Source organism: Flavobacterium sp. (assembly GCF_004295795.1).
GTDB lineage: Bacteria > Bacteroidota > Bacteroidia > Flavobacteriales > Flavobacteriaceae > Flavobacterium.
This window is the reverse complement of the sequence record NZ_SEBR01000012.1, coordinates 1-114,029: the sequence shown is the minus strand read 5'-3', so window position 1 is coordinate 114,029 and position 114,029 is coordinate 1. Positions and strand designations below refer to the sequence as shown.

The following is a 114,029-nucleotide window of genomic DNA, read 5'->3' as shown; positions in this document are numbered from 1 at the left end:
GGCTTGTATCAATTTCTCGCGAAAGGCGGAAGCAATTTGCTCTTGACTTCCCCAAATCCGATCCTCACTTCGGCATTCGAACAAAAACCGCGAATGATTACCGTATCGTTATCGGCAATGAATTTTCGCTCGCTTCCATCAGAGAGTTTCAAAGGGTTTTTTCCGCCCCAAGTGAGCTCTAGCATGGAACCGAAACTGTCTTCGGTAGCGCCGGAGATCGTTCCCGAACCCATCAAGTCTCCCGAATTGATTCGGCAGCCGTTCGAGGCATGGTGCGCCAATTGCTGGCTCATGCTCCAGTACATGTATTTGAAGTTCGATTTCGAGATGATATTTTCCTCGGAATTCTCAGGTTGTAGCGAAACCTCGAGACTGATGTCGAAAGTGTGTTTTCCTTTTTGCTGCAAATAGGGCAAAGGACTCGGATTTTGTTTCGGGCCTTTGGTACGGTAAGGTTCCAAGGCGTCCATGGTCACGATCCAAGGTGAGATCGAAGTGGCGAAATTCTTGGCCAAAAACGGTCCTAGTGGCACATATTCCCATTTCTGGATGTCGCGCGCACTCCAATCGTTTAGCAAAACCATCCCGAAAATGTGCTGTTCAGCCTCGTGAACGGGAATGTTTTCGCCCATGATGTTGGCGTCGGTCGTGATGAATCCGGTTTCCAATTCGAAGTCGACCAATCGCGACGGTCCGAAAACCGGCGTGGTTTCCCCGTTCGGAAGTGTTTGTCCCATAGGTCTGTGCACTGGGATTCCAGAAGGTACAATCGTGGAACTTCTGCCGTGATACCCGACAGGAATATGAAGCCAGTTGGGCAAAAGTGCGTTCTCCGGGTCGCGGAACATTTTTCCCACGTTGGTCGCGTGCTCTCGGCTGGAGTAAAAATCGGTATAATCGCCAATCAGCACAGGAAGTTGCATCTCGACGTCGTCTATGTCGAAAATCACGATTTCGCGATGGTCGGCGTTGTCCCGCAATTGGGAATCTTCGGCGTCGAAAATGTCGGCGATACGGTTGCGCACCTGTCGCCAGGTCTTGTGTCCGTCAGAAATGAAATCGTTCAAGGTGTCCTGCATGAACATATCATCCGTAAGTTCGATGCCTTCGAAGTAATTGAGTTGCTGAAGCGCTCCAAGATCGATGGCGTAATCGCCTATCCTGGTTCCAATCGTTACCACATGTTCTTTGGTAAGGAATACGCCAAACGGAATATTCTGTATGGGAAAGTCGCTGTCTTCAAGGACTTCAAGCCATGATTTCCGGTTTGGGTCGTTAGCTGTTATGAGCATATTTTTGGTATGGTTTATTTTGTGAAAGGGTTGTTAAACTGAGCAATCAAATTTAGAGGTAACATTCTTTTTACCAAACGTAATTCGTACTTTTGGCCTCACTTTAACGAAACTTTATAACATGCGCAACGACCAGGAAATTTTTGATTTGATACTTGACGAACAAGATAGGCAAATTCACGGATTGGAGCTTATAGCTTCAGAAAATTTCGTGAGTGACCAAGTCATGGAAGCCGCCGGATCTTGTCTAACAAATAAATACGCCGAAGGTTATCCCGGACGCCGTTATTACGGAGGTTGCGAGGTTGTCGATATCGTAGAACAAATCGCGATCGATCGTGCAAAAGCGCTTTTCGGAGCCGAGTACGCCAACGTACAACCACATTCCGGGTCTCAGGCAAATACTGCCGTTTACGCGGCTTGTTTGAAACCCGGCGACAAAATACTGGGATTCGATCTTTCCCACGGCGGACACCTAACGCACGGTTCACCCGTAAATTTCTCCGGAAAATTATACCAACCGGCATTCTACGGAGTAGAAAAAGAAACCGGACGTTTCGACTATGACAAAATCCAGGAAATTGCTACCAAAGAACAACCTAAGATGATCATCGCCGGAGCATCGGCCTATTGTCGTGACATGGATTTCGAGCGCTTCCGCAAGATCGCCGACAGCGTTGGAGCTTTGCTTTTGGCCGATATTTCTCACCCGGCAGGATTGATCGCCAAGGGTTTGATGAACGATCCGATTCCGCATTGCCACATTGTTACGACCACGACGCACAAAACACTTCGCGGGCCACGTGGCGGAATGATCTTAATGGGCAAGGATTTCGAAAATCCATGGGGAATCACGGGACCGAAAGGCGAGATTCGCATGATGTCGTCTTTACTCGATTTGTCGGTATTTCCAGGAAATCAGGGCGGACCTTTGATGCACATCATCGCGGCAAAAGCGGTTGCTTTCGGAGAAGCTTTGACAGATGAATTCTTCGGATACGCCATGCAGGTACAAAAGAACGCTAAAGCGATGGCGGAAGCTTTCGTGAACCGCGGTTATGACCTGATCTCAGGCGGAACGGACAACCACATGATGCTGATCGACCTTCGCAACAAAGGAATTACAGGCAAAGAAGCTGAAAATGCTTTGGTGAAAGCCGAGATTACCGTAAACAAGAATATGGTTCCGTTTGACGACAAATCGCCATTCGTGACTTCGGGAATCCGAATTGGAACGCCGGCCATTACGACACGCGGCCTTGTGGAATCTGACATGGAAACTGTCGTGGAGCTTATCGATCGCGTGCTTACCAACAAAGACAATGAGGATATCATCGCCGAGGTAGGAGAGGAAGTGAACGCTTTGATGAGCGAGAGAGCAATATTTGTTTTCTGAGTGCCTGAGAACCTGAGTTCCTAAGTGCCTGAGTTTTTAACCGAGTCGCAGACTCGGAAACGCAGCTTGCGAAGTTGCAAACTTCGCAAAACCAAATACTAACAAAAGGTTTGAAACACCCCGTTTCAAACCTTTTCCACATAAAAAACAATGTCAACGTTTCGCCTCCAACTTCCAACAGATCCGCGTTGGGTTTCGCTAGTGGAAACCAACATACAAGAAATCCTGACCGATCACGCGTGGTGCGAACAAAAAGCCGCCACGAACGCCATTTCGATCATAACCCTGAATTCGGAATACGAAGATCTTGTCGCCGACATGCTACAACTCGCCCAAGAAGAAATCTCCCATTTCGAGATGGTTTTCGAGATCATCAAAAAGCGCGGCTACAAGCTCGGGCGAGAGCGCAAGGACAATTATGTGGGCGAACTCGCCAAGTACATGAAAGCCAATGCAGACGGCACTCGCGAAAAAGGTTTTGTGGAACGCATGCTGTTTTCGGCCATGATCGAAGCCCGAAGCTGCGAGCGTTTTAAGGTGTTGTCCGAAAACGTGAAAGACGAGGAATTGGCCAAATTCTACCGCGATCTCATGGAAAGCGAAGCCGGACATTACACGACTTTCATCACATACGCCAGAAAATATGGAGGCGATATCGACGTCGAGAAACGCTGGCGCGAGTGGCTTGAGCACGAAGCGATCATCATTGCCAATTATGGCAAGAAAGAATCGATTCACGGTTGATTACCGAAAGCCCGCGTTAGGGATGGTGGCTTTGTTTGAGCTCTTTTGCCCGACGATTTTTGATTTTCATTCTTGGATTCCAAGGCAAAAAGCGAGTGCCAGCAGCCCGACGGCGGCCTGACCATCGCTTGTATCAACTGCAAAGTTTCCGGCCGCCGGAACGCCCCAAATAGAAATTTATGACGATAAAAACCGCTTTCCCTAACGAGTTCAACTTGATCCAATCGATCGCCGAGGCAACGTGGCCGGTGACTTATGCCGAAATTCTGTCTCAGGAACAACTCGACTACATGATGCAAATGATGTATTCGATCGAGGCGCTGAACCAAAATCACGAAGACGGCGTGCAGTTCATTTTAGCCGAGGAAAATGGCGAGTACTTCGGATTCAGCGGATTCCAACACGACTACAAAGACGAAAAGCGCACGCACATCCACAAAATTTACGTATTGCCGTTGGCCCAAGGCAAGAATGTCGGGCGACAGCTGATGCAATTCATGGAACAGAAAGCGCTCGAACACGGCTCGCAAAAAGTGTCGTTGAACGTGAACAGAGACAACAAAGCCCAACATTTCTACGCGAAATTGGGCTATGAGATTGCGGAAACAGTCGATATCGAGATCGGAAACGGCTATTTGATGGAAGATTTCGTGCTCGCGAAAAACCTGTAATTATTTGTCGGGAATGACCTCGAAAGTCTGGTAAGGATCGGTGTCGCGCACGCGTACCCAACATTTGAAAGTGCCGTTCGAAGCGATCTCGGAAATCCCATAATAATATTTATCGCCTTTCACACTGAGGTTTTGTCGCACGTGGTTGTTGCTTTCGAGAAACTCGAGCGTGAACTCGCAATCTTTCGTCCAAGTGAGTTTGCATTTTGAATATGTGCCGTCCACGAACGTTTCCGTCCACGAATTTTCGGTTACGACGACCTTTGTTTTAGAGCCTTCACTAGGTTCGAGGTAGTAAAAATTCCCATTCATTTTTCGGCACTCTTTTTTCTTGGCCTTTTGAACAGGACGCTCTTGAGAGATTTTCCAGCTTTCGGAATCGTTCGAAACCTTGAGCATAAAACTCTGGAACCAAACGCAATCTTTCTGCAATCTAAAGTAAAGCCTGTCAAAAACGGGCTTGAATTCCTCGTCTGTCTTGATGTTGAATTTTTGGGCGAAAGCGTAGAATTGTTCGTTGAACACGCGCTGTACTTTTGTAGTGTCAGGTTCGATCGTCTTTTTTTGGAATTCCTTGCAGATTACGACATTGAGTGAGTCGATTTGCGAAATGGTTTGGGCTTTTGTGCTTATTGCAAACAGCGTCAGGCACAATAGTAGTATTTTTTTCATCGGTTCGGTTTGGACCAAATGTATGAAAATGTTTTAGTTTCTTCTTGTCGGATTTCCGCTATCGGAAGGAATTTGCGTCGCCGGAACGGTCGCTGCCGGATTCGGGCGTTCATCGAGTTTGGGCTTGTCCTGATCGGGAACGGTCATGCCCGAACCTTTTTCATTCGGATCGGTTTTTCCGGCCTTCGAATAAGTAGCATTCTTCGACTTTGCTGCTTTTTTGGCATCGGATTTTTTTTGCACCGAGTTCTTGTCTTGCGATTGTTTTTTCGCGTCTTGTTTATTGGTTTGTGCCGATGCGAAGGTCAGACACAAAAAGGCGAGCAACAGGAAAAGACGTTTCATGGTTTTTTGTTTTAAGTTACGGATAGCGAATCGGAAGGGAAGTTGCTTTCAGTTAATTTTAACGCAAGTCGTTGTTCGTCAATATTCTCGATAGACATCGTACAACTCTTAGGATGAAAGCTGTAAGACCGCGGATTACAAAATGTCGTCACTTTGTAGAAACGGCAAAGGCCCAAATCTCGAAACGCCATGATTTCTCCCCACACTTATACCTTGATGATCAAACTAAGCGCCTCAATAGAAACGCCGCCCCTGCAAAGTCGCGAGCAGTTTCGGGAGTGTGCAATCCGGACGTTGCTCTCTGTTACCAAAAACCAGGATGTGAGCGTGGAATATATCGGATACAAAGCCGACCCGATCGGAATCCATCACCTCGATTCGCCAAATACCGAATATGAAGACAGTGTTTTCGCAAGTATCACCTTGAACCGAAATCCTTTTTTAGCAATGGACGAAAGCGGAAAAAAGGACGATTTGTTGAAGGAGTTCATTTCGGCTTTCGAAAATACGACCCATAGACATCTCGCGGTAGACTCCGAAATAGAAGACGAACGAAGCCACGAAATAGAGGTCGAACTCAGCAGCGACTGGCAATTGCATCTCAAAAAAGGCTGATTATTTTACGGTGATCCCGTATTTTCCAAGCAATCCTACAAGGCCGTCTTTCGAAAAGATGGCCTTTTTCAATTTGTTGCGTTCGGGATCGATCGTATAGTTGTAGCTCGAGAAAAAGTCGGTTTTTAGGCAAACCGTATCGACGAATGTGGTCTTGTGGAGATCGCAGGCGTCGAAAATCGCTTCGGTCAAATCGGACGCCATAAAGTCTGAAGCCACGATGCTGCAATTGGTAAAAACCGTGCGCTGTAATTTCAAGGTGTAGAATTTGGTGTAGTCGAGATTGCAATCGGTAAAACTGATGTCAAACAGCAAAGGATCGACCATGGCGAAATTGACTTCCGGAAAATCGCATCGGTGAAAGTGCGCGCCTCTAAATCCAACATAATTGATTTTGGCCGAAGCGAAATTGCAGTCGTTGAAAATGCAGTCGATGAAAGCAACGCCAGTGAAATCGCAGGCGGTAAAATCGCATCGGTTGAAAACGCAATTCTCGAAATCCGAATACAGCAACGATTCCGTTTCAAAAATGGTTTGGTAAGATTGGTTTTTGATGTAGCGAAGCATTGCGGAATTTCAGGTTTTATTTGGGATTGGAAACAATGTCGCCGTCAATTTCCGGCATAAAAAAACCCACTCGAGTGAGCGGGTTTTCGTGACCTCGACTGGAACACAACTTCGATCGTTAACCCGCTATTCATAAGCTTCTGTTTTTTTATTGGGGAGTTTTTGAGTCAGGAATCAAGAATTTGCCTTAATCTCTGCAATTTTCCGCATCACTTTAGAGTTGTCAAGCATCTTCAAGAAAAGCTTTTCTACCAATAGTTCCGATTCATAATCTTCACGCGGTTCGCAAACGTTGGATTGCGAAGGATGAAACGAATCTCCTTCACCAGAAATGAGCCAAGCCACATTGAGATTTGGAAAAATCTCAATTAGTTTTGTCAGCTGTCCCATACTTAAATCGCGCTTGTTATTCTTGACTTGATTCAAATTGGAATAATTTATTTCAGTTTTTGAAGCAAAATCCGTCAAGCTATCAAACTGTAAACCAACTAAATACATAAGTCTATCGCCCATTGTCTTCATAAATCGCAGAAAATTATATTCAAAAAGAATCTTTTTATTCCAATTTGAATATATTTGTACTCGTAACTACTCGCAACTACTCGCAACTACTCGCGAAGATAGGCAACAAAAGTGAAATACAAATAGCACTTATCTATGATTACCAAGGCCGACGAAAAAAAATTGAGAGCAGTGATTGGAACACGATTCTCCGCAGAAATCCTGAAAATTTTGGCAGAAAAAGGAATAACCAACAAATCCGGCGTTGCCTATTCGGATCGTTACGTTTCGCACGTCCTCAATGGTCGCTATGAAAATCAGGAAATCGAGAAAGCTTTCTGGGAATTACGCAATTCCAAACTTGAAGCGAGTCGCCTTATCAAAAGTCTGAAAAACAAAAAACCCGAAGCGGTCACTTCGGGTTCCTAATAATCATTAACCAATACGATTAACAATCATGCACAGCAAAACTACAACAAACGGTTCCAATCCGCAAGCTTTGGTCCATCAATTGCCGGCGGGAATTCTTTCCGGCGACAAAAGCACAGAACTTTTCGCGTGCCGCGAGACAAAAAGAGTCTTCGGAATTTCTGAAGGCAAAACGATCGCTTTCGCCGACATCTGCCCAGATAAGCGCACCCAACTTTTCGAGCGGCTTCTTTCCGATCCAATCGCGATGATGGATCTCGGAGGTCTTTCACCTGAAAAACGGCTTGAGAAGTATGCGTTCTGCGTTTTCGGAGCGCTTGATCATGATCCTGATTTCTGTAAATCTGGCAAACTCAAGGACGGCGACAATTTTCTTTGTTCCGGATCTTGTGCCTGTCTGGAATGGAAATCGAAAAGCATCAAATTAGACGGCAATATTTTGAAGGCCTGGCAAGTCAGGATGATCCAATACATCGCCGTCGGTTATCCGGATAAGGAGATTGCCGGACTGATGGAGATTTCAATCTCGACGCTCAACACGCACAAAGCCCAACTCTTTGCATTGGCAAACGTCACATCTTCCCGAGCTCTAATCTTACGTGCAACCGAACAAAAAATTATCCAATGAAATCAGACAAAATCAAAACAGAGGGATTTCCGTCAGAACTTTTCTGCCGACGCCTGATACTTGTCGCAATTGTGAGCCTGATTGGTCTGGCTTTTTACGCGGCTTACGAACTGTATTGCATCAATCATCCAAACTCGTAACCATGGCACTAGGAATCACTGGCTCAGAAGCCATCGAAATAATGAAAACGCAATTCCCGACGGATTGGCAAACCCGCGTTTCCAATTCAATCGTCAAGATCAAGACAGCCATGCGACTTTACAAATTGAGCGCTCTCGAATCTTACGCGAAATACGTCAGACAGACTGAGGATCGTCAAAATAGTATCGCTTCGTTGGCTGCTGTCCAGATCATGAACTACAATTTTATAACGCTCAAAAAAATCCGAAGCATCGAAACACAAGAGAGGCTGATAATGGCGAATCTCGAAGCTTTGGAAAAATCCAATGCCTATGACTATGAAGACAAACGACTGCTGCGAAACCATTACACTTCCAAGCAGAATGAATGCCGATCAGAAGTGCAACAATTACTTGAGTCCATCGAAGTTATTGGAGCCGACTCGATCCTCTACCAGCCCGGTATTTTCGACACGCTCAACTGAGGCGACCGTAAGCAGAGCATTTTCCCTAAACCAAACGAAAATCAGTAAACCCAAATTGAGGAATGTATAGCGAATCAAGTATTGACGATGTAAGAAATGCCAATGTCGTCGACGTAATCAAACATTATATTGATGTCAAAAAGCAAGGCAGTCATTGGTTCGCGAAATCACCTTGGACAAGCGATAAAACTGCGTCGTTGGCAATTAATCCGGCGAAAAACAATTGGTACGATTACAGCGCGCAAAAAGGCGGAGACGCGATTCATTTTGTCCGGGAGCACAAAGGTTTCACTTTCATCGAATCGGTGAAGGCAATTGCTGATATCTGCGGCATTTTGCTAATCGAGGAAAAAGTTTCGGAAGACGAACAGCGCAAACGTTCGTACCGTCAGGAACTTTTCGACCTCACCAAAGGAGTCTCGTCAAAATACCACAAGGAGCTCACCAAACTTTCGGATGATCATTGGGTGAAAGCAATGCTTTCCGAGAGGGAAATGAGTGAACAGACAGTCGCTGACTTCCAAATAGGTTACGCACCGGCCGGATTCAAGTTCGTTACCGACTTCGTTATCGAGAAGGCCAAAGTAGAGCAGGCCAAAACCGCGGGAATCGTCAAGCAGAAAGAAGGTCGCACCTTCGATTTTTTCGTCGACCGGTTGATTTTCCCGATTCAGGATCTTCAAGGTAACATTGTCGGGTTCGGTGGCCGTCGCTCAAATGACCCATCGCGGGACAAGGAGCCGAAATACATGAATTCTGCCGAAGGGGAAATGTACCAAAAGCAAAATGTGCTTTACGGTTTGTACCAGGCGCGGACTTTCATCCACAAATTCGGATTCGTGAATTTGGTAGAAGGCTACACGGACGTAACGGGAATGCACCAAAACGGATGCCCGAATACGGTCGCGAACTGCGGGACCGCGCCATTGAGCCCACAACAGGCCAAGATGTTGCAGCGTTTCTCGAATCATGTAATTCTCTGTCGCGATAATGACGGTGTCGACGCCGATGGAAACGACAAAGCAGGACTCAAGGCCGCGATGCGCGACATCAATACTTGTCTTGCCGAAGGTTTCAAGGTGTCGGTGATGATCTTTCCGGAAGGCGAGGATCCCGATAGTTTCTCTCGTCAGTTTTCCGACTTCCAAATCGAGAGAGAGCAAACCGAAATCGAGGCGAAAGGCTTGGCTTTTAGAAAGCACATCGTAGAGCATTCCCGCGACGCAATTTTGTGGAAAACCGAGAAGTTAAAAATCAAAGCGGCAAATGATCCGCACGCGATTTCTGATGCGGTCAAGGAAGTTTGCGAAATGTTGTTCGAGATCAAGGACGACATCAAACGCAACCGCTACATCGTCGATTGTGCCAAGCTGATGAAATCGACGCCGAAGGAATTTCGCGACATCATGAAAAGCTTTGTCGCCAAAGCCGAAGAAAAGTCGAAGAAAGCGAAAAATCTCGACGAAGGTAACGCTGACACGATGGGCTTGCCCGCGGGCGCCGATTTCACGCAATTCCTTTCGACGGGATTCGTTACGCACGGCAATTACATTTGGTTTCGTGGTCGCGAGAAATTCTTTCAGGGCACAAATTTTCGGCTTACGCCCTTGTTTTTCATCAAAGGCCAACAGGAACACAAACGCTTGTGCGAGATTGTCTTTGAGAACGGCAAACGCCGCATCGTCGACTTCGATGTTGAAGACTTTGTCCAGATGTCCAAATTCGAGAGCAAGCTTCTAAAAATCGACAGTTTATTTTTTATGCCAGATGTCGACGTCAAGCAATTCAAACTTTTCAAGAATAACGTGCTCAAGAATTTCATCATTGCCAACGAAGTCAAGACGCTTGGTTGGAACGACGATGGTTTTTTCGCCTTCTCAAACCTGATTTTGCATAACCGCATGATGAAAGAGCCGAACAATTATGGCATCGTCAAACTCGATTTTCCCGAACCTGAAGTCGTGGCCGAGGAAGCCGAGAAAATTTACTTGGACGAGGTCGATCATTATTATTTGCCATCATCTTCAATTATGTACAAACATGCCAAAGAGGGAGACGACCCTTACGAGAACGACCGCTATTTCGTCTATAAAAAAGCTCCGGTTTCCTTCAACGATTGGATGGGGCAGATGCACAAGGTTTACGACAGCCACGCAACAGTTGGAATCGCATTTGCGCTTGCTTCGCTGTTCAAGGATCTGTTCATGAAGAAATACGATTTTTTCCCGCTTTTATTTTTGACGGGCGAGAAAGGATCGGGAAAAACGATTTTTTCGGATAGTGTCGTTTCGCTTTTCACGTTCAACCAAAAGTCGTTCGATCTGAACTCAGGAACGCAGGTCGCTTTCAGCCGGCGTTTGGCCAGACTGAAAAACGCTCCGACGGCACTCGAGGAATATCACGACAACTTAAGCGACCACATTTTCCAATCAATCAAAGGATCTTACAACGGATTCGGTCGCGAACTTGGAAAGGCTACCGGCGACAACCGCACCTCGACAACGAAGGTAAATTGCAGTTTGATCCTGCTATCGCAATACTTGTCGTCCCGAGATGATAACTCGCTTACCTCACGATCGGTGATTTGTCACTTTATCAAACCGCAAAATCCGTACACAGAGGAACAGGCTGACAACCTAATGCGTTTGAAGCAATGGCAAAAGCAAGGATTGAGCAGTTTGCTTTGCGATTTGATGCAGTACCGCGAACTGATCGAGAAGGAAATGAACACGGTTTTCGTTCAGCTCACCAACGAATTGAAAGCCGACTTGCGCGGTAAAGATTACCAGGAAAGGATGATGCAGAATTATTTGGTTTTGCTAGTCCCGATCAAGATTTTGCAGGATCATTTCACGTTTCCTTTCACCTGGTCACAAATCTATAACCAGTTTAAAAATGCAATTCTCGACAGCAGCGACTTGATCGTGGAAAGCGAAGGTCTTGCCGAGTTCTGGCGCACGATCGAATTTCTTTTGGACACAAGAAGAATTTCCGACGGGGACCAATTCAAGATCGACAGCCCGATTTCCATCAAAGTTCAGACACGAAAAGGCGAGGCAGATCGCGAAGTCCAATTGTACGGGCAAACGAAAGTGCTGTTTTTGCGGCTCAACGTCTTGCATCAAGCTTATCACAAAGAAATTTCGACGCGTCAAGGCGCTGAAGTCATTGGCGAAGGAACGCTCAAAAATTATTTCCGAAGCAAAAAATACTTTTTGGGAAGCGTGAAGTCGATGCGCTTCAAGGACACTTCGACCAGCGCCTATGCCTTCGATTATGGGATGATGGAGCAGCTTGGAGTCTTGAACTTGGTGCGAGAAATGGAAGATGTACCAAAGGAAACAAAAGCACAACATTTTAATGAACCAATTCCGGCGGGCGACAATGAATTGTTCGGCGGGCAAATGTAACCGATATGAGAAAAATTTTGAAAAAATTACTGGGTGTTCCAAAATCTGCGGAAGAAAACCCAAAAAATGAGACTTACGAAAAGTATCGCAAGGAAATGAATTCGAAGCTCGATTTGATTCGGGCTAAGGTAAGGCGCGGGGAAATATGAAGAAAAATCGACAACACGAAAACCATCCATTGCAGGAAGCGCCGGCTACTGCAAGCCCGAAATTCATTCCGATTTTATTTTCGAGGGAAATGATAAAAGCGATTATTTCCGGGGCAAAAACGCAAACCCGCCGTGTCGTAAAGATTGGCGGATATGTGCCGACGTGTTCGACCTTTCCTTTATCTACTCACAGTTGTGGCTCAGTATTTTATTTTTGGGGCAATGACGAAATCGCATGTCCTCACGGCTCGCCTGGCGATATTCTTTGGGTTCGCGAAACTCTATATCAGAATGGTGAACTAGAATTAACATACGACGCGGATAATGAGTCGATTGATGAAGATTTGATTCCTAGCGACTTTAAAGTTCGTCTTGACAAAAATGGAAATTACAAGTTTTGCAAGATTCCATCAATCTACATGGAAAAATGGGCTTGCCGAATCTTTCTTAGGGTTAAGTCGCTTCGAGTAGAGCGGTTAATGGATATTTCTGAAGACGATGCTGTTGCTGAAGGAGTTTTGCCGATTATGTTGAACACGATGTCTGCTTATAATGACTATTCAAATCCTTCCGATTCATCAGGTTATACCTATCCTTCAGATAGTTTTCGTTCACTATGGCAATCAATTAACGGCAAAGAATCACGGGACGCTAATCCTTGGGTTTGGGTTGTTGAGTTTGAACGCATCGAGCGTCCCGCGGGTTTCCAGTAGAACGATCTTAAAAAAAAATTTTCAACCAACCGCGCGCCGCCGGGGCAATTAGGCGCGGTTATATCACGGTAAAATTATGGCACAAAATTCTAAAATTGAATGGACGCACCACACTTTAAATCTGTGGTCAGGTTGCACGAAGGTGCATGAGGGCTGCGACAACTGTTACGCAGAGAAACTTTCGCATCGTTGGGGAAACGATGTGTGGGGAAATGACAAACCGAGAAAGTTGGTTAAATCTGCTTTCGCTGAATTAAATCGGTTTCAGAAGTTGGCAGCGGCAGCGAATGAGACGCATCGCGTTTTCGTTGGGTCAATGATGGACATTTTTGAAAAACCAGTTAAGATGATTGACAGCAAAGGCGATCCATATATTGTTGATGGGATCCATTGGACAACGGGCAAAATGCGGCAGATTTTCTTTTCGATGGTCGAAATGGGAAAATTTCCGAATCTGCATTTTTTGCTCCTGACAAAGCGACCGTCAAACATCAATAAATACACTCCCGAAAGTTGGAAGGAAAACCCACCGGCCAATGTGATGTTCGGAATCTCATTGAGCGTTGAGAAAAACGTCGCCGATTTGTTTCCATACTTCATTAAAGTCAAAGGGCGAAAGTTTCTAAGCATTGAACCTCAAATCGAATCGATTGATCTTGCAGAACCAACAGAAAAATTTGGTTATCCGATTCATCATATTAATTGGATTATCCAAGGCGGCGAAAGCGGACCCGGCAAACGACCATTTGATTTAAAGTGGGCATATGAAATGAAAGAATTGTGTGAGGTAGCAAACGTGCCGTATTTCTTCAAGCAAATTGACAAGATTCAGCAAATACCGGATGATCTTATGATTCGTCAGTTTCCGGATGCTGTTGCTGTCATATAACGAGTGACGGCTTTGCGATAGTCGCGGCCAATTAAAAATTAAATTTTATACGAATGGAAAAATTACCAACTACCGGAGTACTCTCTGACGAAACGAAAACCAGCGATTTCGTAAAGCCGCGGTTACCGGCTGGCCTTACTCAACAAAATCGCATTGATATTGTGAATGAAATTATTCAGGAAATTGCAAAGCGCGGCAGAAAGTTCTTTGCGCGTGATGGCCGTGTTGCAAAAATCTTTTTACGAAACGGTCGGCTCTATATGTTCAATGAATACAACGAAAGCGAAATGTGTTTATCGACCAAAAACGGTTATCCGCCAAAAGGATGGCATCACGGCGGCACACTTTGGGCGCTCACAAAAGATTTCAAAGATTATATCACGACTGGCGATCCGTCAAATCATAATCACGGCTATGGCGGTTTGTATTGTTCACATTGGGGCTACTCAAACGAGGACATGATTGATATTCAGGAAACAGCTCGTGTACTCGGGTATTTGTAGGCTTGCCGGTAACGCGTAAGCGCTACACCGATCGTCGCGGCCCGACGAAGAAAGTATTCTCTGCTTAACAAAAACGAACTTATGGGAAACCAAACGAACATTGAAACGAAAGCCAGCGATGGCGGTGAGCGCCGGTTACTTGCTGCAAAAATTAACGGAAGGAAACCATCTTTTTTGCAAGAATGGGTTTTAAAATATATTTCAGACAATTCGCACGAGGGAGTTTTTTATTTAATGCATTTGGTGGACAAATTTCAAGCTCCATTATCGCATTTCGACACACTTTCAAAATATAGAAACTTCATCAACAATTTGGAAAATCGCGGAATGATAAAAATTGAAAGAGAATTCTTTTGTCGACTATCAGCAGAATCAAAAAAATATTTGGAAACAATATCTCCAAAAAAATACTACGAATTGTTTTGGAAACGAGATTGATTTGTAGCAAGTAACGAGTGACCGCTAAACGCAGTGGCGACTTTTGAAAATAGTATTCTCCGAAACAACAAAACGAAATTATGAAAACAGATTTATCAATTACCGAAAAACCAGCCATTGCGATTAGCGGCGGTTATGCTGCCGTTGCTGACAAACCAATTCTTGACGCTTGCTGCGGCTCTAAAATGTTTTGGTTCAATAAATCCAATCCGCTCGTTTTATTTGCCGACAAACGCACCGAAGATCACATTCTTTGTGACGGCAGGAAGTTGGAAATAAAACCTGATATCGAGGCCGATTTTACCGACATGCCATTTTCTGACAATTCGTTTAAACTCGTTTCGTTTGATCCACCGCATTTGGTCAAAGCTGGTAAAGAAAGTTGGTTGGCCAAGAAGTACGGAATTTTGCCTGCTGACTGGAAACCTTACATCAAAGCCGGGTTCGATGAATGTATGCGCGTTGTCGAAATTCATGGCATTGTAATTTTCAAATGGAACGAAGATCAAATCAAAGTTTCGGAAATTTTAAAAGTCATTGCTTACGAACCTCTTTTCGGTCACACGACCGGTCGGCACGGTAAAACTCACTGGATGACTTTCATGAAGTTACCGCAATCTTGATGCAATGGCGCATAACGACGGACGCATAACCGCGGCGGCGGACACCCGGAGAAAGTATTCTCTGCCAAACGCAAACGATCTTAAAAAATGAAATGTTCAACCAACCGCGCACCCGCCGGGGCGATTATGCGCGGTTATAGGCTGGCGAAACTACAACTTTATGAAAATAGGAACTAAATCAGTATTGTTCGGAGCACATTGTTTCTTTCTGCATCCGTTTTTTGTCGCAATGGCTTGGACTAAATTATATGGATTCCCATTTGATCCACGTCTTTGGATTGCATTTTTTGTTCACGATCTTGGATATCTGGGCAAACCAAACATGGATGGGCCAGAAGGCGAGACGCACGTAGAACTAGGCGCAAAGATAATGAGCATCTTCGGTAAAAAATGGTCCGACTTCTCAATGTATCATTCCAGATACTATGCCAAAAACCATGGCGCACAGCCGTCAAAACTTTGCTTTGCAGATAAACTTTCTTTCAGCTATACACCAGCGTGGCTGTACTTGCCGATGGTAAACGCTACGGGAGAAATAAAAGAGTATTTGCGTAATGCGAAAAAAGCGGAAACGGAACACTGGAAACCGGTTGAAGGTCAAAAGATTTGGCATAGACAACTTTCGGAATATATGATCAAATGGGTTGATGAGCATAAAGATGGTCGCGTTGATACCTGGAGAAATTCAAATCGACACGCGATCACTGATAGCGGCGTGACTTCATAAAAACAGGCTTGGGCGGCCTTTGTAAAACCCGAAATATAGGTTATGGCATTAATTAGAAAAGTGCGGGTGCACGAAAACAGTAGAGCGTGGGCGTTTGTTGAAACCTCTGACGAAAATCCAAATCACATCGTCATTTTAGGTAGCCAAGAGTTTTCTACAAAAGAAGAAGCAGAAGAATGGTCGAAAGGTTTCGCGCCGGATAGCTACGATCATGTGGAACCTTCGGAACTGAAAAGAAATCGCTTAACTGCGGAAAAAGAAAAATTGCAAAGACGCCTCGAAGAAATCGAAGCCGAGTTGCAATAGTTAATGGCAAGCGGCGGTTTTCCATCGCTTGCCTATAACCGATTTATCCCCGCCAAAGTCAAACCACTATCCAACCCAAAGGGAAGTATAAGCGAAGAAAATGAGCGAAATCAGCAAGCCTTTAGCAACCGTAACGATGAATTTGGTTTTGGCCGAATATTTCGATTTGACGGATCATCAACATCGACCGCGCTACGGCGTTATGTATTTTCTTAAAAGTCAGCTGACGGGAAAGATCGACCAAAAACCATACTACCTCACCGAACAAACCGACAAACGGGAACTCAACCAATATTTCAAGGAAAAAATGGTTTATGTTCCCAGTGCTTTTCCGGCGATCAGTGTTCAGGAAAAACCGGCGATTGATTCTGATTGAGCGAAAATATTCACATTCCCATACTTAAATGCAAACTGTAAACGTTCATATTGCGATTTCCAATCCAGTTCAATGCGAGGCGGCAAAACCGAGCCAAAGAACAAACTTTATCCACTTTCGGCTCGCGCTAGACATCTGAACACACAAACATTGCCGCCAAGCGGTGTTTTCTGCGGACCGCCTAACCCTTGAAGTAATGAATGCACCCAGAGAATGCAGCAAAAAAACCGAACTCGTGAAGGTTACGCCAAATCAGGCGAGATTACTGAAATTGTTGGACGACGTTTCCCCCAAGCAGATGAAGCGAAGTTTGCGACGGCTCAAGAATATCGTACTTTATTCGGCCGAGGCAGAAATCGACAAAACCGATCGCCAAAGTTGCTATCTGGTAAATGAATTGGAACATACGATTTCCAAGATCGCAAAGGAAACAGACTGCCAAAAATGTGAACACCGACATCAATGTTCGGTTGCCTGAAAACAAGCCCGCAAATAGCGGGTTTTTTATTATCTAAAAAGAAACGAAAACAGTATTTGGGCAAATCCCCCGCACCTCCAAAGGATAAAGAAAAATGAAAAATTTTTCTTTCGGCTGAAAAAGAAGAAAGTGCGAATTCCACAACTCCACAACTCCACATTTTACTTATTTTATTACTATAATCTATTATATATTAAGTAATTATAATCAAATACTTTTATTTTTTGTTTAAATAAAATTTTGTGGAACTTGTGGAACTCCAAAAAACCAACTCCAACAAAATAAGCGAAGTTCCACAGAATCCAACTCAGATAAAATAGTAAGGCATTGATTTTCAAGATGTTGTTTTGTGGAGTTTTTTTGTCAGAAATAACGACGAAAAACGAAAATGAAAAAAAATATTCATATTGAATATTCGTGTATGCATATTGAATATTTTTACCGAACAAACAAACATTCATGGAGATCTTACTTTCGATTCCGGTTCGAAGCCATTTGAAAAAATGGCTCGTCGGGAAATATGGCAGCAAGCATGTTGTGACGAAAAAAACGGCGATCGGTCTTTTGTTGCTTTCGATGCTCGACAAGAAAATCGAAAAACCCAAAAAGCTGGCTTCTGAATATCCCGAGCGATACGAAATCGTGATCACGCAGAGGTATTTCAATATTAATGGATTCGAGATCGGGCATAACCGGAAGCGGTTTTTGTCAGAATTGCTCGAGCGTTTGTTCAAGGACGATCTTAATTGCTTCGTCGATATGGCGATAATTCGTGGGAATTCAACGGCCTACGAAGCAATTCGCCAATTTCTCAAACACTATGACATTTGCGAGAATGATCTGAAGCTCGAAAGCGTCTATCGAAATTACCAACGCTATTCAAAAGAGTCGATCCGCGCAAAAAAAGGAACTATAAAAGTAGACTTTGCTCCCCAATTTCGCGCGACGGCCTGAAAACAAAGGCGTGAGTAGACGACAGTTTTGTAAAAATAAAATTTATGGTATTCAGCATCAAAGAGCAACCATCGGGATTTTCCGCCTTGCACATTTTTCTTTTGGAAGAAACCTCGAATTGGCCGGTGGTACTTACCGACAAAACCGCAGCATTCGTTGTCTTTACGCCAATGGATTCCAATGTAGAGGCCGAAATCGACGAAGATTCCATAAGCGTAAAAACGACCGAAAGGCGAAAGGATCTGTTCGAGATCGATATCCGGATGCAGTTCATCACGCGCAGCCAATGTCTTGAAGCGCACCTGGATAAATACAAAAATCGGCCTTGCGTGGTCGTCGGATGCCTAAACAATCGTTTTCAGAAGATTTACGGTTCTGATCTTCAGCCACTTTATCTGTCAATTGAAATCGACGATATGGAAAAACCGGAAGACAAGGGCGCGACGAAATTGAAGATTGTAGGGGAGACACGCCATCGTCCAGTTTACTATATGGTTTACGAAAGCGAGGGTGAAATTCCAGACCCGGAGCCGGAACCCGAACCGGAGCCGGGACTTGCGCCGGTGATTACGAGCTTTCCTGGGTTCACTATAAATAGTGGCGTTGCAATGAGTTTTCAAATAGTAGCTACAAATGCCCCTACCTCTTTTGTTGTATCGGCTGGACAATTACCATCCGGACTCTCAATTAATGAGCAAAGTGGATTTATCACTGGAATTTACAACGGTAGCACTCAAGAAATTGACTTTACGATCACTGTAAGCAATATTCATGGATTGACTTCTCAAAATATTGTAGTGAGTGCAATAGGAGCGGTTACGCCGCAGTATCCTCCATTTATTACATCGGCATCACACCCCATTACTGTTTCCGGTATTCCATTCGAGTATCAAATATACGCAACAGAAAATCCTACTTCTTTTGGGGCTATTGATTTGCCGGCAGGATTTTCTGTCAATACTGTTACAGGGTTAATTACTGGAACACCTGATTCAAATGAAATTTCTTTTACTGTATCGGCCACTAATGCGGCGGGAACGACTGAAAAACTAGTAACATCGGCTGAGCTTGACGGTTTGCCACCAGCGACGACGACTGACTTCACAGCATCTCAAATCACCTCAAATAGTTTCTTTATCTCTTGGACGCAACCCTTTAGCGATGTACCTAGAGATTCAATCGAGATTTACCAAAATGGCTCGCTAATAAAAACCCTGAGTGGAAGCACTACTGGAGCTCTAATTCAAATGATGGTTCCGGGTTCTACATCTTCATTTTATATGCGTACTAAAGATGTTCAAGGATTATGGTCAGAAAATTCAAATGTAATTGAGGTCACCCAGTTATCTTGATAGCTGATTTTTCTTGTCCTATTTTAAAAACCTGATGCTGATGATGTTTGTATCGTGAATTAAAGTAACGATTCAACATCATTTTGAGATCAGCCAATTTACATTCGACTCTTAACGGCAAATGGTTCATTGAAAGACATTTCGGCATGGCTATGTTGCCAATTTTGTCGTCGGTGTTGGCAAAGGCCGATTTTAAGCCGATTGCCGAGGAAGAAAGACAGATCGACCACTTTGTGACCGGAAGAAATGCGCACCTTATCAAAGGTTCGAATTTCAATGAATCAGGTCAGAATAATGAGTACGTAGCCGTTATTGCGCTCAAAGATCCTATTTACAAATACGATCAGGAATGCGGACCTTATGGGACGAAATCCAAAATTCGCAGATTACAGTCGTTCGAGGCTGATCCGAATTGTAAAGGGATTGTTCTCGATATTGATTCGGGCGGTGGTCAAGTTTCCGGAACTCCGGAATTCCACGACATTGTAAAAAACTTCAGCAAGCCGATCGTGACGTACACCGACGGTTTGATGTGTTCGGCTGCTTACTACATCGGTTCGGCTTCATCCCACATTGTGGCCAACAAAAGGGCGGACGCGATCGGAAGCATCGGGGTAATGATCCATTTCGTTGACTTAACGGGATATTTCGAGCAGCTCGGAGCGAAAGTCATCACCGAATATTCCACACACTCGACAGAGAAAAACCGACCGTTGGAGGAACTACTCGGCGGCGATGCGTCCAGATACATCAAGGAGGAACTTGATCCAATCGCCGAAACTTTCATAGCAGATATGAAGGCGGCTCGTTCGGGCATTCCGGAAGATACTTTCTTGGGCGGAACTTGGAATGCGCAAGACGCACTTTCCCGAAACCTTATCGACGAGATTGGCACACTTCAAACGGCGGTCGAAAAAGTCTTTGAACTCGCAAAAAACACAAATCCTAATTCTAATACTATGTCAAAAAACCGCACAAACCTTCAGGCTGTTCTTGGTTTGGATGCTCCTTTGGTCGAAACCGAAGAAAAAGGCAGTTATCTGAACGGTGAGCAACTTGACACGGTTGAAACAAGGCTTGCCGAAAACGAAAGTTCGATCGCCACGCTAACCCAGGAACGCGACGAGGCGTTGGCCAATGTCAATCAAGACGCCGCCGACGCAACTGCACAAGTCACAACTGCAGAAGCATCTGTCGACGCTTTGCTGACTGATAGTGGTCTGGAAATCACCGGAACGCTTCAGGAAAAATTGACGTCACTTTCTGCTCACGTTGTGGAGCTTAATGCGAAAGATGGAGCTGACCACACGAACCCAAAAACTGACGGCAACCTTTCGACATCATCGAATGTCATTGGAGGAATTGACGTTTCAGCCGCACTTAACAACTAAACTCAATAACCATGTCAATAGAAAAGGCAGCAATTGTAGCCGCGTTTGGTGAGTACTACATCAATGAAGGGCAAAACATGGAGCGTCTGAAAAGTATGCTCCGCGCGAAGACATCGACGGTTCAATCGGCAAAACCAATCGTTTACGATGGTGAGGTGTATCGATTCTCGAACGTTATCTTCCAAGAGATCATCCAACAATTCCAGAAGAAATTCACTGAAAAAGGTGATTTGGAATTCAAGCCGAACGAAATCCGTTTGCGTAACATCAAAATTGACCTTTCTCTTTATCCGGACGATGTCAAAGGCTCATGGCTTGGATTTTTGGGAAGTGTTACCGATATGGAGCGTGCCAATTGGCCAATCGTTCGTTACATGACCGAAAATGAGGTTGTTCCGCAACTTTACAACGATCTTGAAACGAAAGCCTACTTCAAAGGTGTATACGAAGCGCCACAAGACGGAGTTGCCGGGTCCGCTTCGAAAGTTATGGACGGCATCAAGAAGTTGCTTGACGATGGTTTGGCCGAGTCTGACGTGACTAAAAAAATCACCCGTGTCAATCTTCCGGAAGCTTCTTTGACCGCTACGAACATTTTTGATCAGGTAGAAGCATTTGCTGACGGTCTTGGTGACGAGTATGAAGGCGTGAACTACACGATTCACATGTCGAAGAAAAATCTTCGTGCGTATTTGCGCGACAAACGAAACACCCATGGGTCGGATGTCAACTTCAAGGCTGATAAGGTCACGATTGATTTTTCCGAAAATATCAAGCTCGAAGGACACACATCTATGTCCGGTTCTGACTACTTGTGGGGAACTCCGGATGACAACTTTTTGTACTTGCGCCGCGTGAATGGCATGAGCGCACCAAAAGTTGAAGAAAGCAAGCGAGAGGTTTTCTTGATGCTTGACTGGTGGGAAGGAATCGGCTTCGGCTACAATCCACTCGTTCACGTTTGGAAACCAGGCTTCGTTGAATCAAACTAAAAAAAACAGCAGCCCGGTTTCGGCCGGGCTGTTTTAATCCATCCAAAAAATACGCATCATGTGTAAAATAGACTTAGTAGATGTTGGCGGCGAAGCTTGTGAGCCAATTGGCGGTATTTTCTCGGAAGAAGTAAAAATTTCTCCTTTCGCGGATTTTGAAGACATCAAAGAACTTCCTTCGCTTGACGTCGACGGATCGGTTGGTAGCAAAGCTACAATTTCCGGGAACCACACCTTCAAAGCCGGAAAAGGCTTTACGAAAATCATTGGAATCACCGAAACAGGAGCTTTTAAAGCAACTCCGCTTGGTGAAACTGGAAGGAAGATGTTTCAAAACGAACTCACCGTCGAGGTAGCGGGAAGTGAGCCTGAGTTGCTTGGATTTCTTCGTATGGCGAAAAATCTTAAATTTATTTGCATTTTCACTGAAGCTGGATCAGGTCGTAAAAGGCAAATCGGAAGCAAACGTATTCCTGCTCGATTCGGGAACTTGGAAGAAACGATAGAGGCGCTTATCGAAGGAAAGAACGGTGTCACGTTAACGATTACAGACAAAGGTTTCTGTCCGGCTCCTGTTTACACAGGAACAGTTACAGACAAACCTGTCGCAAGCACGTAATTGGTTTCATATTGGTTAGTTTTTAGAAGCCACGTTCTCGCAGACGTGGCTTTTTTACATCGAAATTTATGCTAGACTACGAAGATCAAATTTCAGATTATTTAAAGGCAAACTTTACGCCAAGCGATTCAAACAAAAGCAACTTCAACCAGACGACGCGTGAATTGCTCAGTTTCCTTTTTCGCACTTTCCCGAACGATTGTATTTCGGATTATCAGCTGAATTCGATTTTGCTTGAGCTCGGCTATGAACGCCACAACGTTCTCGTCGAACATACTGTCGAATGCGAGGAAGGAAAAGGCAAGGAGAAAAGGAAATTTTTCAGGATAGAAAAGCACATTGAATTTTCTTGGTGCATGAGATCGCCTTTCAATCTCGAGCCTGAGATCATTGACCGCTAACTTGAGCTGTCCTATTTAATCTTTTTCACACTTTCCATTTTTGTGAGGTAAAAATTACCTTATGAAATCTTTTTTTTCTTTTACTCTAGCTTTTGTGACCTACACGTTGGGGCTGTCATTTTGGCTAGATCAGTATTTACCATTGCACATTTTCGACGCTTGGACTTTTGCCTATTGGATCTCGATTTATAATACTTTGGTTGTGTTGGGCGTCGTGATAATCGGCGCGATCGTTCAGTTTCGAAAAAAAGCGAAAGGATGACTGCTTTGTATGTCTTAGGGAATGGTTCACCTTTCCTGAACTCGGAACTGCTTTATTCGCTTCGCACTTTGGAACGCCACGCGCTTGGAATCGATCGCGTTGTTGTCGTTGGTGAAAAACCGAATTTTATCGATTATTCGAAAGTGGTGCATGCGCCTTTCAAGGACACGCTCAATAACAAAGAGTACAGCATCGCATCGAAAATTTATCACGCTTGTGAGAAGGGTTTGGTCGATGGCGATTTCTTTTTCTGCAACGATGATTTCTTCTTTACACAAGACTTTTTGGCGACGGTTTTTCCTTTTTTCCAGAAAGGGGCTCTTTATGCCGGATTCAATCCAAGGGGCTACGACGAATACCTGAAGCACACCCGCGACTTCCTGATCGCCCAGAAAAAGGAGTTTTTTCATTTCGACGTGCACACGCCGATCATCTACAATTCAGAGAAGTTTATTGCGCTCAAGGACGCTTGGGAGTATTCGCGAAAAACGATAGGTCTTGTCGTGAAATCGACCTATTGCAATATGTATGGCATCAATGGTCCAGAGTACAAAGATGTGAAGTTGAAATCATTCGGCATTGACGATTATCACCGTGCGATCGAATCGCCGTGTTTTTCGATTTATGACAGCGCTTGGAAAGCCGGCGTTTTTGAATGGCTCAAAAATCAATATCCGAACAAATCAAAATGGGAACTATGACAGATCCGCAAATAATTATCCTGATACGGCTTTCGAAAGGTCGCAAAAAAGTATTTGAGCGTTGCGTCCAGTCGCTTCGGTCGCAGACGTTCCAAGATTTCAATGTTGCTGTCTCGATAGACGATCCGGAATGCGCTGCCTGGGTTCCGAAAGATTTTCAACTGTTCTCGTTGGCGAAATCTTCATTTTCCGGCGACTTTTTCTATAACGGTTATTGCAATGTGCTAAAATCGGCCTATGTCCCGATTTCTTCAAAGCATTGGTTTTTCTTCTTGGACTGTGACGACTATCTCGCGACCGACGATGCACTTGAGCGAATCGCACAGCATTTGAAAGATCCTTGGCAAGCGGTGGTTTGTCAGATGTCGCGCGCCGACGGAAAACTCAAGCCGAGCGACGAACTTATGAATTCTCGCCACATCATTAGCGGGCGTGTCGGTTTGCCATGCCTGATTCTTCGTGCGCAGTACAAAACCACGCTCGAGATCGGGACCGAGGAAAACTCCGATTTCCAATGGATCAAAACGCTCACCGATAATCTCGCCACGAAATTCGTCAAACAAGTTCTCGTTCACTCACCGCAAAGGAATTATGGGAAATCCCTCGATTGATATGATCAAATCCATGCTCGACCAACTTGGTTCGACTGGAAACGCGGGCAAGATTGGCGTGGCCATCACCGAATACAACCGTTACGACGTATTCAAGAAGTCGTATGCCGAAATCAAACGCCTTTTGCCGCCTGATGCCGCGTTCGAGGTCGTCGACGATGGCAGCGACAAACCATTTCCTGAGGCGACGTTTCGGTTCGAGAAAAATCGAGGCATTGCCGCGGCTAAAAACAAGTGTCTGGAGCTACTTTACCTTCAGGGATGCGAACACTTCTTTTTGTTTGATTCCGACACGCATCCGCTTGCCGAAAATTGGTTCGTGCCATATATGGAAAGCAAAGAGCCACATTTGAACTACATCTTTCAGGACTTTGCGACCGGCAAAAAGCTGAACGACTGCAAGGAAATCTATCGCGACTCGGAAAAGGTAGCTTATTCGCACGTTCGTGGCTGCATGCTTTATTTCAAACGCGTGTGCCTGGAAAAAGTGGGCGGTATGGATACGGTTTTTGGCAAATGGGGTCACGAACATCCGAATTTGTCAGATCGCATCTATATGGCCGGGCTGACTTCTTTTCGTTACATGGACGTACCAAACAGCAAAGGCTTGATTTATTCCGGAGATGAACACGAAACGGTCAAGACTACTGTTGCAGGCGCGGAACGCAAGGCGATGCTCGCGCAAAACAACCCGATTTTCGAGGCAAACCGATTCGATAAGTCATTCAAGCCTTTCATCGAAAAGAAAAACGCCATCCTTACGTGCTACTTTACGGGTGTAGTCGATCCGCAACGCAAGGAAAAATGGGTTGCGAAAGCTTCCGACTTGGATGCGCTCATAGCGAGCGCATCCAAGTCATCGGTCGAACTGGTTGTTTTGCACGATTGTTTCTCCGATGAAGATGAACGCGATGTACCTGGATTGGTACGGTTTGTCAGAGTCGAAACATCGGTAAATCCTTATGCGCAGCGTTGGATATCGTACCGGAACTGGCTTCGCGAAAATGCCGAATTGTACGAACATATCATTTGCGTCGATGCTACCGATGTTGAAGTTTTACGTGAACCGGAATGGGCGAACATTGGTGAGCGTCTGATAGTTGGCGATGAAGTACAGGTAGTTGGGTGTGATTGGATGGTGAAAAAACACCAAGGAAAAACGCTTCAGGATTTTTTCAAGGCCAACGCGCAACGTCAGCTTATCAACGCCGGCGTAATGGGCGGAAAAGTTTCGACGGTTCTCGAGTTCATGCGGCAGCTGATCGATTTTTATTGCCTGGACCAGATGGGCGAAACGGATATGGGAATGTTCAACTACATCGCATACTCGAACTGGAACGAGCGCCTTTTCTTCGGACGCCAGATCACAACTGTTTTTAAGGCAGAAGACAAAAACGACAAAATCGCATGGTTCAAGCACAAATGACAATTCCTGAATGGTTGGCAGGTTCGCGACGGGACTATCACGTTGGTCTTGGTTTATATGCTGGCGTGCGGCACAATCGAAACGTATTGAAGATGTTGCAGCGCAAGGAAAGTAAGGCCAATATGGACAAACTCGTTTATGAGCTTGGGAAATTTGCGCCGAGAGCTTCGGCCCATGAAGCGCCTCACACTCATTTTGTGGAAGATGTTGCCGAACTTGATTCGGGGATCAAGCAAGCTTTGTCGAATGTTTCTGCCGTATTTATAGCCGGTGCCGAAGAAAATCGTGATCGACTGATGTTCCATGATCTGCCGGCCGAGATGCGTCCGGTGCTTTTGGAAAAAAATCAGGCATTTGCGCGAATGGCTTTCCTTAAAATCGAATTGAATGCCCTGGCTCCCGAAAAGGAGCGGGAAGCGTTCCAAATCCAAACCGAAATCGTCGAATTGCAGAAGAAACGGGATTTGTGCTGGAAGAAACTCGATTATTGGTTACAGCACAGGGATGTTCCGGAAGCGGAGTCGGGCGATTTTGCCGATTTTACGCCGGAGCAGAAAGTAAAGCGGCAACAACTACTTTTCGCGTCCATCTCGAAGCTGAAAAGCCGCGTTTCCGACTACGAAAGACAATTAGCTTCCGATTTGCCCGTGAATGTGAAATTTTCGGTGGAGCGAAAGCTTGTGAAGTCAAAAAAGAACCTGCTTTCGAAGGAATCGGAACTTTTAGAGTTGACTAACCTAATCGAAGGGCGATGAACAGCAAGAAAAGGCCAATGCCGCTTATTAAGACTGACGAAACCACATTTGACAAGATTCTTGCGCATCACGTCAATCCTGAGGTTTTTCCGCTCACCGAAGCCGTCGAGGAAATCAAGAACCGACTTTATGAGATTTTCGCCTTGAGGCTTCGCGGTTTCACCAAACCGATGATCGTCAAGATGTGGAAGAGAAAGGATATTTCCGAAAGCCAGGCTTATATCGACATTCGGAATTCCGAGGCGCTTTACGGCAATATGGCCAAAGTCGAAAAGGAAGGCTATCGGGCGATGTGGTTGGCTTGGGCCGAAGATTTCAAACTCAGGTGTCAGCAGAAAGGCGACCGCAAAAATGAAGCAGTCGCTTTGAAACTTATTGCGGAATATGGCGGATTTCAGGAAGATGATGCCGCAGAGTTCAATGCTGATAAATTGGCGAATGTGGAGGTGGTTTTTGCTTTGCCGAAGCAATATCTGAAGTACTTGAAGCATTTGCCGCAGAACGGCAAGGGTGGTGTCGACGATTTGAATTTGACCGGACCGATCGAAGATATTGATTACGAAGAAATACGCGAAGAACTTGAATCCGATAAAAAAAATAGTTAGGCTCACAGTTCCGCAGATTCGGGCTTTTGCCAATGTGCGAAAAAATAATTACTGGATATGGGGCCGTGGTTCGGGAAAGTCGACCGCTTTGGCTTATGCTATGCGGGAATTTTGCAAGAGATTGCCAGGCGCCTCAATTGCCCTTGTTGGTGCAACCTACTCACAGATACTTTCCCGGACATTACCTTCGACAATTGAAGGGTTGTCGCATTTTGGTCTTTATCAGGATGTTGATTTTGTAGTAGGGCAATCGGGAAAGAAGAAAGGCTACAAAATGCCATTTCAGCCGCCAAATCAGTGGAATAACGTCATGCACTTCTCGAGCGGGACAATCTTCCAGTTGGTGTCTTTGGATAACCCTAACTCTGGACGTGGACTCAACGCCTATGGTGAAGTGGGTGATGAAGCGTTGACGTTGGATCCGGAAAAACTTTACAACAACGTCAAAACGACCAATCGCAGCAGAAAGGCTATTTTCAACAACGATGTGTTCGAAGGCGCGGCTTTCTACGCTTCGTCGATGCCTGTGACCAAACGTGGGAAGTGGATTCTCGAAATGAAGAAAAAGGCTGAGGGCAATCCTGAAGAATTTTATTACAGCCAAGCGAACGCATTTTGGAATCCGCACCTGCAACCGTCGTGGTTCAAGCGGATGGAAGATGAATCGCCGAGCCGCGTTATTTACGAGGCCGAAATCCTCAACATCGAGCCCAAAGAGATAACCGACGGTTTCTACGCGAACCTGAATCCGGATCACTATTATACCGATTTCGCAAATAGCTATCTGGAATCAATCAATATGACGGGATTGGTTGACCTAAATGGTAAGCGACTGAGTCTGACGTGTCGGCAGGATAATGACCTAAGGGTCGATGTAGGGCTAACGGTATCGATCGACTTTGGAGTGTTCAACAGTTTGACTGTGTCGCAGCCTGATGATTTGTTGTATAAGGTTTTGAAGTCAATGTGGGTTAAGTCCCCTAAGCTACTCGATGATCTATTCATTGAGCAATTCATTCCGTACTATGAACCGCACAAAACAAAGATTGTCTACCTGTACGGTGGCCACGATGGCAACATGCGCGGTCCAAACCATAAACTTACGCTGTTCGAACAAGTTCGAGACCTTTTAAAGAAACATGGATGGACAGTGTACATCATGGCCAAGGGAGCGGCCGCGAGTCATGCGGATAAATATCTCCTGATTAACGCCATGCTCAAGGGGACTTATCCCAATCTGCCGAAGATTCGCATCAACGAGCACAACAACCCTGATCTGATTGTAAGTCTAGAGCATGCTGAAGCTATAGAAGGTCGTAACGGTGTGGAGAAAGATAAGCGACCAGAGCGCAACAAATCCATGAAGCAGGAGCATACGACACACCTGTCTGACGCATTTGATCATCCAATCTTCGCACTTTACTGGGACAAGTTCAAGGGTCGATCAAACAAACATTTGGCCGAAAACGGAATTTCCGTCGGCTGACAATATCCCAACCCATTTTCATATATCGCTCTTTTTCTAAATGGAAAGTGAGGAATCTTTAAGGGTGAGGCGGGCTTTCGCGCTGAAAAATAGAAAAATCTTAGAAAAAAAATAAATCAAAACCTTGATTGTCAAAAAGTTGAAGTTTATAATTCTGGAAAAGCAGCTCGTTTGTGTTGTGTTTTTCCGTGTCCTATTTTAAAAACGGCAATCAGCGGATTTTTGACTCATGCAAACGATCAGTCTCGCCGAAGCCATTGCCATAATCCAACGCCGCGACAAGGAAGGAAAACCATTTCCTTTTGACGTGACTTACCGCACCTTCAACAGTCAATCGAAAGCCGGCGGAAAATTAAAGCAGTTCGTCGCTGCGAAATATCTACCGGATAAAAATCCGAACGCCGTACAAATCCCAACCGAACACAACATTTTCGATCCTGTCAAAATTTCGCGCAAGCCGAGTCATTACGACAATCGCACGCGAAACATCGAACTCGAAAACGGGGAGATTAAAAAACTCCGCTTCGACTTCATCATCACCGTCAACAATCAATTCGTCCGTTACTGATGCGTTCAAACACAGAATTTCACGGCAACATAGCCATTAGCGACCTCCCGAATCGCGGTCAGGCCGTTTTCGCATTTACGAATACTGTCGAAAAAGCAGGTGAAAACGTCACGACTATCAAGGTGGAAACCAAAGACAAGGCGTCCGGCGTGATCGCCGCTTGGGGAAAGAATAACGACACGCCGCAAAAAATCATGGAAGCCGTGCGCAAGAACGGCACTGCAAGACGCGCACTCGAAATAAACATTGCCTCGCATCACGGCAATGGAATCATTTTGGTGGGGCCGAGCCAAGCCGACGAGAACGGAAAGAAGTCTCCAAAATTGCTAAACCTTTCGGATTACCAAGACATCCAACTCTTTTTCCGAAAAAACCAAGTCAATAAATTCTTCGCGGAAACCGTAACCGACCTTGAATGGTGGAACATCGGCTTTCCGGAATACATTCTATCGAACAATTTCGCGACAATCAACCGCGTCCGTCGACAAAAAGCGGCGTGGTGTCGCTACGAAGTGATGTCGGAACTCAACGGATTGATAGAAAATATTTTCATTTCCCAGAAATTCGGAAGCGGAAGTGTTGCTCCCGATTCGGAATTCGTCTCGAAAGTCGCGATCGTCGATCCATATTGGTCAGCCGATGAAGTCCGAGAGTATTGTAAGGCAAACAAGATTTTCAAGTTCATCCGTCCGATCTTTTATCCATTGTTGGACGAGGCGTACTATCCGGAAGCCGCCTGGCATTCCGTGACAAAATCAGGATGGCTCGAAGTTGCAAACAGCGTTCCTGCGTTCAAGCAAGCACTATTCAACAATCAGGTGAACATCAAATACATCATCGAGATTGCGGAAGAATATTTTACGAACACCTACGAAGACTGGCAATCACTCGACGCTACCAAGCGCATTGGAATCCGAACAAAATTGATTGATACCATCAACGAATCTCTTGTTGGGAACGAGAAAGCGGGCAAATCGATTCAGGCAATGATGATTCGCGACGTTGATGGCAAACAAATTTCGGCAATAAAAATCACGCCGATCGACGACAAGTTCAAAGACGGATCATACTTGCCGGAAGCATCCGCGGCCAACTCCGAGATTGCCGTTGCGACAGGTGTCGATGCGTCCTTGATCGGTGGTTCTGGAATTCCGGGCGGAAATCTCGGAGCCGGAAGCGGTTCGGACAAGCGCATCGCGTTCGACATCCTGACAGGGCTCAAAAAATTCCAGCGCATGACTTCACTTTCCCCTCTGGAATTCATCCACGAATACAACCAATGGCCGCAAGAAGTCAGCTTTGCTATCGAAAGCACAGTGCTTACTACGCTTGATGACAATCCAACAGGAACAAAAACCGCTACGGCATGATACTCGAGAACACAGCAGACCTAAGAAAGTATGTAGCGGTTTCGAATAATTTGATATTCGAAGATTTCGAACCATACATCACCAAGGCCGTCAACCATTTCACCTACAAGTATCTTGGTGATCTCCAAATGTATTTGGGCGCGGAAGCGACAGGAGCAAATGCCGACGTCAAAAACAAGGCGCGCGGAATGCTTCGCGAGGCTTTGTCGAACTTCGGGTTGTTTCTTTATTTCCCTGTCGGTTTGGTTAGTATCGACTCGGCCGGCATCACTACACAAAACAGCGAGCAGCGAAAAACCGCCGACAATTTCCAAGTCAATGACATCCGACGCGATTTGCTGCAATCAGGGCACAACGCAATGGACAGATTGCTCGAATATCTCGAGCTAAATGCCAACATTTTCCCTGATTGGAAAGCAAATTATCTTCCAATTAATCAGGAATTATTGGTATCAAGCACGGGAATTTTTGATAAGTGGTTCAACATCTTCGGAAGCCGACAAGCCTATCTCGCGCTTTTGCCCTACATCCGAAAGGTTGAAGACAAGTTCATCAAGACATTTTTGTGCGGTCCGCTCATCAAGGCGCTCAAAGATGGAACGGCCGCGGGCGAATATCATTTGGAGGTTAAGGAGTATTTGCAAAAAGCGATCGTTGCTTTTACAATCTCAAAGGTTTGCACCGAAGGACTTTTTCTGTTGGATGCGTCCGGCCTTCGTATCAAGTTCGACACTTTGCCGCACGAGTCGCAGCGCATTCCTGACTATGGATTACCTGCCGACCAAATCGCAAGAATGGCATCCATCCAGGAGGCCGACGGCATCGCTTATCTCAAATTTGCGCGAAAGATTATCGAGGCACACGCCGCCGATTTTGATCAATGCCCTGTAGTATTCATCAATGAAACGTCAGGCGACAGCGGTTTCAATCCATACGACACGAAAGCAATTTTAGCTATATGATAACAGGAGGTTCAAATATCGGTTGCGGTTCGTCAGGTAATAATCCGACGCTGCCTACAGGGGCTGTAATTATGGTTTTGGATCCAACGACAATGTCTTTGGAGATTCTCAATATAGTCTTGCAAAATATTTACGAAGCAATCGGCGATACCGAAACGCCAAACATTCAGCAAGTTCTCAACCAAGGCCGCAATTACGATTTTACTGATGGTTTTTCTACTGGACGCTGGCGCGTTATGGCCGACAATAGTGGTGGTATTGGGATTTATGAAGAAACCTTCGAGATTGAATCCGGAACAACTGAAGTCCAAATCTCTAGTCGGAAAATTGGGAACGGATTTGCAGGAAACTCTGTAAGGCAAATCAATGCCGCGACCGAGGCAGGAACGCAAGTAGTCGTAGGGGCAGAGGTAGCTGTAAATGATGCGAGAATCGTCACGGTTTCCTACGCCGACGATCAAGGGGAAACGGGTAGCTTACAAATAATTCTTGATATTCCGGAAGTTGGTGATCAGGGTAGATATATTTTTAGAAGGCGCGCTAATTCCGCCGCGGTCGCTACCCTCGAAGACATTCCGGACTACAACGACAGATTCAAAGGAAAATACACCTCGATCGCAAACCTGCAGGCCGCACATCCGACAGCTTCGGATGGCGATTATGCAATCGTCGACGCCGGAACCGGTAGCAATGCGAAAGAGTACATCTGGGACGCGCAGGAAGGTTGGGTGATTTCTGGAAGCGCCGGAGCAGCATCGACTGACGCTTTACCGGAAGGTTCGATAAACCTATATTTCACATCGGCACGCGTTATCGCTACTATTCTTTCCGGGTTGTCGTTGACGACCGGAGGCACTATTTCTTCGGGCGACTCGGTTTTGCAGGCATTTGGAAAGTTGCAGTATCAGATAACGAATGTTTTTGGCGGTTTCGCCGCTTTCCTTACTGCATTATCCGCAATTACCACGCCGGCAGACACTGACGAATATATTTTGCAACGAAGCGGCAATTCCAGAAAAGTTCTTTGGTCGACGTTGAAATCTTCACTTCGTTCATATTTCAACGGATATTATTCCCGGACGGTTTACATGGACACGGGCGTTTATTCAACGACTGCAACTTTGAGTCCGCAAATTTTCGCATCGAGATTGGTGTCGGCAAACGACATCCAGGCCGGACGATTACGAATGCGCAAGACGTGGAAAAGGACAAACGCGAACGCCAACATTACTGTAGACATTTACATCAACACGTCGATTTCCATTTCCGGAGCGACAAAACTCGCGACAATTACCATTGCCAACACGGGTTTGTTCTCGGTTGTCGACCGTGAGCTTTCGTGGAACGGAACAACATTAAAAGGATTTCCGCCTGCGATCAATTCGCCTTCCGATGATGCGATAAACGGTAACACACCGCTTTCGGCAGCAATCGACTTTGCGGGAACGGCTTACTATATTTTTGACGTGGCCACGCTGAACAATACGTCGGACGTGCTGGAAACGATGGACAATGAACTCACAAACGTAAAAAATCTCTGATGTCAAAATTCACGATACTGGATAGCAACGATTTCGTACTGCAAGTTGTTGATGCGGAAACAAATCCGGCCAATGCCGTCACTCAAATGCAAACGACTTGGTTTTTGAAAGCCAAGTTCAATCGAACCACGAATCAGTTCGTCGAAGGTGCGACCGCATCCGAACTCCAAGCTTGGAAAGATGCGCGCGTCAAGGAAATTCGAGAGAAATACAGATTGTTGCTTGAGCCGACGGATTGGTACGTTACCCGAAAATCGGAGAATGGAACGGCAATCCCGCAGATCATTCTCGACGAGCGGGCGGCTTTGCGGACAGCGTCTTCCGCAGAAATAGAGCAAGTCACCGGTGCGCCAGAGATTCAGAAAGGGGCAGGCGTAAATCTTCAAGTCAAACTATAATTATTAAAAATGCTACATGTTCCCAAACCTATCCCAACTGAAGTTCGCCCTTCAGTTCCCGAAGCTGACCACACAGCAACGGCTAAGCGCCTGGATGATCCTGAGCTTCTTTATCCTGTTGGGAGAAAGATACGCGAGCGTGTCACAGCACGCAAAAGATGATGACCGAAACGACAAGACGCATCAACGTATCCATGAACAGGACAGCATCAGGATTGTCAAGCTCGAAATCGAGAACCGCGAACAACAACAGGAAATCCGGACGCTTTGGCGCGAACGTACGGAGGACATGAAAACCGTCACAAACAAACAAGAGAGCAAATGAAAACCCTGACATTCTTTAGCCTGATTGCATCGGCACTTTATTCGATTCCCGCCGGTCCGCAAATCCTGGAGTCTACAAAAAGTTCGCCGGCGGAAATTACCGTGCGCGTCGTCGATACGGTCTTGCTCAAAATAGATGAGCGCAAAATGGAGCGTAACCGGCTCAAAGCCCAATACAAAAAGACATTCAATCGCGCGCTAGAAATTATCGACAGTACCAAAAACGCAAATCCATGAAAGACATTTTCACCTCAGAATTATCGCAGCGACTGATCTACGCGTCAATCGGGATCATGTTCTCTTTTTGGTGGTCAAGCCGAAGCGGAAAGACATTCACCTTTTGGCGGATCATCTTCGAAATGCTTCAAGGCTTTTTCGTCTCATGGGGCGTAGCTGTCAGCACAAAAGAATTTACACAGTGGAGTTTGAACTTCACATTATTCCTGGTTGTCGTGGCGTCCTTTTTTGGGTCGCGAATAGTAGCTTTCTTGAGCAAGGATGCATTTGAGGCCGCGAAATCGGCAGCAATTTCCAGAATAAAATCTTTCGGCAAAAAGAAAGAGCCTGAATATGAAGAATATGATGTTGAACCAGAAAATCTAGGAAATGATACCTGAAGAATTTATCAAGTGGTTTCGTCCACACGCTTTAAAAGTCGAAGCCGCCACGGGAATTTCATCCACTTTTTTACTCGCGCAATCTGCACTGGAAAGCGCTTGGGGTAAAAAGGCTGTCGGAAATATGATGTTTGGTGTGAAAGACACAGACGGAGTTAACGGAAACGAGCAATTGATCACGACGACCGAATACAGTTTAAATCCAAGACTGAAATTCCCGGTTATCATTTCTGTTGTGAAAACACTTAGAAACGGCAAATATTGGTGGAAGTACACGGTCAAGGATTATTTTAGAAAATATCCATCGCCGGAGCAGTCTTTCTCAGATCATGCAAAAATGTTGATGCGGGCACCGCATTATCAAAAGGCCATGAAAGTCAAGCACGACCCGTATTTGTTGGCAAAAGAAATTGCCGCCGCCGGTTATGCGACTGATCCTAACTATGCGCAAGTGCTGAGAGATATGGTGTATTCTATTCAAAAGCGTCTGCCAAAATGAGAGCTTCCACAGTCTTAATCATACTTCTGTCGCTGATGCTGCTTGCCAGTCTGGGAACGTGCCGATTCTACAAGAACCAAGGCAGCGACAACCTTCTTGCAGTTGTCGACACGGTCAAGTATTTCCGAAATTCAATAGGTGTACTGACGGCGTCAAAGAAAACCGTCGAGGCAGATCGCGATCAACTCAAGGAACTGGCCAACTCGCAAGGCAAACAAATGGCGGCGATGACCAAGGAATTTCGCCAGGTGAAATCGGCAACTATTGTGTCGGCGCCAATCTTCATTCCAAAAGCCGAAGTAAAGTTTGATACGCCACTGCCTTGTCCGGAGTTTGAGCGCAAAGGAGTGAAGGAAGACGACAAATGGTTTAGGTTCCAATATGTAGTCAACCAGAACGGTTTTAGCTTGGACAGCCTGAAGGTTTCAGACACGCTGCGAATCGTGAACGGCACAAAGCGAAAGTGGTTTCTTGGAAAAGCGATTCCTACAACAGACCTTACGTCCTCGAATCCTTACTCTACGCCGACCATAATCTTCACCGCGTCCGAATCAAAGAAGAGTGATCTTTTGCGAGAAGCCGTATTATTCATTGCGGGAACTGTTTTGGGGCGCGCTTCAAAATCACTTTAGGAATGGACTTCAAAAGATATCAACGAAGCCTTGGGACGCAAAAAGCGGAACTCCGGGAAACAATCAGGGAAAAGTTACTGAATGACGAACCTTTGGAAGATTCGGCAGATTTGCTCCAAATGCTCGGAATGGTCGAGATGCAACTGGGCATGGTAAAAAAGAGAATTCTAACGGAAAACAAACAAGATTTCGATTTTGCGAAGTAAAAAGAAAATCATCCAAATCAATATTCCTACTGCCTGGAATGAGCTCACCGATCGACAGCTTTTCCGGTTGGCCGCTGTCATGTATTCGTCCAAAAGCGGAAAGGCATTATACGTTGCAGTTTGGATGATCCTCGTCAACGTCCGTTGGTGGCAATTCCGAAAAATGGGAAAAAATCTCAGGATATTGAGCGAGGTTCCAATGTGGGATCTGGCCGAAAGTTTCGGCTACATCTTCACAAACCGCAATCTTACGCGTTTCCCAAACGGTATTCGTGACAATTCCGGCCATCTGCATTTTCCGCCTCAAGTAGCTTTGGGCGATTTAACGATCGAGGAATACGCGCTCGCAGTTGATCTGCACGACATGTTCATGGAGAATAAAGACACAGAGTATCTACAAATGATCGCGGCAATTCTCTATTCACCACTCGGCCTCGGACGGCGCGCTCTTGACCGCAGCGCTTTACCTCATTTGTCCGATTCCTTTTCGAAAGTTCCCAAAGAGCAGCTGTTCGCGATAAGCCTCGCCCTTTCCGGAAGCCGTGCGGCAATTGAAAACCGATTCAAAAAAGCGTTCGAGCGTAAAACGCCGACGGCTGAAAAGCTCGACCGTCCGGCCAAACCAAAACAATCACTTGCCGAAGTCATCCGAGCGATGACACAAGGTGATTTGTCCAAGTACAAAGAGATTTGCCACGTGAACGTGTATGTGTTCATGGCACAATTCCAACAGGATATCGTCACGGCCAAAGAAAATAAACTCAAGTCACGCAATGCAAAATAACGTCAGTCACGCAGTAATCGTTTCATTTTTTCGTTACATCGCAAACGCGCATGTCAACATCAAGGGATTTTATCGTTTTAATTGGGACGAGATACAGAACGCAATCCGATCCGGCATCGAATCACCGACCTTGCTTTTAGAAAGCCACGATTCCGAAGTGCGGATGCCGAACAAAGTCGCGAGTTTCAACGCAAGGACAATCAGTTGGATGATTCTCGATTTTGCGCCCAATGACAATTTTGAAAAGCAGGAGCAAGTTTTGGACGAAACCGAAACGATCGCGCTTGAAGTAATGTCATATTTCAAGAAGTGTCGCGAAGATCATGCGCACTGGCTTTATGGCAAGTACGAAGGTGATTTCGAAATGCAAAAAGTAGGGCCGATTTTCGACAACCGTTTCGGTTGGAATGTCATCATTCAAATCAAGAATCAGCAGAAAATGTGCTTTGAAGCAGAGAAATGGAATTTCCCAACTGAGAGTGTTTGAGTTGTCCTATTCGTGTAAAACCAAGTTGCCGAACTTTGTGTCAATCATTAATAACCAAATTATTTTATCATGAAAAATTTGTTATCCTTGGTGGTTGCCTTTTCGTTCTGTCTTATCGGCAGCACGATTAAAGCCGCGCCGCCTGAAATCAAGAACGAAGTGAAAACGGAACTCGTTCAAACACTTGCTTGTGACCACGTCACGGTAATTGCGTTTGATGTTCAAGCCGTTTTCGAATTTCAAGAATGTCAAACCATGGAATCGAATCGCATTGCTTTCGCGGATATTCCCGAGGCGGCAGCATATGTTGTCGAAAAGCCAGAAAAAAATTTGCGAAGCGCGAGGATCCGGCATAGGACATTGACAGACGAACCTCCAAACATCTTACGAGACCATACACCAAATCCGCTGAATTAGCGGATTTTTTATTTAACGCCAAAGCTTTCGTACATCGAAGCTAAATTTTTATCGATGTGATTGATGCCGCCGGTCGCAGCCATCTTTTTCATGATCCAAAGAAGAAAATAAAAATCTACCTGCATGTAAGCGCTGTTGACCATTTCGAATTCGTGCGTGTATTCTTTGCGCCATATCTCGACGCCATAATTGTACAGGATTCCTGTGCACTTGCCATTTATTATTCGTTTTTTGAATTCGGCTTTTAATTCTGCTCCTGTGCGGAGATTGTGCTTCATTATCGCCATAATCTTGTCAAGCGTGAATTTCGAAACGTCCCAACCCGTATAATGATATTGTTCCATTGTTCTTATTAGCCACAAACATTTGTTCTCAATCTAAACCAAACCTTTTTCTTCAGCAAAACTGAATACTGAATTAACTGTTGTTCAATAAACGGAAGAAAACACCTATCGCAGAATTCGAAAAAATATGTAAATTTCGATTCCTAATCTTGACATAATGAGAATCTTGAACTTCATCATTGCGGCTTTCGCGACGTTAAACATTTCCGCGCAAAACTTGGAATACACCGAAGACGGACTGCGGAACAAAGACAGCCTGAGCCAAACGTTTGTCGTAGCGCTGTTACCTGGCAAATCCGCTGACGAGCTTTTTGTAAAAACTAACGCCTATGTCAGCGAGTTCTATAAGAATCCGCGTGAGTCGGTGAAATCCGAAATTCAAAATAAGATGATTCGGTTCACCACGATCGAGCGTCGTGTTTTCCGTTTCCGGAATGGGCCTTACAAAACGCCGCTCGATTTCCGGTACACGACCGAAATTCGAATCAAGCAAGGGAAAATAAAATACGAGATCGTCGAACTCGAAATCACCGGCAGCGAACTCGTGAAAGGAAGATATCCGCGCGTGATTCCGCACGGATCGAACTGGACAGACTGGCCTGTTTTCAAAGACAACGGAAAAGTCCGTTATCCTGACATAAAAGATTTCATCGAAAAATACTTCAAACTCCAACTTCTCGAGCTCACCGAATACATCAAGAATGGTACAAAAAAGGACGATTGGTAAACCGCAATTGACCGCCCTTTGAGGCGGTTTTTTTGTGTCCTATTTATCACTTGACCTCTAGGCTACTTTAGCTGAAAATCTTAGTAGATGCTCAGCCCAGCAGACCTTTACACTCTTGAGAAAAAAGCGGGGAACGCGGCAGCTCGAAAGCTGCGCGATCACCTTCGCTTCGCGATTCAACGAACGATTTTTCGTAAAACAGGAAACGCTGAAGCGTCTGCAAACTCTCGTGCAAAATTCAAGGACAATCGCTTGCAAAGGATTACCATGCAAGCACCTCACTATATTTTCAAACAGCATTACGGTTTTGAAGGCCAGAAGAAAAATGGTGTAAACATGAGGCTAAAAAAAACCGACGTGCTTAACATTGCGTTAGACAGGAGTAAAGTTCTTGAGATTTTGGCTGATGACTTGGCTAAAATTCGAATTGACCAAGTGGCCTTATCCGTAACCTTTGCCCGACCTAACCCGGGTGCTTATACTGGTATTTTGTAATGGCAGCACCGAAAGTCACTCGCGAATTATCGATATATGTAAACGATAGAGAAGTAGTCAATTCTTTAAGCGGCATCAATCGCGAAATCACGAAAGTGAACAATGAGATAAAGAATCTAAACAAAAATTCCTCGACTTACGATTCCGATTTGAAAAAGCTCAAGGGCACATTGGGCGATCTTAAAGAAAAACAATCCGAGTTTAAAGAAGAATTATACGAGACCAAAGAAGCTATCGAGCAAACCGGCGACGAAATGAGTGCTTTCGGAGATAGTTGGAGCAAGATAATAGGTGGGTTTGCAAGCGGCGATCTGAAATTAGCGCAGGCGGGAATCTCATCAATAGGGAGTAGCTTGGGCGCGGCAACTCGTGCGGGTCTTGCCTTTATAGCTACTCCGATCGGTGCCGCGATTGCAATTTTGGCTGGGATTGCACTCGTCACAAAAGAATGGGTTAACTACAATAATGAAGTTTACAAAACCAACAAACTTGTAGCGGCAATAACGAAAGAGTCAGGAGAAAATCTTGACATCATTAGGGTCAAAGCTTCGTCTCTTGCGGAAACATTTGACCAGGAACTGAATACCGTTCTTGAGTCCGCGCGCGCCTTGGTAAATGAATTCGGGATCGAATATTCAGAAGCGCTCGATATTATTCAGGATGGACTTATAAAAGGCGGTGCCGCGAGCGACGAGTTTCTTGCAAGTATCAAAGAATACGCGACGTTTTTTGCGGCGGCGGGTTATTCCGTCGAGGAATTTCAAAACCTTCTCAACACGGGAATCGACATCGGGATATATGCCGACAAGCTTCCGGATGCGATCAAGGAATTTGGCTTATCCGTGCGCGAGGAAACAAAAGCGTCGCGCGACGCATTGGTCAACGCCTTTGGCAAAGAATTTACGGATAAGCTTTTTGCGGGAATCAAAGACGGTTCGATAACGGTAAAACAGGCGTTGCAGTTGGTCGCCGATGAAGCCGAACGTGTCGGCCTCAATTCCCAACAGGCACAGCAATTGACAGCCGACCTTTTCCGTGGCGCTGGTGAAGACGCCGGTGGGGCGCTCAAGATTTTCGAGGCTGTCCGTAAATCGATTCAAAACCAGACTCGCGACCTGACCGAGGTAGAAAAGGCAACCAAACAACTTGCCGATTCGGAGCTCGCTTTGGCCGAAGCGCAAGACCGCGCGCTGAAATCGGACGGTTTCCTAAAATGGAAAACCACAATCGTTTCTGTTTTCAACGAAGTCAAATCAGGATTCTACGACATGGTGGCGGAAGTGACCGACGGATCAGGATTGCTTAACGCATTGATTCCGCTAACCGGATTGTTCACAAAGTCGGCGGTTGAGGAAAGAATCAAGCAGCAGTCGGAATCAAAAGCGATTGCGAATTATGCGGAAGACAGCAAAAAAGCTTTTGAAGTTTATATAGCGGCACGTCGTAAAAGCTTGGGAGATCTTTTTGACTTTGAGGAAACCCGAATGAAATATTTGGAAAGCCTTCGTCAATCTTATGCCAACTTGAAGAAAAAAGCAGATCCTACAGAAATGGATCTTAAGATTGCCAAACGTTACGAAGCGGCTATCAAGGCGATAGAAAAGTATGCCGAAACCGCACAAACGACAGCATCGTCTACAAAAAAAACAACTGAGGAACTGATGGCCGCGGCCATCGAGGGTTTGGAACGTCGAAAAGCCAGACTTGATGCGCTTGGAAAAGATACTTACAGCATCGAGATTCAGATTCTGCAAACCAAAATGTCTTTCTACAAGAAAGGCACGGCAGAATATGAGAAGTATGAGAATGAACTTCTTAAGCTCCAACGCGAGTACCGCGACAAAAAAGCGAAAGAGAGAGCGGAGGAAGCTAAAAAACAGGCTGAAATTCAACAGGCTTTGTTAACGGCTCAAATTCGCGTGGCCAAAGCATTGATCGATTACGAAATTTCTAAAAATTTAGCTGCCTTCTCGGACGGTAAAGAGTTAACTAAAGAAATTATAGGCCAAGAAATTGAACGTCAAAATACATTGGCAGAACTTCGACAAGATGAGCTGATTCGCATTCGCGAAACAAATCTTCAAAAGGCTAACGATACGGCCAAAAGTGAAGAAGAATTGTCGGCCCTTAAAAAAGCTATCGATTTAGAATACCTTACTTCTAAACAGAACCTAGAGGACAAGATTGCGGCTGAAATATTAAAAATTCGAGAGAAGCTTTCCGACCAGTTGATCAAAAAAGAGGAAAAGCTTGCAAAAAAAGAAGCTGAAAGAATTCAAGCAGAAGCCGATATCCGTATTGCGGAAGCGAGTAGCAAACGCGAACAAGAAGAAATTCGAAAGGAAGCAGAACTTGAAAAAGATATCGCAAGGTTTCAAAAATTACGTGACCAAGGAGTAATAACGGAAGATCAACTTCTTCGTTACAAAAAAGCGGCAGCTACCGAACTTAGAAAATTTAAGCAAGAACAGGCTTTTATAGAGGCAAACTCTGTATTAGGCACTCTCAACGATGTCGCATCAGCAGCATCTTCGCTTTTCGGTCAATCAAAAGGAATAGCGTCAGCTCAGGCAGTTATTAACGGGGCGTTGGGTATAACATCGGTGCTCTCTAAGACCTACACTAGTAACGGTTTTATCGATGCCGCTTTAAAGGCTGTCCAAATTGCCGTGGTAACAGCAACTACTTTTGCAAACGTGGCCAAGATCAACAGCCAAAGTGCGCCATCCACTCCGAAATTCAAAACTACGTCCACATCCGGATATTTCTTCGGAGGTGCTACCGGCGAACATCCCGCACTCGGTTACGATCAGTACGGTCCGATAACGGGAGTCGTTCATAAACGAGAGTGGGTAATGCCTGAAATAATGACGACAAATCCGCGATACGCCAAAACTTTGACTTGGTTGGAAAGTGAACGGAAAGGGTTGATTCGCGGTCGCGGGTTTTTTAACGGGGGTGAGACTACTACCGGAACCGTCCCGACATTCCAACCAACTTCGACCGACCCAAATCTTGAAATGTTGATCGCGCTCAAAACCTTGAACAATTTGTTGGCTCGAGGTATTGACGCCCGCGCGGTTATCGGTTATAGCGAAGCGCAAGAAATCCAAAAACTGAACGACGAAACCGCTGCTTCGGCCGCAAATGGAATCCTATCCTAATGATACTCATAAATTCAGCACCCGGAGTCGACCGAGTTTTGCTCGACGCCAACAGCACGCCAATTGAAATCGTGTCAAGTTTTGGCGCGGGTTACTATTTTCGGGCGTTCATCAAGATCAACAACGTCGCATTCGACGAACAGGGTTGGTCGCGCGAGAATGCCACGGTCGCTCGTAAGAACCTCGAAAAACTGTTTTATGCGTATTTCGCACCAATTTTCAATCCGGCGCTAGGCGATGGTTTTTTTGAGCAGACGCATTTGGTCAAAGAAGTACAAGTGCTGATTGCCGAGTACTCCTTGTCGAGCGATGTTTTGGTAGATGAAGGATCGCTACCGGTGTTCTACATCATGCACAACCGCAAGCCCCAACTTTTCAGCGACCAGGACAAAATCCAGATTTTAGATGTTCAGCCAGCAGTTTTACGTGTTCCGCGCGACGGAAAGGTGGAGTTGCCAATTTTTGTCAATGCATCAAGTGATGCGTTGGTTGCGAAAATTTTCTCAGAAAACGGAACAACAGTAACAATCGATGGCGGAACCGTGGACGGGAAAAAAGCGTTTTTGTTTTCCCATTTGATTGCCACGCTAAACATTCCCGAAACCGATGAATATTTCACGATCGAGATCGCGTGTGGAAACCAGATCGTTTCCAAAACGTACAAATTTATTTCGCTCATCAATTTCGGAGTCCAAAAACTTGCCTTTCTTAATAACTTCGGATATTGGATAACGACATATTTCGACGGCGAACTCGAATTGGTATCAGCCTACAAGGGCGAAACTTATTTACAGGACGACGGCACGGAAAAAGTTTTTGAAATTTCTGAAGATGCGACCTATACCTTGAACACGGGAAGTCTATTGTCAAATGAGAAAGCGATTATTAGGCAGGTCGCCAATGCTACAGAAACTAAATTACTGGTCGATGGCCAATGGTTGGAAATGGTCAATAAATCGAAGCGTTATCGCGAGCTTGCCGATCAGAGCAATACCTTCGAGGAAGATTTCATTTTCGGATTGCGCCTCGACAGACGTTTTGAAAACACAGGTGTTGGTCCGGTTACTACAACGCCTGTTTTGACGATAACGGGAACGTCGGTCTCGGGCCCGGACGTCACAATCGATTTTACGATTTCCGATTACATTTATCCGGTAGTGAAATTGCAGCTTAGCTCCGACGGGATTACTTTTAACGATTCAGACGACATTTCGATTGTGTCGCCTCAACTCTTGACGTTGTTGCCAGGAACATGGTACATCCGTATTGCTTCAAACGGCTACACACCACAAATTTTCTCTAACGTCGTTACTGTTGTTGTATCATGAGCCTGATCCGAATCATAGCGAACGGCGTAGAACTTGATTTCGTAAAAGAGACGCTGACCATAAAAAAGGAAGACAACGCATTGATCACCGACTTCAAGGTGAATTATTCGGTTTTTCCATTTTTGGTCATCGATAATGAGCGAACCTTGACCGCGCTTGGGAGTCGCGACCTTACGTCGGTGCACAAGAAACGCGTTGTTCCCGTTACGGTTTTGGAATTGGGAGAAAAGTATTATGGCGAGTTACAAGTTTTGTCCTACATGAACGGTTTCAGGAAATGCAATCTGAAATATGCAACCGAATTGATTGGGATAATGTCGAAGAAAATCGGATCGTTTATGCCGACCGTCTCGATAATCAACGATCCGACGCCAGAGCCTTATGCAAACGAAGCAGCCACTATCGTTCCTGGCAGTGCTGCCTGGCAATTTTACCCGAATTCAATCACGCCTCACATTTTCCCGACTGTCAAATGGCAAATCCCGTCGATGAATTGGAAGGAGAAATTTGGGCAATTCCTCAAAGCCGAAGACGATTGGTATGCGTTCCTGGATAAAATAAACGCCTACGACGACAACGGCTTGGTTATGAATCCCTACACAGAAACTGACACGGGCCGAAAATTCGACAACATGAACGTGGTTTCGCCTCAGGTGTTTCTGCTTTCCCCATTGTTCTACGCTTTGCAGGCGAAAGGCTTCACGATGTCTGGCTCTTTTCCGAACGACAAATTGATTCAAAGAATTCTGATGTGGAGTGCGGCCGACAACATGTATAAGATTCGTCAGCCGGAAGCCGAAATCGATCTGGAATCCATTCCGTGGGTAGACGGCGATTACGGTTCGAATCCTGCTAATGACCATTGGAAGACTTACGAATACACGACCACCCGTTCAGGCCCTCACCGTTTCGTATTCCGCGCGACCGAGCCGCCATGCAATACCGCCGTCGTCGCTCACAGTTTTCTCGCCGGGCAAAAGAGCTACAGCGCCACGCCGGTTTATCCTTTGACCCTTGGCTACGAGCATTACGAACCTACGACCGAAACCTACGAAGGTTCGCTCGAAATCAATGTCGACGCGGATGAAATCGGAATCAAGATATTCATCTATTATTACAGGTTCAAAATGCCGTCGGCGATGCCTGCGGATTTTGCTTTCCGGATTGAGATTGGCGGGTACAACAATGGATACTTGCCGCACCCAACAATCGACTTTAGCCGATACGTTCCTGATTGGACGGTTGCCGAATACATCAACCAATTGAAGAACACATTCAACCTCGACATCACGATCGACGATTTGCGAAAGCGAATGAACATCGATTACGTCGAAGATTTTGTACCGCTCGAAGACAAGGTCAAGCTTCTGAAATCCCTGTTCATCGAATCTTACGAGCAAGTGCCTTACGAGGCGTTCGTTTTGAAATTCTCGAATAATACCGATGACGGCCTCTATATTTCCCGCGACGGCGTTTCGTCTTATGATTCGCAGTCAGGTGATTTCGTGGTGATGTTGGAAAACGGCTTCAAGAGTGTTCCGCATTCTGGGTTGACTGCTGAACTTTCGGACGCTGAAGAATCGAAAGACGGGGTGGGGCTGATGCTTTACAACACGACCAACAAACCGCAGATCGCCTCGAATTATTTGGGGAAGAAAATGGTTATAGAAGGCGCGGGCGGAATTCACGAAACGTTCTGGAAAAAAACGCTGCGGATTCGGGTTTTTGCCTCGCGGATTGAAGTCTCAGGACCGTTTACCGAAACAGAACTTTCGAAGATCAGAAAAACGCGGAAGGTCTATTTCGATAATCAGGCATACTTGGTTCCGGCGCTCGAGTACACCGAGACCGCACAGCGTAATTACATGGTGAAATTAACTGCCGAGAGCATCAATACCTAAGATCTCGTCCATGTTGTGGATTTCGCGGTCCTTGATTTCTTCAACCACATGCACGTAAACCATCGTTTCTTCTATTTTGGAATGCCCGAGAATCTTCTGAAGGTTCACCACGTTTCCGCCACACAGCAAGAATTGCGTCGCGAAGGTGTGTCGTGAGACGTGGAACGTGAGAACCTTTTGAATCCCGACAGCTTTGGCGATGTGTTTCAATTCCCGATTGATGTACTCGGGCGTAAACTTGCCAGGAAAAACCGTGTCCGGATCAAGAAAGCGACGTGCCGTTTTGGAAATAGGGATGCGGTGTAATTTAGTGGTTTTCTCCGCGGAAAAAATCAAGGTGTCGCCAATGATGTTGTCGTGATTCATCCGCAGAATGTCGCCTATCCGCACCGACGAGAAACACGCGAACAAAAAGCGCGACAGTATCGCCTTATAAGTAGCGTTGATAAATGGTTGCTCCCAATATTTGTAAAGCTTTTGGATTTCCTCGGTTGTGAGAAACGTACATCTTTTTGTAAATGATTTTCGTTTGATGTCGTCGTGAAGCACGGGCGTTACAATCCCACGTCGGTTGGCTATGTGTAGATACTTTTTAAAGTTTTTGACCAAGGTGGAGATTGTATTTTCCGAATTTCCTTTTTTGTTTTTGAAAAACCCGGTCATCTTTTTGATCATGTCCTCGTTTATTTCATGGAAGTAAATCGGCGACTGGAATTCGCGAAGTTTATTGAGTGCCGAAAGTTGTTGACGGTAAGAGCCGGGTTTCAGCATTTCTTTTTGCGCCTTCATTTCGATTTCCCAAAAATGCAGGAAGTCGATTCTCGAAAGTGGATTTTCCACTTCCTGGGATAAACTTTCGATAGTCAGCGGAAAATTGCTCAAGCGGTGGTTGACTTCGATCGCGTGGATCTGTGATAGTTTTTGCTCGATCAATAAATTGTAATCGACCGAAAAAGGATGGTTTTTCTTTATCCGTCGTTTCACATCGTCAAACTCGGAAGGTTTCACCGATAGTGCAAGCGGAAACAATTTCTTCTCCTTATTAAGGAAAACCTGAATGTACAGCGCACAGGTACCGTCTTTTCTAACGAAGTCTTTTTTGAGGATTACTTTCTTGGTTAACTCCCCAGTACAATTGATTGGGGAGTTCATTGGGGAGTAGACTGGAAATTTGATAAATGTTCGCATGGTCTCTTGATTTGTCGAAATGTCCGTAAAACGAGACAGGCGGAGCGTTCACCGTTTTTTTGATGAACACTCCGCCTTCTCTTAATATAGTTTCGTGACCTCGACTGGATTCAAACCAGTAACCTTCTGAGCCGTAATCAGATGCGCTATTCAGTTGCGCCACGAGGCCTTTTCGCTCTCAGACAGCCAAATTGCTTGCTGATTGCGGGTGCAAATATAGGACTAAAACCGATATTTGCAAGATATTTTCTGCAAAAATTATTGATTTTTTTGCAAGGCTCTGGTTGTCACATAATAACGCCAGGCAATAATCGCTTTCTGGAGTCTGCTCGCCTGAGCCAAATCGACTTTTTGCCTCGTAAGGCTTGGCAACAACCATTTGTTGAGTTTTGCAAGGAATTTAAACATGCGTTTCGATTTGGAAATAAGGTACGAATTTTTGGGCGAACTGTCCGATGGCAATGCACGAATTGTCGTTTGCCCGGAGCAAATGAATTTCGACGCAGCTTTAACCTCTAAATGGTTTAAAATTTCCAACGAGAACTTTCGGCTTGACAAAAGCGACGCGCCTTAATGCTCTTAATGAACTTAATGGTTTAAAATTTCCAACGAGAACTGTCGGCTCAACAAAAAGCGACGCGCCTTAATGTTCTTAATGAACTTAATGGTTTAAAATTTCCAACGAGAATTTCCGGCTTGACAAAAAGCGACGCGCCTTAATGTTCTTAATGAACTAAATGGTAAAAAATTTCCAACGAGAACTTTCGGCTTGACAAAAGCGACGCGCCTTAATGCTCTTAATGAACTTAATGGTTTAAAATTTCCAACGAGAACTGTCGGCTCAACAAAAAGCGACGCACCTTAATGCTCTTAATGAACTTAATGGTTTAAAATTTCCAACGAGAACTTTCGGCTCAACAAAAAGCGACGCACCTTAATGCTCTTAATGAACTTAATGGTTTAAAATTTCCAACGAGAACTGTCGGCTCGACAAAAAGCGACGTGCCTTTAATGTACTTAATGTACTTAATGGTTTAAAATTTCCAACGAGAACTTTCGGCTTGACAAAAGCGACGCGCCTTAATGAACTTAATTGTTTAAAATTTCCAACGAGAACTTTCGGCTCAACAAAAAACGACGCGCCTTAATGTTCTTAATGAACTTAATGGTTTAAAATTTCCAACGAGAATTTCCGGATCGCTCACATCAATTTAAGTTAAATCTTCCCTCGGCAAAGCCGATTTGGTAGAAAAGCCACGAATTCGCGAATTCAATGTTCCGATCAAGCAATAAAAAAATCCCGCCAAAAAGACAGGATTTCCATTCAAAAAGTAAATTGGCTGACTATTTCTTTTTGGCCGATGCGTTTCGTTCGCGTCGCATCTCGGCTCTGATTTTTTCCATTTCGGCTCTTGTCTTATCCATTTCGGCTCTTGTTTTAGCCAATTCGGCTCTCATTTTCTCGAGTTCGGCGCGTTGTTCTTCACCTCGCTCGATTCGGTGACCTTTCACGATTGTGAGGCTGTTGTCTCTTTTCACGTCAGCCGCGCGTTTTGCGTCTGACCTTGCTATGGCAATATCGGCTTTTGCCCTTGCCATGTCGGCCTTGGCGCTTTCCCAGTCAACACCTGCCAACGCTTTTTCTGCTTCGGCCAAACCTTGGGAAGTCCATGCGGTGATGTCTTCGTTGTCGAAAATCTTTTCGCCATTGATATAAAGCGAATTTCCGTTCACCGATCCGTTTCCGTAAGAACTGACGACGACATCTTCGGAATCGCCGTCAAAGTTTTCATCGCCGATTTTTACGTCAGAAATAACTTTTCCGTTCACGATCACTTTCTGGCGTCCGTTCTTGATCGATTTTACGACGATGCGGTTTTCGTCCGAACTGTCGGCGTCGAATTCGAAAGGTTCGCCTATCGCGATATTTTCGGTTCCATTTCCGTTGGTGTATCCGAAAACAGCCGGTTTTCCGTTGCTGCTTCGGTTGATGTTCAAGCCTCTTACGACATTGGCATACCCCGATTTTCCGAATCCGACGTTATTTCCGTTCTTGAAAAAACGGATCGGCTCGATTGCCTTGTCGCCGCTGACCATCGTCGTTCCTTTCTTTCCGAATTCGTCCTTGAATTCTGCCTTGATGGCTACGATTTCTCCAGCCGAATTTCGTTTGACCTTCGAAAATTTGAGTTTGATGCCGTGGTTTTTCTTGACTTCTTCGGCTTGTTGCTTGAGTTCGGCATCTGTGGTGTTTTTGGTCACGACAACTTCCACACCTTGTTGCGCACCACTGAAGAAAAGCGCGTCAGCATGTTTTTCCTGGGCGATGACCTTGACCTGGAAGGCGAAGAAAAAGGCCGCCAATGCTGGTACGATAAGCAGGTATTTGTAGGAATTCCACTTGCTCGATTGATTTTTGTTAAGCATAACGATTCGTTTTTTGATTAATGATTGAAAAAAATGATTGGTGATCTGCACGCAATTTTCGTGCGTGGTTATTTTCAGGAGCGTGAATTGGTAAGCCTTGATGTCGGGGATTTTTTTGGCAGCTTCGTTGTCGGCGATGAACTCGAGGTTTTGGATAATGGCTTTCTTGTAGTACCAAACGATCGGATTCCACCAAAAAGCGATGCAGAGAATGCGCGAAAAGAGCACATCCAACGTATGTTTTTGAACGCTGTGGACTTTCTCGTGTTCCAGGACGTTGATCAATTCGTCGTGGCTGAACATCGTGGAATTGTAGACGATGTAGTCGAAATAGGAGAAAGGCGCGACATTTTCAGGCACATCGACGAACTTGTAACCCGAGCGTCTGTGTACGGTTTTGCCTTTGAGAAGTTTCCGGAGCGAGAAGAAATCGCGTGCGAACTGAACGGCCAGAAACAACGCGACCAATCCGTAAAGTACTCCCGAAATCAAAAGCCAGTCGATTTCGAATGTCGGTTGCGAAGCTTCGGATATGACATTCACCACGTCGGTTTCCGCCAAGCTTGCATACGCCGCATCCTGCAAGCGTTCCACAGGCAAAACAGGTTTGGCGACCTCGATCCACACGACTTTTTTAAAAGTAACCAGAGGCAACGCTATCGAAGTAACTAACCCAAGCAATAAGTACCATCGGTTACTCTTAAAAAAGGTTTCCCGTTTGAGGAATAGGTGGTAGGCCAAAAGGAACATTCCCATCAAAGCCGCCGATTTTGCCAGATACAAGCCTAGAGTTTCCATCATTTTGAGCGTTTTTCGATGGTTTCGAGAATTTCGCGCAATTCGTCGGCTGAAATCTTTTCTTCCTTGGCGAAGAACGAAACCATGTTTTTGTAGGAACTGTTAAAGTAATTGTCGATCGCCGTTTTCATGAAACGCTTGCGATAGTCTTCTTTCTTGACGATAGGAAAATACTGGTGCGTATTCCCATAAGCCGTGTGCGACACATATCCTTTTTCCTCGAGATTGCGGATGATGGTCGAGAGCGTGTTGTAATGCGGATTGTCGTCTTTCATTTCTGCTACGACGTCTTTCACGAACGCTTTTTCGAGCTTCCATAAAACGTGCATGATTTCCTCTTCTTTGTTCGTCAGTTTTTGCATTACCATATTCATTAAATTCTGTTCGTGATTTTTATGCCGAAAGTGTGCAAAATGCAACTTTCCCTAAGCACATTTCAAACCTACAACTATTTTTTTAGTTGAAAAACTAATTTTTTAGTTATTTAACGATTTTTTAAGGAGTGAAATATGCGGCAAATTTAAATCGTAACCTCCAACTTGAATCCAAATTAAATCGAAACCGCCTAAGCCTCAGCTTCTTTTAACTTCTCAAAAGCGAAGCGCCTTAATGTTCTTAATGAACTTAATGGTTTAAATTTTTCCAAGAGAATAAGTGAATCCGGGATTCAACATTGATTTGAGCTAATCGTAATCAAGTCAAGTGATTGAAAAAAAGAAGTGTGACAAAATCACGTCAATTTGCCACTTCATCCCGCGTCAGTTTCAGCAAATAAACCGCTAGAAAACAAGCGATAAGTGCAAAAAAAGCCATTGCGCACCAATTCGTGAAGTAGCTGTAATTGGCAATGAATCCCATCCCGATTTTCGAATTGGTCATGTGAGCCAAACTGAACATCATCGTGAACAAACCCATGTAGAGACCCATTTTTTTCTTCGGGGCGCGGTTTTGCACGAATCCGTTCGAGAACGGGAAGGCGAAAATCTCCCCAAACGACAAAAAGATGACATTGATGACCAAAACGCCCGTCCATCCGGCAAAAAGCAAAGAGACAAAGGCCAAAACCATGCAAAGCGAACCAAGCAAAATCGGTTTGAGTTTCTCTATGTTGTGTCTTTCGCAATAGCCGACAATAGGCATTTCGAACAGGAAGACCAACAGACCGTTCAAGGTCAGGAGCAATCCGGTCTGAAATTCCGAGAGTCCATATCGTTTGGAATGGTAAAGCGGAATCGTGGTCAGGATCTGGAAAAATACCATCGAAACCAAAAAACTTTGGAGCAGGAAAAGCATGAAAATCTTGTCTTTTACGATTGCAGTCGTCGGTTCTTCGTCGATTTGTTCGTGTTCCGATGCGACGCGTTTGCGTTCCTTGACCAAAATCGCGAAAGCCAGGACCGAGGCGATACAAGTCGCGCCATCGATCCAAAAAAGACCTTTGTAACCGATCGACATGATGACGAGTCCGCCCAAAGCCGGTCCGCAGGCGAATCCAAGGTTTATCGCCAAACGCACCAGAGTAAAGGCGCGCACGCGATTTTCGGGTTTTGCGTAAACGCCAATCGATACGAAAGCCGCCGGTCGGAACATATCGGCAATGACCATGATTCCGAACATCGAAAAACACATCCATTCAAAACTATGGGCTTGCTGCACGGCGAAGAAAAGACAGCCGCTCGTGAACATGCTTCCCACCATGATCTTATAAAACCCGATCTTGTCGGCAAGTTTTCCGCCAAGCCAACTTCCAATGGCCGAACCCAGTCCGAACCAAACCATGACCGTTCCAACTTCTTCCAGCGAAAAGTCAAGGTCTTCGTTCATGTATTTGGTGAGAAACGGCAAAACCATAGTACCCGCGCGGTTCACGAATGTGATGATCGTCAAAATCCAGATTTCGCGCGAGAAACCTTTGAAATTGTTGACATAACGGGAAATTGCGGCTTGAAACATCGGGTTTGGTTTGCGAGGTAAAGTTAGCGATAGGTTGTCGAAGTCGGTTTGTATTTTTGGATTTTTGGATGCGTGACAGGTTTTAGACCTGTCAGGTCTTAGAGACATGTCAGGTCTTAAGACTTGTCGGATTGCGATTTTTAAGCAGTGAAAACGCCTTGATTTTTACGGACAAACTTCGCCAAATTCCTATTTTTGCAAAAAACGCCATGAGATTCCTTCTTCTTTTACTGCTGTCGTTTTCCGGATTCGCCCAGGACAAATTCGACGTCGCAGCCGCATCCGACTACCAGAAAAATCTCGACAACGAATACGCCGACAAAAAGGAATCGCCTTTGCTGGATGAAGATTTCAGGACGTTCAAAGGTTTGGATTTCTATCCGATAGCCGCCAAATTCATCGTCGAGGCGAAATTCGTCAAAGCCCAAAACGAGAAGTCTTTCGAGATGAAAACCACCGGCGCGCGTCGTCCTGTGTATGTGAAGTTTGGCGAACTGCATTTTACTTTGGACGGAAAAGCCTGCAAACTCAATCTTTACAAAAACATCGAACTCAGCAAAAAAGAAGGCTACGAAGACCATTTGTTTTTGCCGTTTTCAGATTTGACTTGCGGAAAGGAAAGCTACATCGGCGGACGCTACATCGACATGAAAGTTCCGAAATCAGACAAGGTCACGATCGATTTCAACCGCGCCTACAACCCGTATTGCGCTTACAACCACAAGTATTCGTGTCCGATCGTACCTATGGAAAACGATTTGGCCGTCGAGATAAAAGCCGGCGTAAAGAAATTCCACGACTAGATGAAATTCCTCAATTTACATACGCATTCGCAGACCGGAAATGCCAATCGGTTCGAGCTCGTGAACCAATATCCGGACGAATTCGACGATTCGGTCGACTACTTTTCGATTGGCGTGCATCCTTGGCGCATCGACGAGAGTCGGTTGCAGTCAGATCTGCAGTTTTTGGAGCAGAAATTATCCGACAAAAATTGTCTCGCGATAGGCGAATGCGGACTCGACAAGCGAATTGAAATCCCGATGGAGTTGCAGCTCGAGGTTTTCGAAGTGCAATTGCTGTTGGCCGAAAAGTTCAAAAAGCCCGTAATTATCCATTGTGTCGCGGCCTATCAGGAAATGATCGAGACCAAAAAACGCATGGATGTTGAAGTTCCGATGCTGATTCACGGATTCTCCAAGAACGGACAGGTCGCAAAATCGCTTTTGGACAACGGATTTTACCTGTCGTTCGGAAAGTGGTTGCTGAGAAATCCAGATATGAAAACGGCGTTCGTGTCCATTCCAGATGACCGCTTTTTCCTCGAAACCGATACGGCCGAAGAAACGATTGAGCAGGTTTACGAACTCGCGTCTGAATACAAAAACGTTTCGGTTGATGAAGTAAAGACGATCGTGGACAGGAATTTCAGAACGGTTTTCAATTTTTCGGTGAATCAGAAAACTTGATTTCACGAAAAACCTGAGCTGAAAAACCTTAATGAACTTAACGACCTTAATGGTTTAAAAATTTAAGTCTGAAAGTTGGAATATTTGAAGGTGAAGGAAATGTTGAACAACGAACAACGAACAACGAACAACGAACAACGAACAACGAATAACGAACAACGAATTGCGAAAGCTAAATAGCCAACAACCTCGGGAAAAGTCCGAATTTGGAAGCCAAGACATGATGATACTAAATCCTGAACTGAAAAACCTAAATGAACTTAATGACCTTAATGGTTCAAAAAATTTGAGTCTGAAAGTTGGAATATTTGAAAGTGAAGGTAGTGTTGAATAACGAATAACGAACAACGAACAACGAACAACGAAATAAAAATGGCTAAATGGCAAGAAAGAGCCGAATTGCTCTTCAAACCCGAAGGATTACAAAAACTCAAGAATTCGAACGTACTCGTGGTCGGATTAGGCGGCGTGGGCTCGTTCGCAGCCGAATTCATCGCGAGAGCTGGCGTAGGAAAAATGACGATAGTAGACGGAGACACGGTCGACATCACCAACGTAAACCGACAACTGCCGGCCTTGCACTCAACGGTCGGGATGCACAAAGTCGACGTGGTAGGCGAGAGGCTGATGGACATAAATCCCGAACTCGAACTCACGCGTCTCAACGAATTTCTATCGCCCGAACGCGCTTATTCGTTGGTTACCAAAGATTTTGACTACGTTCTGGACTGCATCGACAGCGTGACGCCAAAACTCAATCTGATCATCTCGGCCAAGCGCCAGAAGATCAAAGTGGTTTCGAGCATGGGCGCGGGAGGTAAACTCGAGGCTTCGAAAGTAAAGGTCGCCGACATAAGCAAGACGGAAAACTGCATGCTGGCCAAGGCGATCAAAAGGCGTTTGAAGCGCGAAGCCAAGATCGACAAGGGAATCAAAGTGGTCTTTTCGTCGGAAATCCAGGATGTGGAGAGTTTGAAAGTAACCGATGGCAAGAATTTCAAGAAGTCGTTTTACGGTACGAGCAGTTATATGCCCGGGCTTTTTGGATTGTACGCGGCCGAAACAGCAATTCGCGGTTTACTCAAGAAGGTGTAGAACTTCAACGTTCAACATTCGTTATTCAACATTCGTTATTCAATATTCGTTATTCAACATTCGTTATTCAATATGATCTGAATGTTGAACAACGAACAACGAACAACGAATAACGAACAACAACAACGAATACGAACAACGAACAACGAATGTTGAACGTTGAATGATGAACAACGAATGGTAAACAGGTATGCGTTAGGGATAGCAGCGGCATCCTTTTGCAACCTGTAAGGTTTTTTCAACATTGTAGGTCTTGCAAAAGATACAGCGGATAGCCCGACGGCGGCTTTTTATGGTCGCAGTCACAGAATTGCAGACGCAGGAAAGTACCAACGTAAAAATGTAGGCCAAACGACGCTCCGAAATTCAGGTGCCACAGGCTGCTTCTGCGGCTGCAACTGCAATTCGCCTGCCGCCGGAACGCCCAAATTTTTAAAATAAAGCAGATGATCAAAACAGTGATTTTCGATATGGACGGCGTGATCGTCGACACCGAACCCGTTCACCACTACGCTTACCACGAGCATTTCAAGCAGCTCAACATCGAGGTGACGCCCGAACTTTACTCGTCTTTTACGGGAAATTCGACCAAGAACGTCTATGAGAAACTCAAGGCGATTTTTGGCATCGAGACCGAAACTTACGATTTGATCCAGGTCAAGCGCGGACTTTTCAACAACGCTTTCGACACCAAAGAAGATTTGTATCTGCTTGATGGCGTCGAGGATCTGATCAAGGATCTGCACGCGAACGGGATGCAGCTAATTTTGGCTTCGTCGGCGGCTAAGGTCACTATTGATAGGGTTTTTACGCGTTTTGCACTGTATCCGTATTTTTCGCATATCGTAAGCGGCGAAGATTTTCCGAAGTCGAAACCTGATCCGGCAATTTTTGTCGAGGCTTGGCGTTTGTCCGGCGATGAAAAATTTGAATGTATCGTGATAGAAGACAGTACAAATGGCGTGAAAGCCGCTAAAGGCGCAGGTTTGTTTTGTGTCGGATATGTGAGTGAAAACTCGAAATCGCAGGATTTGGCTGATGCGGATTTTGTCGTTGGGAACTTTGGTGAGTTAAGTTTTGAGCGCATTCGGCAGTTTTAGTCACTTGATGGCCTGGAACGCTTTGTTGCAAGGTTTTGAACCATTAAGTTGATTTAGAACATTAAGATCATTTAGGCGCTTCGCTTTTTTTAAACTATTGATTTTTAGTAAGTAAGATGGTTGTATGTCGTGTCGTGCAACCTTATTAATCAAACGAATACAGAATGAACGGTCAGATTGGTCAATCTAAAAACAAACTAACTCTCAGTGATTACGTGGTAGGACTTTTCGGTCTAATTCCTATATTAGGTTTACTACTCGGTATCATACTTGTCGACGACGGTAAAAAAAGGAACTTAAAGGGCTTAAAAATAATCGGATCCATAAATATTGGAGCCACTATGCTCTTTGTATTGATAGGAATTCCTTTACTATTTAATTCTCAAGCTGTAAGGGAATCTGAGAAAAAGCTTACCGTTTACTTATTGAACGAGATTGTCAAAGATCTTGAATACTATAAGCAGCATAATGGTGGTTTTCCCGAAAGCTTGAACGAACTCAAAAAGCAGAATGCGATGTTCATTGACGAAGAAGTGATAAAGGAGGCTGGAATCTTTGCGAAACAAAAACACATCAAGTTCTATTACAAAAAAGAGAATGGGAGTTACGTATTGAAGTCTTACGGAATAGACAGAATTTTGAATACTGACGACGATATTTACCCAGCCTTGAAATAGATACGGCATACATACTTTAGCATTTCCCAAAAGTAAAATCTCTGGAGAAGTTGAATTTGTTCCGAACGACGGACAAGGTTTCCTACAATTTATGGCTATGGCTACACAAGCTGCGGTTCTTATCGGTGGAACTGTAAACGCGTTTTTGGTTGTGGTTTCGCACGAGAAATTTTCGCGAAAACTGCTTCCGTTGTTTTTAAGCTTGCTTCCCATAACCGCAATTTTTCATGTAATGGCCGAGTTCGCGAGAATCCAATGTTGAGGTAACGCTTTTTTTCCGCACATTTGGGAAAAGCCTCAAAAGTGTCCCAAAACGAGATTATTTCCTATTACGATGCACTTGCCAAGGATTACGATCGCGACCGATTCGGGAATTCGTATGGAAAATTCATCGACGCCTCGGAAAGAAAAATCCTGCACAAACTTCTGGACAATACAAACGAAATCGTGCTCGATTTGGCCTGCGGAAGCGGACGTTTTCTGAACTTCGCCACAATCGGGATCGACGCGAGTGCCGAAATGATCGCGGTCGCCAAACAGAAATTTCCCGAAAAAACAGTTAGGATTGCCGATGCCGAAAACACTGGATTGCCAGAAAATTCAATAGACGCGGTCACGATCTTCCACCTTTTCATGCATTTGGACGAAGCAAAAATGAAGGAGATCCTGTCCGAATGCCATCGGATTCTAAAGCCGCAAGGACGCGTCATTTTTGACATTCCTTCCCGAAAACGCCGAAAATTATTTGGGTATAAAGGCGAAAATTGGCACGGTTCGTTCAGTTCGACATCCGAAGAACTCGGTGAGATCGAGGGTTTTGAAATCAAAAATACTTTTGGGATATTGTTTTTGCCGATCCACCGTTTTCCGATAACCTTACGTCCAATTTTCGCGAAACTCGATTCGTGGCTGGCGAATTCCATTTTCAAAGCATTCAGTTCTTATCTGATTTTTGAATTCCGAAAAACATGAGAGCCTTGTCAACAGCGAAATTGCACGTAAAAAGGCTGCTGATTTTCTTTACCGATGTGACTTCTGGAAACGCCGGAAAGTTCGCGAGAAAACGCATCGGTTTCGATTTTCCGCATCGTTTGGAATTGTCCCAGGAAATCAAGCCATCGGAGACTTTAGCCAACAAACTGCACAACATCCGCTTGGTTTCGGACAAAATCCAGCATGTGATTTTACTTCCGGATGAGATTTTGTCATTCTGGAAAGTCATCGGAAACCCCGAAAAAATCCTAAAAAAAAGTCGGTCTATCGTAAACGGGAAATTGCGAAACGAGGCCGGCGGTGGCATTTGCCAGGTTTCTGGAATCGTTTATCACTTGAGTCTGATCGCGGGTTTGGAAATAGTCGAGCGCCACAATCATTCACTCGATATTTATACCGATGAGACGCGGTTTGCGCCTTTGGGAAGCGATGCGACTTTGGTTTTTGGTTACAAAGATCTGCGGATAAGGAATAATTTCGACTTTGCCCTGAAATTTGAATTCGTGGTGTCCGATACTCGGATCATTTGCAGACTTTTTTTTGAAAATCTTGTTTTGCCGCGTGAACTGGATTTTTCTTTGACGGAATCCGAGGGTAAAATTGAGGTTGGGATTTCTTTTGATGGAAGTTTTATCAGTTGTTCTTCTTATTTGAAAATGAGCTGATTTTCCTGGGAAATTCCAGTTCATCCTCCATTTAATCTGAACCGTTAAGATCAGTAAGAAGCTTTAGACGCTTTGTTTTTTCAGGACGAACGATCGCCTTTTCTGAAACTGCTGATTTTTTAACAATTAAGATAGTTAAGGAAAGTTTAGTTTGCGCCGAATTTCATTGTTACCGCAAATTCGCGGCTGACATTATCTGGGCACACGATCCGGGCAACGCGAACTGGCCAAAGGCAATGCACGAATTATAAATTTCTCGACAATTAAAGCCCTGTCAGGAATTTTCGACGCGTCCCTGAATGTCACCGATTCAGGCCTTCCTTATAAACCTTCAGACAACGCTCACGCGCTTCCTTGTGATCGACCATCGGTTCGGGATAATCGAAAGATTCGTATTCCGGAACCCATTTTCGCACGTATTTCAAGTCCTTGTCGAACTTGCGCAATTGTTCCGACGGATTGAAAATCCTGAAATAAGGCGCCGCATCAACGCCACTTCCGGCGGCCCATTGCCAATTCCCAACGTTGCTCGACTGCTCGAAATCGAACAGTTTTTCGGCAAAATAAGCCTCGCCCAAACGCCAGTCCAGAAGCAAGTGCTTGCAAAGAAAACTCGAGACGACCAAACGCACGCGATTGTGCATGTAACCCGATTCGTTGAGTTGTCGCATTCCCGCATCTACCAACGGATAACCGGTTTTTCCTTGACACCATTTCTCAAAATCCCCGTCGGAATCCCGCCATTTGATGTGGTCGTAATCCGGTTTGAACGCTTTTGTGGTCGTATGCGGAAAATGCCACAAAATCTGCATGAAAAATTCGCGCCAGATCAGCTCTTTGAGAAAAGTGATGTTCTTTTCCTCTGACGCTTTTTTGACGACTTTCCGGATGCTGATCGCGCCGAACCGCAAGTAAGGACTGATTCTCGAAGTGCCTTCAATCGCAGGAAAATTACGGGTATCTTCGTATTCCTCGATGATTTTGGGAGTCAGATGATAATCGAAAATTTCGAGTTTTGATTTTTGGAATCCGATGTCTTGCAAAGCGAGAAATTTGTGGTTGTGCCTGGCGATGTTCGACAGCAGTTTTTCGGAATCAAAATCCGGCAATTCACATTTCTTGAATTCCTCGAGCCAACGCTTTGAAAACGGCGTGTAAACCACATAAGGTTCGCCATTGTCCTTGACGATCTCATTTTTTTCGTAAATCACCTGATCTTTGAAAGTTGCAAACCCAACGTTGTTCGCCTTGAGAAAATTTGAAATTTCGGCATCGCGTTTTCTCGCGTAAGGCTCGTAATCGTGGTTGGCAAAAACATTCGTGATGTCGTTTTCCGACAGCAGTTTCCTAAAAATCGCTTCAGGATTGCCGTGGAAAACCGCGAGTTTGCGCTCGTATTTTTTAAGTTCCGAATTCATTTGCTCCAAAAGTTCGTGGATGAACGTGAGGCGATGATCGTCTTTTGGCAAATCCTCGAGAATATGTTCGTCGAAAATAAAAATCGGAAGCGTTTCCTCGTTGGCGCTCAAGGCGTGAAAAAGTCCGCAGTTGTCGTTTAGGCGCAGGTCGCGTCGGAACCAGAAGATGTTCATGTTTTTTGATTTTCGGATTTTCGGATTGTTGGATTACGAGATTTTCGGATTTTCAAATGACCGATGACCCGAAATTCGCTGATTTTTCAATCGATCGCACCAAACAATGCTATCAATTTTTTTCTTCGGAACTCAAAGATTTGCTCGAGTTTAGGACGCACCAGAAAAGGATGCACGAGTTGTCCCAGAAAACCCATTGGCACTTTGTAATGCACGACGTCTGTCATTTCGCATCCGAATTCGGTATCGACCAAAAAATGCTTGTGATGCCAGAAGGCGTAAGGCCCAAAACGCTGTTCGTCCACGAAATAACTGCCGTTTTCGACGTGCGTGATTTCGGTTACCCAATCCATTTTGAGTCCCAAAAGTGGCGTGATCGTGTAGTCGATGATTTGTCCGGCGAACATTTCGCGCTCGTCTCCGGACTTGGTCTTGAATCCCATCGAAGCGGGCGTAATCACTGCCAAATTTTTGGGAGTTGCGATGAATTCCCACAGTTTTTCGCTTCCCACAGGAAATCTCTGGACGGTTTTGAGTTGGTATAACTTCATCATTTAAAGATAGGCGTGTTTAAGTTTCGAGCCAAATCCTTAGACAGTTTTACGGTTGATATTAGAAAAATATTAACAGATTGACCAACCCATTTGCTTAATTTTGACCCATAACAAAACCACGATCAAAATGAAAAAAATTATCATTGCCCTGGCGGTTTTCATTGCCAATTTTACGATCGAAGCACAGGTGAAAACGCCTGCTCCGAGCCCGCATGCTACCATTACGCAAGTTGTCGGCCTGACTGATGTCGAAGTCGATTATTCGCGCCCGAGCCTTAAGGGACGCACGGTTTACGGCGATTTGGTGCCATTCGGAAAAGTTTGGAGAACCGGAGCGAACGCCAACACGATCGTGACATTCAGCGAAGATGTGACAATCGACGGAAAATCGTTGAAAAAAGGAAAATACGCGCTTTACACAGTGCCGAGAGTAGACAATTGGGACGTGATTTTCTACAGTGACATCAGCAATTGGGGAACGCCCGAAACTTGGGACGAGTCGAAAGTGGCCTTGAAAACATCGGCGAAACCTTTCCAGATGAACCGCGTTGTGGAGTCGTTCACGATCGACATCAACAACCTTGACAACAACTTCGGCGTTTTGGAGATCATGTGGGAAAAAACGTTGATTCCGGTAAAGTTCGAAGTTCCGACGGCAAAAGCGGCTATGGCAAGTATCGAAAAAACCTTGAACGGTCCTTCTTACAATGATTATTTCTCTGCCGGAAGCTATCTTTACCAATCAAACGGCGACTTGAAACAAGCCTTGACTTATGTCAACAAAGCGCTTGAACTCAACAAGGACAAAGAAAAACCGTTTTGGATGACGCGCCAGAAAGCGCTGATCCAAGCCAAGCTCGGCGATAAAAAAGGCGCTGTCGAAACGGCAAAAATGTCTTTGGCGGCGGCTCAGGCGGCTAAAAACCAGGATTATGTCAAGATGAATACCGAGAGTATTTCGGAGTGGAGCAAGGGGTAAAACTTTAAACTCCAAATTCCAATTTGCTTTGATTTGAATTTTGGGTTATCGTAAATTTTAGATCCGGATTGGGTGACCTTTCCGGATTTTTTTTGCCAGGCTTACCTATTTGCGCAGTCTCTCGGGCACTTGTTCACTTTCAAGACCGAGCTCTCGTTCGATCCATTTTTTTGGCATCGTTGGCCGGTATCACAGAAGAAATGAAGGCGATGATACCAAATATGAAAACGTTGAAAATCAATAATGGGATGAGAGGAATCGCGGCGCCGAAGCCTTCCTTAACGCCGACTGTGACTATTATGGCTACGGTTCCGACGCTTGCAAGCCAGAAAAGCCAAATTCCGACATCATTGCGGTGAATTATAATGTGCAGCTTTCCATGACTCTAAAGTTTTGCCACGATTGTAGGAGGAATGATGAATGAGCGCTTGGTTGTTCTTTTCGAAATTGAAAACCGTTTTGCGTTTGGAGGTTCGGAAAATCAAACGCTTGAATGGAAATCCTTTTGTCTCCGATGCTTTTTTGTCAATCCAGCGATGCAAGTCGTTTATGGTAAGATCGGTGCGGTAGCTCGCTTTCATTCTTTTTGGACGATTTTTGGAGGTCGCGATTTAGGTTCGTTATTTTTCCGTCTGATACGAGACAACCTTTAACAAATTTTACAGATTTTCTGTAATCAACGTGGAATTTTTTTTCGTAGGGATAAACACCGGCCCCTTCCCTGTGGCAATATCGGACTTTCGCAAATACGTCCATTACAGAAAAAATGTACTTTTTGTTAAAAATCGCGCTGTAGGTTTAGGCGATTTGCTTTTCTCGGAAAACCGTCGCCTCAAAAAGCACGGACAATATAACCGCCATCAAAGCGCCAATAAAATTCAGCCACAAATAAGCGACCGTTTGCGACAGATAAACAGCAATAACCGTGACTTGCGTGATACAGGCCGCGTAAAAAATCGCCTTCGCCCGAACGTATTTCACGTAGAATCCGACGATGAAAATCCCCAAAACCGTTCCATAGAAAATCGACCCGACGATATTCACAAGTTGGATCAAGTTTTCTGACAAGGCGCTGAAACAAGCGAACAATATGATGATAAAGCCCCAAACCACGGTAAAAAATTTGGTCGCGTTCAAATAGTGTTTCTCCGATTTTATGCCTTTGACGTTCCTTTTGTAAATGTCGATCGCGGTCGAGGAGGCGAGTGCGCTCAAACCTGAAGCCGTACTCGACATCGCTGCCGAGAGAATCATCGCAAGCAGCAATCCGACAAGGCCTTGCGGCAGATAATTGAGGATAAAATGCAGGAAAACGTAGTCTTTGTCGTTGGCTTCGGCCTTGGCGTCGGCTTTTTTGATGAGTTCGCGCCCTTGCTCGCGCAGATCACTTTCCCGACTAGATAGAGCCACAAGTTGCCGTCTCAAAATTTTATTGTCGTACCCTTGGTTTAAGTGGTCTATGTAAATCAGGTTGAACTCTTTTTTCTCGTTGTTAACCTCGACCAATTTCTTTTCCAAGGCATGGTATTCGTTGGCATAAATCGATTTTTCGATCAAAGCGGTGTTGTTCGGGTTGAAATTCAGCGGCACCGGATTGAACTGGAAAAACACGAAAACCATCACGCCCGTGAACAGGATGAAAAACTGCATCGGCACTTTTAGAAAACCGTTCATGATCAAGCCCATTTGGCTTTCGCGTATCGATTTTCCCGACAGATAACGGCCAACCTGCGACTGATCGGTCCCGAAGTAGGCCAATGCGAGGAAGAATCCGCCCGCGATCCCGCTCCAAAGCGTGTATCTTTCCTCCGGGTCGAAACTCAGATCGACGATGTTCATCTTGTCGTTCGCGCCCGCGATGTGCATGGCGTTCGAGATTGACATATCATTCGGCAAGTAATAGATTATCAGGAAGAAAGCGGCGAACATTCCTAGCATGATGATGAACATCTGTTGCTTTTGGGTGACGTTCACGGCCTTGGTTCCGCCCGAAAAAGTGTAGATGATCACGAGAATTCCGATGATGATGTTTAGCAAGGTCAGATTCCATCCCAGCAACGAAGAAACGATGATCGCCGGCGCATAAATCGTGAATCCAGTCCCGAGTCCGCGCTGGATCAAAAAGATGATCGCAGCCAACGAACGCGTCTTGACATCAAAGCGCTGCTCGAGATATTCGTAAGCCGTAAACACGCGCAAACGCTGGAAAATCGGGATGAACGTCAGCGAAATCACAACCATCGCGATTGGCAATCCGAAGTAATTCTGCACGAAACCCATTCCATCGGCATAAGCCTGACCCGGAGTCGAAAGGAACGTGATCGCACTGGCTTGCGTGGCCATGACCGAAAGGCCGACCGTCCACCAAGGCGTTTCGTTTCCGCCCAAAATATACTCCTCGACATTTTTCGAACCACGCGTTTTCCAAACGCCGTAAACCACGATGAACAAAAGCGTAACCGAAAGGATAATCCAGTCTATTTGGTGCATCTACGAAAAAATTTGCATGAGGAAATAAAAAATCACGATATAGGCCACATTGGCGAGCAAAACCCAGGAGTAGCTTTTTTTCCAGCTGCTTGCGTTGCGATCTTTCATCATCAATTATTCATTATTAATTATTAATTGTCAATTATTAATTGAAATCATATTGGCCATGAGTCGGAACGCTCCCGAAACCCCTTCAGGCAATTCGCGGAAAAAACTCAAACCCGTGTAAATGTAGTGACCGTTTCCGTATTTGGCGACCAAAATCGCTCCGTCTTTCGCAGCTTCTCCTTTGTCGTTCGACGAAATCACGGGCGAAAATGCCTTGTCCCAGGTGTTCGGATAATAAAGTCCGCGCTCTTGCGTCCAACCTTCAAAGTCGGTTTTGGTAATTTTGTTCGGATAATTCAAAATGGGACTTTTCGGATCGAGAAAACGCACTTCGGAATCTTCCTCGGTCACGCGATCCCGTGAAAGTTTGAGCGGGAAAGGTGCCATTTCCTTTGAAGTCAGATCGTCCAAAGTGTTGTATTGCACGATCATCGTCTTGCCGGATTTCACGAAATCGAGCAAAGCCGCCTGTTTGAATTCGAGTTCTTTCACGACATTGTAAGCACGGATTCCCGTCATCGCGACATCGAAATCCTTGAGTCTTTCGGCGTTGATTTCCGATGGAGACAGAATCACGACATCGTAGCCCATTTGGCGCAAACTGTTCGGAACTTCGTCTCCGGCGCCCATGATGTAGGCGATTTTTTCCTTTCCGGTCTTGATGTCGAGTCGTATGAATTTGGCCTCGGCGTCCTTGATGACTTGTTGTTTTGAAATGTGCGGATACGAAATTGCGGTGCGTTCCTTGTCGAGTTTTTGAGAATCGACGGTCGCGATACTTTTCACACGGACTTCTTCGGCGTTGACTGACGGCGTGACCTCGAAAGTCACCACGGTCGATTCGGCTTTTCTGGCCAAGTTGAAGGCATTCGAAACAGGACTGATTTTCCAGCCTTTCGGAGCTTCCAAAGCCACATTTCCGCTGACGTTGTTCTTGCCAGATGTAACCTTGACCGAAATTTTCTTGGGTTTTCCGTCGCCGAAAATCGCGACTTTGTCCAAAATCGAAGTCGTCACGGCCGGGACGATATCAAAAGGTTCATAGACTTCGCCTTTCACGTCATCGTTGTATTTGTAAACCACGGTTCGCTCGAACGGGATTGTCGTGTTTCCGATGCCGATGTGGAACGTTACCTTCACTTGTCTGGTAATATCAGGGTTTCCGATGAGTTTCGGATCGTCCACGCGATACATTCCGACGGTTCCTTTTTGCGACAACCAATACGGTTCGGTATAGCTCAAATCTGACGGAAGTTCGAGCGCAGTGTCGAAAGTTTTGTCTTCGTTGGCTTTGAGTTCGGTGACTTGCATCGTGCTCATCGACGACGGAAAACTCGTGATACTGTTGAGTTGCATCGGAATCTGGCTGCGGTTGATGGCTTCGATCTTGAGTTTCACCGACGAATTCGGAGTTGCTTCGGCATCGGCTGAAACGGCCTCGAGATACAATCCGGCGCAAGCGGCAATCACGTTTTTGATTTCTTCGGATTTGAGATTTTTCCAATACTCGTCGTCCAGTTTTTGGATAAGATCGTACGCGCTGGCCAAATCAGGAATGCTCTTCGACGGATCGCGGAAATCGAAATCCTTTTCCACCTTGGCCAAAATTTCCCCAATCGCTTTTCCGCCTTTGACGCGGTTCCAGGACGTGTCGATGCCTTCGAAAATATCGGTTTTCTGCTTCGGACGATCGCCTTTCAGAAACTCAAGAAATTCCGAATCTTCGCCTCGAACGCCCGTGTTTCCGAAACCTTGCGATTTGTGGCTGCTTCGACTCAACGCCGCGATTTCCTGATTCGATTTGCCCAAAGATTTGTAATAGACACCCGTTTCGAGCTGCGTCATGTTGGTCTTGTCGGCCTTGTCGAACTTTTCCTTGCTTCCGTAAAACCACCACGATGTGTTCATGTAAAGGCGTTTGGGTTGCCAGATTTGTGCGAGTTTGAGTTGATTCGGATAAATTTTCGGATTCGCCGCCAAATCGAAAGCTTCGACAGACAACATTGCCGACGAAGTGTGATGGCCGTGCGTGCTTCCCGGCGTGCGGTGGTCGAAACGGTTGATGATGACGTCCGGTCGGAATTTCCGGATCAGGTAGACGACGTCTGACAAAACCGCGTCCTTGTTCCAGATTTTGAGCGTTTCCTCGGGATTTTTCGAATAGCCGAAATCGTTCGCACGAGAGAAAAACTGCTCGCCTGCGTCGATTTTTCTTGCTTCTATCAATTCCTGTGTCCGGATCACACCAAGCAATTCGCGAAGTTCCGGTCCTATCAGATTCTGTCCGCCGTCGCCTCTTGTCAGGGAAAGATAACCTGTCCTGGCTTTTTTCTCGTTGGCAAACCACGAGATCAATCGCGTATTTTCATCATCGGGATGCGCCGCGATGTAAAGCACCGAACCCAAAAAGTTGAGTTTTTGGACATCGGCGAAAATCTCGGCCGAATTCGGTTTTGGCGGTTGGGAAAAACTGGAGTTGAAAGCGAGCAGGCAAACGAGAATTGCCCAAAATAAACGGTTTGGCATGGAAACGTCGTGTGTTTTTTTTGGTAGATTCCAAAAGTACGAAATCAAGGCGACAAAAAAAGACGCTCAAAAGGCGCCTTCGTGTTAATGTGGTTCTTATCTGTGATGTCCGCGTCCGTGTCCGCGGTGCTCTCTGTGTTCTTTGTAATGTCCGCGTCCGTGACCACGACCGTGATGTCTTTCCTTGACGTAAACGGTGCGAACCGGAGCGGCATAACGCGGGCCGCCATATCTCACGCGGTGGGTTTTATAGTATGAATATGGAGCGTGTCCGCGGTAATCGTCCAGGCAAACGGTGCGTCCGTGGTAAAGGTCATATCCGCGATAAGCGACAGGAAGCGATCTCGAACGGATCCATCCGCCATTGTTCATGTAAATGAACTGGGCCGCTGGTCTGTCGTAATACACCTGGATCTCTGGCAGATAATAGAAACGCGCGGCCGGAACCGGAGCGGCGATCCAACCCGGAGCTGGAGCATTGATGTTGACGCTGACCGAAACCTGGGCGAACGATGTGGTTGTCATGGCGAGGAACAATCCGAGGGCGAAGATTTTGAGAGTTTTCATAACGTAACGATTTAGGTTGTTGTTATGTCTGGCTTTCCAACGACCGTGCCAATCTGCCAAAAGCGTCGAATCAATATATAAGTATTTGGTTTTTAATATGTTGCGAAGTGTATTTTAAGGATTTTTATTTGTTCTGATTTGGATTTCGCGAAATTTGGAGTTTATCGGAAGCAAGAATTTAACCATTGAGAACATTAAGTTCATTAAGGCACTTTGCGTTGTCGAACCGAAATTTTTCGGGGGAAATTTTTTAACAGGTAAAAAGTTAAGGTCGTGGCGATGAATTTTTGGTCAGTGGATTCTGGAAGCGAAGCAAAAATAAGTGCATCCGTGGCAAAATAAAGGTGAAGCCACAGACTCGTGCATCGCCTTTTGACATTGGCATGAATTCCAAGGATTTGAGCCACAAATGCACTAATGCGTATCGGCAATTTACAGTTCCGAAATGTTCGAGGCCGTCGGCCAATTATCGGAGATCAGTTCGAAGCAAGCGCCGCCGATTTTAGCTTTTTCTTGATCTTCTTTTTGTGAGCAAGCAATTCTTTCTCGAGATTCGGGATATTGTCGAAATGGCGGAAGCAGAACTTTTTGTCGATAGGCTGACGGCTTCCATTTTTGAGGTTCACCGATGTTTTCAATACAAAACTGCTGTCGTTCAGCACGAAACCGCTTTCCTCGAACTCGGGATTTTTGTCGTCCGAATAACGCATTCGAAGCGAAATGGAAGTTCCGACAATCTCGAAATCACCTGTTTTCCAAAGCGACCATTGTTTTTTCGTCTGTTCCGATGTTAGCAGACATTCGAAGTTCTTGAGCGAGTTTTCGGTTTGGCTTCCGTCAGATGTAAAACACGGCTTCGCATCCTGGGCTTTTGCGTCCGAAAGGCTTGATTGGGCGAAAGCATTTCCTTCGGGCGAAAGCACCAGAGGCAAAAACACTCGTTTGTCCGCGGAAGCGTAATCATCAAAGTCATTTCGGAAACTTTTGTGGGAATCCAGATTTTGGAATCTGTAATAGTAGCCGTCAGTCCTAAGTACCGACGTCACTTTTTTCGCCGGTTCGACCGGATTCGATTTTGAGTTTTGTGCCGCTTCTGCCGTTCGCGCCATGCCACAGGCGGTCAGGGCAAAGCAGCAAAGCAATGCCATTCGTTTCATATTTATTTGGTAGTAGGGTTGGTAATTTAGTGGTTTGAAACAGTCGCCCGCGCGCGTTTCAACGAGCCATAGGGATATTTCTTTTTGTGGGCATTGAAAAACGGCGTGATGTCGTCGTCGTCAAAATCCGTGATTGCGATGCTCACTTTATTGTACAGTCCGTATCCGCGATAGCCGCTCGGAATTTCCTTTTCGCGTTTCCATTCGCCTTTGTCGCGAAAAATGTATAGCTCTTCGGCCTTGTCAAAGTAAGCTTCGAGGTTCGGATAATAGTAATACCTGATTTGGCAATTGGTTTCCGGATCGGCCGGAAGAATTCGCTTCACCGGCGTTTCCTGAGCCAATCCTACGCCCGAAATCGAGAACAAAACAATCAGGAGCAAAGTTTTGAAAATCTTCATAACGAGATCACTTTTTATTTCGTCGATAAAAGTACACTTTAAATCGATTAAATACATAAAAAACCGATGAAATGCATTAATTGATCGATTTCAAAAGTAATTGTCTTACAAATTATACAGTTGTAGGTATAAAAAAACAGGACCATTTCGGATCCTGTTTTTCAAGAGTTTGCAGTTTGCCAATACACTTATTGCATTGCTACGCCTTCTGTTTGTGGTTCTTTGTCTTTCGGCAATCTTTTTGTCGTGTAGTTCGCCGGATATTTTTGGATGTGTTCTTTGATGAGCTCATAAGGTTCGTCTCCAGTATAATCTGTCAACGGGATTCGTTTGTTGTTCGAGAGCGAATAACCGCGCAACGCATTTGGCAATTTTGAGCTTTCGATCCAGTCGTTTCCGTTTCTGGTATATAGGTAAGTGGAAGTTTCTCTGTCGAAATAAGCCTGAAGGTTCGGATAGTAAAAATAACGCACGTTCAAAAGGTCGTCATTGCCCATCGCAGCCGATAATTCTTTGGCGGTTTCGGCATTCGTGTTATAAGAATCCTGTGCTTTTGCGGTTGCTGAAAAAAGCATTAAACTAAGTGAAAGGTAAAGTATCGTTTTCATGGCAGTAAGTATTTCTTGATTTCTACATTACAAAGTAACGACGGATGCAAGCCTGATTTTTTACACGGTTATACTGCGGATTTATACGGTTATCAGGGTTTTTCCACAAGGTTATATCTTATGGTTTGAGGGTTACAGTTAAACCATTTTTTGGGATTTGGGTTTTTGGTTTTGGGTTTTCGGATTTTCGGATTTGGATTGTTGGAATTTGGGATTTGGTTTTTCCGACAAGTTGTCGGTTACGGGTAGCAAGGAGTTTGCAACTCCGCGCAGTGTGTGACCGAGTCTGTGACTCGGAAAAAAACTCAGGGCTTCAAACTCAGGTACTCAAAAAAAAAGCCCCCGGAAACCGAGAGCTCTAGAAGTCAAAAGCGGAAAAGATCAAGCCGCGTCTTTCGTCTGTTTCACAAGCCCGATGCCCGACACGAAAAAAATCAATCCAAGTACGCCGTAAATGGCCAAGGCTTTGATGTCGCGCATTTTTCCTTCGGTGTTCATGAACACGTAAGCCGCGTAAATGAGTCCGATAATTCCCAATATGGTCAAAAGTGTCCCGAATATTCTCTTTAGGTTCATGGCTAAGTGTTTTATTGGCATAAAATTCCGATAAAGCTGCCGCAGATGCATTATACCATTTTTCGAACGGTTTACAGGATTGCGATCATTCGTATAAAACCGTCCTTGGTTTGGCCAATTCGAAATCCATTAAACCGAAATCTTCTGTATTGAAGGAATTTGTCTTGAAAACGCCACCGTCATCGTCCGGTCGCGTCGGGAAGTAAGAAAACGAGATCTGGAACGAACTGAAAACCAAAAAGTCGTTACTGATGATAAATCCTGCGCCAATTTGCGAATAAGCCCGGCTTTTGCTGAAACCGTTCGGTCCGTCGCCCAACATTCCTATACTGTAGGACACATAAGGGTTGAAACGGAAACCCCAAACGTCCCAAGGCGCATAAGATTGGGTTTGGGCGGTCACCAACCATTTTTTGGTTCCGTAAAGCGTTCGGCTGTCGAGGCCTTGAATACCGCGTTGTCCTTTCAAGGTCATCATGTCGCCCCAAGAAGGTTCGCGATCGTTGCCGATGACAAGGCTTCCTTTTATGAACTGTCGGAATTTCCACTTTCCGGTTTCATACAAAGGCGTAAAATAGTTCGACTGGAGCGAAAGCGCGCTTTGTTCGAATTCCTCGTTCCTCAAATAGGTGCCGTATTCCAGATTTGCCGCCAGATATCCCCAATTGTAGTATTTTCCGGATGTAATTCTCGCGCCGACGTACGTGCGCCATCTTTGGTGCTTTTTCTGCATGCCGCCCGTGATCCCAAAAGCTTTCCCGACCGGAACGTCCTCGATGATTCCGTAATTGAACAAATACCGATCCTGGACAAACTGGCGCGAACTGATCCCGATTCCAATTAGGTAGTTGCGTTCGGTCGCATAGAAATTGATGGAATCGTACTGGATCGTGGGCGATTCGACGAAATTAAGTTTGTAGTAACGGGCCGCGGTAATCAAACGCGTGGTTTGTTCGTCTTCCGATTCGCCTTTGAAAATCCGGATGGCGTGGCCTGCCCAAATATCGGTGGCATTCGACTTGAAATTCTGCCATTCGAAAACATTGTTCGCATTGGGCAAAGTGTCGGTGCGGAATCTTTGGTCAAAAAAGACACCGCCGGCCCAACGTGCGAAAGGCGAGAAGAAAGGCCGTTCGACGTTGACGCTTTTGACGTAATTGTTCCTGAGGTCAAGTTGATAGACCAAGGTAGTCCGAACAAAAGTGTTCATCACGTTCGGGATGATGTATTTCGCGGCATAAGCATCGTCGCCGTCTCGCAAATCTCTTTGGTAGCGCTGTTCCACCTGGTGTCCGAGGCCAAGGAAATTGCGTTCGGTAAGTTCGTAATTGGTTCTCGAAGTGGAAGCCGAAAAATCGGGGATCAAGGACCAGGAATCGAGCTCGCGGATTTCGATATCGACCGAATCCTTGAAAGGCGTCGCAACGGGAGTAATCTGGACGCGTCTCACATAGCGTTGCGTCCGGATCAGACGTTCGGATTCCTTGACCAAAAGCGAATCGAGCGGTCGGTTTCTTTTGATCAGGATCAGGTTCAGGATCGTAAGCCGTTTTGATTTCAGATGCAGCCGATTTCCCAATTGTGCGACAGACTTTTGAGGTTTGGCCGCCGTATCCGATTCGGAATAACCGAAAGGATCGAGCGTGATGACATCGATTTTCCGGACGATTTTCCCTTGGTAATCCTTGAATCTTCGTGTCTGCGCGCGTTTTCTGGCCTTGATGTTCTTTGGCGTCAGCGGCTCGAAGATGAGTCCGTGCATGAATGACGTCCACTTGCGCTTTTTGGAATAGGTTTCTATTTTCCGATACATTGCCGCCGAATCTTTCACGACGATCACAGAATCGCGCTTGGCCTTCGCATCTGTATTTTGTCCAACAGCCGACGAGCACCAAAAAATGGCGAGCAAAAAAACACAACTCGAAAGATGGCGCGGCATTTGGCGTAAGTTATATCTGATAAAATAGGAAATCCGAAGAAACAACTAAAAATAAGCATTCACAAACGGAATTTCCTTATTGTTATTTGTCTGTCCGGACTTTTAGTGAAGAATTCAATTTGGCCGTCACTTGCCGATTTTCATTTTCTTGAGCGTCTTGGACAACCACGAAGCGCCTTTTTCCTGGATGGCTCCAGTTCCTTTGTAAGCTAAACTCGTAGCGCCGGTCTGCGCAAGCGTTCCTACGACTTTCCGGACGATTCCACCCGAATTGCCCACAACGAGCTTCCGCGTTACGAATCCTGTAGCCAAACTCAACAATCCTTTCAACGCACCAGATTTTACGTCGGGCGAACGGAAAAGATCCATAACGCCTTCTTTCGCCCACGCTATCGGATTGAGATTTTTTCTCGTGTGATCCCATTGCGTCTGCAAAGCCAAACCTTCGGAGCGTCTTTGATGCTTGAGTTCGAGAATCGCTTCCTGAAGCTCTTTGTCGTTTCTAATTTGGCGCATGTTTTTTCTCTTTAAAGATTTGGTTGACGATGTAGTTGTTGAAGAAAACCTCGAGGATCGACCTTCTGAAAAGTACCATCAGAATAGCCAGGAATGCATAAGCTCCGGCCACGGCAAAGAATCCGTAATAGACCTTTCCCAGTACTTCGCCCAGCCAAAAAGCCGTTCCTATCGAAAGGATGATCAAGAGAAAAGTCAATGTGATTATGATGATCAATCCTGAAGCTACCGACGAAAAGATGTCGGTGACTTTGTCGATGGCCTTTAACCGATAGAGCTGAATATTCGTTTTGGCGAATTGTTCGGCCCGATCCATCAGGTCTTTTAACATTTGTATTTTCTCTTTCATCTTTGGTGTTTTTAAGGGTTAGACAGTGGTGCTGATGTTGTCGGCAATTTCCTGTCCTTCTTCGTAAAGGTTTTCGCCTTTGCGTTGCACGTTGTCGAGTTTTGACGTGATCGAGTCTATAGCTCCGTTGTATTTGGACTTGAAATCGTCCAGATAGCCGTTTCCTTTGTCGGCGATTTTCTTGCGTGTGTTCGTTCCTTTATCTGGTGCGAACAAAACGCCCAAAGCTGTTCCAATTGCCAAACCTGCAACTGCTCCTAAAATGACTTTTCCTGTGCTCATGATGTTTGTTTTAAAGTTGATACTGTGCTTTCTTACAAAGTTGCGTTTTGAAACGCTCGAATGCGTTACAGGACTTGTTGGCGGTGTTGTAAGATTTTTATAAAGTTGGCAGTGCCTGAGTAGAAAGTGCCTGAGTTCTCCGAGTCACAGACTCGTTCACACGCCTCGCGAAGTTGCAAACTTCGCGCCCTAACCCCTCAAAAACCCACAAACAAACCCACCAACAACCTCAAAATCCTCCGTATGAGCCTCATGTCCAACAAAAGGAACATTGGCAAAATGTCCCTTCCTCAACAGTTGTAGCAACCCAAAAGTAGATTCAAGATCGACCAAATGATCCTTATCACCTCGAACGACCAAAACCGGGCAATCGATCTTGACGACATTCTCATTCGGATGCCCGGAAATCGAATCGTCCAGCCACATGGCAACAGAAGCCGCCGTCAAAGCATTGAAATCTGGCTCAGGGTTCAGGTTTTGGTAAAGTTCAAAAGTCTCCGGAAACTTGGTTTTCCAACTTTCGGCCGTCACGCTCCCGAGTAATTCCTTGGTCTTGTAAAGATATTTGTAGTGCCAACTGGAGCCAATCACGACGAGTTTGTCGATTTTGTTATCGGGATTCGAGGCAATTCGCAAGGCCGTGATTCCGCCATCGGAAAAACCGATGAGGATTGGGCGTTTGAGCTCGAGCCGGTCGATGATCCGCAAAACATCCTCTTCGAGAATTCTATAACTGAGCCCGAAATTACCCATAGTCGATTTCCCGTGTCCGCGACTGTCGATCCCGATCAGGCGGAAATTCGGGTCGAGTAGTGGAAGCAAGGCGTTGAAATCCTCGATGGTTCCCATGCCACCGTGCAGGAATACGATCGGTCGTTTGTTCTTATCGCCAATATCCTCGACGTAAATCCTTGCGGAATCGATCTCGAAATACTTCCCGGATTTATGGTCGAAAGCAGGCATCCGAAATTATTTTTTAGCTTCTTTCTCGGCTTTTCTCTCGGCTTCCTTTTTGCGCTTTTCTTCCTCTTTCTTGCGTTTTTCGGCTTCTTCCTTGGCCTTTTCGAGTCTTTCTTCCCGGGCTTCTTTTTCCTTTTCGGCCTTTTCTTTCTTGGCTTTTTCCTGTTTTTTGAAGTAACCTCTAAGCAGGAAATTATCCTTGGCCGCGTCCATGTTCTGGTCGAGTTTTTTGGTACTCGTCTTGAGGTTGACGATTGTTTTGTCGATATTGTCGGCCATTGTCGTATCGCGGATCAGGCGGCCAAGCGTACCTTGACCTTTGTTGATGTTTTCGAGCATCGTCGAGATTTCTCCCGTGGCAACGGCGGCGTTGTCGGCCGTTACTGACAAACTCGCAATGATCGCATCGGTTTCCGTAGGTTCGGATGAGGCGATGACCGCGCCTTCTTTCACCGTAGGCTGACTCGGATTTCCGCTCGAAAGTACGACCACGCGATCGCCGATGATTCCTTCCGATCCAATCGCGGCCTGAGAATCTTTTCGGATAAATTTCTGTACATCGCTCTTGATCAGCATGTCGACGCGAACCGTCGTGTCGTTCATGATCACGATATTGTCGACCGTTCCGACGTTGATTCCTGAAAAACGAACCGTATTTCCAACCTGCAATCCGCTGACATTCTTGAAATTAGTCGACAGTTGGAAAACCGGATCGAACAGGTTTTTCTGTTTTCCGATAAAGAAAATGGCGAGGAAAAAAATAAGGATTCCCACCGATATGAATAGTCCCAGACGGACCTTGAAGTTGTTGCTTTTCTCGTTCATGACTTTTGTTTTTTCTTTTGAAGTTGGCTAGGGCTATAAAAAAATGAGGAAACGAACTCGTCGTCATCGTCGACAAATTCCTCGAGTGTTCCGGTTTTGTAAACGGTTCCGTCCTTGAGCATCACGATTCTGTCGGCTACCGTTTTGGCGCATTCGATGTCGTGCGTGATGATGATGGACGAAGTTTTGAGTTTGGTCTGCAATTCGAGGATCAACTGTGAAATTTCGTCAGATGTGATCGGATCCAAACCAGTCGTGGGCTCGTCGTAAAGGATGATTTTCGGGTCGACGATGATCGTTCTGGCCAAACCGACGCGTTTTCGCATACCTCCCGAAAGTTCCGAAGGCATTTTGTCGATCGCCTCGGGCAAACTCACGTTGTCAAGCGCTTCCTTGACTTTTTGGTCGATTTCTTCTTCGGACAATTCTTTTTTGATCCGTCGCAGCGGAAATTCGAGGTTTTCACGCACCGTCATCGAATCGTACAACGCGCCGCTCTGGAACAAAAATCCGATGTCTTTCCTATTCTCGTCCAATTCCTTTTTCGACATGGACGTGATTTCGTTTCCGAACACTTTCACGCTTCCGGAATCGGGGCGAAGCAGTCCGACGATACATTTTATAGTGACAGATTTTCCCGTTCCCGATTTTCCCAGCACGACGAGATTTTCCTGTTTTTTCAAGTCCAGATCGAGGCCTTTCAGAATTTCGTTCTTTCCGAAACTGATGTGCATGTCCTTGATCTCGACTACATTTTCGCTATTGGTTTCTTTCTCGCTCATCTCAACAAATCGGTTATCTGTACGGCCACGAGGTCGACAAGGATTACTAAAAAGGATGCTGTCACGACGGCAGAATTCGCGGCAATCCCGACTGATTCCGTGCCTCGGCCGGCGTTGAAGCCTTTATAGCATCCGACAAGGCCAATGACGATCCCAAAGAAATACGACTTGATGACCGCCGGAATGAAATCGAAGAAACTCACCGATGCGAACGCCTGGTTCAAAAACAACACGAAACTGACCGAACCTTTGATGTTAGCACCAGCCCAACTTCCCAGAAAACCGAGTGCATCGGCATAAAGCGCCAAAAGCGGAATCATGAAGGTGGCGGCTAAAACGCGGGGAACGATGAGGTATTTGACGGGATTGGTCGACGAAACTTCCATGGCGTCTATCTGTTCGGTGACGCGCATGGAGCCCAATTCGGCTCCCATGCTTGATCCGATTTTACCTGCGCAGATCAGGGCTGTGATAACCGGACCCATTTCTCTTATCAGCGAGACGGCGACCATTCCCGGAAGCATCGATTCTGCGCCGAATCCGACCAGGACCGGACGCGACTGTATCGTCAGCACCAATCCGATGATCAATCCGGTAACCGAAATGAGCATGAACGACTTGTTCCCGATCTGGAAACACTGCTTGAGAAATTCCTTGAACTCGAATTCTCTCGAGAACGTATTTTTGAATACGCGCACCAGGAACAGCGAGACTTCGGAGACATTTACCAGGAACTTTCGTATGAACGCGCCTTGCTCCATCGTCGAATCGTGTACGTCGACCGATCGCTTGGCGGCATAATTCCTAAAACTTTTTACGGCTTTCATTGATTTGTGTTGGTTTCGGTGAAAATAGGTTTGGGTTTTTTGCTCGAATCTATGGCGGCAGTCGCTTCCATCGTATCGGAATCGTAACCATACCGCGGAAGCCGCAGCTTGTGCCACGAATACGTCTTGGGCAAATCGTCCCCGAAGAGATAGCCCCAAGGTTCAAGCGGTTTGATCCGATCGAAAATCACTTTGAGGATCGCGATCAACGGAATGGCCAGGAACATCCCTGAAATGCCACCAATGGCGCCTCCGATAATAATTCCGACAATGGAAATAAAAGCGTTGATCTCGACCTTCGAACTCACGATGAGCGGCACGAGCAAATTGTTGTCGAGCAATTGGACGACCACGTTTATTACGACGACGCCAAGTACGAGCGAGAAATCTGTATTTGTAGTAATTGACGCGACCACGGCCAAAACGCCTGCGATCGTGATTCCTATATATGGGATGAGATTCAGTAGGCCGGCAAGAATTCCCAGCAGAATCGCATATTCAAGACCTATTATCATGTAACCGCCGGCTGTCAGCACGGAAACCAAGACCATCTCGATCATGAGTCCGACGATATAACTCTGCACGGAAACTTTTACCCTTGCCAAGATATCCTCAAGCACATCGCGCTTGTCATTCGGAACCAATTTGGCCAGAAAGCGAAGAAAATGCGTTCTGTACAAAAGGAATAAAAACGTGTATACGGGAATAAGGATAAGGTTCAAAACCATGTCGCTGAAAGACATCAAAGTGTTGCCTACAAGCTCTTTTCCGGTGCTAATCGAATCTTTCGTGGCATCGTTCAGCATTTTCTTTTGCTCGTTCATGCTCAGGTTGAAAGTCTCGTGCAGGTAACCCTGAAGATTGTTCAGGTGAACAACGCAATTACTTTTGATTTTGTCCCAATCGTTGGCGATGTCCGCAATCTGGTAGGAAAGCAGGATAAAAATCGCAAGAATGAGCACGACCATCAGCACGACAGATGTCATTGTAGCGATAACATGCGGAAACTTGAGCCGATGCGAAAAAAAGCGGGACACAGGTCGCAAAAGTATCGCGAAAAGCATCGCCAGCAATATCGGCATGATGATGTCCTGCGCAATGTAGGCCAGGCCCAAAAGCAGTGTGACGCACAAAAGCGTGTACGCAAGTTTTGCGTTGAAAGGAAGTTGGGTAATGTTTGCCATGATTTGGAAGCAATCCGTTTTAATTCTGGTCGGATGTGCGGTTTACATGGCTAAATTGGATATTTTAACAAAGGGATTCGTTATAATTTCCTAGACAAAGCTTACAGGATTTTCACAAGTGTTTAATGTTATGTTGACATTTTGTAAACACCGTATTGAACCTTTTAATCCGTAAATTCTTGTGGCTCAGGCCAATTTCGGATAATCGAGATGCCTTTCTGCAGCAAAAGATTATTCGGATAAGTGATGATTTCGCCGTCCTTGGTCTTCAATAAGGTGTGAAAAGTCCGGATGTCCTCGATTTCGCCTTCGATCGGAAAATCCTTGTCGTGAATCTTGATCACGTCGCCAATCTTGAACGGAAAACTGAAAAGGATGATGATGCCCGAGGTAATGTTGCTCAAGATCGACCATTGCGCGAACAACGCCACGCCAATCACGGTAATCACCGCCGATAAAGTCGTGATGATATTATCGGTTTCAACGCCCCAAATCACGATCGTCGCGGCAATGGCAATCACGGTAAGCAAAACGCTGATGTATTTCACCACGAGATTCGAGCGCTGATGCAGTACTTCGCTGATCACCGAATAGCGCTTCACGGCTTTCACGCTGATGAATCGCAAGAACATGACCACGACAAGCAGCACAATCGAGTTTACGATTTCGCGTGAATATTGGTTGATGAATACGAAGTAGTCCATTTTTGTGAGGTTGATAGTTGGAGTAGCAGTAGCAGAAGCAGAAGCAGTGGCAGTGGCAGTTGCAGAAACAGTATCAGTTGCGGACGCTGTTCGTTAAACCAGACTGTGTAAGTATTTATAAAATTTTTCGGTTGGCAATCCTACTACGTTTGTATACGAACCTTCGATTTTCGAAATCACGGTCAAGCCGAGCCAATCCTGGATTCCGTACGCGCCGGCCTTGTCGAACGGTTTGCAGGTTTCCAGATAATAGTGGATCGCTTCGTCGCTCATATCGGCGAAAGTCACTTTGGTCACTTCGTGGAAAACGGTCGTGGCTTCGGTCGTTTTGAGACAGATCGAAGTGAATACTTCGTGCGTGCTGCTGGCCATTTTCCGAAGCATTTTTACCGCGTCGTCATAATCTTTCGGTTTGCCGAGCGCTTGTCCTTGGTGCCAGACGATCGTGTCGCTTGTCACCAAGATGTCGTTTTCAAGAAGTTCGTCATCGAAAGCCGTCGATTTTAACACTGCGAGATAATCGGTGATTTCGTGGGCCTTCAATTCTGGCGGATAGATTTCCTCGATTTCCTTCAATCGGATCTCGAAATCCAGATCCAGATCGCGTAGAAATTGCTGACGTCGTGGCGATCCCGACGCCAAAATGAGGTTCTTGTGTTTGAGTTTGTCCTTAAGCACGATGGTTCATGTTGAAAGTGAGTATTGCAATGGAAAGTATTCCGAAGAAAATTACGACTTTGAGCATCAAACTCATGGCCGAAAATTCCTTTTGTTTCTTGCCCGACCAAATCTTGATCGAGAAGAACAACAACGGACTCATCAGGAAAACGAGCGCATACAAAGTCACATAAGTCAAATCGAACAGGTATTCGTAAATGTACCAGGCGAGCAATACCGTGGCAAGAATTCCTAAAACCGATGTGACTTTTGCCGTTCTGGAAACGCCAAGCGCGATAGGAAGCGTATTCATGCCTTGGTTGTAATCGCCGTTCACGTCCTCAAGATCTTTCACGATTTCCCGGATGAGGTTTATCAGACAGGTAAAAATCGAGTAATCGAGCAAAATCCGGAGCACGATCTCAGTCATGTCGCGGTCGTTGAAAGGCATCGTCGGAATCAGGTCGTAAATTCCCACGACAAGCACACTGAATCCCGTCAGCAAAGCGATCGCGATGTTTCCGGCCAGCAAAGTACGCTTGAGGAAATTCGCATAAGCATACAAAACGACGCCCGCGAGAATGAAAGCCGTGGCCAATCCCCATTTGTCGACTTCGTAAGCCAGATAATAGCCAAGAAGCACACCTGAAATCGTGAGTCCGATGTAGAGGTTGTAAGCCGCGGCTTCCGAAACGCCTTTTCCCACGACGACTTGTTCGGGTTTGTTTTCGAGGTCTGTGGCTACGTCCATGATGTTGTTGATCACGTAACCGCCGGCCGCCACCAGAACGGTCGCTAAAACCAGAAGGCAGGCGTTCAGGTCAGAAAGTGCCAGCCCGAGGTTTTGCTGGCGCAGGAAACCGAAGTGCACGGTGAGTTGCATCAAGGCGAGCAGCAGCAGGTTTTGGACTCGGATTAGTTTTAGGTATTTCATTTTTTGGTTTTCGGGTTATTGGTTTTGGGATTCGGGGCGCGAAGTTTTTAACTTCGCGAAACGCGTGGCCGAGTCTGTGACTCGGAAAAAAACTCAGGCACTTCGCACTCAGGCACTCAGGAACTTAATTAGGCACTCTCAGTCATCCACTTTCCCTGAACGCGCAAAACCTGCTCGATCACATCGCGAACCGCACCACGTCCGCCATTCCTGTGCGAAACATATTTGGCCACAGACTTGATCTCGGGCGCGGCATCCAAAGGACAAGTGGGCAACCCGACGCGTTGCATCACATAATAATCAGGAAGATCATCGCCCATATACAACACTTGTTCGGGCGCGATATTGTACAATTCCACATATTCCTCGAACGTCTCGACTTTGTCGTAAATGCCAAGATGAATGTCGGTCAAGCCAAGATTTTTGAGTCTGACTCTCACGCCCTCGTTCTTGCCACGGGAGATCACGCACACATGGAATCCGGCTTTCAAGGCGAGTTCCATCGCATAACCGTCGCGAATGTACATGGTTCGCAGCAATTCACCTTCAGAAGTCACGTGCACCGAACAATCGGTTAAAACGCCGTCGACGTCGAAAATAAAAGTCGTGATGGCATTCATGACTTCTTTGTAGCTTATTTCACTCATTTTTGTATCGAAGAGGTAAGGAGTTCGTAAATGTTTTTCTGATTGGCATCCGACAGTAAAGCAAGATGCGACTCGATCGTGTTCTGGTCATGTCTGATGGCCGGGCCGGTCTGCGCTTTTTCGGGAGAAAGCGATTTGATTTTGTCGGCGGTTTCGAGGATCAAAGGTTTGAGTATCTCGAACGGCATGTCGTGTTCCCGGCAAATATCGCTTCCGATTTTGTACATGTGGTTGGCGAAATTGCTGACGAATACCGCCGAGACGTGAAGCGCTTTCCGTTGTCTGGAATCGATCAGGAAGACGCTTTGGGAAATGGCGTGCGCGACACTTTCCAAAAGCGCGAGATCGTCGGCGTTTTCGGCCTCCACGCAAATCGGGACATTTTTGAACTCGACATTTTTCGATTTGGAAAACGTTTGGAGCGGATAAAAAATGCCCTTGCGATTATTGCGGTCCAAAACGTCCATGCCCAAACTTCCGGCCGTGTGGACGACGAGTCTATCGGCGAATGCCAAACTTTTGGAAACATCGGCAACGGCCTTATCGGAAACCGAAATAACGTAAATATCGGCTTCAAGCAAATCGTCCAGATCGCTGATTATCTTGTCGGAAAACGAGAAATCGCCTGAGTTCCCGCTTCTCGAGAAAACCTGTACGAGCTCGGTCTTTTCGTTGTTTTGGAATGCCGATGCCAAGTGCTGGCCGACATTCCCGAATCCGATGACGCTGATTTTTATCATGGCGCTAAGGTAGTAAAATCGCGGGTTTTGCTCAAGGCAGATAATCCATCGGAAGCAAATCGCCTGCTCGCTGTTTTGAAATTTCTCCCGAAAAAATGATAGCCATTGGAACATCGGTATTCCCGAAATCGTCCATGTTGAACGAATCGGTTAGAAACTGCACGCCAGATTGCCGTTCTTTTTTGTAAAGAATCCCGAATTTGGCGTGATAAGGAATTTCGTTGAGCGTGAGCGCGGCCTTTTTGTAATTTTTCTTTATCGCGACGTGGAACATGCCATTTCGGTTGGAAACGGTGAAATGCTCGTTGGGATTCGTCGGAAAACCTTCGTCATACAAGACAAAACCTTCGTAACTCCATTTTTGGTCGATGAGGTTCTTGAGAAATTCGGTTCCAGATCCACGATAAGCATCGCTTCGTCTCGAAACGAACTTTTTCTTTGCATCCGGCATTTCGTGGAAAACCGTCGAAACCGCGTAACTGCTTTGGTTGGTGAATTCCGTATTCACGGTTTTTTTCGCGAACACGACGCTGAATTCCCTAAGGTCGATCTCGATCTCGTATCCCAAGTAAGGGTTTTGGACTTTTAGCGGTTTGTCGGCAAAAGCCTTGAGCGTATTGGTTTTGTAGTCGTAAAGGAAGTCGATATCGTCCTCGTTGAAAATTTTGCACGAACGCCCGGCTTTGGTCTTGCCCAGAAATTCCTCGCGGAAAGCCTTGAGTTTCGACTTTCGGCTAAAACCGTCATTGCCGATCACGACTTCTTTGAGCATCGAGGCTTTCGGTTGCATGTGCACTTCATATTTCGGCTTCTCGAAAGGATTTTCAACCGACAGGATTTCGTATCCGATAAAAGAAAAGACCAGATTGGTGTTGATGCGTTTGGCCACGGAAAGCGAGAATTTCCCGTTTTCGTCAGTAAGCGTGCCAACCGAAGTTCCGTCGAGGTAAACCGAAACGCCCGGAAGCGGCAGTTTGGTCTCGTCGAAAACCGTTCCCGAAATGGTTTGTGCGTTGCCGCTAAAAATCGCAAGCAGTAAAAGAAGAAAAAGTTTCAAAATAGGCGGTCGTTATGGCTGCAAGATAAGAATTCCGAAGCTTTTGCAGTCGATTCGCAAATGCTGGCGCGAACTTTTCAAAAGACGAGAGAGATTAAAATTTTGGAACCATTAAATTCATTAAGAACAGTAAGGGGCTTTGATCTTTGCCGAACTGAGATCGATTTCAGAAAATTCTTAGCCAGTAGTAAGGTGAGAAAAGTCAAGAAATCGCCAAGTTTTCGGTTCATTCGTGTGATCCCAAAAGCGGAGCGAAAATCGATGTGATCGGTGAAAGTCTGTGCATGCAAGGCAAAAATACTTGACCACAAATGCACGAATTATGTGACGGACGCGATAAGAAATTCGCTAATTCGCGGCATAAATCTGAAAACCTACAAGGTTGAAAAACCTTGCAGGTTAGCGCGAGACAAAATTCGTGCGTCGCATTCGGCCAGTTCGCGTTTTTCGGTCGCGGCTAATAAATTTACTGGAAAGAAATATGTGGCAAATCGCTGCGAATACGGCAACTTATTGGCTTGATTCGTGAGTCCGAAAGCAAGGCCGAAAGCCGTGCGATCAATTCAATCATGTAAGCTGCGTGGCAAAAAACCGTTGCATAAATAAGTCCATTCGATCGCGTTTGAAAAAGGCTAAATGATTTCAGTAGAAAAAATGTTACAGTTTAGAAAGCAGTATCACTTGTTGTAAAGCCTGTTGACAGCTTCGACCTTATTCTGCACTTGAAGTTTGGAATAAACGTTGTTCAGATGCCGTTTGACCGTACTGATCGCGATGTTGAGTTTTTCTGCGATTTCTTTGTACAGAAAGCCTTTACTCAACAATTCCAGCACTTCGTGTTCGCGTTTGGACAAAATTTCGGCCACATCGTTTTGCACGGGTTCGCTATTGAAAGTCGACAACACTTTTCTTGCGATTTTAGGTGACATCGGGCTTCCGCCTTCGTGCAGTTCCACAAGCGATTCGATGATTTTCGACGGTGCGGTATTCTTGAGGATGTAACCGCTCGAGCCCGCTTTCAAGGCCTCGAAAACTTGATCGTTGTCTTCGTAGATCGTGAAAATCATAAATTGGATGTCGGGGAATTTCGGCTTGATCTCGCGCACGCAGTCGATTCCGCTTTTGCCCGGCAGGTTTATGTCTGTCAAGACCACGTGAGGTTGCAGTTTTGGGAGCTCGGCGATCGCTTCTTCGGCCGTGGCGAAACCTTTCTGGAAGTCAAAACGTCCGTCTTGGGCGATAATCGCTTGCAGACCGTTCAAAACGTCGGGTAAATCCTCGATAAGACAAATCTTGATCATGCGGATGGTTTTGGTGCAAAGGAAAGATCGTTATCGCGCGTCACCAATGGTACGAAAGGTTCATTTTGGACATTCCCGTCAAGCGGAAGTGAGAAAATCACGGTGATTCCGTGCGATTCGACGACCTGCATTTGCCCCGAGATCGACCGCATCCGCGACTCCATATTCTGCATGCCGTTTCTTCCGACGGGATTTTTTTGGATTCCGGATGCGAATCCTACGCCATCGTCCGAAATCGAGATCCGGCATTCCGAGTCCAGATCGACCGCGACAAAAACACGCGAAGCCTTGGAATGCTTGACGACGTTGTGCAAAGCTTCTTTCACGCACAGGAACAGGTGGCGTCTTTGTTTTCCGTCGAGAACGGCATTCCTGAAATCTTCGGGAAGCGCCACGCGAACCTCGATCTTGTTGCTTTCGAGATAGTCGACCGCGTAAGATTTGATGTACGTGGCCAAATCTTCGAGCGTGTTGTTCTCGTCTTTCATGACCCAGATCAACTCGCTCATATTGCCGATGAGGTCGGTCGCGGTTTGTTGGATTTTCTTGAGATTGTCGCGACTTTCGGGCGCTTGGGACGCCATTTGGCTCAGGTACATGATTTTCGTCAGTCCGCTTCCTAGATCGTCGTGCATGTCGGCGGCGATCCTTTTGCGCTCGTTTTCGATCTCGAGTTGTTTGGCAAGCATCATTTTCTGCAAGGCTATTACCTTATTTGCTTCTTCGAGCAGCGTGAAATTGAGGTTTTCCCATTGTTTTTTGTTTCGGTAGCCGATAGCCAGCGAGAAGAAAATAATGTCGACGAAACTTCCTATCATGAGCCATTCAATAGGCCAGATGGGCCAATCGGAATAATTGAAAAGGTTGGATATGAAGCTGATAAGTCCGCAAATCAGGTAAAAGGTGCATCCGTAAAGTACGATGAGGTGAAACTTGATCTCTCGCAGTCTGTAACTTTGGTAAAGCATGATTCCGGTTACGCCGAAGATGAAAATCCGCGAAAGCGTAAAAGCCGTTCCAAGCATTTCGGAAGGAAAAAAAAGCGTTAAAATTGTGTAGCCGATGCCGTAAAGAATCAGCAAAGCCGCTATGAATTTCCAATTTCGGAACAAAAAAACATCTGATTTCCTCGAGATTCCAACCGCTTCGACGATAAAGTTGAAATAGGCGGTTAGGTACACGATTTGTATGAGCTCGCGGAAGTTCGTGAGATAGAAAACATGATTGTCATATCCGAAGAAAAACGCGCCCAAACCCGAATAGGAGAACAGGAAAACGCTCGTGAAGAACAAGTAAATCAAGTAATGGACGAGCAGTTTATCGCGGCCGAACACGTAAAGCACGACGTGATAGACCAAGGCCAGCACGGTCGCCCCGAGGATGAAAAGGCTGAGCGCCAGGTCGATTTTTAGTTCGTGCATATTCGGGACGGTTTGGCATCGGCTAAAATAGAAATTAATGCGTTAGGAAATTCGCGCTTTCAGAATCAGAATATTTCGTTAAATAGTGCAAATCTGCTCGCTTGCCTTGGCTTTGAGGAGTAAACTTTTGCTTACTTTTGCACACGTTTATACGATTCGCTCTTCCATGGGAAAAAAACTCCTTTCCGCACTTTTCTCGACCCGATTGATGGCCATTTTGTTTCTTGCCTTTGCCCTTGCCATGGGAATCGGGACTTTCATTGAAAACGATTACAATACCGATACCGCAAGGATTCTCGTTTACAACGCCTGGTGGTTTGAGGCCATCATGTTCTTGTTTATGGTGAATTTCATCGGAAACATCAAAAGATACAACCTGCTCAGACGCGAGAAAATAGCGACTTTGACGCTTCACCTGTCGTTCGTGCTGATCATCATCGGGGCTTTCGTGACGCGCTACATCAGCTACGAAGGCGTAATGCCGATTCGCGAAGGCGAGTCCGAAAACAAGATATATTCCGAACGGTATCACTTCACGGCCTTGGTCGACGGTCAATACAACGGAATGCTGAGACGCCGTTCGTTCGAGAAATCGCTTTTGCTTTCGCCTGTGCTTGACAACGGTTTCAGGATGAAGGAGAAATTTTCCGAAACGCCATTCGAGATCGATTACGTCAATTACATCATGGGTGCGACCGAAACCATCAAACCCAACGGTGGCGGCCATACTTACTTAAAAATCGTCGAGGCTGGAGACGGCGGAAGGCACGAACATTACATAAAAGAGGGCGAACTCGAGAACATCCACAATTTGCTGTTCTCGCTAAACAAATTCGTCGCCGGGGCGATCAACATCAACACGAAAGGCGGCGTTACGACAGTTCAGATGCCGTTCGACGGACAGTTCATGAGAATGGCTGACCGCATGGAAGGCAAAGTCACCAAAGGTTTGGTACAACCGCTTATGTTTCGCTCGCTTTACAGCGTCGGTGAGGCCAGATTCGTGTTCCCCGATCAACCGATAAAAGGTTTCAAGACCTACAAAACCAACGGGAAATACCGTGAAAAAAATTCCGAAGATGCGCTGATCGTGTCGGTCAAAGTAAACGGAATATCTCGCGAAGTCACACTTTTGGGTTCGAAAGGCAAAATTGGCGAACCTCAGAGTTTTAAAATAGGCAACCTCGATTTTACGCTTTCTTTCGGGGCTAAAACTTACGACGTTCCATTCTCGATCAAACTCAATGACTTTATTGCCGAGAAATATCCAGGCACGGAAAAAAGCTATTCGTCGTATGAGAGCAAAGTCACGGTAAACGACGGCAAGACCAAGACCGACGCGAGGATCTACATGAACCACGTTCTCGATTACAAAGGTTTCCGCTTTTTCCAGGCTTCGTTCGATCCAGATGAAAAAGGTACAATACTTTCTGTAAGCCACGATTTCTGGGGAACGTGGATTACTTACATCGGTTACTTTTTGCTGTTCGGCGGACTGATGGCCATCTTGGTGGCAAAAGGCGCCAGAATGGGCGAATTGAGAAGAAAATTGGCGACTATCGAGAAGAAGAAGGCCAAGACGGCGCTCGCGATTTTGTTGTTCTTCGGACTTTCGGCAAACGCACAACAGCACGATGAGCACGACGGACACGATCACGCGTCGCATCAGCAGGAAACGGCAAAACCCGTGATGCCTTCCCAAAAGGAAATTGATTCGATGTTGCAGAAGTATAGAATCAACGAGGAACACGCTGCCAAATTTGGACGCCTTGTGGTTCAGGACGCGGGCGGACGCATGAAACCCGTGAACACTTTCGCATCGGAGTTGCTTCGCAAGGTCTCGAAAAAGGATTCGTACAACGGACTCAATTCCGATCAGGTTTTCTTGTCGATGACGCAATTTCCGACGGCTTGGTTCGAAGTGCCTTTCGTTTATCTGAAACCCGGAAATGACAGCATACGGAAGCTCATCGGAATCGATCCGAAAGCCAAATATGCCAAATTCATCGACTTTTTCGACGATCAGGGCAATTACAAACTCTCTCCTTATCTCGACGAATCGTATCGCGCGGCCGTTCCGAGCCAATTCCAGAAGGATTTTATCGAAGCCGATCGAAAAGTGAACTTGCTCAATTCGGCTCTCAGCGGTTCGATGCTCAAGATTTTCCCGGTTCCGAACGACGAAAACTACAAATGGGTTTCGTATCTCGAACTCGACAAGGCCGGAATGAAAGGCATCGACTCGACCTTTACGCGTCAGATCATCCCGATTTACCTGATGGCGCTCAAGACCGCATCGGAAACCGGAAGTTATAAGGAAGCCGATTTCTACCTGAACGGAATCAACAAATTCCAACATCGATACGGCTCAAAAGTGATGCCGAGCGACGAGAAGATCAATTCAGAGATACTGTACAACAAATATGACGTTTTCAAGAACCTGTATTATTTGTATATGACAGTGGGCATTTTGATGTTGCTGCTTTCTATCGTGCATATTTTCGTTCGCAGGAAGTTCATGAAATACACCATCTGGTTCTTCCATGGCCTCACGATTTTACTGTTTTTGCTACACACTTCAGGACTTATCGCGCGTTGGTACATTTCGGGTCACGCACCTTGGAGCGACGCTTACGAATCCATGATTTACGTAGGATGGGCAACGATGCTCTTCACGTTGCTATGCGCCAGAAAATCGGCTTTGACCGTGGCTTCGGGAACTTTCGTGGCCTCGATGATCCTGATGATCGCGCATTGGAATTGGATGGATCCGTCAATCGCGAATCTTCAGCCGGTTTTGAATTCGTATTGGCTGATGATCCACGTTGCGGTAATCGTGGCCAGTTACGGACCGTTTACATTGGGAATGGTTTTGGGCGTTGTGTCTTTGTTGCTGATGGTGTTCGTGACCAAGGAAAACCGCCAGCGCATGGACTTGCACATCAAGGAAATCACTTATATCAGCGAAATGGCTTTGACCGTAGGACTTGTGATGTTGTCAATAGGGAATTTCCTCGGCGGACAATGGGCAAACGAAAGTTGGGGACGTTATTGGGGTTGGGATCCGAAAGAAACCTGGGCATTGATCTCGATCATGATCTACGCTTTCGTGGTTCACATGCGACTTGTTCCGGGCCTGAAAAGCGCGTGGGCGTTCAACGTGGCCAGTGTGTTCGCATTTTATTCGATCATGATGACTTATTTCGGGGTGAACTTTTACCTTTCGGGATTGCATTCCTACGCAAGCGGCGACAAAGTCGTGACACCGACTTTCATCTATGTTTCGGTCGCGATCGCTGTGGCGCTTTCTGTTGTTTCTTACTTTGGATGGAGGCGATTGCAGAAACGCTAGATCACCGCTGAATAAAACAGTCTACTTTTCTGATGCCAAACATTCGTGCATTCGTAGCTTAAATTTGGCTACGAATGCACGAATTTTTTTCATAGTTTTTGCCGCAGTTGCTTGTTTTCTGCAACTGGCCCATTTTTTTTAGCCGCGAATTCGCGAATTTGAATTTGGCGTGTGAAATATCGAAGGAATCTCTCTGAAACGCATCGGCACAATCTCAACTTATCTTACCTTCTTGATTGTTAAAAATCCGAACGGACAAACTTCGGATCAACGCAAAACGCAGTGCCTTAATGTCCTTAATGAACTTAATGGTTTAAAAATCGCACCAAGAAACTTCTTATTAGCGCAAAACGAAATGCCTTAATGTCCTTAAATAACTTAATTGTTCAAAAAAATTAAGCGCTTACTTGTAATGTCCGCGAAAGCGAGAACTTTTAACAACGAACAACGAACAACGAACAACGAACAACAAACAACAAACAACGAACAACGAACAGCGAACAACGAACAGCGAACAACGAACAACGCAGTGCCTTAATATCCTTAATGAACTTAATGGTTTAAAAATCGCACCAAGAAACTTCTTATCAGCGAAAAATGAAATGCCTTAATGTCCTTAACGAACTTAATTGTTCAAAAAGATTAAACGCTTATTATAATGTCCGCGAAAGCGAGAACTTTCAACAGCGAACAACGAATAACGAATAACGAACAACGAATAACGAATAACGAACAACGAACAACGAACAACGAACAACGAACAACGAACAACGAACAACGAACAACGAACAACGCAGTGCCTTAATGTCCTTAATGAACTTAATGGTTTAAAAAATCGCACCAAGAAACTTCTTATCAGCGAATAACGAAATGCCTTAATGAACTTAATGGTTTAAAAATCGCACCAAGAAACTTCTTATCAGCGCAAGACGAAATGCCTTAACGTCCTTAACGAACTTAATTGTTCAAAAAAAATTAAGCGCGTACTTGCAATGTCCACGAAAGCGAGAACTTTTAACAGCGAACAACGAACAACGCAATGCCTTAATGTCCTTAATGGGCTTAATGGTTTAAAAAATCGCACCAAGAAACTTCTTGTCAGCGCAAAACGCAGTGCCATAATGTCCTTACTAAACTTATTGGTTTAAAAAATCGCACCAAGAAACTTCTTATCAGCGAAAAACGAAATGCCTTAACGAACTTAATTGTTCAAAAAAATTAAGCGCTTACTTATAATGTCCGCGAAAGCGAAAACTTTCAACAACGAACAACGAACAACGAATAACGAACAACAAAATAAAAAAAGCCCCGATTTCTCGAACCTGAATTGTGTTATGACGATTCAAATTATACTTTCCCGAGCGTATACAACTGCTCCAAAGTAGGCGATTTACTTCCGCCCGCAGGCTCAAGTGTAATACCGAAAGCCTCGGCGCCAGTTGCATTCGACACAGCAAAGATTCTCGAGGAATTTCCCTTGAAATCATCCAAAAGGCCGATGCTCGTCGGGGTAAGCGGCGTGAGTTTGAGCGACCAGACCTGATAAACCTTTCCTTGCGGCGGCTCAGGCAATCCCGATGCATCCACATAAACCGTATTGGTTTGCTTGTTCCAATAAACCTTAGCCTTCGATTCTGGAGAAACCGCCTGTCCGGCCAAAGGCACGATCGTGTTTTTGTCGTCTCTCAAAACATCGATTGCCGAAACTGTCGACTGGTTCCTGATTTCGAGATCGGAAACCTTGTCGACCAAAGTCGAATTCTCGTTTCCTGTAACAATTAGCTGTTTGTCGGTTTCCTGCCATCTGTAGTAGAAATAGCCGCATCCGAGAAGGAAAATGAGGGAAGCCGCGTATCCGATGAATAGCGAAATGCCGCTGCGTTTTCTGTCAATGTCGACTACTTTTCCGTGTTTGAGCTCGAGTCGTGCCTTGATCGCCTCGAAGTTTTCGGGCGAAAGGAAAGGCGAGAAGCTGCTCGACAGCTGGATGATGCTTTTCTCGATGGACACGATTTCGGCCTCGATGACCTCGTGTTCCTTTGCCATGCGGTTCACCTCGAGGTTTTCCTCGTCGTTGAGCAAACCGTACACGTAAAGCTCCAGTATTCCTGATTCTATATATTCGTTTACTTCCATTTTTGTTCGTTGGTTTTACACCTGTAAGAAATTTCGCAAATCATTGATGCAGTTGCGGTTCTGCGTCTTAACCGTTCCAAGTGGGATGTTCAGTTCTTCGGAGGCCTCCTGTTGCGTGTATCCCTTGAAAAAAAGCAGGTTGATGATCTCTATGCATTTCGGCTTGAGCTTCTTGACAAAATCGCGAAGTCCGATAGCGTCTATTCTGTAAGTCATTCTAGTGCTGTCTTCGAGTAGATGTACGAAATTATCGGCAGAAAGGTTTTTCTTGGTGTTGTTGTAGCCTTTCGAACGCATCTTGTCGATAGCCGTGTTCCGCGCGACGTTGAGTATCCAGGTGTAGAATCGGCCTTTGGCGGCGCTGTACGAATCGATGTTTTTCCAGATCTTAACGAAAGTTTCCTGAAGCACGTCTTCGGCATCCTCGCGATCTGAAATCATGTTGCAGATGACAGAAAAAAGACTTTTCGAGTACATATTATACATGTGCGTATAAGCCCGTCCGTCCTTTTCGGCAATCAGAATCAGTAATTGGTCTTGGGTCATATTATGTGTAGTTTACCCAAATATATCGATTTTTAGTTAAGAAACTGAGCAGTTCGCGGTTTGTACATTGGTTTTGCATCCGAAAATAATTTTTCAAAAAAAGAGGCATTTTTAAATCCGACTTTACATTCCTTACGTAAATATCGATACCCAATCTTTAGGTCAGTTGGCGTTACAGGGTTTTTACCCCAATAATTTCCCCTGTAATCCGACAATCCTGACGTCCGTATCGGTTAGTTGTTTGGGATTTTGATACGGATGTCATAAAAGCCCGGAGCTACGAACACCGGGCTTTTTCCATTTTATAAACGACATCGGTTTCCTTTTCACGCCCGAATTCCGTAGCTTTGGGAATCCACAAAAAACACCAAACCAGTGATGAAAAAAATAATGATAGCGATCTTTTGCGTTTTGGGCCTTTCGGCATCTTCCCAAAAACTCGCCAAAACCACAGACAAGCAAAAAATGGAACGCCCAAGCATTTACGACCAGAACTTCAAAGTCCAGACCTTGACAGGTGAAACCTTCAATTTGAGCAGCCTCAAAGGCAAAAAAGTGATGATAGTCAACACGGCATCCAAGTGCGGACTCACGCCACAATACGAAGAACTCGAGCAAATCTACAACCGTTACAAGGAAAAAGGATTCGTCGTGGTGGGATTTCCCGCAAACAATTTCGCCGAGCAAGAACCGGGATCGAATAAAGAAATCGCCGAATTCTGCAAAATGAATTATGGTGTGACTTTCCCGATGATGTCCAAAATTTCGGTAAAAGGTGACGACATGGACGCTGTCTACAAATGGCTTACCCAAAAATCCAAAAACGGTCTGCAGGATTCGGAGGTCGAATGGAATTTCCAGAAATACCTGCTCAACGAGAAAGGCGAATTGGTTAAGGTCGTCGCCCCAAGAACGACGCCGTCCGACGAAAAAATAATAAATTGGATTACAACTAAGGAACTTTAAGGTTCCTTTTTTTAGGCTATGTTTTTAAGGACTGAAATTTTTCCAAGGACTATTTTGGCCGGAAATTCGATCAAAATGAGTTTTGCCGATAACAGATCTTTTGAGTTATGGAGCGGTTTTATGCCGAAGCGGAAGAAATTGGCAAACGTCCGCAGAAACGATCTTTTCTCGTTGCAGACTTATCCGAAAGGTTTCGATTTCTCTGATGCGACGCGCGAGTTCACCAAATGGGCGGGCGCGGCCGTGAATCCCGAAGCTGAAATCCCCGAAGATTTCAAATCAATAGAAATTCCCGAGGGAAAATATGCTGTCTTTCTCCACGTCGGTTCGGGCCAAACCGCGGCCATTACTTTCGGACACATTTTCAACCATTGGCTGCCGAATTCTGGTTTCGAGCTCGACGATCGGCCGCATTTCGAGATTTTGGGTGCGAAGTATAAGAACAACGATCCAGATTCCGAAGAAGAGATTTTTATCCCGATTCGCTGATTGCACAAGACGCCACAGATTTGTTGCGTCCTCGATTGGCTTTTGTTCTAAACCGCCAATTTGCGAATCCTTATCGGTTCGAGCAAAAATTCGCGAATTCGCGGTAAAATTATTCTAGGCCAAGGATTGTTCTTACAAATTTCGCCTTCGGATCGCACGGATGAAGCCGAATTCAACTTAAACCTAGTTTTTCTTAGTGTCTGATTTTTGACCACGAATTCACGAATGCGAACGAACGAAACAAATCTAAGTGGGCTGGCTGATTTCGATTCGTAGCGAATCTTGACTTTTGCGAACTTCCTGACCGTTGAAGTTAGCGCCACGAAAATTTCGGATGCAAGGCGAATCGCCTTACTGTTCTTAATGACCTTAATAGTTTAAATTTCTGCGGTTAAGATTACTCTAAGCCTCGGATCGTTTTTACAAATTTCGCCTTCGGATTGCACGGATTAAGCCGATTCAACTTAAACCTAGTTTCTCTTAGTGTCTGATTTTTGGCCACGAATTCACGAATGCGAACGAACGGAACAAATCTAAGTGGGCTGGCTGATTTCGATTCGTAGCGAATCTTGACTTTTGCGAACTTCCTGACCGTTCAAGTTAGCGCCACGAAAATTTCGGATGCAAGGCGAATCGCCTTACTGTTCTTAATGACCTTAATGGTTTAAATTTCTGCGGTCAAGATTACTCTAAGCCACGGATCGTTTTACAAATTTCGCCTCGGATCGCACGTGCAAAACCGAATCGAGGCAATTTACTTTTCCTAACATCGGAAATCTTGGCCACGAATGCACAAATGCCACGAATGAAACAAATCTATGCGAGCTACCTGCTTTAGATCAAGAGCAGACCTTAACTTGTCTCAACTTCTTAATTGTTCAAAAAATTTCCAAGATGGAATTCCCCGGTCGCAAAAAGCGAAAAGCCTTGATGGTCTTAATGTTCTTAATGACCTTAATGGTTTAAAATTTACAGTCTTGTTCGACCAAAAAACCTCATTTGAGCAAAAGCTGCATAAAAAGCAAATCCAGCCAACGATCGAATTTAAAAGCCGATTCCCGGATAACACCACATTCCACAAAACCGAATTTCCGGTGAAAAGCGATAGAATCTTCATTCGAAGCATCAATTCCGCCAATCATCGTGTGAAAACCTTGCTCTTTGGCCTTGGCAATCAAGGTTTCGAGTAATTTTCTTCCGATGCCTTTCCCTGAAAAACCATCGGCGACATAAACCGAATGTTCGACCGTAAATCGATATCCTGTTTTTTCGCGAAATGTTCCGTAAGTACTGAAACCGACAACTTTTCCATCGTGATCGGCGACAAAAACAGGAAATGTTTTCTGCTGTTTTTCCCCAAACCACTGCAATTGCGCTTCAATGGTCTGCGGATCGTAATTGTAGTTCGCAGTCGTGTGCGCAATGGCGTGATTCACGATATCCAAAACGCCCTGAACGTCGTTTAAAGTGGCTTCACGGATCGAAAATGTCGTCATTTGGATTGCAGTTTTTTTAGCAGTTCGTCGGCGTCTTTTGTTCCGAAACCAACGCGGATGCAGAATTCACGAGCGGTTTGCGCAGCTGCGATCGCTTTGGTTTTATCCCCGATTTTCTCGTACAATTTCGCTGTTTGCAGATAGCCGTCCTTGGATTCTTGAAGCGAAGTGGCCTTTTCGCTCCATTTTACGGCGGTTTTCAAGGCTTCCTTGTCTGAAATTTCCGTTAGGTAAACCGCGGCCGTATTTCGCAAAGAAGAGTAATTTTTGGCGTCGAAATCGTCTACCGAATGAATTGTCGCGTTTTGGTAAGCCTTCCAATCCCTGACTTTTTCGTACAGGAATTTGTCGTACACGTACGCAAGCGAATCGGTTTTTCGCATCCTGATCGACTTGACCAAAACCCGTTGTTTTTTGTAGCCGATCGTGTCGCCTTTTTCTGCCGGATTTTTGAGCGCTTCCATGGCGATGTTTTCGATCTTGCGCGCGACCCTTTTTTCGGACGAAACCGATGCGAATTCCTTTTGATGCGACAAGACATATTGAAACGGACGCGATTCGATCTCGGAAACCCCGTTTGCGAGAATTTTCCAGTTGAGCGCATTCACGAGCTGTTCGTCTTTTTGGGTCGACAGGTATTTCAGCGCAACTTCATTGGCCGAAAGCGAGGCTTTTCTCAAGGCGAGAATCAGCGCGAGTGCCTTATTTCCGTCCGACGGATCGTTGCCGAAGTTCTTTTTAAGATAAGGAAGTTGCTTTTCGGGATTTTTGGCCTCGTTCAGTTCCGCAATGAAATCAGGTTTTTTGAGCTCGCCGTTGAATCCGTAAAGGAAATTGCCGTCTTTGTCCAAAACCACGAAAGTCGGGTAGGAGGAAACGCTGAATTTCCTGGCCAAATCGCGTCCGCCTTCGAGTTCCACGTCTTGGGCGGCCACGAGAAAGTTTTTTTGGAGCAAATCCGAAACTTCCTTGTCAGCGAAAACCTCGTCGCGCATTTTGTGGCAATGCGGACACCAGGCAGCATACATCATATAAAGCACGGATTTGTTTTCTGACTTGGCCTGTTTCATGACATTCCCGTAACCTGTTTCGTTGAAAGGAAAAGGCGTCTGACCAAACGTCGGAACACAAATCAAAAGCAGAAAAAACAAGGGGTGAAGTAAAGTTTGCCGCATCATTTTTTAGTAAATTAGCACTCGGTTTCGGCGCTTTGCAAATATAGTTCTTTATCCCGAACCGAACTTCGCGGGCGCTATCCTACATTCTCAAAATTTACTCATGATTTACCCAAAAATCCCTTTGGCGCAGAGCGTTTTGCAAATTTGTCTCGCGAAAGGACTTACCACGATCGTCATTTCTCCGGGTTCGAGGAATGCGCCGCTCACGATAGGATTCGCCAGCCACAAAGATTTTACGTGCTACAGTGTTGCCGATGAGCGCTGTGCGGCCTTTTTCGCGCTCGGAATTGCGCAACAAACCGGAAAACCCGTTGCTTTGCTTTGCACTTCGGGGTCGGCGTTGCTCAATTATTATCCGGCTGTGGCCGAAGCTTTCTACAACCAGATTCCGCTTGTCGTAATTTCCGCCGACCGTCCGACCTCGAAAATCGACATCGGCGACGGACAGACGATCCGCCAGCGGAACGTGTTCGAGAACCATTCGTTGTATAACGCGAACCTGTCCGAGGAAGCCTCCGCTGCAAACGACGAACTGATCAACGAAGCCATCAACACGGCTTATCTCAAGAAAGGTCCGACGCATATCAACGTGCCTTTCGAAGAACCGCTTTATGAAACCGTGAGCAAACTTTCAACAGATGCGACGATTTCGGCCGCGGCGAAGGTTTTCAGGAATATTTCCATCGACGACATCATTGCCTCGACAAACATCTGGAATGCGTCCAAAAAGAAACTGATCCTCATTGGCGGAAACGATCCGAATGAGATCGATACCGAAATTCTCGAAAGTTGGGCGAAAGATCCGTCGATCGTCGTTATGACCGAAGTGACTTCGAATGTCCACCATCCGACTTTCATCAGCAAAATCGACACTTTCATCACGCCTTTTTCTGACGTGGATTTTGAAAATTTCAAGCCCGAAGTCCTGATCACTTTCGGCGGAATGATCGTCTCCAAACGCGTCAAGGCGTGGCTTCGCAAATTTCAGCCAAAACACCATTGGCATGTCGACAGTTTGCGCGCTTACAATACTTTCGGTTGTCTTGCGCACCATTTCGTTTGCGGTCCGAACGATTTTTTCAACCAGATTGCGCCTTTTGCACAGGAAGTCGAAAGTGATTATGCCAAGAAAGCCGCGTCCGTTCAGACTTTGCGCGAAAAGAAACACAAGATTTTTCTCGAGAAAGCGCCTTATTCGGACTTCAAGGTTTTTGGGAGGATGATTCCGACTTTGCCCAAAGATAGCAACCTGCAAATCAGCAACAGCGCGTCAATCCGATATGCGCAATTGTTCGATATGGACGAGTCGATTTCGGTTTTCTGCAACCGCGGAACCAGCGGCATTGATGGAAGTACATCGACGGCAATCGGTGCAGCTGTCGCGTCCAAGAAACCAACATTATTGATTACCGGCGACATCAGTTTCCTATACGATTCGAACGCGCTTTGGAACAATTATATCCCGAACGACTTCAAAATGGTGATCGTGAACAATTCCGGCGGCGGCATTTTCAGGATTTTGCCCGGACATTCCGAAACCGAGGTTTTCAATACGTTTTTTGAGACACACCACAATCTGACGGCGGAGCATTTGGCCAAAATGTATGGTTTCGAATACATCAAGGTTTCCGATGAAACAAGCGTAAAATCTGGATTGGAGTCGCTTTACAAGGCCAAACAAAAGGCGATTCTCGAGATTTTTACACCCGAAAAAGAAAACGACGGCGTGTTGCGCGATTATTTCAAACAATTGGCGTAATGGCGTTGGTGTCGGTGGAATGGTTGCGTAAAAATTCCCATGATCCGAAATTGGTCATATTGGACGGCAGTTTCGGAAATCCGATCGAAAAATCCGATTCTGAAAACAAAATAATTCCAAACGCCATTTTTTTCGATTTGGACAAAACCTTCAGCGATACGACTTCCGATTTGCCGCACACAATGGTTTCCGAACAAAAATTTACCGACGAAGTCCAAAAGTTGGGAATAGACGACGACAGTAAAATCGTGGTTTACGACAACAAAGGAATTTACGCAAGCCCAAGAGTTTGGTGGATGTTCCGATCGATGGGATTCGAGAATGTCTGCGTTTTGGACGGCGGTTTGCCCGAATGGGAAAGGGTCGGATTCGATGTTTCCGATGGCCACAAAACACCAGGTTCCAAAGGAAATTTCGTCCCGGAATTCAATCCGGACTTTTTCGCGGACAAGGTACAAGTCAAGAAAGCGATTTTGGAAAACACGTCAGAAATCGTCGACGCACGCCATCCGAACCGCTTCAACGGATTGGAAGACGAACCCAGAAAAGGTTTGAGGCGCGGGCATATTCCGTCGGCAAAAAATCTGTACTTCAACGATTGCCTGTGCGACGGAAAATTGAAACCGACATCAGAATTGAGACAAATCTTCTCTAAAATCGATTCCGAAAAACCGACTATTTTCAGTTGCGGATCTGGCGTTACGGCTTGCATCACAGCTTTTGCAGCTTATATTTGCGGCTTCGAAAAGCTGTCAGTTTACGACGGCTCTTGGGCTGAATGGGGAAGTTTTTGTTAGTTGCAGAAGCAGTAGCAGTAGCAGTAGCAGTAGCAGTAGCAGTAGCAGTAGCAGTAGCAGTAGCAGTAGCAGTAGCAGTAGCAGTAGCAGTAGCAGTAGCAGAAGCAGAAGCAGAAGCAGAAGCAGAAGCAGTTGTAGTAGCTAGGCAGCTCAGAAAGAAATGGCAGTTTTAGTGACCGCCTTCAGAAAGCAGTAGCAATCGCAGAAGCTGAATCAGTTGTACAGTGAGTACAGGATTTAGGGATTGCATTGCAAGAAATTCTCCAATATGGAAATTGGATATTTCAGCAACTTAACTTATCGCATGCAACCAGCCTCAGTCGAAATATGTCATATTGCTGGCCATGCTACTGGAACTTTTCACATCACGTCATTTCTGCCACTGCCACTGCTTTCTGTCACTGCCACTGCTTTCTGTCACTGCCACTGCTTTCCGCCACTGCTACTGCCACTGCCACTGCCACTGCCACTGCTACTTCTTCTTAGGAACACAATTCGGAACTTCCTTCCCATCTTTTTTCTTGGTACCGACGCGCTCGTAACCTTTCCAACAAGGATCGTCCTTGACTTGTTTTTTCTTGGTTGCCATGATATTTTGTTTTTGGAAAGTTCCGACAATCGCGCATTTGTCACCTTATCGCATTCGTCCAAAAGATTGCAGATTTACTTCGTACCTTTGGCCGCATTTCCGTTTGTAAACGACAGTAAACGTTTACAAACGACAGTAAACGTTTAAAATGAAAATCGGGAAATACAACACGCTTGAGATTTTGCGCGAAACCAAAGTGGGGCTTTATCTGGGCGACGGAAAGGAAGAAGTCTTGCTTCCTAACAAATACGTGCCTTTGCAATACGAAATCGGTCAGGAAGTCGATGTTTTCGTCTATCTCGATCACGAGGAAAGAAAAGTCGCCACAACGCTTGAACCTTATATCTACCTCAATGAATTTGCTCTGTTGCGAGTGAATTACACCAATGAATTCGGGGCTTTCATGGATTGGGGAATGGAAAAGGACTTGTTCGTCCCGTTTGCCGAACAGGCGCGAAAGATGGAAAAAGGCAAGCGTTATATCGTCTATATGTTCGTCGACGAGAAGTCGAATCGCCTTGTCGGATCGAGCAAAACCAATCAATTCCTGGACAATTCCGAACTTTCGGTGGAAGTTGGCGATGAAGTCGATTTGTTGGTTTCACACATCACAGAAGCCGGCATCAACGTGATCGTAAACGAGTCTTTCAAAGGACTTTTGTTCGAGAACGAGGTTTTTGACGAAAGCATCAAGCCCGGAGATCGCCTTGTCGGATTCATCAAAAAAATCCGTCCGGGCAACAAAATCGACGTTTCGCTGGAAAAGCAAGGCTATGAAAAAGTCGAGCCAAATGCCCAAAAGATACTCGATAAACTGCAATCGGGCAGAGGTTTTTTGAGGCTGAACGACGAAAGTTCGCCCGAAGACATCAAATCGATTCTGCAAATGAGCAAGAAAACGTTCAAAAAGGCAATCGGCGCTTTGTACAAAGACCGAAAAATCGAAATCAAGGACGACGGAATCCAGCTGATAAAATAGTGGGAAAGGGCGCAGTTACGGCTTTGCTCGAGATTTATGCCGATAAAGTCGACGATTTGAAGCGCACGATTTCGGAAGTGTCCGATGAAAAATTGGTGCATGTTTTCGATCCTGAAACCCGAAATCCGGACTGTCTTTCCATCCAAACCATTCTCTCTCACGTCGTTTACGCCGGATTCGGCTATGCGACAACATTGCTCAATCGCAACGGACAACTTCAAAATCGTCCTCCGAAGCAACTTTTCGCGCACGTAAACATGTACATGTCCGCACTCGACGACATGGTAAATTTTACGCGTGAAGTTTTCGCGGAAATTTCCGATGAAGAGCTTGAAACCTGCGAGGAATCGGCTAAAATGCTTACCGGATGGCAACAACGTTACGACATCGAACAATTGATGGAACACGCGATTGTCCACATTTTGCGCCACGATCGGCAGATCAAAAACTTTTGAAGCGTTAAAATCCTGTCAACCAAAGTTGCATCCGTGAAAAATGTCATTATATTTGTATATACAAATGTTGTATGCGAAAACGAGATTTCATCAAAACGATACTAGGAGGAACGCTTATGGCTTCGACACAGCCTTTTTATAACTGGACAAAAGATTTGCTTGAGGAAGATTTGACGCATCCGGTTTTGTTCATCGGGCACGGCTCGCCAATGAACGCGATCCAGGACACGGAATTTTCGCAAACCTGGGCAAAATTCGGACGCGAGATTCCAAAGCCAAAAGCCGTTTTGGTCATTTCGGCGCATTGGCTCACGAAAGGAACGCACGTCACGGCCATGGATTTTCCCAAAACGATACACGATTTTGGCGGATTTCCGCAGGCTTTGTTCGACGTGCAATATCCGGCGCCGGGAAATCCGGAGCTGGCCAAATTTACGTCGGGTCTTTTTAAGGAAACAAATGTAGGGCTCGACCACGATTGGGGCTTGGATCACGGCACTTGGAGCGTCGTGCGCCATATGTATCCGAACCACGACATTCCCGTGTTGCAATTTTCCATCGACTATCACAAGCCGCCTGAATACCATTACAATCTGGCCAGACAGCTCAAGGCGTTGCGCAAGAAAGGCGTGTTGATTATCGGAAGCGGGAATATGGTGCACAACCTAAGAATGGTCGCCTGGGACAAACTTTCGGAACCGGAATATGGCTTCGATTGGGCGGTCGAGATGAATTCGGTTTTCAAGGAAAGGATCGGAAATGGCGATTTCAGGTCTTTGATCGAATACGAGAAACTCAATCCGGCGGCGAAATTGGCCATTCCCACGCCCGATCATTATTATCCGCTACTTTATGCGATGGCTTTGCAGGATTCCAAAGACGATGTGAGTTTCTTCAACGACAAGACTGTTGGCGGTTCTTTGAGTATGACCGGAGTCAAGTGGGGCTGAAGATCAAAAAATCCAAATCCCAAATCCCAAATCCCAAATTCCATCCCGATAGCATTGGGACAAAACACAACTCATGACTTTCGAGTACGGACGTTTACTGTTGGAAACGATTTTATGATCGGTGTGGTTTTTCCAAATCTAGCCTTTTTTTAATTCCGGGTACAGTCGAGGAATTTTTGGAGCAAAAAAAAATCGGAAGCCAAAACTCCCGATCGTTATTTATAAGTTTCAATTGCGCGAAAAGTGATCCTGCTTCCAAAACATCAATTGCTACTGCCTTGCAACTGCAACTGCAACTGCTTCTGCAACTGCCACTGCTTCTGCAACTGCCACTAACACTGCAACTAAATACCAAGTTCCTTTTTAGTCTTGGAAACCAAAGCCTTCTTGTGAACCATCACGGAAATCGCCTTGAGGCGCATGTAGGCCTGGCTCACGTAAATGAATCCGCCGTTTGCGACATTTTTCGAATCGCTTCCCCACGAATTTTTGACTTTGTAGTAAACGTTGCCTTTTTGGTCTTTGGCTTTCCCGACGATATGCATCAAATGGTCGTCGGTCGTATTGAAATTCTCGAATTCCGATTGGCGGAACTGCTGCGTGATTTGTTTTTCCGGACGGATTTCAGTCAGGATCGATTTCTCGTCGGCTTCATTCTGTGGAATGGCGGCAACCCCGAATTTGCTAGAGAACGTCTTTTCGCTCACGTCGGCATCCAAAGCTAGCGTATAACCTTTGTCGAGCGCGTTGTCGATGTTGGAGATGAATTCGTCAAGCGGAAGATTGTACATTTTCCCGTTTGAGAAATTGTCCGGGATATCGAGCACGAAATTCGAGTAGAACGGCGCTTGTGTGAAAGAAGTAATAGTCACGTAGTCAGATAACTTGAGTTTTGTCATTTCAAGGAATGACTTAGGCGAATATTTCTTGCCGTCAAACGTGAATTCGGATACATCTTTGCCCATGTATTTGTCGAGAATCGCATCGACTTTGTTCTGCCAGTCGGCTTGCGGTTTCTCGGCATTTGCCTTGACCAACACTTCGAGTTCCTTGACCATTTCGGCGTGGTTGTAGGCTTTTTGTCCTTCGGTCAAACCGGAAAAAGCGCTCAAGGGCACGATCCCGAATTCCTTGGCGCTGTTGATCACATCGTGATTGAGTCCGCCTTCGCCAAATTGGGCGTGGCCTTGGCGCATGATGTAGTTGTAGGCTTTCTTCGGATAGGTGTGGCGCACATTGTACATTTCCGAGAGGTCGATATGCTTGCCAGTGGTCCGGAAAATTTCCGATTCCAGGAACGACGTCGACGAAAAACTCCAGCAAGTTCCCGTAATGCCTTGCGAAATCACGGGTTCGCACTCCAGATTTGCAACCGATTGGAACTCATATTTTTGGGAAAACCCTGAAAAAGCGATTGCCGAAAAGGCGGCGCAGGCCAAGTATTTTTTCATGGAAAGCTAATTTTTATGCGGCCGAAAAGTACTATTTTTACGCAAATAATCCGTCCACAATGGCAGAAATTAACTGGCAGACCGCCATAGAGTTCGAAGACATCACTTACAGAAAATGCAACGGTGTCGCGAGAATCGCCTTCAACAGGCCAAACGTGAGAAACGCTTTCCGACCAAAAACCACCAGCGAGTTGTATCGCGCTTTTTACGATGCGCAGGAAGACACGTCGATTGGTGTGGTTTTGCTTTCTGCCGAAGGTCCGTCTACCAAGGATGGTATCTGGAGTTTTTGCTCCGGAGGCGACCAAAAGGCACGCGGCCATCAAGGGTATGTGGGCGAGGACGGAATGCACCGACTGAACATCCTCGAAGTCCAAAGGCTCATCAGATTTATGCCGAAAGCTGTGATAGCGGTCGTTCCGGGTTGGGCAGTCGGCGGCGGACACAGTCTTCACGTGGTTTGCGATTTGACGCTTGCCAGCAAGGAACATGCGATCTTCAAACAGACCGATGCCGACGTCACGAGTTTCGACGGCGGATACGGATCGGCTTATCTGGCCAAAATGGTCGGACAGAAAAAGGCGCGCGAGATTTTCTTCCTCGGACGCAATTATTCGGCTCAGGAAGCTTTCGAGATGGGAATGGTCAACGCCGTCATTCCGCACGACGAGCTCGAAGCGACGGCTTACGATTGGGCTCAGGAAATTCTTGCCAAATCGCCAACGTCCATCAAAATGCTGAAATTCGCGATGAATCTGACAGACGACGGAATGGTTGGGCAACAGGTTTTCGCCGGAGAAGCGACGCGTCTGGCCTACATGACCGAAGAAGCGACCGAAGGCCGGAACGCTTTCCTTGAAAAACGCAAGCCGAATTTTGAGAAGAAGTGGATTCCTTGACAGTGCCTGAGTGCGAAGTGCTTGAGTGCCGGAGTTCTCTCGAAGTCTCAAGATTTCCGTAATCTGTCCGTCTATTATCTATCCGTCTATTATCTATCCGTCTATTATCTATCATCTTAGAGCATGGAATTCACCAACGAAACCCTCGATACCAACACTCTTCCGCGTTTTGAGGAAGTTCGGCTTACCAAAATCCACGGCGATTACTGGAAAGTGATTTTGATCGTGGAAGCCATCATTTTCCTGATTGTGGGCGCCGGGCTTGGTTTTATGTATTATTTCCAGCGGGAATTTCAGGAATACGGACTTTATCTGGTCATCGCCTACATCGTTTTGATCCTTGCGACAATCGGATTTTCACGACTCAGTTTCGTCAAGAAGGGATTCGCTTTCCGAGAGCACGATGTTTTGTACAGAGACGGCGTGATCGCCACGACAACTATGGTGATTCCCTACAACCGCGTTCAGCACGTGGCTTTGCACGAAGGCGCGATCTCGAGAATCTTCGGATTGGCCAAAATAGAGGTTTTCACCGCCGGCGGACACCAAAGCGATCTGCAGATTCCCGGAATAGAGAAGGAGCAGGCCGAAAATATCAAGCAGTTGCTCATGGGCAAAATCCGAAAAGAACTTTAAATGGCCAATTTCAGCAGTCCGCAAAGGCAGTCCAAAGTAGGGATTATCGTGATGTTCGCCCACACTTTACAGGAATGGGGACGCGCGCTTTTCCCGATCCTGATCATTTCCGCCGTGAATTTCACGAAGGCCAAAGCGATCTATCTGACCTTGACTTTCGTCGGATTTCTGGTAATTGCGATTGTCATCGGATGGCTGCGTTACCGCAATTTCACGTTTTGGATCGACGAGGAAAACGAGGAATTCCTGATCACCGAAGGCATCCTGAACAAGTCGAAAACCGTTGTCCAACTGCAAAAAATCCAACAGGTAAATATCAACCAATCGTTCTTGCAGCGCATCATCGGCGTTTATACGTTGGAAGTCGACACGGCCGGATCGAGCAAGAAAGAAGGAAAGATCAGGGCAATTTCGCATGCGCTGGCTTTGGCTTTGAAAGAACGTCTGCTCGAGAATTCAAGGCGAATTGTCCTGGATGAAACCGTTGATGATTCTGATACTGAAGTTGCATCCGAAACCACATCGGAACCAAAACCTTTCATCAAGATTTCATTCCTGAGCCTTTTCAAATATGGGATCACGTCGAATTACCTGAGAACGATGGGTTTGCTTTTCGCATTTTTTTGGACGATTTACGAAAACATTCACCGCGCGTTGCAAAGCACGAGTTACGACCCGAATCTCGAGCGGTATTTCGAGGAATCGATTGCGTTTACGACGGGAATGATTTTCGTGATGATCTTGCTTTTGTCGATTTTGATCATCAATGTGATACGGGTTATGCTGCGTTACTTTGGCTATTCGATCTCGAGGCAGAAAGGTTCTTTGCTGCTTTCTTTCGGACTCATCAATACCAAATCGACGATCCTAAAGCCTGAAAAAGTCCAGATCACGACCGTTTCCCAGAATTATTTCCAGAAAAAGATGGACATTCTCGAGTTGCGCATCAAACAGGCGACTTCTGGCGCGGCCGAAAGCAAACAGACGGCCATCGAGATTCCGGGTGTCAATGCGATCGAGCGCGATTCCATCCATAAATTGCTGTTCGGATCTATTCCTGAAAAAGGCGTGATGCTAAAACCGAATTACCGCAAGCTGGTGTTTTCGATATTCCTGTCGATTGTCGTACCTTTAGGAATAGCCTATTTGGCGATGCCCACGGACGTTCTTATCGATTTTTACTGGATTTTCCCGGTTTGGGCGATCTTAAGAGGAACATTGCTGTTTTTCGGCTTTCGGAATTATAGGCTGTTCATAAACGACAGATTCATAATCAAGCAAAGTGGCGCCTGGGATATCGCCAATCAAATCATCGAGCCCGAGAAGATTCAGGCATTGTCGGTTACGCAGCTGTTTTGGCACAAGTCGGCCAACATTGGCTATCTCACGATATATACCGCCGGCGGGAATTTGTCTTTCCAATTGGGGAATTACACGTCCGTAAAGGCCTACGTGAATAAATGGTTGTATGAAATGGAAACGAGTGACAGCAATTGGATGTGAGTCGAGTGTCGGAGCACGAAGTTCCTGAGTCGCTGCTTTTTTTTCCGAGTCACAGACTCGGCCACACAATTCGCGAAGTTGCAAACTTCGCTCGTCAAAAAAACATAAAATCAGCTAATAAAAAGAGTAAACAAAACACCAAATTAATGAAACACTGGATTGAAGCCGCACGCGTGCGCACCTTGCCACTTTCCGTATCAGGAATCCTGATCGGTTGTTTTTACGCCATGAAAGACGGCGATTTCAACTGGAAAATCGTCATTTTCGCGCTGTCGACAACTTTGCTGCTACAAATTCTCTCCAACTTTGCCAACGATTACGGAGACGGAGTAAAAGGAACCGACAACGAAGACAGGATCGGGCCGACGCGCGCCATCCAAAGCGGCGTCATTTCGCCTGCGCAGATGAAACGCGCCATAATCGTCACTTCTGTCATCACGATGATTTCGGCCGTGACGCTGATTTATTTTTCGTTCAAGGAAAAATACCTGATCTATTCGCTTGTTTTCCTGTTTCTAGGCGTTTTGGCGGTCGCTTCTGCCATTCGGTACACGGTGGGAAACACAGCTTACGGCTATCGCGGCTATGGCGATCTGTTCGTGTTGATTTTCTTCGGATACGTTTCTACGCTGGGAATTTACTTCATGTTCAAGAAAGAAATCGATCCGCTGTTGATCATGCCTGCTACGGCCGTAGGATTTTTGAGCGTCGGCGTGCTCAACCTGAACAACATGCGCGATGAGGAATCCGACAAAAAATCCGGAAAAAATACCATTGTAGTGAAAATAGGAGGTGCGGCCGCCAAGAAATACCATTTTTTCCTTGTGGTTTCGGCCATGGTTTTGGTGTTGGTATTCTCGTATTTGAGAGAATTCACTTGGGATCAATATCTGTATGTGATCGCTTTTATTCCAATGATCGCTCATTTGGCAAGGGTCGCCAAAAACAAAGAGCCGAGAGCGCTAGATCCCGAACTCAAGAAGTTGGCCATCAGTACTTTTCTGATGTCGGTCTTGCTGGCGCTTTCGCTGATTTATTTCCTTCAGGATATCGTCGTGCAGATATTTACGGCGCTGACGAATCCTCATTGAGTGCCTGAGTGCCTGAGGGAAAAAGTGCCTGAGTTCACTCTCGATAGCACAGCTTCTGAAAATCTGACATTCTAAAAATCCGACAGTCTTAAATTCCAAAAATCTGAAAATCAGCTACCGGAAAAGTCTATCATCTATCCGTCTATCCTCTTTTATCTAAAAACAACAACACTATGAAAATCACCTACCTAGGCCACGCAAGCCTTTCAATAGAAGTCTCCGGCCGCCACATCATCGTCGATCCTTATATCACTGCCAACGAACTCGCTTCGCACGTCAACATCGACGATCTCAAAGCCGATTACATTTTGGTCACGCACGCCCACGGCGACCACGTGCTCGACGTCGAGGCGATCGCAAAACGCACCGGAGCAACAATCGTGTCAAATGCCGAAATCGCCACATACTACGAGCAAAAAGGCTTCAAGTCGCACGGCATGAACTACGGCGGAACGTGGGAATTCGACTTCGGCAAAGTGAAATATGTCGTGGCGCACCATTCAAGCGGTTTCCCTGACGGCACCTACGGCGGAAATCCGGGCGGATTCGTCATCGAAAGCGAATTCAAGAACATTTACATCGCCGGTGACACATCGGTCACTTTCGACATGCAATTGATTCCGATGCGCACCAAACTCGATCTGGCCATCTTGCCGATCGGAAGCAATTACACGATGGACGTGGAAGACGCTATAATCGCCTCTGATTTCGTAGAATGCGATAAGGTTTTGGGCTATCACTACGATACTTTCGGTTACATCAAGATCAACCAGGAAGACGCTTTGCGCAAATTCTCCGAAGCCGAGAAAGAACTGATTTTGCTGCCAATTGGCGACTCGGTTGACTTGTAGTGAAACTCTAAATCCCAAATCCCAAATCCAAATTCCAATTGGTTTCATAGCGGGAATTTTTCAAAAGACTAACTTTGGACTTTTTCCAGCACGGAAATAGGTTCAGCTTTGGAATTTGGAATTTGGATTTTTAACGCTGGGCTGCAAACAAAACACGCAGAAATGAAGTTGTCAAGATCAATATTCGCGCTCGCTTTGGGCATTTTGTCGGCAAACCTGTCGGCGCAGAACGGCTTTTGGGACAAAGACCGAGCGACCACAAAAGAAATCGTCGTGCCCGCGGGCGAAAGGATCGTCGTAAAGACAGAGAATTTCCCGCTCGGAACGACAGAGTTCGTTTACAGGATCACGGTGCTCGACGAGAACCAACAAATGGCGAACAGTCTTGTATCGCTGCTCAAATCGATTCCTGATCCTTCGGGAATCAGCCAGGGATCGGCGGGAGCGGTTTTTCTTTTGTCGAAAATCTCAGGAGACGACAAGTGCAAATACGCCTTGTTCACGGAAAAAGACAAATCCGAAGCTTACAAACAATCGGGAAAACCAGAAAAAGCCTGCATTTACCAAAACGTTCCGGTTTCAAAAGAAGTCAAGCTCGTCACGGGACGTTCGCTTTGCCTGAACACGCCGTTCGTGTATTTCGGGTTCGAAAGCGACAACTGGATCATGAAACAGAAAATCGTGCTCGAGGTCGTGCCTTGGGTCGACAAAAAGGCCGCGACCGGCTGGACGAACGAGAACAAGAAATCGGTCATTGAACTTTGCGGAACTTCGGGTCTGGCACAGCTCATGACAGATTCCGAACCCTTGTGTTCGTGCATTCTTGACCAATTCACGTTCAAATACACTTTCGCCGAATACCAAAAATTGCTTGTCGAGGAGAAAGCCAAGGCGTTTCGCGATTTCGGCGACAACTGCCTCGATTCGAAATCCGCCAACAAAGGGCTTTTGACCGCCGTGAGAATCCAGGCGCAACAGCATTTCGCCTCTGGAAAATACGACAAAGCAATCGATTTGCTAAACTCGGCGATTTTCACCAACGGAAACGCGATCGTTAGAGATTACTACAATCAAGGCCAAAATTATCTGTATTCGCGACAATTCTCGAAAGCCAGACAGCATTTCGAGGAAGCCGAAAAGCTTGACAACTCCGATCTTTTCGTCAAACTCGGAAAGGCGCACGCCCTTTTGCTCAGCGACGATTTCTCCCGAGCCCGCGACATTTACCGCAAGTACAAAGGCGAGAACGTGAACACGACGAGTTCGTGGAAAGAGCGCGTCAAAAAGGACTTCGCCGATCTTAAAAAGGCAGGTCTGGACTCGAAAGATTACGACCGCGTGATCAAAATCCTTGAAGATTGAAAGCTTCCTACAAGCGATACGACCTCGATTTCAAACGGCCTTCGGGAACTTCCCGCGGCATTCTTACCCAAAAAGAAACCTGGTTCCTGGTTCTTGAAAAAGACGGAAAAACGGGAATAGGCGAGTGCGGACTTTTGCGAGGCCTTTCTGCCGACGACAGGCCCGATTACGAGCACAAACTGCAATGGGTTTGCGACAACATTTCACTCGGCGAAAACCGGCTTTGGGAAGCGCTTCCGGAATTTCCGTCGATACAATTTGGTGTTGAAATGGCTTTTCGTTCTTTGGAAAGCGAGTCACCGTTTTTGTTATATCCGACCGCGTTTACAATAGGCCAAAAATCGATTCCGATAAACGGTTTGGTGTGGATGGGAAACGAGTCTTTCATGCTCGAACAGATCCACGAAAAAATAGCCTCGGGCTTCGACTGCATCAAGCTCAAGATAGGAGCGATCGACTTTGGAAAAGAGCTCGAATTGTTGCGGTTCATCAGGGCCAATTTCACAGCGGAACAGATGGAAATCAGGGTAGATGCAAACGGGGCATTCACTTTAGATTCGGCTTTATATAAATTAAGTCAATTATCTGAATTCGAGTTGCATAGTATTGAACAACCGATTGCAAAAGGACAACCTGACAAAATGGCAAAATTATGTTTGGATGCGCCATTTCCCATTGCATTGGACGAAGAGCTGATAGGCGTTTTTTCGCGCGAAGAAAAGGCCGATTTACTCGATAAGATCAAACCCCAATATATCATTTTGAAGCCAAGTTTCATAGGCGGATTTCGCGGTACGCAAGAGTGGATTTCGCTGGCCGAAGAACGCAATATCGGTTGGTGGATCACCTCGGCTTTGGAGAGCAATATCGGGTTGAATGCGATCGCACAATGGACTTTTACTTTGGGAAATCCGATGCCTCAGGGTTTGGGAACCGGCGCACTTTACACCAACAACATCGATTCGCCTCTCGTCGTGAAAAACGGACGTCTTTTCTACGATCCGGAACTGGTTTGGGGACGAATGCCCTAGCCCCGATATAGCGGGAAAGCCCGCAGCTTTTGGCGCTTTATTTTTAAGGTTTGGCGAAGCGACCGAAGGAAGCTCTTGTCAAAACTATAAAAATTTGCGCCCAAAGCGAGGACTTGAAGCGGCAGCGGGATTTGGCTTCTGATCTTTTGTGGCGAAACAATCGCCTGTGTTCGATCACATCAAAATATTGTTTGTGGCTGTAATTGGCGGTGGAAGTTCGGTTTCTTCGAGCATTTCGCGCAAGTCGATTTCGATCATACGGCTCATGTTGGCCATCGGGATGTCGTTTGGTCCGCCTTCAAAGGGATTTTCGGTCGCTTCACCCACTTTGTCCATGGCGGTAAAAACCCAGGAAACAATCGTGGCAAACGGTATGGCGAACCACGCGCAATCGGGATGGATTCTTGCGAACTCGCCCAACATTCCCATCGGAAGCAAAATCACGAACATCCAAACGAAGAAAAAAGTGATGCTGGCGAATTGCCTCGGATACGGGAAATTCTTGATGCGCTCGCATCTTCCCTGATGATCGTAAAGGTTCGACAAAGCTTGCTCGAGTTCGACGTATTCAAAACTTCCGACAGCGTCTTTTTGCCTGAGTTGCTTGATATGCTTGGACTGCAAGGCAATGATTTGCGTCGCGCGGTTTTTCTTTGAAAGCACGTAAGCCATTTCTTCATCGGACAGGAATTTGCGCAATTCGTCCTCCAAAGGCGTCTCCCATTCCGGAACCGAATAGTGTTTCCGATATTCCTTGAAATGCGGACGGCTCGAGTTTTCCCAGCCGCGCGTTTCCCGAAGTTGGTAGCGCAAAGCCGTAAGCCACGCGCAATGACGGTAAATGAGCCTGGTGTGGGTTTCCTTGTCGGAATGTATGAAATCACGGCTCGCGATTCCCCAAGTACGGCTCGTATTGACGATCGCGCCCCAAATTTGTCTGGCTTCCCAAAGTCGGTTGTAGGTTTGGGTATTCTTGAATCCGATGATAAAAGCCGCGGCAGTGCCAACCATGGCGATCGGAACCCAGGGCAAGGCGACCCAATGCCAGCCGACCCATTTGTAGAGTAAAGCCGGAACGGTCGATAAGATTACGATTACGTAGATGTCGCGTCGCGTCCAAAGCAGGAATTCGGGCAGGCAATAGCGTTTTCCGGTGTGCATGTCGAAGTGTTTTGCGCCAATTTAAGAAATTCCGACAAGTGATCGTAACGCGTTATCGTCCCGAAGATCGGAATTTTCGATTTCCGGAGTGAATTTGCAAAAGTCGGACACAAACAGATTTATGTCCCGTTAAACTCAGGATCTCAGGCACTTTGCACTTGTCACTTCAGCACTTCCGCGCCCAACAGATTTTCGGGAATCCCAAAAGCTTTGACCAAAGGAACAGCGTCTTTCCTGATTTCCCAACACAATTGGTTCACGAGTTTGCGTATCGCTTTGGTCTTGGCACTTTCCATATAGCCGTCCTCGAGATACCAGCCTTTGTGGGTTTCAAGCAGATGCAGTGCGAAGAGATTGCGCAGTTGTTCCAGGCGTTTTTTGCTTTCGGAATCTTCGTTATTCGAAATGGCAGCCTCGAATTGCTCGAGAATCACGCGTTCGAGATAAGCTTTTGCCACGTCCATCATCTGATGTTGGGCAACGTTGAATGCATCGTAAGGGTCAAGTCCGGAATCGACCAGCTTTTTGAGCCGTTTCGCCGCCGAAGCCAAAATCGTTTTCTCGCGATACAGGAACGCTTGCAGATGAAACGCATAATCGAGCAAATGGGCGTCATCGGTTCTTCTGGTTATGATAGGATTCTTCTCCGAAACGGCCGTTTTGGCGTTCTCGAACACATAAGTGATCATGCCGGCCACGTCGAGTTTCCCGAATTCCTTGCGAAATTCCGACAGCCTGTTTTTGGCCACCAATTGCGTCAGGACAGTGTTGTCTCCCTCAAAAGTCGTGTAGATTTCGGTGTCGTTCTTCAAAGCGTCGATGCGATTTTGACTCAGATAGCCTTTCCCGCCCATGGCTTCGCGGCATTCCTGTAAGCCGTCGCGCACATTCCAGGTCACGTAAGCCTTCATCCCGGCGGCGAGCGCTTCGATTTCCTGCATTTCGTCTTCGGTCCTGTCCAAAAATCTCTGCGTCAGATGTCTCAACGCAAAGTGGAAAGCGTAAGATTTGGCGAGATAGGGCAAAAGTCGCCTTTGGTGCATGCGATAGTTGAGGATTGGAACTTCAGATGCGCCTTCCGGACCGAATTGCCGTCTTTGGTCGCTGTAGCGGATTGCGATTTCGAGTCCGGATTTCAAAGCCGACAAAGCCGATCTCGGGATGCCGATGCGTCCGCCGACAAGCGTTCCCAACATCGTGAAAAAACGCCTGTTGTCGCTCGGGATCGGACTTTGGAACTGGCCGTTTTCGTCGACCGAAGCGAATTTGTCGAGCATGTTTTCCATCGGGATCACGACATTTTCAAACCGAAGCGTTCCATTGTCCACGCCGTTCAGACCCATTTTGTGGCCGCAATCGGCTATCGTGACGCCGTCGCAGGTCGTTCCGTCTGGATTTCTTATCGGAACGATAAAAGCGTTCACGCCATAATCTTTTCCGTCGAGGATCAATTTGGCGAAAACCGTGGCCATTTGTCCGTGTTTGGCCGCATTTCCGATGTATTCCTTTTGGTCATTCGGCGTCGGAGTGTGGATCGTGAAAGTCTTGTTTTGATGGTTGTATGTGGCCGTCGTCTGCAACCCTTTCACGTTCGACCCATGATTCGTTTCGGTCATTGCAAAACAACCCGGAAGTGTAAGCGATCCGATCTTTTGCAGGTATTTGCTGTGGTGTTTTTCGGTTCCGAGGAAATAAACCGACATGCCCCAAAGCCCGAATTGCACGCCAAATTTGATCACGAGGCTCAAGTCGTGAAAACTCAGCGCTTCCATGACCGAAAAATAGTCCTTCATGTTTCCGCCGCCTCCGAATTCCTTCGGGAAAGCCATGTTTCCGAGATTTTCGTCGGCTAAGATCTTGCACCACTCAAGCACTTTTTCGCGATAAGCGTCCACATCGGTCGATTCGAAATAAGCGAACTCCGGACGCGACAGAACCGATTTTACCTTAGCGATGATTTCAGCTTCGTCCGCATCCAAAAAGGCCTGCATTTTCGCGACATCAAATCCGTGAACCGTGTCGTGCTTTGCCGTAAGCGTATTTTCGGGCGTGAGAAAATGCTGCATCGTTTCCTCGCCCAGAACGCCGAGTTCGTTCTCGAGCTGCACGAAAGATTCTCGCGCATCGGCGAAAGCCTGATTTTTGCCCGAAAGTTCAAACGACAGATTGAAAAGCGAGCGAACTTGCGGATTCTCAAGCAAAGTCTGGCGCACTTCGGTTTTCCATAACGCCAAGTCTTCGCGCGTCGGCGGATTCGAAATATCGACCTTTTGGAGCAATTCCGTTTTCTCGGAATCGGGAATCCAATCCTGGTTTTCGAAAAAACGGCGTATCGATTCGAACTCGGTCTGCGTGAGCAAATCGTCCGACCAAGCCAGATATAGCAACGGATAGAAAGCTTTTGTCATCGTAGTTGTTTGTTTTGCCAGATTTTAAGCGAGGCCAGCGCTTGTTGGCGCACTTTGTTTTTGAGGAAATCGGTTTTGCCGAAAAGCCAGCCCGTGAGTCCGAAGGCTTGCCGGCTCCAGACTGCGAAGTCGAAAGTGTCCTCGTGCGTAAAAATCAGTCCGTCCTTGAAAGTGAATTTTGCCGAAATCTTGTTGACGACCTGGCGTCCGGTTTTCGAAAACGGATACTGCGCCACCCATTTGGCCGATCCTTGCTCCAAATCGGCATGGATATCGGAGAATTCTACCGTGAGATTGCCTTTGGAACGCTCGAGCAACATGCGCCACATATCGGCTGCGTCCCTGCCGTGAAGTTTCCCGAAAACCGAATCCTCGAAAGTGATTTCGGGATGGTAGCAACTCGCCATCGTTTCCGGTTCTTGCTGGGCAAATGCCGCGTAAAATTCCTCAATCAATTGTTCGTGCGGATTCATTTTTGGAGATTTAGGTTGGCAGATAGATAATAGATAATAGACTGATAGATTATAGACGGATAGATGATGGACACTTTTCGGCCGCGACATTGTCTATTATCCCAAAGTTTATCATCTATTATCTAAATTAAAGATTTCAGACTAGATTTTCTCGACGATTATGACTTCGTTATGGTTTTCGAGTCGGGGAAGGCATCGGCACTTGAAGGATTCGCGGTCGAAGTGCGACAGGTATTGCACGTTGCGGCTGTCGTGCTTTCCGGTGAGCGTCATGGTGTTGAACAGGATGAAACCGTTTTTTTTGAGCAGGAATCCGAGTCTTTCGGCGAAGAATTTCTCGAACAGGAAATTGGGCATTTCGGTGTCCTGGAAAACGTCGATGATGATCAGATCGTAGTGCTTTTTGGTCTTGAGCACGAATTCGAACGCGTCGTCGATCGCGATTTCGAGGTTCGGGATTTGGTCGAGACCGAAATATTCATTGGCGACCTTGATGATATCGGGATCGATTTCGACGCCCGTGATTTGCCCTTTGCATCCGATTTCGTCCACCAAAGTCTTGATGACGCTTCCGCCGGCCACGCCAAGCACGAGGATTTCGGGCATCGGACGCACTTTCTCGAATCCGATATTCTTGAGTCCCAAACGCAAAACGCGCTGCAGACTTCCGTAGGAATAATTGGTATTCTTGGAATCGAGCACCAATTGTCCATTGGCCCAAGTGATCTCGATGGTCTTGCTGATCGCGGATTTGCGGCTGTGGATTTTGAGCGGATACAGGTAGGAAAGGAGTCGCCGGAGCATTTTTGGTTTTTTGTAAAAATAGTTTTTTGGCGCGAATGCCGCTATTTTTTTGCTTGCCACAGATTCGGTTTTTGGATGCACTCGTGAATTCGCGGCTGAAATAATTTTTTCGGTTTCGCTTTTTTGCCACGAATGGACGAATGTCACGCGTTGCTGATTTTTTGCCACGGATGCACGGATTTTCACGGATCGCACGGATTTCAGTTCGGGTTAACCTGCAAGGT

120 protein-coding genes and 1 tRNA gene are annotated in these 114,029 nt (G+C 45.9%); 74 read left to right on the top strand and 47 right to left on the bottom strand.

Annotated elements, in window-relative coordinates; translation table 11 throughout:
• Positions 1-8 precede the first annotated feature (8 nt).
• The gene (fahA, locus tag EOO49_RS11725; RefSeq protein WP_290845844.1) at positions 9-1,292 is read right to left on the bottom strand and encodes a fumarylacetoacetase; all 1,284 of its coding nucleotides are present in this window, start codon (positions 1,290-1,292) and stop codon (positions 9-11) included.
• Between the two features lie 121 nt (positions 1,293-1,413).
• Between fahA and glyA the strand changes: the two genes are divergently transcribed.
• From glyA to EOO49_RS11710, 3 genes are all read left to right on the top strand, one after another.
• Positions 1,414-2,688: a serine hydroxymethyltransferase gene (gene glyA, locus EOO49_RS11720; protein WP_290845842.1), complete on the top strand. Its 1,275-nt coding sequence runs from the start codon at positions 1,414-1,416 to the stop codon at positions 2,686-2,688.
• A gap of 150 nt (positions 2,689-2,838) precedes the next feature.
• A complete protein-coding gene (locus EOO49_RS11715) occupies positions 2,839-3,432 on the top strand; it encodes a tRNA-(ms[2]io[6]A)-hydroxylase (RefSeq protein ID WP_290845840.1) in 594 nt (197 codons plus the stop codon).
• 179 nt (positions 3,433-3,611) lie between these two features.
• The gene (locus EOO49_RS11710; protein WP_290845838.1) at positions 3,612-4,103 is read left to right on the top strand and encodes a GNAT family N-acetyltransferase; all 492 of its coding nucleotides are present in this window, start codon (positions 3,612-3,614) and stop codon (positions 4,101-4,103) included.
• On the opposite strand, the gene EOO49_RS11705 is transcribed toward EOO49_RS11710, so the two are convergent.
• Together EOO49_RS11705 and EOO49_RS11700 are read right to left on the bottom strand one after the other, a co-directional pair.
• Positions 4,104-4,775 carry a hypothetical protein gene (locus EOO49_RS11705; protein WP_290845836.1) on the bottom strand — a complete coding sequence of 224 codons (672 nt, stop codon included), beginning with the start codon at positions 4,773-4,775 and terminating at the stop codon, positions 4,104-4,106. It lies immediately after the preceding gene.
• Positions 4,776-4,808: 33 nt separating this feature from the next.
• Positions 4,809-5,120, bottom strand: coding sequence for a hypothetical protein (locus tag EOO49_RS11700; RefSeq protein ID WP_290845834.1), 312 nt, complete (start codon positions 5,118-5,120; stop codon positions 4,809-4,811).
• Between the two features lie 189 nt (positions 5,121-5,309).
• Between EOO49_RS11700 and EOO49_RS11695 the strand changes: the two genes are divergently transcribed.
• Positions 5,310-5,735, top strand: coding sequence for a hypothetical protein (locus EOO49_RS11695; RefSeq protein WP_290845832.1), 426 nt, complete (start codon positions 5,310-5,312; stop codon positions 5,733-5,735).
• Here EOO49_RS11695 and EOO49_RS11690 read toward each other — a convergent pair whose 3' ends face one another.
• Together EOO49_RS11690 and EOO49_RS11685 are read right to left on the bottom strand one after the other, a co-directional pair.
• Positions 5,736-6,302 (bottom strand): pentapeptide repeat-containing protein, encoded by a 567-nt coding sequence (locus EOO49_RS11690; protein ID WP_290845830.1) that lies wholly within the window; start codon positions 6,300-6,302, stop codon positions 5,736-5,738.
• 174 nt (positions 6,303-6,476) lie between these two features.
• Positions 6,477-6,824, bottom strand: coding sequence for a hypothetical protein (locus EOO49_RS11685; RefSeq protein ID WP_290845828.1), 348 nt, complete (start codon positions 6,822-6,824; stop codon positions 6,477-6,479).
• Positions 6,825-6,959: 135 nt separating this feature from the next.
• Between EOO49_RS11685 and EOO49_RS11680 the strand changes: the two genes are divergently transcribed.
• The 40 genes from EOO49_RS11680 (at position 6,960) to EOO49_RS11485 (ending at position 37,436) form a co-directional block, all read left to right on the top strand.
• Positions 6,960-7,232, top strand: coding sequence for a hypothetical protein (locus tag EOO49_RS11680; RefSeq protein WP_290845826.1), 273 nt, complete (start codon positions 6,960-6,962; stop codon positions 7,230-7,232).
• Positions 7,233-7,260: 28 nt separating this feature from the next.
• Entirely contained in the window at positions 7,261-7,860 is a 600-nt protein-coding gene (locus EOO49_RS11675) for a LuxR C-terminal-related transcriptional regulator (protein WP_290845824.1), read from the top strand.
• A complete protein-coding gene (locus EOO49_RS11670; protein WP_290845822.1) occupies positions 7,857-8,000 on the top strand; it encodes a hypothetical protein in 144 nt (47 codons plus the stop codon). The genes EOO49_RS11675 and EOO49_RS11670 overlap by 4 nt, the downstream gene beginning before the upstream one ends.
• A 2-nt stretch (positions 8,001-8,002) precedes the next feature.
• Entirely contained in the window at positions 8,003-8,464 is a 462-nt protein-coding gene (locus EOO49_RS11665) for a hypothetical protein (RefSeq protein WP_290845820.1), read from the top strand.
• A 62-nt stretch (positions 8,465-8,526) separates the two neighbouring features.
• On the top strand, positions 8,527-11,874 hold the full coding sequence (gene dnaG / locus EOO49_RS11660; protein WP_290845818.1) for a DNA primase: 3,348 nt from the start codon (positions 8,527-8,529) through the stop codon (positions 11,872-11,874).
• Between the two features lie 145 nt (positions 11,875-12,019).
• Complete coding sequence (locus EOO49_RS11655) at positions 12,020-12,736, top strand: hypothetical protein (protein ID WP_290845816.1); 717 nt, start codon at positions 12,020-12,022, stop codon at positions 12,734-12,736.
• 76 nt (positions 12,737-12,812) lie between these two features.
• Entirely contained in the window at positions 12,813-13,625 is an 813-nt protein-coding gene (locus EOO49_RS11650; protein ID WP_290845814.1) for a DUF5131 family protein, read from the top strand.
• Positions 13,626-13,678: 53 nt separating this feature from the next.
• Complete coding sequence (locus EOO49_RS11645) at positions 13,679-14,128, top strand: hypothetical protein (RefSeq protein WP_290845812.1); 450 nt, start codon at positions 13,679-13,681, stop codon at positions 14,126-14,128.
• A gap of 81 nt (positions 14,129-14,209) precedes the next feature.
• A complete protein-coding gene (locus EOO49_RS11640; RefSeq protein WP_290845810.1) occupies positions 14,210-14,566 on the top strand; it encodes a hypothetical protein in 357 nt (118 codons plus the stop codon).
• Between the two features lie 80 nt (positions 14,567-14,646).
• Positions 14,647-15,189, top strand: coding sequence for a methyltransferase (locus EOO49_RS11635; protein WP_290845808.1), 543 nt, complete (start codon positions 14,647-14,649; stop codon positions 15,187-15,189).
• 160 nt (positions 15,190-15,349) lie between these two features.
• Positions 15,350-15,916 carry a hypothetical protein gene (locus tag EOO49_RS11630; protein WP_290845806.1) on the top strand — a complete coding sequence of 189 codons (567 nt, stop codon included), beginning with the start codon at positions 15,350-15,352 and terminating at the stop codon, positions 15,914-15,916.
• Between the two features lie 42 nt (positions 15,917-15,958).
• Positions 15,959-16,222, top strand: a complete 264-nt coding sequence (locus tag EOO49_RS11625) for a hypothetical protein (RefSeq protein ID WP_290845805.1) — start codon at positions 15,959-15,961, stop codon at positions 16,220-16,222.
• Positions 16,223-16,322: 100 nt separating this feature from the next.
• Positions 16,323-16,598: a hypothetical protein gene (locus EOO49_RS11620; RefSeq protein ID WP_290845803.1), complete on the top strand. Its 276-nt coding sequence runs from the start codon at positions 16,323-16,325 to the stop codon at positions 16,596-16,598.
• A gap of 196 nt (positions 16,599-16,794) precedes the next feature.
• Positions 16,795-17,076, top strand: a complete 282-nt coding sequence (locus EOO49_RS11615; protein WP_290845801.1) for a hypothetical protein — start codon at positions 16,795-16,797, stop codon at positions 17,074-17,076.
• A 459-nt stretch (positions 17,077-17,535) separates the two neighbouring features.
• On the top strand, positions 17,536-18,030 hold the full coding sequence (locus tag EOO49_RS11610) for a hypothetical protein (RefSeq protein ID WP_290845799.1): 495 nt from the start codon (positions 17,536-17,538) through the stop codon (positions 18,028-18,030).
• 44 nt (positions 18,031-18,074) lie between these two features.
• Positions 18,075-19,382, top strand: coding sequence for a putative Ig domain-containing protein (locus EOO49_RS11605; RefSeq protein ID WP_290845797.1), 1,308 nt, complete (start codon positions 18,075-18,077; stop codon positions 19,380-19,382).
• Between the two features lie 146 nt (positions 19,383-19,528).
• On the top strand, positions 19,529-20,773 hold the full coding sequence (locus tag EOO49_RS11600; RefSeq protein ID WP_290845795.1) for a S49 family peptidase: 1,245 nt from the start codon (positions 19,529-19,531) through the stop codon (positions 20,771-20,773).
• A gap of 11 nt (positions 20,774-20,784) precedes the next feature.
• Positions 20,785-21,765 (top strand): hypothetical protein, encoded by a 981-nt coding sequence (locus tag EOO49_RS11595; RefSeq protein WP_290845793.1) that lies wholly within the window; start codon positions 20,785-20,787, stop codon positions 21,763-21,765.
• Between the two features lie 58 nt (positions 21,766-21,823).
• Positions 21,824-22,384, top strand: a complete 561-nt coding sequence (locus EOO49_RS11590; protein ID WP_290845791.1) for a hypothetical protein — start codon at positions 21,824-21,826, stop codon at positions 22,382-22,384.
• Positions 22,385-22,452: 68 nt separating this feature from the next.
• Positions 22,453-22,785, top strand: coding sequence for a hypothetical protein (locus EOO49_RS11585; protein ID WP_290845789.1), 333 nt, complete (start codon positions 22,453-22,455; stop codon positions 22,783-22,785).
• 258 nt (positions 22,786-23,043) lie between these two features.
• Complete coding sequence (locus EOO49_RS11580; RefSeq protein ID WP_290845788.1) at positions 23,044-23,748, top strand: hypothetical protein; 705 nt, start codon at positions 23,044-23,046, stop codon at positions 23,746-23,748.
• Positions 23,745-24,359, top strand: coding sequence for a glycosyltransferase family A protein (locus tag EOO49_RS11575; protein ID WP_290845786.1), 615 nt, complete (start codon positions 23,745-23,747; stop codon positions 24,357-24,359). The genes EOO49_RS11580 and EOO49_RS11575 overlap by 4 nt, the downstream gene beginning before the upstream one ends.
• Before the next feature lies 1 nt (position 24,360).
• Positions 24,361-25,785, top strand: a complete 1,425-nt coding sequence (locus EOO49_RS11570) for a galactosyltransferase-related protein (RefSeq protein WP_290845784.1) — start codon at positions 24,361-24,363, stop codon at positions 25,783-25,785.
• Positions 25,767-26,540, top strand: coding sequence for a hypothetical protein (locus tag EOO49_RS11565; protein ID WP_290845782.1), 774 nt, complete (start codon positions 25,767-25,769; stop codon positions 26,538-26,540). Before EOO49_RS11570 ends, EOO49_RS11565 begins: the two co-directional genes overlap by 19 nt.
• Positions 26,537-27,145 (top strand): hypothetical protein, encoded by a 609-nt coding sequence (locus tag EOO49_RS11560; protein WP_290845780.1) that lies wholly within the window; start codon positions 26,537-26,539, stop codon positions 27,143-27,145. The genes EOO49_RS11565 and EOO49_RS11560 overlap by 4 nt, the downstream gene beginning before the upstream one ends.
• A complete protein-coding gene (locus EOO49_RS11555) occupies positions 27,120-28,631 on the top strand; it encodes a hypothetical protein (protein ID WP_290845778.1) in 1,512 nt (503 codons plus the stop codon). Before EOO49_RS11560 ends, EOO49_RS11555 begins: the two co-directional genes overlap by 26 nt.
• Before the next feature lie 229 nt (positions 28,632-28,860).
• Entirely contained in the window at positions 28,861-29,199 is a 339-nt protein-coding gene (locus tag EOO49_RS11550) for a hypothetical protein (RefSeq protein ID WP_290845777.1), read from the top strand.
• Positions 29,199-30,569 (top strand): hypothetical protein, encoded by a 1,371-nt coding sequence (locus tag EOO49_RS11545; protein WP_290845775.1) that lies wholly within the window; start codon positions 29,199-29,201, stop codon positions 30,567-30,569. Before EOO49_RS11550 ends, EOO49_RS11545 begins: the two co-directional genes overlap by 1 nt.
• Positions 30,566-31,531, top strand: coding sequence for a DUF6712 family protein (locus tag EOO49_RS11540; RefSeq protein ID WP_290845773.1), 966 nt, complete (start codon positions 30,566-30,568; stop codon positions 31,529-31,531). The genes EOO49_RS11545 and EOO49_RS11540 overlap by 4 nt, the downstream gene beginning before the upstream one ends.
• A gap of 71 nt (positions 31,532-31,602) precedes the next feature.
• On the top strand, positions 31,603-33,072 hold the full coding sequence (locus EOO49_RS11535; RefSeq protein WP_290845771.1) for a hypothetical protein: 1,470 nt from the start codon (positions 31,603-31,605) through the stop codon (positions 33,070-33,072).
• Positions 33,072-33,470, top strand: coding sequence for a hypothetical protein (locus EOO49_RS11530; RefSeq protein WP_290845769.1), 399 nt, complete (start codon positions 33,072-33,074; stop codon positions 33,468-33,470). The genes EOO49_RS11535 and EOO49_RS11530 overlap by 1 nt, the downstream gene beginning before the upstream one ends.
• A 16-nt stretch (positions 33,471-33,486) precedes the next feature.
• Positions 33,487-33,795 (top strand): hypothetical protein, encoded by a 309-nt coding sequence (locus EOO49_RS11525; RefSeq protein ID WP_290845767.1) that lies wholly within the window; start codon positions 33,487-33,489, stop codon positions 33,793-33,795.
• Entirely contained in the window at positions 33,792-34,031 is a 240-nt protein-coding gene (locus EOO49_RS11520; protein WP_290845765.1) for a hypothetical protein, read from the top strand. The genes EOO49_RS11525 and EOO49_RS11520 overlap by 4 nt, the downstream gene beginning before the upstream one ends.
• The gene (locus tag EOO49_RS11515; protein WP_290845763.1) at positions 34,028-34,411 is read left to right on the top strand and encodes a hypothetical protein; all 384 of its coding nucleotides are present in this window, start codon (positions 34,028-34,030) and stop codon (positions 34,409-34,411) included. Before EOO49_RS11520 ends, EOO49_RS11515 begins: the two co-directional genes overlap by 4 nt.
• The gene (locus EOO49_RS11510) at positions 34,401-34,910 is read left to right on the top strand and encodes a glucosaminidase domain-containing protein (protein WP_290845761.1); all 510 of its coding nucleotides are present in this window, start codon (positions 34,401-34,403) and stop codon (positions 34,908-34,910) included. The genes EOO49_RS11515 and EOO49_RS11510 overlap by 11 nt, the downstream gene beginning before the upstream one ends.
• Complete coding sequence (locus EOO49_RS11505; RefSeq protein WP_290845759.1) at positions 34,907-35,542, top strand: hypothetical protein; 636 nt, start codon at positions 34,907-34,909, stop codon at positions 35,540-35,542. Before EOO49_RS11510 ends, EOO49_RS11505 begins: the two co-directional genes overlap by 4 nt.
• A gap of 2 nt (positions 35,543-35,544) precedes the next feature.
• Complete coding sequence (locus EOO49_RS11500; protein ID WP_290845757.1) at positions 35,545-35,748, top strand: hypothetical protein; 204 nt, start codon at positions 35,545-35,547, stop codon at positions 35,746-35,748.
• Positions 35,738-36,532, top strand: a complete 795-nt coding sequence (locus EOO49_RS11495) for a hypothetical protein (protein WP_290845755.1) — start codon at positions 35,738-35,740, stop codon at positions 36,530-36,532. Before EOO49_RS11500 ends, EOO49_RS11495 begins: the two co-directional genes overlap by 11 nt.
• 130 nt (positions 36,533-36,662) lie before the next feature.
• Positions 36,663-37,019, top strand: a complete 357-nt coding sequence (locus EOO49_RS11490) for a hypothetical protein (RefSeq protein ID WP_290845753.1) — start codon at positions 36,663-36,665, stop codon at positions 37,017-37,019.
• 69 nt (positions 37,020-37,088) lie between these two features.
• A complete protein-coding gene (locus EOO49_RS11485; RefSeq protein WP_290845751.1) occupies positions 37,089-37,436 on the top strand; it encodes a hypothetical protein in 348 nt (115 codons plus the stop codon).
• An 8-nt stretch (positions 37,437-37,444) separates the two neighbouring features.
• Here the strand turns inward: EOO49_RS11485 and EOO49_RS11480 are convergent, their stop codons facing one another.
• On the bottom strand, positions 37,445-37,780 hold the full coding sequence (locus EOO49_RS11480) for a hypothetical protein (RefSeq protein WP_290845749.1): 336 nt from the start codon (positions 37,778-37,780) through the stop codon (positions 37,445-37,447).
• 157 nt (positions 37,781-37,937) lie between these two features.
• Here EOO49_RS11480 and EOO49_RS11475 point away from each other — a divergent pair, with 157 nt between their 5' ends.
• From EOO49_RS11475 to EOO49_RS11455, 5 genes are all read left to right on the top strand, one after another.
• Positions 37,938-38,507: a hypothetical protein gene (locus EOO49_RS11475; RefSeq protein WP_290845747.1), complete on the top strand. Its 570-nt coding sequence runs from the start codon at positions 37,938-37,940 to the stop codon at positions 38,505-38,507.
• A gap of 87 nt (positions 38,508-38,594) precedes the next feature.
• Positions 38,595-39,002: a hypothetical protein gene (locus EOO49_RS11470; protein ID WP_290845745.1), complete on the top strand. Its 408-nt coding sequence runs from the start codon at positions 38,595-38,597 to the stop codon at positions 39,000-39,002.
• Positions 39,002-42,166 carry a phage tail tape measure protein gene (locus tag EOO49_RS11465; protein ID WP_290845743.1) on the top strand — a complete coding sequence of 1,055 codons (3,165 nt, stop codon included), beginning with the start codon at positions 39,002-39,004 and terminating at the stop codon, positions 42,164-42,166. The genes EOO49_RS11470 and EOO49_RS11465 overlap by 1 nt, the downstream gene beginning before the upstream one ends.
• Positions 42,166-43,494 (top strand): hypothetical protein, encoded by a 1,329-nt coding sequence (locus tag EOO49_RS11460; protein ID WP_290845741.1) that lies wholly within the window; start codon positions 42,166-42,168, stop codon positions 43,492-43,494. The genes EOO49_RS11465 and EOO49_RS11460 overlap by 1 nt, the downstream gene beginning before the upstream one ends.
• Positions 43,491-45,395 (top strand): hypothetical protein, encoded by a 1,905-nt coding sequence (locus tag EOO49_RS11455; protein ID WP_290845739.1) that lies wholly within the window; start codon positions 43,491-43,493, stop codon positions 45,393-45,395. The genes EOO49_RS11460 and EOO49_RS11455 overlap by 4 nt, the downstream gene beginning before the upstream one ends.
• Here EOO49_RS11455 and EOO49_RS11450 read toward each other — a convergent pair.
• The 6 genes from EOO49_RS11450 to EOO49_RS11425 all read right to left on the bottom strand — a co-directional run bounded on the left by EOO49_RS11450 (position 45,369) and on the right by EOO49_RS11425 (position 51,761).
• Positions 45,369-46,583, bottom strand: a complete 1,215-nt coding sequence (locus tag EOO49_RS11450) for a site-specific integrase (RefSeq protein ID WP_290845737.1) — start codon at positions 46,581-46,583, stop codon at positions 45,369-45,371. The two genes, EOO49_RS11455 and EOO49_RS11450, sit on opposite strands and share 27 nt — an antisense overlap.
• 95 nt (positions 46,584-46,678) lie before the next feature.
• A tRNA-Arg gene (locus EOO49_RS11445) sits at positions 46,679-46,752 on the bottom strand.
• 89 nt (positions 46,753-46,841) lie between these two features.
• Positions 46,842-46,991, bottom strand: a complete 150-nt coding sequence (locus tag EOO49_RS11440; RefSeq protein ID WP_290845735.1) for an SsrA-binding protein — start codon at positions 46,989-46,991, stop codon at positions 46,842-46,844.
• A 936-nt stretch (positions 46,992-47,927) separates the two neighbouring features.
• Complete coding sequence (locus tag EOO49_RS11435; protein ID WP_290845733.1) at positions 47,928-49,811, bottom strand: M56 family metallopeptidase; 1,884 nt, start codon at positions 49,809-49,811, stop codon at positions 47,928-47,930.
• Entirely contained in the window at positions 49,808-50,170 is a 363-nt protein-coding gene (locus EOO49_RS11430; protein WP_290845862.1) for a BlaI/MecI/CopY family transcriptional regulator, read from the bottom strand. Before EOO49_RS11430 ends, EOO49_RS11435 begins: the two co-directional genes overlap by 4 nt.
• A gap of 373 nt (positions 50,171-50,543) precedes the next feature.
• Positions 50,544-51,761: an MFS transporter gene (locus tag EOO49_RS11425; protein ID WP_290845731.1), complete on the bottom strand. Its 1,218-nt coding sequence runs from the start codon at positions 51,759-51,761 to the stop codon at positions 50,544-50,546.
• A gap of 209 nt (positions 51,762-51,970) precedes the next feature.
• Between EOO49_RS11425 and EOO49_RS11420 the strand changes: the two genes are divergently transcribed.
• The 8 genes from EOO49_RS11420 to EOO49_RS11385 all read left to right on the top strand — a co-directional run bounded on the left by EOO49_RS11420 (position 51,971) and on the right by EOO49_RS11385 (position 57,760).
• Positions 51,971-52,564 (top strand): DUF1684 domain-containing protein, encoded by a 594-nt coding sequence (locus EOO49_RS11420; RefSeq protein ID WP_290845729.1) that lies wholly within the window; start codon positions 51,971-51,973, stop codon positions 52,562-52,564.
• Positions 52,565-53,230: a TatD family hydrolase gene (locus EOO49_RS11415; RefSeq protein WP_290845727.1), complete on the top strand. Its 666-nt coding sequence runs from the start codon at positions 52,565-52,567 to the stop codon at positions 53,228-53,230.
• A 372-nt stretch (positions 53,231-53,602) separates the two neighbouring features.
• A complete protein-coding gene (locus tag EOO49_RS11410) occupies positions 53,603-54,325 on the top strand; it encodes a tRNA threonylcarbamoyladenosine dehydratase (protein ID WP_290845725.1) in 723 nt (240 codons plus the stop codon).
• Between the two features lie 446 nt (positions 54,326-54,771).
• Entirely contained in the window at positions 54,772-55,425 is a 654-nt protein-coding gene (locus tag EOO49_RS11405) for an HAD family phosphatase (RefSeq protein WP_290845723.1), read from the top strand.
• A 164-nt stretch (positions 55,426-55,589) separates the two neighbouring features.
• A complete protein-coding gene (locus EOO49_RS11400; RefSeq protein WP_290845722.1) occupies positions 55,590-56,102 on the top strand; it encodes a hypothetical protein in 513 nt (170 codons plus the stop codon).
• Positions 56,103-56,199: 97 nt separating this feature from the next.
• A complete protein-coding gene (locus EOO49_RS11395) occupies positions 56,200-56,364 on the top strand; it encodes a hypothetical protein (protein ID WP_290845721.1) in 165 nt (54 codons plus the stop codon).
• Between the two features lie 23 nt (positions 56,365-56,387).
• Positions 56,388-57,074, top strand: coding sequence for a class I SAM-dependent methyltransferase (locus tag EOO49_RS11390; protein ID WP_290845719.1), 687 nt, complete (start codon positions 56,388-56,390; stop codon positions 57,072-57,074).
• The gene (locus tag EOO49_RS11385) at positions 57,071-57,760 is read left to right on the top strand and encodes a VanW family protein (RefSeq protein ID WP_290845718.1); all 690 of its coding nucleotides are present in this window, start codon (positions 57,071-57,073) and stop codon (positions 57,758-57,760) included. Before EOO49_RS11390 ends, EOO49_RS11385 begins: the two co-directional genes overlap by 4 nt.
• 302 nt (positions 57,761-58,062) lie before the next feature.
• Here the strand turns inward: EOO49_RS11385 and EOO49_RS11380 are convergent, their stop codons facing one another.
• Together EOO49_RS11380 and EOO49_RS11375 are read right to left on the bottom strand one after the other, a co-directional pair.
• Entirely contained in the window at positions 58,063-59,352 is a 1,290-nt protein-coding gene (locus tag EOO49_RS11380; RefSeq protein ID WP_290845716.1) for a deoxyribodipyrimidine photo-lyase, read from the bottom strand.
• Between the two features lie 86 nt (positions 59,353-59,438).
• A complete protein-coding gene (locus tag EOO49_RS11375; RefSeq protein WP_290845860.1) occupies positions 59,439-59,903 on the bottom strand; it encodes an SRPBCC family protein in 465 nt (154 codons plus the stop codon).
• A gap of 130 nt (positions 59,904-60,033) precedes the next feature.
• Here EOO49_RS11375 and EOO49_RS11370 point away from each other — a divergent pair, with 130 nt between their 5' ends.
• A complete protein-coding gene (locus tag EOO49_RS11370) occupies positions 60,034-60,885 on the top strand; it encodes a DUF2911 domain-containing protein (protein ID WP_290845715.1) in 852 nt (283 codons plus the stop codon).
• 798 nt (positions 60,886-61,683) lie between these two features.
• Here the strand turns inward: EOO49_RS11370 and EOO49_RS11365 are convergent.
• From EOO49_RS11365 to EOO49_RS11250, 24 genes are all read right to left on the bottom strand, one after another.
• Entirely contained in the window at positions 61,684-63,375 is a 1,692-nt protein-coding gene (locus EOO49_RS11365; RefSeq protein WP_290845714.1) for a sodium:solute symporter, read from the bottom strand.
• 138 nt (positions 63,376-63,513) lie between these two features.
• Positions 63,514-66,009 carry a PIG-L family deacetylase gene (locus EOO49_RS11360; RefSeq protein WP_290845713.1) on the bottom strand — a complete coding sequence of 832 codons (2,496 nt, stop codon included), beginning with the start codon at positions 66,007-66,009 and terminating at the stop codon, positions 63,514-63,516.
• A 96-nt stretch (positions 66,010-66,105) separates the two neighbouring features.
• Positions 66,106-66,576, bottom strand: coding sequence for a hypothetical protein (locus tag EOO49_RS11355; RefSeq protein WP_290845711.1), 471 nt, complete (start codon positions 66,574-66,576; stop codon positions 66,106-66,108).
• Positions 66,577-67,052: 476 nt separating this feature from the next.
• Positions 67,053-67,733 carry a hypothetical protein gene (locus EOO49_RS11350; RefSeq protein WP_290845709.1) on the bottom strand — a complete coding sequence of 227 codons (681 nt, stop codon included), beginning with the start codon at positions 67,731-67,733 and terminating at the stop codon, positions 67,053-67,055.
• A 26-nt stretch (positions 67,734-67,759) separates the two neighbouring features.
• Positions 67,760-68,134, bottom strand: coding sequence for a hypothetical protein (locus EOO49_RS11345; RefSeq protein WP_290845708.1), 375 nt, complete (start codon positions 68,132-68,134; stop codon positions 67,760-67,762).
• 188 nt (positions 68,135-68,322) lie between these two features.
• Positions 68,323-68,742: a hypothetical protein gene (locus tag EOO49_RS11340; protein ID WP_290845707.1), complete on the bottom strand. Its 420-nt coding sequence runs from the start codon at positions 68,740-68,742 to the stop codon at positions 68,323-68,325.
• Positions 68,743-69,123: 381 nt separating this feature from the next.
• Positions 69,124-69,318, bottom strand: coding sequence for a hypothetical protein (locus tag EOO49_RS11335; protein ID WP_290845706.1), 195 nt, complete (start codon positions 69,316-69,318; stop codon positions 69,124-69,126).
• An 85-nt stretch (positions 69,319-69,403) separates the two neighbouring features.
• Positions 69,404-71,257, bottom strand: coding sequence for a hypothetical protein (locus EOO49_RS11330; protein ID WP_290845705.1), 1,854 nt, complete (start codon positions 71,255-71,257; stop codon positions 69,404-69,406).
• Between the two features lie 126 nt (positions 71,258-71,383).
• Positions 71,384-71,773: a hypothetical protein gene (locus tag EOO49_RS11325; protein WP_290845703.1), complete on the bottom strand. Its 390-nt coding sequence runs from the start codon at positions 71,771-71,773 to the stop codon at positions 71,384-71,386.
• Positions 71,760-72,122 carry a hypothetical protein gene (locus EOO49_RS11320; protein ID WP_290845702.1) on the bottom strand — a complete coding sequence of 121 codons (363 nt, stop codon included), beginning with the start codon at positions 72,120-72,122 and terminating at the stop codon, positions 71,760-71,762. Before EOO49_RS11320 ends, EOO49_RS11325 begins: the two co-directional genes overlap by 14 nt.
• Before the next feature lie 18 nt (positions 72,123-72,140).
• Complete coding sequence (locus tag EOO49_RS11315) at positions 72,141-72,404, bottom strand: YtxH domain-containing protein (protein ID WP_290845701.1); 264 nt, start codon at positions 72,402-72,404, stop codon at positions 72,141-72,143.
• Positions 72,405-72,593: 189 nt separating this feature from the next.
• Positions 72,594-73,367 (bottom strand): alpha/beta hydrolase, encoded by a 774-nt coding sequence (locus EOO49_RS11310; RefSeq protein WP_290845699.1) that lies wholly within the window; start codon positions 73,365-73,367, stop codon positions 72,594-72,596.
• 6 nt (positions 73,368-73,373) lie between these two features.
• The gene (locus EOO49_RS11305) at positions 73,374-74,189 is read right to left on the bottom strand and encodes an MlaD family protein (RefSeq protein WP_290845697.1); all 816 of its coding nucleotides are present in this window, start codon (positions 74,187-74,189) and stop codon (positions 73,374-73,376) included.
• Positions 74,186-74,971 carry an ABC transporter ATP-binding protein gene (locus tag EOO49_RS11300; protein ID WP_290845695.1) on the bottom strand — a complete coding sequence of 262 codons (786 nt, stop codon included), beginning with the start codon at positions 74,969-74,971 and terminating at the stop codon, positions 74,186-74,188. Before EOO49_RS11300 ends, EOO49_RS11305 begins: the two co-directional genes overlap by 4 nt.
• A complete protein-coding gene (locus EOO49_RS11295) occupies positions 74,968-75,798 on the bottom strand; it encodes an ABC transporter permease (RefSeq protein WP_290845693.1) in 831 nt (276 codons plus the stop codon). Before EOO49_RS11295 ends, EOO49_RS11300 begins: the two co-directional genes overlap by 4 nt.
• Entirely contained in the window at positions 75,795-76,982 is a 1,188-nt protein-coding gene (locus tag EOO49_RS11290; protein ID WP_290845691.1) for an AI-2E family transporter, read from the bottom strand. Before EOO49_RS11290 ends, EOO49_RS11295 begins: the two co-directional genes overlap by 4 nt.
• Before the next feature lie 164 nt (positions 76,983-77,146).
• A complete protein-coding gene (locus EOO49_RS11285; RefSeq protein ID WP_290845689.1) occupies positions 77,147-77,686 on the bottom strand; it encodes a mechanosensitive ion channel domain-containing protein in 540 nt (179 codons plus the stop codon).
• A 93-nt stretch (positions 77,687-77,779) separates the two neighbouring features.
• Entirely contained in the window at positions 77,780-78,364 is a 585-nt protein-coding gene (locus tag EOO49_RS11280) for a Maf family nucleotide pyrophosphatase (RefSeq protein WP_290845688.1), read from the bottom strand.
• The gene (locus EOO49_RS11275) at positions 78,357-79,277 is read right to left on the bottom strand and encodes a geranylgeranylglycerol-phosphate geranylgeranyltransferase (RefSeq protein WP_290845686.1); all 921 of its coding nucleotides are present in this window, start codon (positions 79,275-79,277) and stop codon (positions 78,357-78,359) included. The genes EOO49_RS11280 and EOO49_RS11275 overlap by 8 nt, the downstream gene beginning before the upstream one ends.
• A 128-nt stretch (positions 79,278-79,405) precedes the next feature.
• Positions 79,406-79,924 (bottom strand): HAD family hydrolase, encoded by a 519-nt coding sequence (locus EOO49_RS11270; RefSeq protein ID WP_290845684.1) that lies wholly within the window; start codon positions 79,922-79,924, stop codon positions 79,406-79,408.
• Positions 79,921-80,664: a Rossmann-like and DUF2520 domain-containing protein gene (locus EOO49_RS11265; protein WP_290845682.1), complete on the bottom strand. Its 744-nt coding sequence runs from the start codon at positions 80,662-80,664 to the stop codon at positions 79,921-79,923. The genes EOO49_RS11270 and EOO49_RS11265 overlap by 4 nt, the downstream gene beginning before the upstream one ends.
• Before the next feature lie 31 nt (positions 80,665-80,695).
• Complete coding sequence (locus EOO49_RS11260; RefSeq protein ID WP_290845680.1) at positions 80,696-81,721, bottom strand: carboxypeptidase-like regulatory domain-containing protein; 1,026 nt, start codon at positions 81,719-81,721, stop codon at positions 80,696-80,698.
• Between the two features lie 677 nt (positions 81,722-82,398).
• Positions 82,399-83,022, bottom strand: coding sequence for a response regulator transcription factor (locus EOO49_RS11255; RefSeq protein WP_290845678.1), 624 nt, complete (start codon positions 83,020-83,022; stop codon positions 82,399-82,401).
• Positions 83,019-84,443 (bottom strand): 7TM diverse intracellular signaling domain-containing protein, encoded by a 1,425-nt coding sequence (locus EOO49_RS11250; protein ID WP_290845676.1) that lies wholly within the window; start codon positions 84,441-84,443, stop codon positions 83,019-83,021. The genes EOO49_RS11255 and EOO49_RS11250 overlap by 4 nt, the downstream gene beginning before the upstream one ends.
• A gap of 166 nt (positions 84,444-84,609) precedes the next feature.
• Between EOO49_RS11250 and ccsA the strand changes: the two genes are divergently transcribed.
• Complete coding sequence (ccsA, locus tag EOO49_RS11245; protein WP_290845674.1) at positions 84,610-87,795, top strand: cytochrome c biogenesis protein CcsA; 3,186 nt, start codon at positions 84,610-84,612, stop codon at positions 87,793-87,795.
• Between the two features lie 1,347 nt (positions 87,796-89,142).
• Here the strand turns inward: ccsA and EOO49_RS11240 are convergent.
• Both EOO49_RS11240 and EOO49_RS11235 read right to left on the bottom strand, forming a co-directional pair.
• A complete protein-coding gene (locus EOO49_RS11240) occupies positions 89,143-89,931 on the bottom strand; it encodes an anti-sigma factor (protein WP_290845672.1) in 789 nt (262 codons plus the stop codon).
• A 15-nt stretch (positions 89,932-89,946) separates the two neighbouring features.
• Positions 89,947-90,477, bottom strand: coding sequence for an RNA polymerase sigma factor (locus tag EOO49_RS11235; RefSeq protein ID WP_290845670.1), 531 nt, complete (start codon positions 90,475-90,477; stop codon positions 89,947-89,949).
• 378 nt (positions 90,478-90,855) lie between these two features.
• Here EOO49_RS11235 and EOO49_RS11230 point away from each other — a divergent pair, with 378 nt between their 5' ends.
• On the top strand, positions 90,856-91,443 hold the full coding sequence (locus tag EOO49_RS11230) for a glutathione peroxidase (RefSeq protein WP_290845669.1): 588 nt from the start codon (positions 90,856-90,858) through the stop codon (positions 91,441-91,443).
• A gap of 75 nt (positions 91,444-91,518) precedes the next feature.
• Positions 91,519-91,932 (top strand): GyrI-like domain-containing protein, encoded by a 414-nt coding sequence (locus EOO49_RS11225; RefSeq protein ID WP_290845668.1) that lies wholly within the window; start codon positions 91,519-91,521, stop codon positions 91,930-91,932.
• Positions 91,933-92,927: 995 nt separating this feature from the next.
• Here EOO49_RS11225 and EOO49_RS11220 read toward each other — a convergent pair.
• Both EOO49_RS11220 and EOO49_RS11215 read right to left on the bottom strand, forming a co-directional pair.
• The gene (locus EOO49_RS11220; protein ID WP_290845666.1) at positions 92,928-93,428 is read right to left on the bottom strand and encodes a GNAT family N-acetyltransferase; all 501 of its coding nucleotides are present in this window, start codon (positions 93,426-93,428) and stop codon (positions 92,928-92,930) included.
• Positions 93,425-94,606 carry a thioredoxin family protein gene (locus tag EOO49_RS11215; RefSeq protein WP_290845664.1) on the bottom strand — a complete coding sequence of 394 codons (1,182 nt, stop codon included), beginning with the start codon at positions 94,604-94,606 and terminating at the stop codon, positions 93,425-93,427. The genes EOO49_RS11220 and EOO49_RS11215 overlap by 4 nt, the downstream gene beginning before the upstream one ends.
• 100 nt (positions 94,607-94,706) lie before the next feature.
• Here EOO49_RS11215 and menD point away from each other — a divergent pair, with 100 nt between their 5' ends.
• From menD to ygiD, 6 genes are all read left to right on the top strand, one after another.
• Positions 94,707-96,365 (top strand): 2-succinyl-5-enolpyruvyl-6-hydroxy-3-cyclohexene-1-carboxylic-acid synthase, encoded by a 1,659-nt coding sequence (gene menD / locus EOO49_RS11210; protein ID WP_290845662.1) that lies wholly within the window; start codon positions 94,707-94,709, stop codon positions 96,363-96,365.
• Positions 96,365-97,162, top strand: a complete 798-nt coding sequence (locus EOO49_RS11205; RefSeq protein WP_290845661.1) for a sulfurtransferase — start codon at positions 96,365-96,367, stop codon at positions 97,160-97,162. Before menD ends, EOO49_RS11205 begins: the two co-directional genes overlap by 1 nt.
• Complete coding sequence (locus EOO49_RS11200) at positions 97,144-97,335, top strand: hypothetical protein (protein ID WP_290845659.1); 192 nt, start codon at positions 97,144-97,146, stop codon at positions 97,333-97,335. The genes EOO49_RS11205 and EOO49_RS11200 overlap by 19 nt, the downstream gene beginning before the upstream one ends.
• A 564-nt stretch (positions 97,336-97,899) precedes the next feature.
• On the top strand, positions 97,900-98,730 hold the full coding sequence (locus tag EOO49_RS11195) for a S1-like domain-containing RNA-binding protein (RefSeq protein WP_290845657.1): 831 nt from the start codon (positions 97,900-97,902) through the stop codon (positions 98,728-98,730).
• Positions 98,730-99,185: a DinB family protein gene (locus EOO49_RS11190; protein ID WP_290845654.1), complete on the top strand. Its 456-nt coding sequence runs from the start codon at positions 98,730-98,732 to the stop codon at positions 99,183-99,185. Before EOO49_RS11195 ends, EOO49_RS11190 begins: the two co-directional genes overlap by 1 nt.
• A gap of 71 nt (positions 99,186-99,256) precedes the next feature.
• Positions 99,257-100,135, top strand: a complete 879-nt coding sequence (gene ygiD / locus EOO49_RS11185; protein WP_290845653.1) for a 4,5-DOPA dioxygenase extradiol — start codon at positions 99,257-99,259, stop codon at positions 100,133-100,135.
• Positions 100,136-100,479: 344 nt separating this feature from the next.
• Here ygiD and EOO49_RS11180 read toward each other — a convergent pair whose 3' ends face one another.
• Positions 100,480-101,586: a C1 family peptidase gene (locus EOO49_RS11180; protein WP_290845651.1), complete on the bottom strand. Its 1,107-nt coding sequence runs from the start codon at positions 101,584-101,586 to the stop codon at positions 100,480-100,482.
• Between the two features lie 59 nt (positions 101,587-101,645).
• On the opposite strand from EOO49_RS11180, the gene EOO49_RS11175 reads away from it, so the two are divergent.
• The 7 genes from EOO49_RS11175 to EOO49_RS11145 all read left to right on the top strand — a co-directional run bounded on the left by EOO49_RS11175 (position 101,646) and on the right by EOO49_RS11145 (position 108,959).
• Positions 101,646-102,485 (top strand): 1,4-dihydroxy-2-naphthoyl-CoA synthase, encoded by an 840-nt coding sequence (locus EOO49_RS11175; RefSeq protein WP_290845649.1) that lies wholly within the window; start codon positions 101,646-101,648, stop codon positions 102,483-102,485.
• A gap of 123 nt (positions 102,486-102,608) precedes the next feature.
• The gene (locus EOO49_RS11170; RefSeq protein ID WP_290845648.1) at positions 102,609-103,121 is read left to right on the top strand and encodes a PH domain-containing protein; all 513 of its coding nucleotides are present in this window, start codon (positions 102,609-102,611) and stop codon (positions 103,119-103,121) included.
• Positions 103,122-104,624, top strand: coding sequence for a PH domain-containing protein (locus EOO49_RS11165; protein ID WP_290845647.1), 1,503 nt, complete (start codon positions 103,122-103,124; stop codon positions 104,622-104,624). It begins immediately after the preceding gene.
• 146 nt (positions 104,625-104,770) lie between these two features.
• Complete coding sequence (locus EOO49_RS11160; protein WP_290845646.1) at positions 104,771-105,715, top strand: 1,4-dihydroxy-2-naphthoate polyprenyltransferase; 945 nt, start codon at positions 104,771-104,773, stop codon at positions 105,713-105,715.
• 173 nt (positions 105,716-105,888) lie between these two features.
• Entirely contained in the window at positions 105,889-106,566 is a 678-nt protein-coding gene (locus EOO49_RS11155; protein ID WP_290845644.1) for a metal-dependent hydrolase, read from the top strand.
• Positions 106,567-106,728: 162 nt separating this feature from the next.
• Positions 106,729-107,928 (top strand): tetratricopeptide repeat protein, encoded by a 1,200-nt coding sequence (locus EOO49_RS11150; RefSeq protein ID WP_290845642.1) that lies wholly within the window; start codon positions 106,729-106,731, stop codon positions 107,926-107,928.
• Positions 107,925-108,959 (top strand): o-succinylbenzoate synthase, encoded by a 1,035-nt coding sequence (locus tag EOO49_RS11145; RefSeq protein WP_290845640.1) that lies wholly within the window; start codon positions 107,925-107,927, stop codon positions 108,957-108,959. Before EOO49_RS11150 ends, EOO49_RS11145 begins: the two co-directional genes overlap by 4 nt.
• 174 nt (positions 108,960-109,133) lie before the next feature.
• Here the strand turns inward: EOO49_RS11145 and EOO49_RS11140 are convergent, their stop codons facing one another.
• The 4 genes from EOO49_RS11140 to EOO49_RS11125 all read right to left on the bottom strand — a co-directional run bounded on the left by EOO49_RS11140 (position 109,134) and on the right by EOO49_RS11125 (position 113,805).
• Positions 109,134-110,120 (bottom strand): bestrophin family protein, encoded by a 987-nt coding sequence (locus EOO49_RS11140; RefSeq protein WP_290845639.1) that lies wholly within the window; start codon positions 110,118-110,120, stop codon positions 109,134-109,136.
• Between the two features lie 161 nt (positions 110,121-110,281).
• Positions 110,282-112,528, bottom strand: coding sequence for an acyl-CoA dehydrogenase (locus tag EOO49_RS11135; protein WP_290845638.1), 2,247 nt, complete (start codon positions 112,526-112,528; stop codon positions 110,282-110,284).
• Positions 112,525-113,001 carry a nuclear transport factor 2 family protein gene (locus tag EOO49_RS11130; protein ID WP_290845636.1) on the bottom strand — a complete coding sequence of 159 codons (477 nt, stop codon included), beginning with the start codon at positions 112,999-113,001 and terminating at the stop codon, positions 112,525-112,527. The genes EOO49_RS11135 and EOO49_RS11130 overlap by 4 nt, the downstream gene beginning before the upstream one ends.
• Positions 113,002-113,142: 141 nt before the next feature.
• Positions 113,143-113,805, bottom strand: a complete 663-nt coding sequence (locus tag EOO49_RS11125) for a spermidine synthase (RefSeq protein WP_290845634.1) — start codon at positions 113,803-113,805, stop codon at positions 113,143-113,145.
• Positions 113,806-114,029 lie beyond the last annotated feature (224 nt).

What these genes read in the sequence shown, in the direction of transcription:
- EOO49_RS11165 (WP_290845647.1), top strand. Translation starts at nt 103,122, where the DNA reads ATGGCCAATTTCAGCAGTCCGCAAAGGCAGTCCAAAGTAGGGATTATC.
- EOO49_RS11200 (WP_290845659.1), top strand. Translation starts at nt 97,144, where the DNA reads ATGGGGAAGTTTTTGTTAGTTGCAGAAGCAGTAGCAGTAGCAGTAGCA.
- EOO49_RS11415 (WP_290845727.1), top strand. Translation starts at nt 52,565, where the DNA reads ATGAAATTCCTCAATTTACATACGCATTCGCAGACCGGAAATGCCAAT.
- EOO49_RS11255 (WP_290845678.1), bottom strand. Translation starts at nt 83,022, where the DNA reads ATGATCAAGATTTGTCTTATCGAGGATTTACCCGACGTTTTGAACGGT.
- EOO49_RS11225 (WP_290845668.1), top strand. Translation starts at nt 91,519, where the DNA reads ATGAGTTTTGCCGATAACAGATCTTTTGAGTTATGGAGCGGTTTTATG.
- EOO49_RS11655 (WP_290845816.1), top strand. Translation starts at nt 12,020, where the DNA reads ATGAAGAAAAATCGACAACACGAAAACCATCCATTGCAGGAAGCGCCG.
- ygiD (WP_290845653.1), top strand. Translation starts at nt 99,257, where the DNA reads ATGCGAAAACGAGATTTCATCAAAACGATACTAGGAGGAACGCTTATG.
- EOO49_RS11430 (WP_290845862.1), bottom strand. Translation starts at nt 50,170, where the DNA reads ATGCAAAAACTGACGAACAAAGAAGAGGAAATCATGCACGTTTTATGG.
- EOO49_RS11635 (WP_290845808.1), top strand. Translation starts at nt 14,647, where the DNA reads ATGAAAACAGATTTATCAATTACCGAAAAACCAGCCATTGCGATTAGC.
- EOO49_RS11665 (WP_290845820.1), top strand. Translation starts at nt 8,003, where the DNA reads ATGGCACTAGGAATCACTGGCTCAGAAGCCATCGAAATAATGAAAACG.
- EOO49_RS11605 (WP_290845797.1), top strand. Translation starts at nt 18,075, where the DNA reads ATGGTATTCAGCATCAAAGAGCAACCATCGGGATTTTCCGCCTTGCAC.
- EOO49_RS11510 (WP_290845761.1), top strand. Translation starts at nt 34,401, where the DNA reads ATGATACCTGAAGAATTTATCAAGTGGTTTCGTCCACACGCTTTAAAA.
- EOO49_RS11380 (WP_290845716.1), bottom strand. Translation starts at nt 59,352, where the DNA reads ATGAACATCTTCTGGTTCCGACGCGACCTGCGCCTAAACGACAACTGC.
- EOO49_RS11690 (WP_290845830.1), bottom strand. Translation starts at nt 6,302, where the DNA reads ATGCTTCGCTACATCAAAAACCAATCTTACCAAACCATTTTTGAAACG.
- EOO49_RS11320 (WP_290845702.1), bottom strand. Translation starts at nt 72,122, where the DNA reads ATGAAAGAGAAAATACAAATGTTAAAAGACCTGATGGATCGGGCCGAA.
- EOO49_RS11680 (WP_290845826.1), top strand. Translation starts at nt 6,960, where the DNA reads ATGATTACCAAGGCCGACGAAAAAAAATTGAGAGCAGTGATTGGAACA.
- EOO49_RS11700 (WP_290845834.1), bottom strand. Translation starts at nt 5,120, where the DNA reads ATGAAACGTCTTTTCCTGTTGCTCGCCTTTTTGTGTCTGACCTTCGCA.
- EOO49_RS11355 (WP_290845711.1), bottom strand. Translation starts at nt 66,576, where the DNA reads ATGAAAACTCTCAAAATCTTCGCCCTCGGATTGTTCCTCGCCATGACA.
- EOO49_RS11465 (WP_290845743.1), top strand. Translation starts at nt 39,002, where the DNA reads ATGGCAGCACCGAAAGTCACTCGCGAATTATCGATATATGTAAACGAT.
- EOO49_RS11175 (WP_290845649.1), top strand. Translation starts at nt 101,646, where the DNA reads ATGGCAGAAATTAACTGGCAGACCGCCATAGAGTTCGAAGACATCACT.
- EOO49_RS11440 (WP_290845735.1), bottom strand. Translation starts at nt 46,991, where the DNA reads ATGTTTAAATTCCTTGCAAAACTCAACAAATGGTTGTTGCCAAGCCTT.
- EOO49_RS11620 (WP_290845803.1), top strand. Translation starts at nt 16,323, where the DNA reads ATGAGCGAAATCAGCAAGCCTTTAGCAACCGTAACGATGAATTTGGTT.
- EOO49_RS11470 (WP_290845745.1), top strand. Translation starts at nt 38,595, where the DNA reads ATGCTCAGCCCAGCAGACCTTTACACTCTTGAGAAAAAAGCGGGGAAC.
- EOO49_RS11275 (WP_290845686.1), bottom strand. Translation starts at nt 79,277, where the DNA reads ATGAAATACCTAAAACTAATCCGAGTCCAAAACCTGCTGCTGCTCGCC.
- EOO49_RS11435 (WP_290845733.1), bottom strand. Translation starts at nt 49,811, where the DNA reads ATGATGGAAACTCTAGGCTTGTATCTGGCAAAATCGGCGGCTTTGATG.
- EOO49_RS11575 (WP_290845786.1), top strand. Translation starts at nt 23,745, where the DNA reads ATGACAGATCCGCAAATAATTATCCTGATACGGCTTTCGAAAGGTCGC.
- EOO49_RS11300 (WP_290845695.1), bottom strand. Translation starts at nt 74,971, where the DNA reads ATGAGCGAGAAAGAAACCAATAGCGAAAATGTAGTCGAGATCAAGGAC.
- EOO49_RS11395 (WP_290845721.1), top strand. Translation starts at nt 56,200, where the DNA reads ATGGCTACACAAGCTGCGGTTCTTATCGGTGGAACTGTAAACGCGTTT.
- ccsA (WP_290845674.1), top strand. Translation starts at nt 84,610, where the DNA reads ATGGGAAAAAAACTCCTTTCCGCACTTTTCTCGACCCGATTGATGGCC.
- EOO49_RS11295 (WP_290845693.1), bottom strand. Translation starts at nt 75,798, where the DNA reads ATGAAAGCCGTAAAAAGTTTTAGGAATTATGCCGCCAAGCGATCGGTC.
- EOO49_RS11615 (WP_290845801.1), top strand. Translation starts at nt 16,795, where the DNA reads ATGAATGCACCCAGAGAATGCAGCAAAAAAACCGAACTCGTGAAGGTT.
- EOO49_RS11525 (WP_290845767.1), top strand. Translation starts at nt 33,487, where the DNA reads ATGTTCCCAAACCTATCCCAACTGAAGTTCGCCCTTCAGTTCCCGAAG.
- EOO49_RS11305 (WP_290845697.1), bottom strand. Translation starts at nt 74,189, where the DNA reads ATGAACGAGAAAAGCAACAACTTCAAGGTCCGTCTGGGACTATTCATA.
- EOO49_RS11545 (WP_290845775.1), top strand. Translation starts at nt 29,199, where the DNA reads ATGCGTTCAAACACAGAATTTCACGGCAACATAGCCATTAGCGACCTC.
- EOO49_RS11250 (WP_290845676.1), bottom strand. Translation starts at nt 84,443, where the DNA reads ATGCACGAACTAAAAATCGACCTGGCGCTCAGCCTTTTCATCCTCGGG.
- EOO49_RS11715 (WP_290845840.1), top strand. Translation starts at nt 2,839, where the DNA reads ATGTCAACGTTTCGCCTCCAACTTCCAACAGATCCGCGTTGGGTTTCG.
- EOO49_RS11345 (WP_290845708.1), bottom strand. Translation starts at nt 68,134, where the DNA reads ATGAAGATTTTCAAAACTTTGCTCCTGATTGTTTTGTTCTCGATTTCG.
- EOO49_RS11155 (WP_290845644.1), top strand. Translation starts at nt 105,889, where the DNA reads ATGAAAATCACCTACCTAGGCCACGCAAGCCTTTCAATAGAAGTCTCC.
- EOO49_RS11625 (WP_290845805.1), top strand. Translation starts at nt 15,959, where the DNA reads ATGGCATTAATTAGAAAAGTGCGGGTGCACGAAAACAGTAGAGCGTGG.
- fahA (WP_290845844.1), bottom strand. Translation starts at nt 1,292, where the DNA reads ATGCTCATAACAGCTAACGACCCAAACCGGAAATCATGGCTTGAAGTC.
- EOO49_RS11400 (WP_290845722.1), top strand. Translation starts at nt 55,590, where the DNA reads ATGAACGGTCAGATTGGTCAATCTAAAAACAAACTAACTCTCAGTGAT.
- EOO49_RS11695 (WP_290845832.1), top strand. Translation starts at nt 5,310, where the DNA reads ATGATTTCTCCCCACACTTATACCTTGATGATCAAACTAAGCGCCTCA.
- EOO49_RS11150 (WP_290845642.1), top strand. Translation starts at nt 106,729, where the DNA reads ATGAAGTTGTCAAGATCAATATTCGCGCTCGCTTTGGGCATTTTGTCG.
- EOO49_RS11290 (WP_290845691.1), bottom strand. Translation starts at nt 76,982, where the DNA reads ATGGCAAACATTACCCAACTTCCTTTCAACGCAAAACTTGCGTACACG.
- EOO49_RS11610 (WP_290845799.1), top strand. Translation starts at nt 17,536, where the DNA reads ATGGAGATCTTACTTTCGATTCCGGTTCGAAGCCATTTGAAAAAATGG.
- EOO49_RS11705 (WP_290845836.1), bottom strand. Translation starts at nt 4,775, where the DNA reads ATGAAAAAAATACTACTATTGTGCCTGACGCTGTTTGCAATAAGCACA.
- EOO49_RS11670 (WP_290845822.1), top strand. Translation starts at nt 7,857, where the DNA reads ATGAAATCAGACAAAATCAAAACAGAGGGATTTCCGTCAGAACTTTTC.
- EOO49_RS11590 (WP_290845791.1), top strand. Translation starts at nt 21,824, where the DNA reads ATGTGTAAAATAGACTTAGTAGATGTTGGCGGCGAAGCTTGTGAGCCA.
- glyA (WP_290845842.1), top strand. Translation starts at nt 1,414, where the DNA reads ATGCGCAACGACCAGGAAATTTTTGATTTGATACTTGACGAACAAGAT.
- EOO49_RS11630 (WP_290845806.1), top strand. Translation starts at nt 15,350, where the DNA reads ATGAAAATAGGAACTAAATCAGTATTGTTCGGAGCACATTGTTTCTTT.
- EOO49_RS11370 (WP_290845715.1), top strand. Translation starts at nt 60,034, where the DNA reads ATGAAAAAAATTATCATTGCCCTGGCGGTTTTCATTGCCAATTTTACG.
- EOO49_RS11205 (WP_290845661.1), top strand. Translation starts at nt 96,365, where the DNA reads ATGGCGTTGGTGTCGGTGGAATGGTTGCGTAAAAATTCCCATGATCCG.
- EOO49_RS11360 (WP_290845713.1), bottom strand. Translation starts at nt 66,009, where the DNA reads ATGCCAAACCGTTTATTTTGGGCAATTCTCGTTTGCCTGCTCGCTTTC.
- EOO49_RS11405 (WP_290845723.1), top strand. Translation starts at nt 54,772, where the DNA reads ATGATCAAAACAGTGATTTTCGATATGGACGGCGTGATCGTCGACACC.
- EOO49_RS11330 (WP_290845705.1), bottom strand. Translation starts at nt 71,257, where the DNA reads ATGCCGCGCCATCTTTCGAGTTGTGTTTTTTTGCTCGCCATTTTTTGG.
- EOO49_RS11710 (WP_290845838.1), top strand. Translation starts at nt 3,612, where the DNA reads ATGACGATAAAAACCGCTTTCCCTAACGAGTTCAACTTGATCCAATCG.
- EOO49_RS11325 (WP_290845703.1), bottom strand. Translation starts at nt 71,773, where the DNA reads ATGCGCCAAATTAGAAACGACAAAGAGCTTCAGGAAGCGATTCTCGAA.
- EOO49_RS11240 (WP_290845672.1), bottom strand. Translation starts at nt 89,931, where the DNA reads ATGGAAGTAAACGAATATATAGAATCAGGAATACTGGAGCTTTACGTG.
- EOO49_RS11420 (WP_290845729.1), top strand. Translation starts at nt 51,971, where the DNA reads ATGAGATTCCTTCTTCTTTTACTGCTGTCGTTTTCCGGATTCGCCCAG.
- EOO49_RS11195 (WP_290845657.1), top strand. Translation starts at nt 97,900, where the DNA reads ATGAAAATCGGGAAATACAACACGCTTGAGATTTTGCGCGAAACCAAA.
- EOO49_RS11675 (WP_290845824.1), top strand. Translation starts at nt 7,261, where the DNA reads ATGCACAGCAAAACTACAACAAACGGTTCCAATCCGCAAGCTTTGGTC.
- EOO49_RS11265 (WP_290845682.1), bottom strand. Translation starts at nt 80,664, where the DNA reads ATGATAAAAATCAGCGTCATCGGATTCGGGAATGTCGGCCAGCACTTG.
- EOO49_RS11640 (WP_290845810.1), top strand. Translation starts at nt 14,210, where the DNA reads ATGGGAAACCAAACGAACATTGAAACGAAAGCCAGCGATGGCGGTGAG.
- EOO49_RS11285 (WP_290845689.1), bottom strand. Translation starts at nt 77,686, where the DNA reads ATGGACTACTTCGTATTCATCAACCAATATTCACGCGAAATCGTAAAC.
- EOO49_RS11515 (WP_290845763.1), top strand. Translation starts at nt 34,028, where the DNA reads ATGAAAGACATTTTCACCTCAGAATTATCGCAGCGACTGATCTACGCG.
- EOO49_RS11455 (WP_290845739.1), top strand. Translation starts at nt 43,491, where the DNA reads ATGAGCCTGATCCGAATCATAGCGAACGGCGTAGAACTTGATTTCGTA.
- EOO49_RS11565 (WP_290845782.1), top strand. Translation starts at nt 25,767, where the DNA reads ATGGTTCAAGCACAAATGACAATTCCTGAATGGTTGGCAGGTTCGCGA.
- EOO49_RS11520 (WP_290845765.1), top strand. Translation starts at nt 33,792, where the DNA reads ATGAAAACCCTGACATTCTTTAGCCTGATTGCATCGGCACTTTATTCG.
- EOO49_RS11340 (WP_290845707.1), bottom strand. Translation starts at nt 68,742, where the DNA reads ATGAAAACGATACTTTACCTTTCACTTAGTTTAATGCTTTTTTCAGCA.
- EOO49_RS11230 (WP_290845669.1), top strand. Translation starts at nt 90,856, where the DNA reads ATGAAAAAAATAATGATAGCGATCTTTTGCGTTTTGGGCCTTTCGGCA.
- EOO49_RS11235 (WP_290845670.1), bottom strand. Translation starts at nt 90,477, where the DNA reads ATGACCCAAGACCAATTACTGATTCTGATTGCCGAAAAGGACGGACGG.
- EOO49_RS11365 (WP_290845714.1), bottom strand. Translation starts at nt 63,375, where the DNA reads ATGCACCAAATAGACTGGATTATCCTTTCGGTTACGCTTTTGTTCATC.
- EOO49_RS11550 (WP_290845777.1), top strand. Translation starts at nt 28,861, where the DNA reads ATGCAAACGATCAGTCTCGCCGAAGCCATTGCCATAATCCAACGCCGC.
- EOO49_RS11650 (WP_290845814.1), top strand. Translation starts at nt 12,813, where the DNA reads ATGGCACAAAATTCTAAAATTGAATGGACGCACCACACTTTAAATCTG.
- EOO49_RS11475 (WP_290845747.1), top strand. Translation starts at nt 37,938, where the DNA reads ATGAGAATCTTGAACTTCATCATTGCGGCTTTCGCGACGTTAAACATT.
- EOO49_RS11540 (WP_290845773.1), top strand. Translation starts at nt 30,566, where the DNA reads ATGATACTCGAGAACACAGCAGACCTAAGAAAGTATGTAGCGGTTTCG.
- EOO49_RS11585 (WP_290845789.1), top strand. Translation starts at nt 22,453, where the DNA reads ATGCTAGACTACGAAGATCAAATTTCAGATTATTTAAAGGCAAACTTT.
- EOO49_RS11530 (WP_290845769.1), top strand. Translation starts at nt 33,072, where the DNA reads ATGTCAAAATTCACGATACTGGATAGCAACGATTTCGTACTGCAAGTT.
- EOO49_RS11315 (WP_290845701.1), bottom strand. Translation starts at nt 72,404, where the DNA reads ATGAGCACAGGAAAAGTCATTTTAGGAGCAGTTGCAGGTTTGGCAATT.
- EOO49_RS11170 (WP_290845648.1), top strand. Translation starts at nt 102,609, where the DNA reads ATGGAATTCACCAACGAAACCCTCGATACCAACACTCTTCCGCGTTTT.
- EOO49_RS11560 (WP_290845780.1), top strand. Translation starts at nt 26,537, where the DNA reads ATGAACAGCAAGAAAAGGCCAATGCCGCTTATTAAGACTGACGAAACC.
- EOO49_RS11215 (WP_290845664.1), bottom strand. Translation starts at nt 94,606, where the DNA reads ATGATGCGGCAAACTTTACTTCACCCCTTGTTTTTTCTGCTTTTGATT.
- EOO49_RS11130 (WP_290845636.1), bottom strand. Translation starts at nt 113,001, where the DNA reads ATGAATCCGCACGAACAATTGATTGAGGAATTTTACGCGGCATTTGCC.
- EOO49_RS11160 (WP_290845646.1), top strand. Translation starts at nt 104,771, where the DNA reads ATGAAACACTGGATTGAAGCCGCACGCGTGCGCACCTTGCCACTTTCC.
- EOO49_RS11410 (WP_290845725.1), top strand. Translation starts at nt 53,603, where the DNA reads ATGGCTAAATGGCAAGAAAGAGCCGAATTGCTCTTCAAACCCGAAGGA.
- EOO49_RS11570 (WP_290845784.1), top strand. Translation starts at nt 24,361, where the DNA reads ATGATCAAATCCATGCTCGACCAACTTGGTTCGACTGGAAACGCGGGC.
- menD (WP_290845662.1), top strand. Translation starts at nt 94,707, where the DNA reads ATGATTTACCCAAAAATCCCTTTGGCGCAGAGCGTTTTGCAAATTTGT.
- EOO49_RS11220 (WP_290845666.1), bottom strand. Translation starts at nt 93,428, where the DNA reads ATGACGACATTTTCGATCCGTGAAGCCACTTTAAACGACGTTCAGGGC.
- EOO49_RS11480 (WP_290845749.1), bottom strand. Translation starts at nt 37,780, where the DNA reads ATGGAACAATATCATTATACGGGTTGGGACGTTTCGAAATTCACGCTT.
- EOO49_RS11485 (WP_290845751.1), top strand. Translation starts at nt 37,089, where the DNA reads ATGAAAAATTTGTTATCCTTGGTGGTTGCCTTTTCGTTCTGTCTTATC.
- dnaG (WP_290845818.1), top strand. Translation starts at nt 8,527, where the DNA reads ATGTATAGCGAATCAAGTATTGACGATGTAAGAAATGCCAATGTCGTC.
- EOO49_RS11450 (WP_290845737.1), bottom strand. Translation starts at nt 46,583, where the DNA reads ATGCGAACATTTATCAAATTTCCAGTCTACTCCCCAATGAACTCCCCA.
- EOO49_RS11375 (WP_290845860.1), bottom strand. Translation starts at nt 59,903, where the DNA reads ATGAAGTTATACCAACTCAAAACCGTCCAGAGATTTCCTGTGGGAAGC.
- EOO49_RS11645 (WP_290845812.1), top strand. Translation starts at nt 13,679, where the DNA reads ATGGAAAAATTACCAACTACCGGAGTACTCTCTGACGAAACGAAAACC.
- EOO49_RS11385 (WP_290845718.1), top strand. Translation starts at nt 57,071, where the DNA reads ATGAGAGCCTTGTCAACAGCGAAATTGCACGTAAAAAGGCTGCTGATT.
- EOO49_RS11685 (WP_290845828.1), bottom strand. Translation starts at nt 6,824, where the DNA reads ATGAAGACAATGGGCGATAGACTTATGTATTTAGTTGGTTTACAGTTT.
- EOO49_RS11535 (WP_290845771.1), top strand. Translation starts at nt 31,603, where the DNA reads ATGGTTTTGGATCCAACGACAATGTCTTTGGAGATTCTCAATATAGTC.
- EOO49_RS11600 (WP_290845795.1), top strand. Translation starts at nt 19,529, where the DNA reads ATGGCTATGTTGCCAATTTTGTCGTCGGTGTTGGCAAAGGCCGATTTT.
- EOO49_RS11460 (WP_290845741.1), top strand. Translation starts at nt 42,166, where the DNA reads ATGATACTCATAAATTCAGCACCCGGAGTCGACCGAGTTTTGCTCGAC.
- EOO49_RS11335 (WP_290845706.1), bottom strand. Translation starts at nt 69,318, where the DNA reads ATGAACCTAAAGAGAATATTCGGGACACTTTTGACCATATTGGGAATT.
- EOO49_RS11135 (WP_290845638.1), bottom strand. Translation starts at nt 112,528, where the DNA reads ATGACAAAAGCTTTCTATCCGTTGCTATATCTGGCTTGGTCGGACGAT.
- EOO49_RS11180 (WP_290845651.1), bottom strand. Translation starts at nt 101,586, where the DNA reads ATGAAAAAATACTTGGCCTGCGCCGCCTTTTCGGCAATCGCTTTTTCA.
- EOO49_RS11580 (WP_290845788.1), top strand. Translation starts at nt 23,044, where the DNA reads ATGACTGCTTTGTATGTCTTAGGGAATGGTTCACCTTTCCTGAACTCG.
- EOO49_RS11500 (WP_290845757.1), top strand. Translation starts at nt 35,545, where the DNA reads ATGGACTTCAAAAGATATCAACGAAGCCTTGGGACGCAAAAAGCGGAA.
- EOO49_RS11595 (WP_290845793.1), top strand. Translation starts at nt 20,785, where the DNA reads ATGTCAATAGAAAAGGCAGCAATTGTAGCCGCGTTTGGTGAGTACTAC.
- EOO49_RS11505 (WP_290845759.1), top strand. Translation starts at nt 34,907, where the DNA reads ATGAGAGCTTCCACAGTCTTAATCATACTTCTGTCGCTGATGCTGCTT.
- EOO49_RS11310 (WP_290845699.1), bottom strand. Translation starts at nt 73,367, where the DNA reads ATGCCTGCTTTCGACCATAAATCCGGGAAGTATTTCGAGATCGATTCC.
- EOO49_RS11425 (WP_290845731.1), bottom strand. Translation starts at nt 51,761, where the DNA reads ATGTTTCAAGCCGCAATTTCCCGTTATGTCAACAATTTCAAAGGTTTC.
- EOO49_RS11125 (WP_290845634.1), bottom strand. Translation starts at nt 113,805, where the DNA reads ATGCTCCGGCGACTCCTTTCCTACCTGTATCCGCTCAAAATCCACAGC.
- EOO49_RS11350 (WP_290845709.1), bottom strand. Translation starts at nt 67,733, where the DNA reads ATGAAACGAATGGCATTGCTTTGCTGCTTTGCCCTGACCGCCTGTGGC.
- EOO49_RS11270 (WP_290845684.1), bottom strand. Translation starts at nt 79,924, where the DNA reads ATGAGTGAAATAAGCTACAAAGAAGTCATGAATGCCATCACGACTTTT.
- EOO49_RS11140 (WP_290845639.1), bottom strand. Translation starts at nt 110,120, where the DNA reads ATGCACACCGGAAAACGCTATTGCCTGCCCGAATTCCTGCTTTGGACG.